This is a genomic window from Roseburia sp. AF25-13LB, from assembly GCF_003478915.1.
GTDB classification, from domain to species: domain Bacteria; phylum Bacillota; class Clostridia; order Lachnospirales; family Lachnospiraceae; genus Roseburia_C; species Roseburia_C amylophila.
On the sequence record NZ_QUFO01000005.1, the window covers coordinates 173,014 to 262,241 of the forward strand.

Consider the following 89,228-nt stretch of genomic DNA (forward strand, 5'->3'; position numbering starts at 1 on the left):
TATGGACGAGCCGTTATCCAACCTGGATGCAAAATTAAGAGTACAGATGCGTTCTGAGATTTCTGCTCTGCATCATAGATTAGGTGCTACAATCATCTATGTAACACATGACCAGACAGAGGCTATGACATTAGGAACCAGAATCGTTGTATTAAAAGATGGTGTTATCATGCAGGTTGATTCTCCACAGAAATTATACAATGAGCCAGATAACTTATTTGTAGCTGGATTCATCGGATCCCCACAGATGAACTTCGTAGATGCTAAATGTAATATTGAAGGAGAGAAAGTTTCCCTTACATTTGACAATACAACTGTTGTATTACCGCCAGCAAAAGCTAAGAAATTAATCGAAGGCAACTACAACGGAAAGACAGTTGTTATGGGTGTCAGACCAGAAGATATCGATGATTCCCAGATTACAATTGAAACCTTTAAAGACAGCATTATTGAGACAGATGTAACCGGATATGAGTTACTTGGTTCTGAAGTATTATTATACTTCGAAACTGCAGGAGCTCAGATGACAGCTAAGGTTGATTCCAGAACACCGGCTCGTTTAGGCGACCATATCAAACTTGCTATCGATCCTGAGAAGGTTCATGTATTCGACAAAGAGACTGAATTGACAATTACTAACTAATTCGGTACAATCGAACTGAATATAGTGCAATAACCCGGGTGCTATATGCATCCGGGTTTTTTACTTTACAGGAAATTGCTTTCCTGTAAAGTAAAAAACGCTCCGCGAGGATGCGCACTGCGGCGTATAAGGTAGATGTCGCAAGCGACCTCCGCAGGCACGAGAATGTGCCAAGGCACATTCTTTGTTCATCAGTAAAAGTCTTTTCTCACATTATATATAAATAAGGAGTGCGCAGAATGCTTTCAAATCATAAGCTACAGACAACATTAGAAGAAATCAGTGATATATCCAAAATCGGACTTGCCCTTTATGACGAAAACGGGAAGCAGGTTGCAGCAACATTTCAGATTGAGACAGATATGTGTGCAGAGGTTGTGAATTTTGCAGCATCCATGGCAGAAAGCCAGATGCTGTCGGGCTTTCATTTCTTTAAAGTAATTGCTGAACAGGAAGTGGAATATATTCTTCTGGCACGCTCCACTAATGATGAAGCATATATGGTGGGAAGACTTGCAGTATGCCAGATTCGGAATCTGATTGCCTTCAACCGGGAACAGTCGGATAAGAACAACTTTATGCAGAATATCCTTCTTGGCAATATGCTGGTTGTAGATATGTATAATAAGGCAAAAAAGTTGCATATTGAGCAGGCAAAGCGTCTGGTTTATGTCATAGAAGTAGATGGCAGAAAAGATTCTGTTATTGTAGAAATGGTGAAGAATCTTTTTGCAGACCGCAACCGGGATTTTGTGACAGAGTTAGACGAGCAGAACATTATCCTGATTAAGGATGCAACAGATTTGAAAACAGAAGAGGAAGCACTGAATCTGGCGAAAACAATTGTAGACAATCTGCATGCAGAAGCGATGGTGCGTGTCCGCGTGGGTTATGGCAATACGGTAAATACCCTGCAGGATATTGCCAAATCTTATCAGGAAGCCAAGATGGCACTGGAAGTAGGAAGAATCTTTAATGTAGAAGAGGAAACCATTTCCTACGGAAAGCTTGGCATCGGCAGACTGATTTACCAGCTTCCGATGAGCCTTTGCGAAATGTTTATCAAAGAGATTTTTGGTGAGCGGAATATTGATTTAGATGATGAAACGATGGTGACAATCCAGAAATTTTTTGAGAACAGCCTGAATATTTCAGAAACAGCAAGGCAGCTATACATCCACCGGAATACTCTGGTATACCGTTTAGAACGCCTGGAAAAGATGATTGGACTTGATATCCGCAAATTCGAGGATGCCATGACTTTTAAGATTGCCATGATGGTCATTGCACATATGGATTACCAGAATTAGCTGCCAGGTTTTGTAGAACTATGAAAATTCAATTATGTAAATTATATGGGACAGTACCAATCGGTGCTGTCCTTTTTTCGAAAAAAACATCATGCGAAAATTGTATAAAATGAATTGTAAAAATGCACTTCAAGACAGAAATTAGTTAAAATGCACAAAAAAGAATTTCTTTTTTAGTTTATTTGCGGATAGCGAAAGTAAAAAAATTAGAATATAATTAATTATCGAAAAACTGCGAAAACGTATTCAAAGGGAAAACGTAATCGCAGGAAAATATAAAATGAAACGAAGAAAAGGAGAGGGAAAGATGAGAAAGTTAAAAGAACGCTTTCGCAGAAAACATGGCATTGTAAGCCGTATCTTTAGTATGGTACTTGCACTTGCTATGATTGTGACCATGGTTCCGGCAATCGGTGGTGCAACCACTGCATATGCTGCGAGCCCGACAATCCGGTTGTACCTGGACAAACCAAGTACATGGAATACACCGGTTGTCAATGTCTGGGCTGCCGGTGCTACGGTAGATAACGCTGGCGCAGGAAATGCCGCCATTTCACAATGGGGGGATCAGGAAAAACCAAAGCTTGCATATGAGGAAAGTTCTGGACTCTATTATGTAGATGTACAGAGCAGTGAGTGGACAGGTTTTCAGTTTGTTGATGCAGGTTCTACTGAGAAGGCTGCACCGGAGATAAAGACAGAAGGAGCTGCAATTGAGCAGATTAAGACTTTTACTTCTGATACAAGCATTTATTGTTTATTGGATGATAAGGGAAAATATCAGTGGTATAAGGATTCTTCAAAGAATGAAACATTGATTCCAGAGTCTGTACCAACAGAATGTGATCTGACAATTAATTATAAGAGCACATTAGGCAATGATGTTGCTGCATATATATATCATGAGACCAATAAGCCGGCAGGTGAATGGCCGGGAAAAACCATGACTGCAGCAGAAGGTCATGAAGGCTGGTATACAATGCATCTGACATTAGATAACAGCACAGATTATGATCTCATTTTAAATGATGATGGACATGGAAACCAGTTAGACGGAGTAACACTTTCTACAAAAGGAAAGGCAGAAGCAGAGTACTGGTTTGATGGTTCTTTGTCAGAGACAAAACCTGCTGATTGGAAATATGTAACAACCATTCATTATCTTGCATCAGGAATGGGAAGTACTATTTACAATCATATGTGGGGAGCAGATGCCTCTGCAACAGGAGCAGGTGTTGGAAAAGAATGGCCGGGCGGACAGATTTCAGAAAATGCTGACCATTCCGGATGGTATGATGTAGTATATACACAGGATGTAAAACAGAATTTCAGCTGCATTTTTAATAATAACAGTGGGGCACAGACGGATAATATTGATGTCTCTGTAACATCAACAAGTACTGAACTCTGGGTTACCGGAACCAAAGCTGGTGGTGATACAACCGTATATAAAACAGCACCGGACAGCTGGGAGGCACCGGTTCCAGACCACACATTTACAATGTATTATTACAATGAGGATTTATCAACAGACACAGACATGGGAAAAGTTGATATGTGGATGTGGAATGCCGGATTAAATGGATCATATGTTTTTGATGAAAAAGAATATGATGCTGCAAATAATGTGACATGGTTTAAAAAGACCATTACAGTTGCCGGCAGTAATGTGGGAAAAACAGTAGGATTAAAGGCACGTTATGACATAACACAGGGATGGGATGGCGGCTCTGATACCGCAGACCGTTCTTTTACAATAAGCGGTGATGAGAATGAGGTATTATATTATGTGGATGGTTCAGATCCGGTTCATGAGAAGCCTGTAATCGTACCAATGGAAAAGAGATACCTTGTATTGGATTATGAGAATCCAGGATTAAAAGAAAAAGGAATTACACCACAGTTCTATACATGGTCATCAGGATATGCTTCAGCATTAACCGATTTTACATACGTAGGTGGAGATAAATGGACAATAACAATTCCAGCAAAACCATCCTGTACAAAGGTTGATTTTTGTATCGCATTAGATTCAACAGTTGATCCGTGGATTAAAGATGGTGGAGACCATTCAGTTACATTCCCTTCTGACCAGAAGGTTATATATGCCAGCATGAAAGCCGGCGGTGAGCCGGAAATTGCTATGCCATATAATGTTGGCTATGAAGTAGATGCAGAAAAACAACAGGTATCATACTACTATCGTGATGATGCAGCATTTGTAGATGGCACCTTAAAGGATATGACTGTAGCTGTTGACGTAAACGGAACAGAGTATCCAATGACATACAATGATACAACAAAGCGTTTTGAGTATGTAAAGAGTGGTTTAACAGATGGCAAAACACATTATCGTTACAAAGCAAATGGAACTTATGCTGTAGATGCATTCAATTCAAACAGCGAAAAGTACAATAATGCAGATTACTCATATTTTGAATACTATAAATTAAATGCAACAGTTACAGCAGAAGTTATGAATAAATCCTTTAACTACAACGAAAATGATGTTGTTAAGTTTAAGGTTGAACAGGATAGTTCAGATACGAAAACATTAGAAGTAGCTAGTGCTAGTATCGATGTTTCTTCCCTTGGCGGAAGCAATGCAATGCCGATTGAACCGGAATTGCAGGCAGTTACCATTTCTGCTACAACAGATACAACATTAGGAATTAAGACATTACCAATTACTGTAACAGACCAGTACGGTAATAAATTCAGTACTACAGTGGATGTTGAAATTACAGACCGTGTGAAGGAAAACAAAAATGATTTCGACTGGGATGAATCTGTTGTCTACTTTATGGTGACAGACCGTTTCTTTGATGGTAATGAATCTAATAATACAGCAAGTGGTGCAGATACATATGGAGACAATCCGGGACTGTATCATGGTGGAGATTTTGCAGGTGTAACAGCTAAGTTAGATTACTTACAGGATTTAGGTGTAAATACAATCTGGATTACACCAATAGTAGAGAATGTGAAAGGTGTAGCTGTAACAGATGAAGGTTCAGAAGATGTTCCTTATAATGCAGCATACCATGGATACTGGGCAAGTGATTTTACAAAATTGAATCCGACACTTGGTACAACAGAAGAATTTGAAACTATGATTAGCGAAGCACATAAACGTGGCATGCGTATTATGGTTGATATTGTTGTAAACCATGCTGGATATGGTACAGAATCAACATTTGCTGATATGCTTAGGGATAAGAGCGTCAGTGAAGGCGATATTAAATCATGGCAGTCTGGCTTGCCGGATTTTGCAACAGAAAAAGCAGATGTCAGGGCAAAATTAGTAGAATGGCAGACATCATGGATGAAGGATTATGGTGTTGACTATTTCCGTGTAGATACAGTAAAGCATGTTGACAGTACAACATGGGCAGCACTTAAAAATTCTACAACAGAAGTAAATCCATCCTTCAAGATGATTGGAGAATATTATGGCGCAGGATATGCGTCAAATGGTAGTACCTTAGGTACAGGTCAGATGGATGCAGACCTTGATTTTGATTTTAATGACCAGGCAACAAGCTTTGTCAGTGGTAATATTTCTTCTGTAGAAAGCTTCCTTTCTTCCAGAAATACAGCACTTAATAACGCATACATGACCGGTCAGTTTTTAAGCAGTCATGATGAAGATGGATTTAAGGCTGCCTTAATGAAAGGAAAAGGATATACCGAGGATGAGGCAACATCAGCAGCGTTAGTTGCAGCTACCTTACAGCTTACTGCAAAGGGTATTCCGGTTATCTATTATGGTGAAGAAGTTGGTTTAAGCGGATTAAATAATTATCCATACCAGACTAATAGATATGACATGGATTTCTCTCTGGCAACAGAGGACAATGTAACTTATCAGCATTATAAGAATCTGCTGAGCATCCGTAATGCATACACAGATGTATTTGCAAGAGGAAGCAGAAAGGTTGTGGCAAGTTCTGATGAGGAAGGCTATGATGTAGTTTCAAGATCTTATGGAGGAACAACCTTATATGTTGGTATGAATATCAAGGATACCGCAAAAGAAGTAAAAGTTCCGGTTAATGCAAATGTAGGAAATGCAGTTGTAAATCTTTATGATGGTAAAACATATACTGTTTCTTCTGATAAGACAGTAACAGTTACCATTCCGGCAGCAAAGGATGGCGGTACTGTAGTGCTGAGAGCAGATAAAAAGATTAATCTTGACATTACTGTTCCGGGTAAAGATTTCCAGGAAGTAATTGATACCATTGATGCTGTGGGAGATACAGCAAAGATTAATGTTACAATGCCAGATACCACAAAAGTTCCGGCAGAAGTATTCAATGGCATGATTGGAAAAGATATTACCATTACCTTCAAGCTGAACGACAACGTAAGCTGGATTGTAAACGGAAAGAACATTGTAAGTAAATTAAAAGATGCAATAGACCTCGGTGTAACCGTAGGTAAGAGCAGCATTCCGGCTGATAAGATTAAAGCATTAGCTGGAGACAACAAGACCATTGAACTTTCACTGGCACATGACGGAGCATTTGGATTTGATGCTACACTTCGTGTCAACGTTGGTGCAGAGAACAGTGGAAAATATGCAAACCTTTACTATTATAATGAAAAGACCGGAGCATTAGAATATGTTCAGGCTGTAAAGGTAAATGCAGACGGAACCGTTGATTTCAAATTCTCACATGCATCTGAGTATGTTATTGTACTTAGCAATACAGATATGAAACCAGCAGCATCTACAACTCCGAATGCAACACCTGTTGTAACAGCAGAGAAGCAGGTTAAGACAGGAGATAATACTCCGATTGCCTGCATGGTAGTATTGTTATTCGTTGCAGGAGCAGCGGTAGTTGTACTTTACAGAAGACGTAAAAGAGTCTAAGCAGAGAAAAACTGCAAACAGGAGAGTTTAGTTTTTATAATGTATATCGTCTGAAATAAGAGGATAGATGGAAAGGGCAGCGAAAGCTGCCCTTTCCCCTTTTAACCCTCTTGGATAAATAAAAGTACAAAAGGAATAAATCAGGACAGAAGATTGACATACTATTCCTAAGGTGTTATTCTTAGTTCCGACTGAATTACTTGGAAATAGGACGAAAATAGCTGATAAAGCAAATTGATAAAGGAGGAAAACCGATGGAATTAATCTATCTGGACAATGCGGCAACAACAAGAACGGACGAGCGGGTAGTGGAGGCAATGCTTCCTTATTTTACCCGGTATTATGGAAATGCATCTACCATTTATGCATTAGGTGAGGAAAGCCGTAAGGCAGTAACAAGGGCCAGAGATATTATTGCAGCAGGAATCGGTGCGAAACCGGAAGAAATATATTTTACGGCAGGTGGAAGTGAATCTGATAACTGGGCACTGAAAGCAACAGCAGAAGCTTATAAAGAAAAAGGAAAACATATCATCACCAGTAAGATTGAGCATCATGCAATTCTTCATACCTGTGAATGGTTGGAAAGACAGGGCTTTGAGGTAACTTATCTTGATGTGGATGAGAATGGACGTATCAATCCGGCAGATGTAGAAGCTGCAATCCGTCCGGATACCATTCTGATTTCTATTATGTTTGCCAACAATGAAATCGGTACCATCGAGCCGATTGCAGAGATTGGTTCAATTGCCAAGGCACATGGAGTTTTATTCCATACTGATGCAGTACAGGCATTTGGTCAGGAGCCAATCCAGGTAGATGAAATGAATATTGATATGTTAAGCAGCAGTGGCCATAAATTAAACGGACCAAAGGGAATCGGTTTCCTCTATATCAGAAAAGGTGTAAAAATCCGCTCCTTTGTACATGGTGGTGCACAAGAGAGAAAGAGAAGAGCCGGAACGGAAAATGTACCGGGAATCGTAGGCTTCGGTAAAGCTGCAGAGTTGGCATTTGCTTCCATGGAAGAGCGTACTGCAAGAGAAAGAGAATTGAGAGATTATATGATTTCCCGTTTTGAAAAGGAAATCCCATATGTGAAAATCAATGGAGACAGAGAGCATCGTCTTGCCAATAATGTCAATGCATGCTTCCGTTTTGTGGAGGGAGAATCCATGCTGATTATGTTAGATATGAAGGGGATTTGTGCATCCTCCGGTTCAGCATGTACTTCCGGTTCCTTAGACCCGTCTCATGTATTGCTGGCAATTGGACTGCCACATGAGATTGCACATGGCTCACTCCGCCTGACTTTAGGCGCAGATACCACCAAAGAGCAGATTGACACCACGGTAGACGCAATCAAAGAGATTGTTGCACATTTACGCAGCATGTCACCGTTATACGAAGATTTTGTAAAGAACCAGCAGTAATAGAGAAGAAAAGGAGTAACGATTATGTATAGTGAAAAAGTTATGGATCATTTTCAGAATCCGAGAAATGTAGGGGAGATTGAAAATGCCAGCGGAGTAGGAACAGTAGGAAATGCAAAATGCGGTGATATCATGCGAATCTATCTTGATATTGATGATAATGGTGTGATTCAGGACTGTAAGTTTAAGACCTTTGGCTGTGGTGCTGCAGTTGCAACCAGCAGTATGGCAACAGAACTGGTAAAGGGAAAGACCGTACAGGAAGCATTACTTGTAACCAATAAAGCAGTAATGGAAGCATTAGACGGACTTCCACCGGTTAAAGTGCATTGTTCCCTTCTGGCAGAAGAAGGTATTCATGCTGCACTTTGGGATTATGCTGAGAAGAATGGCATTGTCATTGAAGGCTTAAAGAAGCCGAAGAACGACATCTCTGAGGGTGAAGAAGAGGAAGAATATTAAAAACAACATATCCATATTGACATAGTAGGAAAAAAGGAATATACTGTACCCATAGACAAATAGAAATGGAGGTACAGTATGAAGATTTCAACAAAGGGACGTTATGCTGTCCGACTTCTTCTTGATATAGCAATGAATGATGAAGTTGAACCGGTACGTCTTAAAGATGTTGCGGAACGTCAGGATATTTCCATGAAATACTTGGAACAGATTATTTCTACACTGGTACGGGCAGGGTTTGTTAAGAGCATCAGAGGCCCACAGGGAGGATATCGTTTATCAAAGACACCGAAGGAATATACAATAGGGATGATATTGCGTCAGGTAGAAGGAAGCCTTGCACCGGTATCGTGTCTTGAGGATGATGTGAACACCTGTGAGCGTCAGTCAGAATGTGTAACACTTCGTATCTGGAAAGAATTAAACGATGCGATTAAGAGTGTAGTAGACAAGTATACGTTAGAGGATTTGATGGAATGGCAGCAGGATATCAGCAGCGATTATGTCATTTAAATGGACGAGGTCGGTGTGTACCAATGAAACAAAATATTTTAAATAATTTATTTGAAAAAAGTCTTGACAATTGGTACACATCGTTTTATATTATATTTAATCCATATCAAACAGATAGGAAATATATGAATTTAGGGAAAAGGAGATTATCATCATGGCAAACATTTATAAAGGAACATTAGGACTGATTGGAAATACACCATTAATCGAGGCAGTTAATTTAGAAAAGGCATATAACTTAGAAGCAAAATTACTTTTCAAACTCGAATATTTCAATCCGGCAGGAAGCGTAAAGGACCGTATTGCAAAAGCAATGATTGAAGATGCAGAAGCAAAAGGACAGTTAAAAGAAGGTTCTGTTATTATCGAGCCGACATCCGGAAATACAGGAATTGGTCTTGCAGCACTCGCAGCAGCCAAGGGATACCGTATCATTCTTACTATGCCGGAATCCATGAGTGTTGAACGTAGAAACATCTTAAAGGCTTACGGCGCAGAAATTGTTCTGACAGAAGCAAGCAAAGGAATGAAAGGTGCAATTGCAAAAGCGGATGAACTTGCAAAAGAGATTCCAAACAGCTTTATCCCGGGACAGTTTGTAAACCCTGCAAATCCAAAAGTACACAAAGAGACAACAGGACCGGAAATCTGGAAAGATACGGACGGAGCAGTAGACATCTTCGTAGCAGGAGTTGGTACAGGTGGAACCGTAACAGGAACTGGTGAATACTTAAAAGAGCAGAAAGCAGATGTTAAAGTTGTAGCAGTAGAGCCGGCATCTTCACCGGTATTATCCGAAGGTAAGAGTGGAGCACATAAGATTCAGGGTATCGGTGCAGGATTCGTACCGGATGTATTAAACACCAAAGTATATGATGAGGTATTTCCGGTAGAGAACGAAGATGCTTTCCGTGTGGCAAAAGAAATTGCACACAAAGAGGGCGTATTAGTAGGAATTTCTTCCGGAGCAGCAGCTTATGCAGCAATTGAACTGGCAAAGAGACCTGAAAATAAAGGAAAAACAATTGTAGCTTTATTACCGGACAATGGAGACAGATATTATTCAACAGCTTTATTTATAGAGTAATTTGCAGTAGAATAGAAAAAATCTGATGTAACATCAGAGTGACAGAAATAAATAACAGAACGGAGAAAAAGAAGATGAGCACAAAGAAAAGCAGAGCAGAACGTAATTTAAAATTTGAAACTTTACAGTTACATGTAGGACAGGAAAATCCGGATCCGGTGACAGATGCAAGAGCAGTCCCTATTTATCAGACATCATCCTATGTATTCCGCAACAGCGACCATGCGGAAGCAAGATTTGGTCTTGCAGATGCAGGAAATATTTATGGAAGACTTACGAATCCGACAGAAGATGTATTTGAGAAGAGAATTGCAGCATTAGAGGGTGGAGTTGCAGCGTTGGCAGTAGCATCTGGAGCAGCAGCAATTACTTATACGATTGAAAATCTTGCACAGAATGGTGACCATATTGTAGCTGCAAAGAATATCTATGGTGGTTCTTATAACCTGTTGGAGCATACACTTCCACAGTACGGCATTACAACAACCTTCGTTGAGCCGGAGCCGGAAGCATTTGAAGCAGCAATCAAAGACAATACAAAAGCTTTATATATTGAGACATTAGGAAATCCTAACTCAGACGTAGCTGATATTGAAGCCATCGCAAAAGTAGCACATGCACACAAGATTCCATTAGTCGTAGATAACACTTTTGCAACACCTTATCTGGTTCGTCCGATTGAGTATGGCGCAGACATCGTGGTACATTCTGCAACAAAATTCATTGGTGGACACGGAACAACAATTGGTGGAGTTATTGTAGACAGCGGAAAATTTGACTGGGAGGCAAGTGGAAAATTTGCATCCTTAACTGAGCCAAACCCAAGTTATCATGGCATCAGTTTTACCAAGGCAGTAGGACCGGCAGCATTTGTAACCAAGATTCGTGCAATTTTACTTCGTGATACAGGAGCAACTTTATCTCCGTTCCATGCATTTATCTTCTTACAGGGATTAGAGACGTTATCCTTAAGAGTAGAACGTCATGTACAGAATGCATTGAAGGTAGTAGAGTTCTTAAATAACCATCCACAGGTGGAGCGTGTAAATCATCCTGCAGTAAGTACAGATCCAAAGCAGCAGGAATTATATAAGAAATACTTCCCGAACGGTGGAGGTTCTATTTTTACCTTTGAAATCAAAGGTGATGACAGAAAGGCAAAAGATTTCATCGACAATCTGGAAATCTTCTCCTTACTGGCAAATGTTGCAGATGTAAAATCTCTGGTGATTCATCCAGCATCAACCACGCATTCCCAGCTTAGTGCAGAAGAATTAGAAGAGCAGGGAATCAAACCGAATACCATCCGCCTTTCTATCGGAACAGAAAATATTGACGATATTATTGAAGACTTAGAGGAAGCATTCAAGGCAGTAGAGTAAATGCCAGAAAGAATTAAAAAGAAAAGCATGAGATAAAAGAAGTCTCATATACTTTAGAAAGAGTATATGAGGCTTTTTTTATGAAAAAATGGAAAAGGATACTGGCAGTGGCGGTAATGCTGGCATTGGTATTTTGTGCAGGCCGTGGGAGCGCAGTGCTGGTAAAAAGCTGGCAGAATGGCGGCTTACTGGGAGTAAATGCAGTGGCATCTACAACAGAGAACTGGGGACTTGGATTTGGTGAATCGGGGACACAGCCAACCGGAAATGCCACACCGGAAGAATTGCGGAAATATAATACATATTTTATTGGTAATGGCGATGATAAGGTGATTTACCTGACCTTTGACTGCGGCTATGAGAATGGAAATACGGAGAAGATACTGGAAGCATTGAAAAAGCATGATGTAAAGGCAACCTTCTTTGTAGTAGGGCATTTCTTAGAGACCAGTCCGGATCTGGTAAGGAAAATGGTGGAAGAAGGTCATACCGTAGGAAACCATACTTATCATCATCCGGATATGTCAGAAATTGCAGATGTATCGTCATTTCAAAAGGAAGTTGAAGATGTCAAGTTACTTTATGAAGAGATTACAGACAAGGAGATGGTAAAATTTTACCGGCCGCCGCAGGGAAAATACAGTGAGTCAAATCTGAAAATGGCAAAAGAATTAGGTTATTATACTTTTTTCTGGAGTCTTGCCTATGTGGACTGGGATCCGGATAATCAGCCGGCAAAAGAGGAGGCCTTTGAAAAACTCACCGGACGTATTCATCCGGGAGCTATAGTGCTGCTACACAATACTTCAAAGACCAATGGTGAAATCCTGGATGAACTCATTACAAAGTGGGAAGAGATGGGCTACCATTTTGGTACTCTGGATGAGTTAATCGCTGGTTCTAATTCTTAGAAAAAATTCTTAAATAAAACTTGTCTTTTTACTTCTTTTGTATTATACTCTTTGATTGGTAATACCAATCGGAGGATTTAGAAATGAAGTATTTTAGACAGTTTTTTTTAATTTTGGCAATTTCTTTTGCTGGAGAAATTCTGCATATGGTGCTGCCATTACCGGTTCCTGCAAGCATTTACGGACTGGTGTTAATGCTGCTTGCTCTGGTAACGGGTATCGTTAAGATAGAACAGGTGAAGGACACTGCGATATTCTTAATTGAAATTATGCCGGTGATGTTTATTCCGGCAGCAGTAGGACTTCTGGACTCCTGGAGCGTTCTGCGTCCGACTATTGTGCCGGTGATTGTCATTACAGTACTTACGACGATTATTGTTATGGTCGTGACCGGAAGAGTGACACAGAATGTGATACGAAAGGGAAGGGAGAAAGAAGAAAATGAATAATTTTGCAGGAGATACCCTTTTCTTTGGTGTAGTAATCAGTCTCATTGGATATGAAATCGGAGCACTGTTAAAGCGTAAATTAAAGCTGGCGCTGTTTAATCCACTTTTGATTTCTATTATTTTTGTTATGGTTGTATTAAGTGTAGGCAAGATTGACTATGACAGTTATTATGAAGGAGCAAAGTATTTAAGCTATCTTTTAACCCCGGCAACGGTATGTCTTGCTGTTCCGTTGTATGAGCAGCTGGAATTGTTAAAAAAACATAAAAGTGCCATTGTAGCAGGAATTATATCCGGTGTCATTGCAAGTGTGGGAAGTGTGCTTCTTTTTGCGGTGATATTTCATCTGAATCATGAGGAATATGTAACCCTTCTGCCAAAATCCATTACCACAGCAATTGGAATGGGAGTATCTGAAGAACTTGGAGGAATCGTAACGATTACGGTGGCAGTAATTATCATTACCGGAGTCTTGGGAAATATGATTGCAGAAGTGGTATGCCGTGTATTTCATATAGAAGAGCCGGTGGCAAAAGGACTGGCACTCGGTACTTCCGCCCATGCAATCGGAACCGCCCGGGCCATGGAAATGGGAGAAGTAGAAGGAGCAATGAGCAGCCTTGCCATTGCAGTAGCAGGACTTCTGACAGTAGCAGCAGCAACTGTATTTGCTAATTTTTATTGATGTATTTATGATACAATAATTTTGCAAGGGATGAAAGGAGATTCAGATGAAGGACAGAGAGTATAAGAGAGTAATGGCATTCGTAAAAGATGGAATACGGAGCGGGGAGTTTCAGGTAGGAAGCAAGCTGCCAACAGAACGTGAAATGGCAGAAACACTTGGTATGTCACGTCCATCTATCCGGGAAGCATTAAAGAGTATGGAGAATATCGGATTGATTGAAAGCCAGCAGGGCTCCGGCAATTATATTTGCTGCAACATGGAAAAAAGCCTTTCAGAAGTAATTAATATGATGCTGCTATTGCAGCAGGTAGATAAGGATGAGCTTGCAGAGGCACGCTGCCTTTTAGAATACACAATAGGTCTTCTCGCGGCTAAAAACATGGGTAAACAGGATATTGCGGAGTTAAAAGCACTGGCAGAATCTATGCAGAATGCTGACCAGCAGAGAAGTTATGAGATTGACCGGGAGTTTCATCAGAAATTAATATTAGGTTCCGGCAACCGCTTCATGATTACGATTATGCAGGTATTTTCTGAAATTTATAAGGAAAGTATCAAAAAAGGCTGGGAAAATGCAGATGCCGAGAAATTTGAAAAAATGTGGAAGCTTCATGTAGAAATTGCAGAAGCAATCGAAACGGGAGACCAGAGAAAAATCGATGCTGCCGTACAGGCACATTATGATATTATTCATAAGTAAAATGATGGTAAAAAAATGCCCGGTAGTGGTTCCTTTTAGATAAGTCTGAAAAGAACCACTGCCGGGCTTTTTACGCGAGTAGCGAGAAAAATCGCATGCTTGCATGCAGATTTGGCGAGCACCGCGATAACTGCTGGAAACCTGCAAAGCGTGTTTCCCATGGTTACGCGGGTAGCTTAGCGGGCAAGTATTTCTAAGATTTCACCCACATACATGGTGTGAAGGTTGCCATCGGCATACCAGCTGCTTTCGATAGAAGAATCAATAAACTGGTCCGGAGTCATCTTTGTGGCAGATAATTTGCGGCAGATAAATACCAGATTTCCTTCGTCAATATAGGGTGTGTCCTTGCAGTAATCAAGATGCATTCGTGCATTCTCAATTTTATTTTCATCACGTCCGGAAACCGCTCCAAGATATTTTAAAGCTCCTTTATTGGACTCATCTAAAAAGGTCAGTGAAAATGTCTCACCATTATCAATAAATTCTTTGGTATAGCGTGTATCTCTTACAAAGATGTAGACAACATTTTTGCCCCAAAGGACACCAACACCGCCCCAGCTTGCAGTCATTGTATTTGCTTTTTTCTCATCACCTGCGGTGATTAACATCCATTCTTTGCCGATTTTAGTAAACGGATTCATTTCCATAAGGTCAATTGGATATGGTTGAAAAGTATGCATTATTTTTCCCTCCAGTAAATTCGTAATATGCATTTAGTATAGCATTGTATTTTTATAATTACTATGGGTTTGCGGTAAAAAGAATTCCGGAAAAGGTTTAAGTTATGAAATTTATTGATACAATTCTGCAATTCTGGAAACTGCCACATAAATTTCGGAAATACGGTACCAGGTACGGAAATCCACAATTCCGGTAACTGGAAGCCCAAAGATGGACTGGAATTTTTCTACGGCAGCTTTGGTGGCAGGACCATAAATGCCATCCACGGTAATAGTCGGAAGCGCAGGATAGTTACGTGCAATCCGGTTCAGCTGCTCCTGTAGCATCCGCACCTTATCCCCGGTAGAACCAATCTCAAGGTTGCTGCCCGGCCAGGAAGCAGGTACACCACTGATTTCATCCGCCGTGTTGATATACATACTGCTGCCGTAATAGTAGCGCAGAATCTCAATGGTGGAATATCCCTGGTCGGCTAAGTATTTCGACCCCCACTGAGTCATCCAGTTCGGGCAGCTTACCCGCTGCCCGTCACAGTACTGTGTCAGAATCGGCTGGCGGACGTTCGGACGGGAAAGGTAGCTGTTAAACATCTCATCGACGATATTGGAAATGTTGGAAAAGATGTTTCTGCCGTAGACAAATTTGTGGTCAAAGGCGGTGGAAGAAGTAATGGTAAAATCATAGCCTTTGTTCCGGTACCACTCCGTATACACCCGGTTCAGGGTAAAGGACATAATCGCTAAAATATTTGCACGGAGAGCTGCATCCGGCCAGGTAGCATAGATTTCGCTGGAGGCAACATTTTTGATGTAATCCCGGTAGCGGACATAGTAGTCGTTGGCGGAAGAATCGCTTGGCGGTCCGTCATGGACAATAACATATTCCGGGATGACAACACGGCTTAAGACAATTTCGCCGCTTTCATTCATCGGCTTGATTTCATCCTCTGGGATTTTCGGCGGAAAATTCCCATAGAGAGTGTTGGCAGTAATAACAATATTTCGTTCCGGGGGATTTTCCACGGTGGCAGTTTCCATCCGGACATTTTGGATGGAAGTTTTATCCGGCAGAACGGAGATTCCGGAAATGTTGATGGGACGGTAGCCGGACGCATTTACCTGAATGGTATATTCCGAGTAAGGCTGGAATTCAGAAGGTTCCATGCTATATTCTAAGGGGGGAGCCGGCAGTTCAACTGCTGCAGTCTGACCGGAAATGTCAGTTGATAGTTCTTCAATGATTTCAGTAGGATTTCCCGTATAGGAAAGACGGATGGAGGCATCTTTAATAGGGAAAAAGCCACGCTCTGTGGTGACATGAATCCGCAGTTGCCCCATGTCCGTGGTTTTTTGCATATAAGAAAGGTTTGACATATGGAAACCTCATGATATTTATTCCATAAAGTATATGCCGGAATGGAGAAAAACGTGTTATACTGTTGCATAATGAATGGAGAAATAACATGACAAATTATAAAATGATAGTGCAATACGATGGCAGCAGATACAGCGGATGGCAGGTGCAGGGAAATACGGAGCAGACCATTCAGGGAAAGCTGCAGTCGGTATTGGAGAAAATGACAGGAGAAGAAATAGAGATACATGGCTCCGGAAGAACGGATGCGGGCGTGCATGCCATGGGACAGGTGGCAAATTTTAAACTTCAGAGTGCATATGAACCGGAAGAGATAAAGAGGTACTGCAACCAGTATCTGCCGGAGGATATTGTGGTATTGGAGGTATCCGAAGTACCACTCCGGTTTCACAGCAGATTAAACGCAGTAAAAAAGACTTATTGCTATCGCATTTTTTTAGGAGAGAAGCCGGATGTATTCCGGAGAAAATATGTAACACCGGTGGCAGAAAACCTGAATATTAACAAAATGAAGGCAGCGGCGGAAGTGCTGATTGGAACCCACGATTTTACTTCTTTTTGCGGCAACCGTCATTTCAAAAAATCGGCAGTACGGACGATTTATGAGATTCGCTTGGAAGAGAAAAAGGATGAACTTGACATTTCTTTTACCGGAAATGGATTTTTACAGAACATGGTGCGAATCCTTACCGGAACACTGTTAGAAGTTGGAACGGGAAAGCGGGAAGTTCGTGAGATGAAAGAAATATTAGAGGGCAGAAACCGCAGTCTGGCAGGACCAATGGCAGCAGCAAAGGGACTGGTGCTCATAAATGTGGAATATGAATAGATAAGGCAGAGAAAGCTTCATGGAGAAATGGATTGAAATCAGAAAAGGCGGCAATTTCATGGAAATGGCAAAGAAATATGGAATTGACCCGCTGATTGCCCGGATTATAAGAAACCGGGATATAATAGATGAAAAAGAAATTACAGAATATTTGTATGGTGGAAAAGAGGCATTACATAATCCTCATTTATTAAAGGATGTGGATAAAGCTGCAGAAATTATTGCAGAGGGCATTGCAGGGAAAAAGGCCATGCGTATCATTGGTGATTATGATATTGATGGTGTCAATGCAACCTATATTTTGTTAGAGGGAATCCGCCGGTGCGGCGGCAATGTGGATGCTGCAATCCCGGACCGGATGAAAGATGGTTATGGAATCAATGAGCATTTAATCGAGCAGGCATTGTCCGATGGAAAAGAACTTTTGATTACCTGTGACAATGGAATTGCTGCAATCAACGAGATTAATTTTGCAAAGGAAAAAGGAATGACGGTTGTAGTAACGGACCATCATGAGATTCCTTATTGCAATACAGAACAGGGAAAGGAATTTCTATGGAGCAATGCGGATGCCATTGTAAATCCCAAGCAGGCGGATTGTCCGTATCCATGCAAAGGAATCTGCGGAGCAGTAGTGGCATGGAAGCTGGTGCAGGTGCTTTATGAGAGAATGGATATTCCGGTGGAAGAAGCGGATATTTTTATTGAAAATGCAGGCTTTGCAACGGTGGGGGATGTCATGGATTTAACCGGAGAGAACCGCATTTTGGTAAAGCTTGGGTTAAAAGCGTTAGAGCATACGAAGAATTCCGGAATGAAAGCGTTGATTGCGAAAAATAAGCTTTCCGACAAGACATTAAGTGCGTATCATATCGGTTTTGTATTGGGACCATGCATCAATGCCAGCGGCAGGCTGGATACAGCAAAACGTTCCCTGGAGCTGCTGCTTGAGCGGGATGAAGTAAAGGCTTCTGCACTGGCAGGCGAGCTGGTGGAGCTTAACGAAAGCCGGAAATATATGACACAGCAGGAGACGCAGAAGGCGTTGGAACAGATTGAAAAGGAAGGACGGGAAAAAGATAAAGTATTAGTGGTTTACCTGCCGGAATGCCATGAGAGCCTTGCCGGAATCATTGCCGGACGAATCCGGGAAGCCTATCAGAGACCGGTATTTGTACTGACCAAAGGGGAAGAAGGAGTCAAAGGCTCCGGCCGTTCCATCGAAGCCTATTCCATGTTTGATAAAATGACGGAAGTGGCGGAGCTGTTTACAAAATACGGCGGACATCCTATGGCAGCAGGACTTTCCATGCGGGAAGAAGATATTGATAAATTGCGGGAACAGCTTAACCAGAAGGCAGAACTTTCCGAAGAAGATATGGTAGAGGTGGTAAGGCTGGATGCGGTGCTTCCGATGTCCTATTTTACGGTAGATACCATCCGGCAGTTAAGGGTGCTGGAGCCTTGCGGAAAGTCCAATACCAGACCGGTGTTTGCAGACCGTAATATTAAGATTACAAGAGCCGGTATAGTGGGCGTAAACCGGAATGTGTTAAAACTTCATTTGTTGGATTCAAGGGGGAATCCGGTGGCAGGCGTCTATTTTGGAGAAGTGGAAAAATTACTTACATTTCTCAGTGAAAAGTTTGGCAGTGAAGAAGTGGATGCAGCTATGCATGGAAGAGAAAACAGCATACAGTTTGCAGCTGTTTATGAGCCGGCAGTGGACACTTACAGTGGAAGAGAAAGTGTGCAGGCAATAATACGGCGTTTTCGGTAGTCCGGCATACACAAGAAACTTTCAGAGGCGTGTTCTGTAGGTAAAACTTTAGGGACTTAAGAAAAATTTAATAGAGTATTATGTTTTTTGCAGGGCACTTCGGTTGTAAAAAACGCAGAATCATTGTAAAATATAAGGGATTTATAACATACAGGGGGTATATTATATGACGAAAGAGGAAGTATTTTCTTTCCCTTCCGCAGATGGACGAACCACAGTTCATGCAGTACGATGGACTCCGGAAGATGGAAAGTATCGTGCAGTTTTACAGATAACACATGGTATGGTGGAATATATTGAGCGCTACCGGGCTTTTGCAGAATTTTTAAATGACAATGGTTTTCTGGTGGTAGGACATGACCATATCGGACACGGTGAATCCGTTGTATCTAAGGATGAATGGGGATATTTTGCAGAGCATCCCAGCGATACGGTGGTTGCCGATATGCATACACTCAGGGAGATAACACGGAAAGAGCATCCGGGTGTGCCTTATTTTATGTTAGGACACAGCATGGGTTCTTATATGCTTCGGAAATATCTGGCGATACATGGAGAGGGGCTTACCGGTGCTATAATTATGGGAACCGGCTGTATTCCGGACAATACCACAAAGCTTGCCATGTTTATTGCAAAGCTGCAGGCAGCTTTTCTGGGCTGGCACCACAGAAGTAAATTATTGCAGAAATTATCTTATGATAAATACTATCATCAGTTTGACCTGACAGGAAAAGATGCTTCCAATAGCTGGCTGACCAAGGATGAAGAAATAGTAAAAACCTATTATGCAGACCCGAAATGCACGTTTGTATTTACGGTAAATGCTTATATGGGACTGTTTGAGGCAGTTCTTTTTGACAACCAGCAGGAAAATATTGAAGCAGTTCCAAAGAGTCTTCCGTTATTCTTTGTATCGGGAGCAATGGATCCGGTGGGCGGCTGCGGCAGCGGCGTAAAGAAGGTATATAATAAATTTGATGCAGCCGGCAAAGAGGATATTACCTGGAAATTATATGACAACGACCGTCACGAAATCTTAAATGAGACAGACCGTGATGTTGTATATCATGATATTCTGGCATGGATGAATGTTCACCTTGCCTGAAAAAGGAGGAAAAAATGAAAAAACATATCAAAAAAATAATGGGAATGGGATTGGCATGTATGCTGTTTCTTGGAGTGCCATTTCAGGCATCCGCAGCAGAAGTGACAGGAACACTGTCTACAGAGACATCATCGGAAAATGGTACTGCAGCAGGCGGAGAGAACAACGGTTCCGATGCAGCAGCCAATACAGATAATGGAGCAGCAGCCGGCACTCCGGAAAGTGGAGCAGCTGCAGATAATCCGGCAGCGGCAGAAGATAAGGCAGATGACAATGTCGTGATCAAAGAAAGCGATAAACCATATCTGGCACTGGGTGCTGATCTGTCTGAGGAGCAGAAGAATACAGTATTAAGTCTGATGGGCATTGATCCTGCACAGCTTGATAATTATGATGTAGTTACAGTAAACAATTCCGAAGAACACCAGTATCTGGATGCATATATTCCATCTTCACAGATTGGAAGTAAATCCTGGTCTTCTGTAGTAATCGTAAAGAAAGATAAAGGAAATGGAATCAATATTTCCACCAAGAATATTTCATACTGTACAGTTGGTATGTATAAGAATGCACTGGTAACAGCCGGAATTGAAGATGCGGACATAATTGTTGCAGGACCACAGAATATTTCCGGAACAGCAGCTCTGGTAGGTGTGTTTAAGGCATACCAGGAGATTACCGGAAAAGAACTTCCACAGGAAAATGTAGATACTGCATTAAATGAGCTGGTTTTAACCGGACAGTTAGAGAGCAGCACTGGTGCAGATGCAGAATCCGTAGAAGGACTGGTTGCATACTTAAAACAGCAGATGGCAGAAAACAATCTTACGGATGATGCAAGTATCCGTGATGCCATTGATGAAGCAGCAGATAAATTTGATGTTGCACTGACAGAAGAGCAGAAAGAGCAGTTATTAGACCTGTTAAAGAAGATTGGCAATCTGGATCTTGATGTAGACAGCCTTGTAAATCAGGCGAAATCCATTTATGACAAGATTGAAAACCTTGGTGCAGACGGCATCTTTGATAAGATAGGAAGCTTTTTCTCCAACCTGTTTTCCTCTATTGCAGATTTCTTTAAGAATCTGTTCAATTAAATAAGACAGGACAATTTTATAAAAGAGATTTCAGACAACTACCGGTTCGCCCGGTAGTTGTTTTTTTGAAAGATCAGGTGCCAAATGGAGAAATCAAATTTTGGATATGGCAAAATTGTACAAAAACATATCTATTTGTGACTTTGGAAGCAAATTAGAAGTTCTTAATGTACCTGCCATGATACAGCAACATTCTGACATGGATGTCAGAATGAGTCCTAAAGAGCCCGGATGGCTCGTTTAGGACGGTTGCGTGATATTTCTATATTTAATCAGGTACATTTAGAACATCTTATTTGCATACAGTGGAACAAATAGATATGCTTTTGACCAATTTGCCAAATAAAATATATGAGAAGCCCATTTCCTTCCTGATCAAACAAAATAGAAAACACATGTTTGCCAAAAAAATCTCCATGTGTTATACTAGCCGCAGGGCTTCTTTTGAAGCAGTCTTTAGAAAGAAAGGATTGGAACAATGGCGAAACAGGAAACATATGATGCGAGCAGTATTTCCGTACTGGAAGGACTGGAAGCTGTCCGAAAGAGACCGGGAATGTATATTGGAAGTGTCTCAAGAAAAGGATTGAACCATTTAATATATGAAATCGTGGATAACTCGGTAGATGAGCATCTTGCCGGTGTATGTGATACCATCCGTGTTACATTAGAGGCAGATGGCTCCTGTACCGTAGAAGATAACGGACGGGGAATTCCGGTGGGAATGCATAAGAAGGGCGTATCGGCAGCCCGTGTGGTATTTTCTACTCTGCATGCCGGCGGAAAATTTGATAATGCAGCATATAAGACCAGCGGTGGTCTTCATGGAGTAGGTTCCTCTGTTGTAAATGCACTTTCTACTTATATGGATGTAGAGATAAGCAGAGATGGTTATGTGCATCATGACCGCTATGAGCGTGGCGTGCCAACGGTAGAGCTGGTAAACGGACTGCTGCCGACAATTGGAAAGACGAAAAAGACCGGAACAAAGATTAATTTCCTGCCGGATCCGGAAATCTTTGAAAAGACAAGATTTAAAGAGGATGAAGTAAAGAGCCGTCTCCATGAGACTGCATATTTAAATCCTGCTTTAACTATTATTTATGAAGATAGACGTGGGGAAGAAGTAGAACATATTGAATATCATGAGCCGGATGGAATCATTGGATTTGTAAAAGAGATGAATCAGAATAATGAATGTCTCCATGATGTCATTTATTATAAAGGAGAATCTGAGGGCATTTCTGTTGAAGTGGCATTCCAGTATACAACAGAATTCCATGAGAATGTGCTGGGCTTCTGTAATAATATTTACAATGCAGAGGGCGGAACCCATCTGACCGGTTTTAAGACAACCTTTACCCAGGTGATTAATTCCTATGCAAGAGAGCTTGGCATCTTAAAAGAAAAGGATGCAAACTTTACCGGAACAGATGTAAGAAATGGAATGACTGCCGTTATTTCTGTGAAACATCCGGACCCAAGATTTGAGGGGCAGACGAAAACCAAGCTTGATAACCAGGATGCGGCAAGAGCCACCGGAAAAGTAACCAATGATGAAATTCAGATGTACTTTGACCGTAACCTGGATACTTTAAAGGCAATTATCAGCTGTGCCGAGAAGGCTGCCAAGATTCGTAAGACAGAAGAGAAAGCCAAAACGAATCTTCTGACCAAGCAGAAATTTTCTTTTGATTCCAATGGCAAACTGGCAAACTGTGAGAGCCGTGATGCATCCAAATGCGAGATTTTCATCGTAGAGGGAGATTCTGCGGGTGGTTCTGCAAAGACTGCAAGAAACCGAATGTTCCAGGCAATTCTTCCGATTCGTGGAAAGATATTAAATGTAGAGAAAGCAAGTATTGATAAAGTATTGGCTAATGCAGAGATAAAAACTATGATTTATGCATTTGGCTGCGGATTTTCCGAAGGATATGGAAATGACTTTGATATCAGCAAGCTTCGTTATGATAAGATAATTATCATGGCAGATGCAGATGTGGATGGAGCACATATTTCAACGCTGCTTCTGACTTTGTTTTACCGGTTTATGCCGGAACTGATTTACGAAGGACATGTCTATATTGCGATGCCGCCATTATATAAGGCGATGCCAAGCAAAGGGGAAGAAGAATATCTTTATGATGATGCAGCACTGGCACGTTATCGTAAAACACATAAAGGTTCTTTTACCCTGCAGCGTTACAAAGGTCTTGGAGAGATGGATGCAAACCAGCTATGGGAGACAACCTTAAATCCGGAAACAAGAATGTTAAAACAGGTAGAAATCGAAGATGCCAGAATGGCATCGGATGTAACAGAGATGCTGATGGGAACGGATGTACCGCCGCGTCGTAAATTCATCTATGATAATGCAAAGGATGCAGAACTTGACATATAAATTTCTATGAATCCGTAAGGAATTGCTGACAGCATATTTTTATGGATGTATGGGAAATGATAGAAGCAGAAAATCAGGAAGGAATTGGATAGATTATGGAAACGAAAGAACAGATTATCCGCACCGAGTATTCGGAAGTAATGCAGAAATCTTATATCGATTATGCCATGAGCGTTATTATCGCAAGAGCATTGCCGGATGTCAGAGATGGTCTGAAGCCGGTACAGCGAAGAACACTTTATGATATGCACGAACTTGGCATCCGTTATGATAAACCTTACCGTAAATGTGCCCGTATCGTGGGAGATACCATGGGTAAATATCATCCGCACGGTGACAGCTCCATTTATGATGCACTGGTGGTAATGGCTCAGGAATTTAAGAAAGGCCTGCCACTGGTAGATGGCCATGGTAACTTTGGTTCCATCGAGGGAGATGGAGCGGCGGCGATGCGATATACCGAGGCTCGCCTGCAGAAGATTACCCAGGAAGCATACCTTGCGGATCTGGATAAAGATGTAGTAGATTTTGTGCCAAACTTTGACGAGACAGAAAAAGAACCGGAAGTACTTCCGGTAAAGGTGCCGAACCTTTTGGTAAACGGAGCAGAGGGTATTGCCGTTGGTATGGCAACCAGCATTCCACCGCATAATTTTGGCGAAGTCATTGATGGTGTCAAAGCATATATGAAGAATCCGGATATTACAACAGAAGAAATGATGAAATACATCAAGGGACCGGATTTCCCGACCGGTGGAATTGTGACCAACCAGGATGAACTGCTTTCCATTTATGAGACTGGAATCGGTAAGATTAAGGTTCGTGGAAAAGTAGAAATTGAAGCAGTAAAAGGCGGAAAAGAGCGCCTGATTATTACGGAAATTCCATACACCATGATTGGAGCCAATATTGGAAAATTCTTAAATGATGTCTACAGTCTGGTTGAGACCAAGAAGACAAATGATATTGTGGATATTTCCAATCAGTCATCCAAGGAGGGAATCCGCATTGTTATCGAACTTCGAAAAGGAGCAGATGCACAGAATCTTTGCAATCTCCTTTATAAGAAGACAAAATTAGAAGATACTTTTGGTGTCAATATGCTGGCAGTAGCAGACGGAAGACCGGAGACTCTGGGACTGGTTCCGATTATCCGCCACCATGTAAAGTTCCAGTATGAGCTTGCTACCAGAAAATATAAGACATTACTGGCAAAAGAACTGGATAAGAAAGAGATTCAGGAAGGCTTAATCCGTGCCTGCGATGTCATTGATTTAATTATTGAAATCTTAAGAGGAAGCCGTAATATCAAGGATGCGAAAAACTGTCTGATGAACGGTGTGACCGAAAATATTAAATTCAAAACGAAAGAATCCGAAAAGAAAGCTTCGAAGTTAAACTTTACAGAACGTCAGGCAACAGCAATTTTAGAGATGCGCCTCTATAAGCTGATTGGTCTGGAAGTGGAAGCATTGATGGATGAGCATAATACCACATTAAAGAATATCGCAGAATACGAAGATATTCTTACCAACCGCAGTACAATGGCGAAGGTAATTATGAAGGAATTGGATGGTCTTAAGAAAAACTATTCCAGAAAACGCCGTACCCATATCGACAATGTGGAAGCTGCCGTTTATGAAGAAAAGAAGATGGAAGAGATGGAAGTAGTCTTCTTGATGGATCGTTTTGGCTATGCGAAAACCATTGATGTGGCGGCTTATGAGCGTAATAAAGAAGCAGCAGACAGCGAGAACCGTTATGTACTTCATTGTATGAATACCGGAAAAATCTGCATCTTTACCAATACCGGACAGATGCATCTGCTGAAGGTAGTCGATTTGCCGTTTGGAAAATTCCGTGACAAGGGACAGCCGATTGATAATGTAAGTAATTATGACAGCTCTAAAGAGCAGTTGATTTATATCACAGATCTGGCAGCACTGTGTACGCAGAAGCTTTTATTTGGAACGAAGACAGCCATGTTAAAACAGGTGGATGGAAAAGAATTTGACGTAGCAAAACGTACCACAGCTGCCACGAAGCTTGCAGATGATGATGCAGTTATATTCGTAGCACCGGTAGAAGAAAATATGACTATTGTTATGCAGTCGGCAAAGGACATGTTCCTTAGGATCGCAGCAGATACGATTCCTGAGAAGAAGAAGGGGGCAATCGGAGTCTGCGGAATGAAGCTTGCAGCAGGGGATGAACTGACCAACATCTATGCACTGGGTGAGGAAGAACCGCCGGTGGTCATGGTAAAAGATAAAGAAATTGCATTGAACCGGCTTCATATTGGAAACCGTGCAACCAAAGGAGTAAAGAAATAAATTGACATATCAGCAGGCACTTGCATTTGTAGAAGAAACAAAAAAATATGGCAGTATATTAGGACTGGACAGTATCCGTGCACTGATGAAAGAACTGGGGGATGTGCAGGAAGAACTTACCATCATTCATATTGCAGGAACTAATGGAAAAGGTTCTGTGGGTGCAATGCTTCAGGCGGTGCTTTCAGAAGCAGGATTAAAAGTGGGAAGATACAGCTCGCCGGCAGTCTTTTCCTATCGGGAAATCTGGCAGATAAACGGAAAAGCAGTTTCCGAAGAAGCATACGCTGCCTTGATGGAAAAAGTAAAGACAGCCTGTCTTACACTGACAGAAAAAGGACTTCCGCATCCGACGTCCTTTGAGGTAGAGACTGCAGCAGCGTTTTTATATTTTAAAGAAGAAGCCTGTGATGTGGTGTTATTGGAAACCGGCATGGGGGGAAGAGAGGATGCAACCAATCTGATTACCCATCCCATTTGCAGTGTCATTACTTCTATCAGCATGGATCATATGCAGTTCCTGGGAAATACGTTATCAGAGATTGCATCTGCAAAGGCTGGAATCATAAAAGAGAACTGCCCGGTGGTATCTGCCTGGCAGGAAGATGCTGTGACAGAGGTTCTTGTCAAGGAGGCAGAGCGGCTTAAAGCACAGCTGTACCAGCCGAGGAAGGATGCCATAAGAAATCTTTTGTATGATATGAATGGAATGCAGTTTGATTATGTAAGAGAAGATAATTCACAGTGGAAGATAAAGCTTCCGCTGACCGGAGCCTATCAGGCAGCCAATGCAGCCTGTGCGCTTAAAGTAATAGAAGTATTGAAAGAGAAAACATTTCCGCAGCTTACCTTATCGGTGATACAAAATGGCTTTCAGAAGGTCTGCTGGAATGGGCGTTTTGAACGTGTTTTAGAGGAACCATTATGCATTCTGGATGGTGCCCATAATGAGGGCGCAGCACTGCAACTTGCAAAAACGCTGGAAAACTGTTTTACAAATCGTAAGATAACCTATATAATAGGGGTGCTTGCTGATAAGGCACATGAGAAGATTTTAAAGATAATGCGTCCTTATTCGGAAACTGTATATGCGGTAACGCCGCATAATGGCAGGGCACTTCCGGCAGAGAAGCTGGCGGAGGAAGCGAAGGCAGCAGGCTATCAAACAGTAATAACAGAACCTTTGATTGAAGATGCGGTAAGACATGCAATTGCTGAGAGCTCGAGAGAAGATGTGGTGCTGATATTTGGCTCCTTGTCATATCTTGCAGAGGCAAAGCAGGCTGTCATACAGTATCGGGAAGGACAGAAGAATGATAGATAAAGAGAAAGTGGAAGCAGGAGTACGGCTGATATTAGAAGGCATTGGCGAAGATGTGAACCGGGAGGGCTTACTTGAGACTCCGGATCGTATTGCACGGATGTATGAAGAAATCTTTGGCGGAATGGACATGGATGCCGCAGAGCCTTTAAAGAAAAGATTTCATGCCAGCAACAATGAGATGGTAGTAGAAAAGGATATTACTTTTTATTCTACCTGTGAGCATCATATGCTTCCATTTTATGGAAAAGCCCACGTTGCTTATATTCCAAATGGAGAAGTAGTCGGCATCAGCAAGCTGGCAAGAACCGTGGAAATCTATGCAAGACGGCTTCAGATTCAGGAGCAGCTTACGGCACAGGTGGCAGATGCACTGATGGAGCAGTTAAAGCCGAAGGGTGTCATGGTTATGATGGAAGCAGAGCATATGTGTATGACGATGCGTGGTATTAAGAAGCCGGGCAGCAGGACGGTTACTTATGTGACCCGTGGAATCTTTAATGAGGATGAGCGTCTGGTAAATAAATTTTTCCAGATGGTGCGTTAGATATGGTGATGAAATGGAATATGTAGTAAGACTTTTGCATCAGGAGCAATACCGGGAAAACGTAAAGAAAATTGCCCGTCTGGAAGCGGACAGAATCTATTGCAGACATAATATGGAACATTTTATGGATGTGGCACGGCTGGCACAGATTCGCAATTTAAAGGAGCAGCTTGGTTTGGATGAAGAGATGATATATCTTTATGCCCTGCTTCATGATATCGGTCGTATGAAAGAATATGAACAGGGAATCTCTCATGCAGCGGCATCTGCCGAATTTGCAGGAGAGATTTTTGCGACTATAGGCTATCCGAAGGAAAAAGGAGCTATCATCTGCCAGGCAATTCTGGCTCACCGCAGGGAGACCTGCAGTGAGCTGCACGGGGAGAAATTATGGCAGACAGCATTTACACAGCTTATGAAATGGGCGGATAAGGCATCCCGTATGTGCTTTGCCTGTGAAGCAGCAGACAGCTGCAAGTGGAGTGAAGAAGAGAAAAATAAACCGGAGACCTGGTTTTAAGCTGCCAGGCATCCGCAAGAAGCTGTTGGTAGCAGGTTCTACAGACAGCATAAAAGGAGAAGAAAAATGAGAATAGGCAATCGGACATTTGACACAGCAAATCATACTTATGTAATGGGAATCTTAAATGTAACACCGGATTCTTTTTCGGATGGGGGAAGTTATAACCAGTTAGACCTTGCATTAAAGCATGTAGAAGAAATGATGGCACAGGGGGCAGATATCATCGATGTGGGTGGAGAATCCACAAGACCGGGTTATACAAAGATTTCTGATGAAGAAGAAATTGGGCGTACTGTTCCGGTGGTAGAAGCAATTGTAAGCCGTTTTGATGTGCCGGTTTCCGTAGATACCTATAAAAGTAAGGTGGCAGAGGCTAACCTTGCGGCAGGAGCACATCTTTTAAATGACATCTGGGGACTGAAAGCAGATGATAAAATGGCTGGCGTGATTGCAAAATATGATGCCGCATGCTGTCTGATGCACAACCGCAAGGAAGCAGATTATAAGAACTTTATGGAAGATATGAAAAATGATTTACGGGAAACATTACGTCTTGCAAAGGAAGCGGGGATTCGTGAAGATGGCATCATGACAGACCCGGGTGTAGGATTTGGCAAGACTTATGAGAATAATTTAGAAGCTATCCGATGCGTGGGAGAACTGAATGAACTGGGCTATCCGGTGCTGCTTGGCACATCCCGGAAGTCGGTAATCGGTCTGACGCTGGATGTTCCGGCAAAGGAACGTGATACAGCCACAGCAGTAACCAGTGCTTATGCCGTATGGGCACATTGCGGATTTGTCCGCGTACACAATGTGCGTGCCAATGCAGAGGCAATTAAGATGGCAGAAGCAATCAGGGATGGAGGATTACATGGATAAGATTATCATAGAAAATCTTGAACTATTTGCAAATCATGGAGTGTTTCCGGAGGAGACAAAGCTTGGACAGAAGTTTCTAATCAATATGGAACTTTATTTACCAACCAGAAAAGCAGGATATTCGGATGATTTGACAGAATCGGTAAATTATGGAGAAGTCAGCCATTTTGTAACAGAATTTCTGACGACACATACCTATAAGCTGATTGAAGCTGCAGCAGAGCAGACAGCACGGGCAGTGTTATTGCATTTTCCGTTGATTCAGAAATTAAAATTTTCCATACATAAACCATGGGCACCGGTGGGACTGCCTTTATCAGATGTGGCAGTGGAAATAGAACGGGGCTGGCATAAGGTATATCTTGCCTTTGGTTCCAATATGGGCGACCGGAGAAAATATATTGAAGATGCCGTTGAAGAACTGCGGAACTTAGAAGACTGTAAGGTAGGTCGTATATCCGATATTCTTGAGACAGAACCATACGGCGGCGTGGCGGAGGGCGCATTTTTCAATGGATGTCTGGAACTTCGAACCCTGTATACACCGGAAGAATTATTGGAGAAGCTTCATGCCATAGAAGCTCATGGCAACCGGGAGCGTAAGATGCGCTGGGGCTCAAGAACGATAGACCTTGATATTTTATTTTATGATGATGAAGTGATATCTACCCCGGAACTTACGATTCCGCATATTGATATGGCAAACCGCCTGTTTGTGTTAGAACCGCTGTGTGAAATCGCACCATATCTCTGGCATCCGGTGTTAAAAAAGACGGTGCTTCAGATGAAACAGGAACTGAAGGGCAGAAAAGACATTGTTTTATTTGATTTGGATGGAACCATTACCAATTCCAAGGAAGGAATAACAAAGTGTGCCCAGTATGCCCTAAAGGCATATGGTATTGACGAACCGGATGCAGATAAGCTTGAATTCTTTATCGGACCGCCACTTAAAAATACTTTTATGGAACATTATGGCATGGATGAAGAGACCGCAGTAGCGGCAGTAGCCAAGTACCGGGAACGCTATCATCCAACCGGTATCTTTGAATGCAGCCTTTTTGATGGTGTTGAGGATGCTTTGAAATCTCTCAAGCGAAAAGGCTATCGTATCGGACTGGCATCCAGCAAGCCGGAAGAATCCTGCCGGCGTATTTTGGAGCATTTCCACATCCTCTCCTATTTTGATGAAGTGGTGGGAGCCACAATGGATGGCAGAATAGACAGCAAATATGAGGTGCTGCAGGAAACGATAAAGCGTATGCATATTTATGATACCACCGAAGCAGTATTGATTGGAGATACCAGATTTGATGTGTCAGGAGCCAAAGAAGCACATATGGACTGCATCGGTATCACTTATGGATTCGGAACGAAAGAAGAGTTGCAGGAGGCTGGAGCAAACGCAATCTGTGACAGTATTGAGGAGGCGGCAGAATATATTGAAAGATTATAAGCTACTTCGCATCTGGGAAGTGATTTATCCCATCGGTATTTATTTTGTAGTAACAAATGTTGTGATGTTTGTGTTAAATCTCATGCATACAATGACCAATGAAAATTATATGATTTATCAGATTATTGCAACGGTGATAGCATTTCCCTTTATCTATGCTTTCTATCGGAAAGAAGATGGCGGGAAAATGGCAAATCTGCCACGAACCATTTTATTTGCAGCAGCCGCAGGCTTATTTGGCGTAGTGTTAAATAATCTTATCGGATATACCGGCTTAAAAGAAACATCACAGAGCTATCAGGAAGTAAGTGCTGCTTTTTACGGCAGTACTCTGGCATTAGAAATCCTTGGAACCTGTATCATAATTCCGTTCTTAGAGGAACTTCTTTACCGTGGCATCGTTTACCAGCGTTTGAAAGCGTTTTTGGGAGTGAAGGCGGCAGTTGTATTATCGGCAGTAATATTTGGAGCCATGCATTTTAATCTGGTGCAGTTCCTATATGCCACAGCGGTAGGACTCTTGCTGGCAGTCATCATGGAACAGGAAGGGCTTGGCGCAGCCATGGCAGCCCATATGGTAACGAATCTGGTATCGGTACTTCGAAGCGAGACAAAGCTGTTTCATTTCATGGATGCATCCATGACGGGAAGCGTCATATGCACCGTGGTGGAGAGCGTGCTGATTGTGGTGTTATTGGTGCTGGCTTTCCATGGCGGAAAAGAGAAGTAAAGGTAAAAATTATGTATGTGTTTAATAATATGGTAGGATCCACAGGTACTGGATATTCGTTAAAAGGAAAACGATTAGAGTTTGGCATGGGTGGTAAATGGTATAAAGCAGATTCCTTAGGGTATGAGGGTGCAGTGGAATATGCAGTATCAAAAATATTGAAACATTCAAATATTAAGGATTATGTGTCATATCAGTTAGAAATTATTAATTATAATGGAGATACTTTTAATGGTTGTGTATCCATTGATTTTTTGCAATTAGGACAGCAATTGGTTACTACAGAAAATTTATATGAGATGAAGTACAAAAAGTTTGTAGAAGAAAGATTGGAAGCATTGCCTTTGCAAAATAGAATAGAAAAATTTGTGGATGATGTAAAAAGTATTACAAGATTGAATGATTTTGGAAAGTATTTAACTTTTTTATTGGAATTAAATACTTATACATTAAATGTGGACCGAAATTTTTTCGATATTTCGTTAATTCGGAAAGAGGATGAATGTTATTTATATTGCCCGATATATAATAATGAAACAGCATATCTTTCGGATACGCAAAACAAATATCCATTAGAAAAGAATATTAATACACTTATAGCCGAGGTACGTGAAACCTCGCGTTTTCAAAATTTGAATATAGCGGTAGACTGTTGTCAGAAATTGTATGGTACACAATTTAAGGTAGGTCAATATGAAATGTCGAAAGAGATATTAGAGATAAAAGAACTGTATGGGAATAAAATCTATTCAAGAATATGTGAAATAGATGAACATCAGAAAATAATACATCCAGAGTTTTGCTGGGATGATGTCAGAACAGAATGTTTTTAATGGTAAGGTATAAAAGGTAGATATGTGAGTGCAACTAATTTTAGTCGCATCTGCTGTGAGCAGGGAGTATAATATAAAAAGAGAAGTAATTTATGAGCAGAAAGGACAAATTATTAGAGAAACTTTTGCAGAAACTAAAAGACTTTACATTTGATGAAATGGTATCAAAGGATGGCATATTATGAGTGACTTACTATCATACAAAAATTATAATGGTACAGTAGAGTTTTCGAAAGAAGATAATTGTTTATTTGGTAAAGTAATCGGTATTAAATCGCTGATTTCCTATGAAGGGGCATCCGTAAAGGAATTAGAGCAGGATTTCCATAATGCAGTGGATGAATATCTTGAGGATTGTAAGGAGAGAAATATTGAGCCAGAGCAACCTTATAAGGGGACTTTTAATGTAAGAATTAGTCCGGAATTGCATAGAACTATTGCAATCTATGCTATGGAGCATGGAAAAAGTTTAAATGCTGCGGTGGAAGAGGCAATCGACAATATGGTTAAGCTGTAGTGTTTGTTATATTATAATTGACAAAAAAAGAAAAGCTGATGGGAGGAATCATTATGAAGAAAAGATTAGCGATGATTGTAACAATGTTGATGGTAACAGTAAGTATGGCAGCCTGCGGCGGGAAAAAAGATACTACCGCTGATAAGGAATCTGTTATAAATACAGAAGCTACCGAAGGGGTGGCAGAGACAGAAGAGCCGGAAACAGAGGCAGTTGCAGAGCAGGAGACCACTGGAAAACTGGAGAGCAATACTTCCAGTGCAGAGAATACTGCAGCACAGCCATCTGACAATAATACAAGCAAATCAAATAAGAGCAACAGCAATTCCGGCAATAAGGCAAGTGCAGGTAGCACTGCATCAGCCGGAACAACTACCAGTAATTCCAGTGGAACAACTGGAAGCAGCAATAGCAACACCAATGCTTCTAACAATAATGCAGCTCCGGCGCATGAACATAAGTGGGTGCTGCATGAGGGCAGCGGTCATTATGAGACACAGGTTGTTAAAGAAGCCTGGGACGAGCCAGTATATGAAATGCGTGAGATTACACGCTGCAGCACTTGTAATGCTGATATAAGCAGTTGGTCAGAGGAACAAATTGGAGACCACATTGAAGCACATATACTTGCTGGAGAAGATAAAGGCGGATATTATAGCACCGGAGAAAGAGTGCAGACCGGAACAAAGCACCATGACGCAGAAACCAAGCAGGTATGGGTGCAGGATGTGGCACCTTATGCACAGTGCAGTGGATGTGGAGAAATCGGACCGGTAGGTTCCGGCATATCCATTAATTAATGGAATAGATTCTATATAAAGATGGTAAGAGAAGGATTCAAGGTGATTTTACTTTGAGTCCTTTTTTTATAGATATTTGTACCGGAATCCGGTACGTATAGCTTAGCGGAAGGGAGGATAGAAAACAAAATATAAAGGTAACTGGGAACTGATAATGATATCGGTTCTTTTTTTGTGCGTGTAATGAGGAAAAGTCTGTACTTGTACAGGACTTTGACGAATACCGTAACATCTTGTGAAAAGTATTTTCACAAGGATATGCTTTCTTTTAGCAAATGGAAGGAGGAAAACGGAAAGTATGAAGAAATTTAGCGTAAAACAGAAGTTAAAAGCGTCCATAGCTGTAGCATTATGTGTCTGTATGGCAGCCAGTCCGCTGACTGCTTTTGCGGAAAGTTTACCGGAGCAGGAAGAATCGATTCTTTCAGATAACTTTGATGAACTGGTACGCAAGGCGGAAGAAGAAAACAAAGAGCATGAAGCGGAGCAGATTGCTCTTAACAGTGCCGATGAGGGATTGGTAGTTAAAACTTATGCCTCTGGAAACTATGATTTTAATGTAGATTTAACCGTAGGAAAGACGATTAATTACAATGGCTATCAGACACACCAGTATAGTCTTTCGGATGGAACTGTAGTTTATTGTCTGGAACCAAGTAAAGCAAATCCGAGCAATGGACAATATACCGCTTCGGTATCCAATGATGCATTGCTTTCAGCAGTAGCCTACTATGGATATGGTGGACCGGGATATGAAAGTGATAAGGGTATGTATAACATGATGCAGGAGAATGTTCGTCCTTATGCTTATGTAATTACTCATATGGCTTTATCCTGGGTGTATGATGGCTGTAGTGATGATTCTGATGCCTTTAAGGGGAATGCAGCTACTGCAGATGGTATTAAAAACATGGTAAATCTTATGGATATTGATGCTTATTTGCCTTTTCATCGAAATACAGATATATAATAAGGGCTGTTAGGGGCACTTGGAATTTCGTTTGATATACTGGCAACGCTGGCACAGGGATGTGCCGGCGAGGTGCATATGAACATGGATGTGAATTTGCACCGGTTGCCGGATAGGTAAAAAAGTATATCGAAATTCCCAGTGCCCCTTACAGTCCTTATGTAATATCCGTATTCGATGAAAAGGCAGATACACTCAAAACCTTCCTAAGAAATTCCAGAATAACATAGAAACAATTCAGACACAATTTAAAATAACAGGCAAATTTAAAAGGCTTATGAAAAAATATTTTCAACAAAAAACACGTTGAATTGTTTTGATAAGCCTTTTTTATATGCAAAAAAATGATAAATATAAATACAATAAAAGAATATAAAATGAATTGTCTAATAATCAGACAATAGCAAGAAAAAAACTATTGCAAAGTATATTATGCCGGGTGTAAACTTAGTTCAGAAAATAAAAGCACTTTAAAGCAGCAGAGTGCAGGTAACAAAGTAAGACAGAAAATAAAGAGAAAGCAGAAAGGGAACGATTATGACAGAACAGTGGAATGAAAGTACAGCAGTAGCACAGGGTATGTATAATCCGAATTTTGAACATGATAACTGCGGTATCGGAGCTGTGGTAAACATCAAAGGTATCAAATCCCATGCTACAGTAGAGAATGCTTTAAAGATTGTAGAGAACTTAAAGCACAGAGCTGGTAAGGATGCAGAAGGAAAAACCGGTGACGGTGTTGGTATTCTGCTTCAGGTATCACACAAATTTTTCTCCAAGGTAGCAAAGGAATCAGGAATTGAACTTGGTGGAGAAAGAGATTACGGTGTCGGAATGTTTTTCTTCCCACAGGATGAGCTGAAACGGAATCAGGCAAAGAAAATGTTTGAGGTTATCGTGGAAAAGGAAGGAATGAAATTCTTAGGATGGAGAAAAGTTCCGACTGACCCGGATAAACTGGGACAGAAAGCAGTAGACTGTATGCCATATATCATGCAGGGATTTGTAAGACGTCCAGCTGAAGTAGCCAGGGGACTTGATTTTGACCGCCGGCTGTATGTGGCAAGACGGGTATTCGAGCAGTCCAATGATGACACTTATGTAGTATCCCTTTCCAGCCGAACCATCGTATATAAGGGAATGTTTTTAGTAGACCAGCTGCGTCAGTTCTTTGCAGACCTTCAGGATAAAGATTATGAATCTGCAATCGCAACCGTACACTCCAGATTCTCAACCAACACCAATCCAAGCTGGGAGAGAGCACATCCGAACCGTTTCATCGTACATAACGGAGAGATTAATACCATCAAAGGTAATGCAGATAAGATGCTTGCCCGTGAAGAGACCATGGAGTCCGAAGAACTGAAAGGGGAACTGCAGAAAGTCCTTCCGGTTATTAATTCCGAAGGTTCTGACTCAGCAATGTTAGATAATACCTTAGAGTTCTTAGTAATGAGTGGAATGGATTTACCACTGGCAGTTATGATTATGATTCCGGAGCCATGGGCAAATAACAATACCATGTCCCAGAAGAAGAAAGACTTCTATCAGTACTATGCAACCATGATGGAGCCGTGGGATGGACCAGCCTCCATTCTTTTCTCAGATGGAGATGTCATGGGAGCCGTTCTTGACCGTAATGGATTAAGACCTTCCAGATATTATATTACCGATGATGACCAGCTGATTCTTTCTTCCGAGGTTGGAGTGCTTGATATTGATCCGACCAAGATTGTTGTAAAAGAAAGACTTCGTCCGGGTAAAATGCTCTTAGTAGATACCATCCAGGGAAGAGTCATCAATGATGATGAATTAAAAGAGTATTACGCAAGCAAACAGCCTTATGGTGAATGGCTTGACCGTAACCTGATTAAACTGGAGGATTTAAAGATTCCAAATCAGCGTGTTCCGGAATATACCAAAGAAGAGCGTCAGAGAATGCAGAAAGCATTCGGTTATACTTACGAATCACTGCGTGAAGCAATCCTTCCGATGGCATTAAACGGAGGAGAAGGAACTTCTGCAATGGGTATTGATACTCCGCTGGCAGCACTGGCAGGAGACCATCAGCCACTGTTTAATTATTTCAAACAGTTATTTGCACAGGTAACAAACCCGCCAATTGATTCCATTCGTGAGAAAGTGGTTACATCCACTACCGTATATATCGGAGAAGATGGTAACCTGCTGGAAGAAAAGGCGATTAACTGTCAGGTATTAAAGGTAGATAACCCGATTCTTACCAACACAGATTTGATGAAAATTAAAAATATGAAAGTAGAAGGATTCAAGGTTGTGGTTCTTCCTACTACATATTATAAGAATACAAGCCTGGAAAAAGCATTGGATCATCTGTTTGTAGAAGCAGACCGTGCATACCGTGACGGTGCAAATATCCTGATTCTTTCCGACCGTGGCATTGATGAGAACCATGTGGCAATCCCATCCCTTCTGGCAGTATCCGGACTGCAGCAGCATCTGGTAAAGACCAAGAAGAGAACTGCAGTTGCCATGATTCTGGAATCCGGTGAACCAAGAGAAGTACATCATTTTGCAACATTGCTTGGTTATGGTGCCTGTGCAATCAACCCATATCTGGCACAGGATACCGTAAAGCAGTTAGTAGACGAGCATATGTTAGACAAGGATTACTATGCAGCAATCCATGATTACAATCAGGCAATTATCAGTGGTATCGTAAAAATTGCTTCCAAAATGGGTATTTCAACCATTCAGTCTTATCAGGGTTCTAAGATTTTTGAGGCAATTGGTATTGACTCCGCAGTAATTGATAAATATTTCACAAATACCGTAAGCCGTATCGGTGGAATTACACTGGAAGACATTGCAAAAGATGTAGATACTCTGCATTCTGCAGCCTATGATCCATTGGGATTAGAGACAGACCTTACTTTAGACAGCAAGGGACGTCACAAGATGAGAAGTGGCGCAGACAGCCATCTTTACAATCCGGCAACCATCCATCTTCTGCAGGAATCAACCAAACGTGGAGATTACAACCTTTTCAAACAGTACACAGATCTTGTGAACAGCGAAGAGCGTGATGCAAATATTCGTGGACTGATGGATTTCAATTTCCCGAAAAAAGGTGTTCCAATTGAAGAAGTAGAAAGCGTAGATTCTATTGTAACAAGATTTAAAACAGGTGCGATGTCCTATGGTTCTATTTCCAAGGAAGCCCATGAAACACTGGCAATTGCCATGAACCATTTACATGGTAAATCCAATACCGGTGAGGGTGGAGAAGATCCGGACCGTATCGCAAGTAAACATACAAGCTTAGACAGATGTTCTGCAATCAAGCAGGTAGCGTCCGGCCGGTTTGGTGTAACCAGCCGTTACTTAGTCAGTGCAGAAGAGATTCAGATTAAGATGGCACAGGGTGCAAAACCTGGTGAAGGTGGACACCTTCCGGGCAAGAAAGTATATCCTTGGATTGCAAAGACAAGACTTTCCACACCGGGTGTATCCTTGATTTCGCCGCCACCTCATCATGATATCTACTCCATCGAGGATTTGGAGCAGTTGATTTACGATTTGAAGAATGCCAACCGTGATGCAAGAATTTCCGTAAAACTGGTATCAGAAGCAGGTGTGGGTACAGTCGCAGCCGGTGTTGCCAAAGCAGGAGCGCAGGTAGTATTGATTTCCGGATATGACGGTGGTACCGGTGCAGCACCAAGCAGTTCTATCCATAATGCAGGACTTCCTTGGGAACTTGGACTTGCAGAGACACACCAGACTCTGATTATGAACGGACTTCGTAATAAGGTAAGAATCGAGACAGATGGTAAGCTGATGAGCGGCCGTGATGTAGCAATTGCTGCATTGCTTGGAGCAGAAGAGTACGGATTTGCAACTGCACCGCTGGTAACCATGGGATGCGTGATGATGCGTGTATGTAATCTGGATACCTGCCCTGCCGGAATCGCAACACAGAATCCGGAGCTTCGGAAACGTTTCGCGGGAAAACCGGAATATGTAGAAAACTTCATGCGGTTTATTGCAGAAGAATTAAGAGAAATCATGGCGAAGTTAGGCTGCCGTACCATTGATGAAATGGTAGGAAGAAGTGACCTTCTCCGGGTAAGAGAGGATTTGACAGACCGGGAAAAAGAAATCGACCTTTCCAAGATTTTGAATAACCCGTTTGCAGGACCAAAGGAGAAAGTTACATTTGATCCAAAACATGTATACGATTTCGAACTGGAGAAGACCAAGGACGAAACTGTACTGTTAAAACAGCTTTCTTCTGCACTGGATAAGAAACAGAAGAGAAGCATTGATGTAGAAGTAAGCAATACAGACCGTTCCTTTGGTACCATCTTTGGTTCCGAGATTACAAAGAAATATGACGATACTTTAGAGGAAGATACCTTTATCGTAAAATGTACCGGTGCCGGCGGACAGAGCTTTGGCGCATTCATTCCAAAGGGACTTACCTTAGAGCTGGTAGGAGATTCCAACGATTACTTCGGAAAAGGACTTTCTGGTGGAAAACTGGTTGTCTACGCTCCGGCAGGTGTGAAATATAAGAAGGATGAAAATATTATCATCGGTAACGTAGCACTTTACGGTGCAACCAGTGGTAAAGCATTTATCAGTGGTGTGGCAGGAGAACGTTTCTGCGTACGAAATTCCGGAGCTTCTGCAGTAGTAGAAGGTGTCGGTGACCATGGATGTGAATACATGACCGGTGGCCGTGTGGTTATCCTTGGTAAGACTGGTAAAAACTTTGCAGCCGGAATGAGTGGTGGTATCGCTTATGTATTAGATGAGGACAACGACCTTTATACCAGAATCAATAAGGAAATGGTATTCTCAGAAGAAGTCGGAAACAAATATGATGTTATGGAATTAAAAGATATGATTAAAGAACACGTAGCTTTGACCAATTCTGAAAAGGGAAAAGAAATCTTAGATAACTTCAGTGAGTATCTGCCGAAGTTCAAGAAAGTAATTCCATACGATTATAACCGTATGTTAATGGCAATTGTTCAGATGGAAGAAAAAGGATTGTCTTCCGAACAGGCACAGATTGAAGCATTTTATGCGAATACAAGAAATTAAGGAGGGGACGCAAAATGGGAAAACCAACAGGATTTATGGAATATGACAGAGAGAATGCAGCAGCGGTTGCACCAAAGGAGCGTATCAAGAACTTTAACGAGTTCCATACCCCTCTCTCAAAAGAGAAACAAAGAGTACAGGCAGCACGTTGTATGAACTGCGGCGTGCCGTTCTGCCAGGCTGGTATGAATATCATGGGAATGACCAGCGGATGTCCGCTGCATAATCTGGTACCGGAGTGGAATGACCTTTTGTATACCAACAACTGGGAGCAGGCATATAACCGTCTGACCAAGACCAACAACTTCCCGGAATTTACCTCAAGAGTATGTCCGGCACTTTGTGAAGCAGCCTGTACCTGTGGACACTGGGAAGACCCGGTAACCTGTAAGGCAAATGAGCATGGAATCATTGAAAATGCCTATGAAAAAGGATATGCTGCAGCAAAACCTCCAAGAGTCCGTACCGGAAAGAAGGTTGCAATCATCGGTTCCGGTCCTGCCGGACTTGCAGCAGCAGACCAGTTGAATAAAAGAGGACATTCCGTTACCGTATTTGAAAGAGATGACCGTGTCGGTGGACTTTTGATGTATGGAATCCCGAATATGAAGCTGGAAAAATGGGTTATTGACCGTAAGATTAATATAATGAAAGAAGAGGGTGTCGAGTTTATTACCAATACCAATGTTGGAAAAGACATCAAGCCGGCAAAACTCTTAAAAGAATATGACCGTGTCATCTTAGCCTGTGGAGCAAAGAATCCAAGAGACATCAAAGCTCCGGGCAGAGATGCAGAAGGCATTTACTTTGCAGTAGATTTCTTAAAGGCAACTACCAAGAGCCTTTTAGATTCCGAGCTTAAAGATAACAAATATATTTCTGCCAAGGGAAAGAAAGTAGTTATCATCGGTGGTGGAGATACCGGAAATGACTGTGTCGGAACTTCTATCCGTCACGGCGCAGCCAGTGTCATCCAGCTTGAAATGATGCCAAAAGCACCGGATGAGCGTGCAGAGAACAACCCATGGCCGGAGTGGCCAAGAGTCTGCAAGACAGACTACGGTCAGGAAGAAGCAATTGCCATGTTCGGTTCCGACCCTCGTATTTACCAGACAACCGTAAAAGAGTTCTTAAAAGACAAGAACGGTAAGCTCTGCGGATTAAAAACCGTAAAATTAGAGGGCAAAAAGGATGAAAAGACCGGACGGATGCAGATGGTGGAAGTACCGGGCTCCGAAAGCAAGTTAGATTGTGATCTGGTTCTGATTGCAGCAGGCTTCCTTGGAACAGAAGATTACATTGCCAAAGCATTCGGCGTAGACTTAAATGCCAGAACCAATGTGGCAACAGAAGCCGGTCATTACAAGACCAATGTGGAAAATGTCTTTACAGCAGGAGATATGCATCGTGGACAGTCCCTGGTTGTATGGGCAATCCGTGAAGGAAGAGAAGCAGCCCGTGAAGTAGACGAAAGTCTGATGGGATATTCTTATCTTTCCGTACAGTAATGAAAATTACAATATAATGATAGAAGAAAGTCGTCTGACTATGGTGCACCGGAGGGTGAGCTGTGGCAGGCGGCTTTTTCGTGGTTGACACATTCTGCTTTTGGGGCATAAAATAACCCTTGTGACAAAAAGAGCGAGAAGAAAACAGCGAAAGGACATAAAGAGAATGAGCAGGAAAGCAGTATTTTTTGATATTGATGGAACATTGTGGGACGAGCATTTTGTGATACCGGAGAGCACAAAGGAAGCAATCCGGAAGCTGCGGGAAAATGGACATCTGGCATTTCTCTGCAGCGGAAGAACCAGAGCATTTATTCAGGATGAAAGATTGCTGACACTGGGATTCGACGGAATTGTGGCAGGCTGCGGTACCTGGATAGAGATGGATGGAAAAACACTTTTTTATAAAAAATTAGAACAGGAATTGATAGAGGATACCATACATATATTAAAAGAGTATGGAATTCCTACGGTATATGAGGGAAGCCGGAATTTGTATATGGATCTGGAAGAATTTGAAGAAGACCCTTATGGCTTGAAACTAAAAGAGACATTGGGAGAGGATTTGCTGCCGGTAACGGGAAATGAAGCAATTATGGAAATCAGTAAGTTTTCCTGCTCCACACCGGATGATACTTATCTTAAGGTACTTTCCCATCTGGAAGAGAATTTCACACCGCTGGTGCATGATGCGGCATGTGCAGAGTTTGTTCCAAAAGGATTTTCCAAAGCGTCCGGCATCGAAAAAACCTGTGAGCTTCTTGGTATTGAGAAAGAAGATACCTATGCATTTGGAGACAGTATCAATGATGTGGAAATGTTAAAGCATGTGCAGCATGGAATTGCCATGGGAAATGGTACCAAAGCAGCAAAAGAAGCAGCGGATTATATCACAGCACCATTGCACGAAGACGGCATTTATAAGGGATTGGAGCATTTTGGACTGATTTCATAAACAAATCTAAAAAAAGTATTAAATCGTTACAAATTACAGAAAGTGAGAAAACGAGAGAAAAAACGAGATATTAAGAGTAAATATAAGGAAACAAGAGAAAAATAAAAAATGGTCAGGCTTGCGAAAAAGAGACGCAGAAACTATTATATGACTATCAGTTAGCACTCGGTTTGAATGAGTGCTAATAAAAAAGAAAGAAAACAAAGAGACCGAATCAAGGAGGCAATGAATCATGAAATTAGTACCATTATCAGACAGAGTTGTATTAAAACAGTTAAAAGCAGAGGAAAAAACCAAATCCGGAATTATCTTAGCAAGTGCTGCACAGGAGAAACCACAGGAAGCAGAAGTAATCGCAGTTGGTCCTGGCGGAGTGGTAGATGGCAAAGAAGTTACCATGCAGGTAAAAGAAGGACAGAAGGTTATTTATTCTAAATATGCCGGAACAGAAGTAAAACTGGATGGCGAAGAATATATCATCGTAAAGCAGAATGATATTCTTGCAGTAGTAGAATAATCGAATTGATAATTGGTAAATAAAACAAATAATAAAATAGGAAAATAGAAGAAAGAGGTAAGAAATTATGGCAAAGGAAATCAAATATGGAACAGAAGCCAGAACAGCATTAGAGGCTGGAGTTGATAAACTGGCAAATACAGTCAGAGTAACAATCGGACCCAAAGGAAGAAACGTTGTACTGGATAAATCATATGGCGCTCCATTAATCACAAATGATGGTGTTACCATTGCAAAAGAAATCGAATTGGAAGATGCATTCGAAAATATGGGCGCACAGCTTGTAAAAGAAGTAGCAACCAAGACCAATGACGTTGCTGGTGATGGTACTACAACAGCAACCGTTCTTGCACAGGCAATGATTCAGGAAGGAATGAAGAACTTAGAGGCTGGTGCAAACCCAATCGTTTTAAGACGTGGTATGAAGAAAGCAACTGAAAAAGCAGTTGAAACAATCGCAGCAATGTCTTCTAAAGTAACCGGAAAAGACCAGATTGCAAAAGTTGCATCTATTTCCGCAGGTGATGAAAGCGTTGGCAACATGGTAGCAGATGCAATGGAAAAAGTTTCCAATGATGGTGTTATTACCATTGAAGAGAGCAAGACCATGCAGACAGAGCTTGACCTGGTAGAAGGTATGCAGTTTGACCGTGGATACATTTCCGCATATATGTGCACAGATATGGATAAGATGGAAGCAGTTTTAGATGAGCCGTACATCTTAATTACCGATAAGAAAATCAGCAACATTCAGGAAATCCTTCCACTGTTAGAACAGATTGTTCAGTCCGGTTCCAGACTTCTTATCATTGCTGAAGATATCGAGGGTGAAGCTTTAACTACATTGATTGTAAATAAACTGCGTGGAACATTTAACGTTGTAGCAGTAAAAGCTCCAGGATATGGCGACAGAAGAAAAGAAATGTTAAAAGATATCGCTATCCTTACCGGTGGTCAGGTAATTTCAGAAGAAGTTGGTCTGGAATTAAAAGATGCTACTATGGCACAGCTTGGCCGTGCAAAATCTGTTAAGGTTAAGAAAGAGAACACCGTTATCGTTGATGGTGAAGGAAATAAAGAAGAAATCCAGGCAAGAATCGGCCAGATTCGTGCACAGCTTGAAGAGACAACATCTGAATTTGATAAAGAAAAATTACAGGAAAGACTTGCAAAACTGGCAGGCGGCGTAGCAGTTATCCGTGTTGGTGCTGCAACAGAGACAGAAATGAAAGAAGCAAAACTTCGTATGGAAGATGCTTTGAATGCAACAAGAGCAGCAGTCGAAGAAGGAATCATCGCAGGTGGCGGTTCTGCATACATCCATGCATCCAAAGAGGTTGCAAAGCTTGCTGAGACATTGGAAGGTGATGAGAAGACCGGTGCAAAGGTTATCTTAAAAGCATTGGAGGCTCCATTGTATTACATTTCCGCAAATGCAGGTCTTGAAGGTGCAGTTATTATTAATAAAGTAAAAGAGTCCGCTCCTGGTATCGGATTTAATGCAGCAACAGAAGAATATGTAGATATGGTAGAAGCTGGTATCCTTGACCCGGTTAAGGTTACAAGAAGTGCTTTGCAGAATGCAACATCTGTAGCATCTACATTACTTACAACGGAATCTGTTGTAGCAAATATCAAAGAAGATGCTCCTGCAATGCCGGCAGGAAACCCAGGTATGGGAATGATGTAATAAGAAAATAAAATATATTACTGAAAAGTAAGGATAGAGAGCTCCTGGCTGCGGATAATGCAGTCAGGAGTTTTACTATGCAGTTTTTTTCCTGATGTTAGTTTTTTGGGGGCAGTTGTTTTGATTTGCAAAATATGTTACAATTATTTCATTGTGTAACATGAAGTCTGAACAGCAAGGAGGAAGAAAAATGGGAAAGGTAGTTATTCTTACAGACAGTTCCAGTGGAATTCGTCAGGCAGAAGCGCAGCAGTTAGGGATTAGCGTATTACCAATGCCTTTTTTTATAAATGGTGAAACACTGTTTGAGGATATCAATCTGACACAGGATACATTTTATGAGCATCTGACAGATGGAGCAGAGATTTCAACATCCATGCCGGCAGTAGGAGACCTTACAGACCGTTGGGATGAGCTTTTAAAAGAATATGATGAAATAGTATACATTCCTTTATCCAGTGGATTGAGCAGTTCCTGTGAGACAGCAACAGCATTATCTTCAGATGAAGAGTATGAGGGCAGGGTTTTTGTAGTAAACAATCAGAGAATTTCTGTAACACAGAAACAGTCCGTATTTGATGCAATCAGGCTGGCAGAGAGTGGCAAGAGCGGAAAAGAGATTAAAGATATTTTAGAGGATGCAAAATTCCAGTCCAGCATTTATATCATGGTAGATACCCTTTACTATCTGAAAAAAGGTGGAAGAATTACACCGGCAGCAGCAGCACTGGGAACATTGTTGAAATTAAAACCGGTATTACAGATTCAGGGTGAAAAGCTGGATGCTTTTGCAAAAGCCAGAACGGTAAAGCAGGCAAAAAGCATTATGATAAAAGCAGTAAAAGATGACTATGCATCCCGCTTTAAGGAGTGTCAGGATGAGATGCAGCTTTGTATTGCATACACTGGAGATATAAGTGCAGCGATGGAATTCCGCAAAGAAGTGGAAGCAGAATTTGGGATTACAGACATTATGATGGATCCGCTTTCTTTAAATGTATCCTGCCATATCGGACCGGGAGCATTAGCACTTGCCTGTGCAAGAAAATTATAGGATTTAAAGTGTAAATTCTTGGTAAAATTGATTGACCAACCACAAAATATTGTGTAGAATTGAAATAGTTTAACTTGTTAATGTATAAAAGCAAGTAACATATCATGGTAAAACGAAGGAGGAAAATGAAAATGGCATTTTGTGGTAATTGTGGCACACAAGTGGGTGATGATGCAGATTTTTGCCCAAATTGTGGCCAGAAATTAAAAGGGGAGATGGAACAGCCGGCAGAGCAGGAAGCACCGGTACAGGAACAGCCGGCAGAGCAGGAAACACCGGTACAGGAGCAGCCGGCAGAACAGGAAGCACCGGTACAGGAACAGCCGGCAGAACAGAAAACACCGGTACAGGAACAGCCGCAGCAAGGACAGTTCCAGAGTCAGCCGCAGCAGGGACAGTTCCAGAGTCAGCCGCAGCAGGGACAGTTCCAGGGACAGCCGCAGCAGGGACAGTTCCAGGGACAGCCGCAGCAGGGACAGTTCCAGAGTCAGCCGCAGCAGGGACAGTTCCAGGGAAGACCACAGCAGGGACAGTTCCAGGGACAGTTCCAGGGAAGACCACAGCAGGGACAGTTCCAGGGACAGCCGCAGCCGCAGCAGGGACAGTTCCAGGGACAGCCACAGCAGGCACGCCCGCCTAAGAAACCATTTAAGATGACGAAACAGTTATGGGCATTGCTTATTGCAGTCATTGCAGTTGTAGTAGTTGCAATTGTTGCACTTGTGGTAGTGAAGAATCAGAAAAAGAAAGTAAATATCAACGATTATATTTCTGTAGAGTATAACGGATATGAAACAGCGGGAACAGCATATGTTGATTTTGACGAGACCGGATTCAGTGAAGCTGTTATCAAGGCACAGGGAAAGAAACTTAAAAATGTAAAATCTCTTGATGACCTTGACTGGAGTGACCTCACAGATTTGATGGGAAGTAGTAATTGGGATTTGATTGACAGTATTACTTTTGATGTGAAACCGGATTCAGACCTGTCAAATGGTGATGTGGTAACCGTTACTGCTTCATGGAATGAAGATTATGAGAAAAAAGCAGGAGTTAAAATTCTTTCCAAAGAACAGGAATTTACAGTAGAAGGACTGGAAGAAGTAAAAGAAGTTGATCCGTTTGAAGATATCGAGGTAACCTTCTCAGGAACACCACCTTATGTATATCCAGACTGGACCAATAATTCAGATGATGATTACTTACGTTATCTGTGGTTCAATTTTGAAGATTATGACAGTCTTGATGTCGGAGATACCGTAACTTTAACAGTTGATGAATCAGAAGAGAATGCATTGGCAAATGGTTACAAATTCACACAGACATCAAAAGAATATACTGTATCCGGAGTAGATTCTTATGTAACATCTGCTGCAGATATTTCAGCAGACAATCTGGATTCCATGAAAAATGAAGCAACAGATGCGTTAGATGCATATTTTGCAAATAACAATTCCTATATTGGAAATTCCGGATTCAGTTATGAAGGTTCTTATTATCTGGTTGCAAAAAACAGTGATACATGGGGTGATACGAACGTCCTTTATCTGGTATTTTCGACAACTGTAACCAGTGCAGAAAGTGCATTTGAGCCAACTGTTGTATACTTCCCGGTAAAATATACAAATATAATGGCATTATCTGATGGAAGCCAGAGTTTCAATACATACGGTGATATCGAAGGATATACTGATTTAGAGTATGATGACGGATGGTATAATGTTGATGGTTATACAGATGGGGCACAGATGTTTAATGATCTGGTTGTAACTCAGAAGGTTGATTATACTTACGAAGTAACTGATAATTTAACTCAGTTTGGAAACTAAAGGAGAAGGAAATGAATTCTGGAAATGATTTTACAAAGCACATTCATGTGAAAAATATCATTCGTCTGTTATCTATTTTATTAATGGTATTTTTCTTTGTGCCATCATTTATGGTATCCTGTGCAGGATATGGAAATATTAAAATCAGCGCTTTTAAAGCTATGACAGGTATTAAGATAGAGGGTGAAAGTGTAACAGATCCAAAAGTAATCTGCATTATAATGCTGTTGCTTCCAATCGCTATGCTGGCTCTCTGGTGCTTAAAGAGCGTATTAAAAGACAAAATTGCTGCAATCGCATCCGGAAGCTGTGCAGTTGTTGACTTTATTTTCTGGATTGCACTTTGCGTCGGAGTAAATAAGGAAGCAACAGATAATTACTGTACAGCGAAAGTTACAGCCGGATTTATATTTAATATATTGTTTATTCTGGCAATTGTAGTGTTGGATCTGTTGATTATTATCAACGTACTTCAAGCTGAGAAACCATTAATCAGACAGAAAATGATGAACGGATATCAGGGAATGCCACAGCAGAATATGTATGGAAATGTGCCACCACAGCAGGGACAGTTCCAGGGACAGCCAATGCCGCCACAGCAGCAGGGACAGTTCCAGGGACAGCCAATGCCGCCACAGCAGCCAGTACAGCCGGTATGCAGTAAATGTGGTGCTCCGCTTGTAGCTGGAAATAAGTTTTGTACCAAGTGCGGAAATCCGGTTGCATAAACTGGAATATGAAATAAGTAATAAGTAAACTACGAGAAACACGCTTTGCGAGCTACTCGCGTAAATAAGTAGAAGCCCCATCGTCTGATGATTCAGAGGATGGGGCTTCTTTTCTGCGTGCTGCAGCATTGCAGGCTCAGGATTTTATACAGCCTGACTGCAGAGCTGTTTCTTTTTCCGGTTCTTCCAAACAAGATAGGAAATCATAAGTGGTACACCGGCACCAATCCATGCTACCGGGCTTGCCAGACGGACTGACCAGTATCCATATGGATTTAAAAGGAGCCATACGACACCGACACGGCAAATCATTTCAAAGATACCGCTGACCATAGGCATGATACCTTTTCCAAGTCCCTGCAAAGAAGTACGATAAAGGTAAATAAGAGCAAGAAAGAAGAAAAAGCAGCTGATGGTATTTAAGTACTGTGTGGCATAACTGTAAATGGCTTCCGTCGGTTCGCTTAAGAAAAGGGAAACAATGGAACGGCCAAATACAGTACAGATGAATGCAGCAATTGCAACAGTTCCAAGGGCGATTCCAAAGGCCTTCTTCATGCCATCGAAGATGCGTTCGTATTTTCCGGCACCTAAGTTCTGACCACAGTAAGTAGACATTGTGGTTCCAAGAGCTGGCATTGGCTGGGTAGAAATTTGTTCTACCTTGGATGCAGCAGTAAAGGCTGCAACAGCACTGGAACCAAATACATTTACTGCAGACTGAAGAATCATGGAACCAACAGCTATCAGAGAGTAGTTCAAAGCCATCGGGATACCAAGTCCCATCATCTGGGCGGTTGTCACGCGGTCGATGTAGTAATCACTTTTTCTGGTGCGGAGAATCGTGAATTTACGGTACATATAAATAAGACAGAGAACAGCGGAAATACCCTGTGAGATTACGGTGGCATATGCAGCACCTGCAACATTTAATTTTAAAGTTACAATACAGAATAAATCCAGCACAATATTAAGAGCGGAGGAAAACAGCAGGAAGTATAATGGAGTCTTGCTGTCACCAACACCTCTTAAAATTCCGGAAACAACATTGTACATCATACTGGTAATGATACCCCAGAAGATAACCCGGATATAAGAGTCTGCCATATCAAGAATATTATCCGGTGTGTTCATAAAGATTAAAAGCTCCCGGGAAGTAGTAACAGTCAATGCGGTAAGAACCACGGAAATGATTATGGTTAAGAGGAAGGATAAAGCAACAATATGCTTTAAACGGCTTTCATCCTTTGCACCGAAAGCCTGTGATACCATAACACCGAATCCCTGGGCAAGTCCGGATGCAAAACCAAGTACCAGAAACATAATAGAACCGGTTGCACCTACAGCAGCCAGGGCATCTTCTCCCAAAAACTGTCCTACAATGATGGTATCTACCATACTGTAGAACTGCTGGAACAGATTTCCGAACAATACAGGAAGTGAGAAGAAAAGAATTAATTTCAGTGGATTTCCGGTTGTCATATCTTTCGTCATAATTATAAGCTCCTTTCATAATTTTTTGCAGAAATGTTCTGCACTATATGAGAAAAAAGTACTATATTCTTTGGAAACGGGATTAGTATACATTGGTAAAATAAAAATGACAATGTAAAAATCAATTTAATTATGGTATAATTCGCTCATGAATACGAATTTAGAATATTACAAATTTTTTTATTATGTAGGAAAACTTCACAGTATTACATTGGCAGCAGAAGAACTGAATGTTTCACAGCCGGCAGTGTCCCAGGCAATCCGTAATTTGGAGCGGGAACTGGGAACCACCCTTTTCATGCGGACATCCAGAGGGGTGCGTCTGACTGCAGAGGGGCAGACACTTTACGGCTATGTGCAGCGGGGCTATGAGACCATCCGGGAAGGCGAACGCAAATTCCTTGAAATGCAGGAGCTGACCAGCGGAGAAGTATGTATCGGAGCCAGCGATATGACACTGCAGTTTTATCTGCTTTCTTATCTGGAACAGTTTCATGAGCAGTATCCGAAAATCAGAATTACAGTTACCAATGCACCGACACCGGAGACACTGAAATATCTGCAGAGCGGCAGAATTGATTTTGGTGTAGTCAGCACGCCCATGGAGACAACGAAGAATATGCATGTGATTCCGGTGCGTGAGATAGAAGATGTCTTTGTGGCAGGACGAAAATTTGAATATTTAAAGGGCGGTAAATTAAGCTATAAAGAATTGGAACATCTGCCGGTTATGTGCCTGGAGGGAAATACCTCTACCAGAAAATATGTAGAGGAATTTCTGCTGGGAGAAGGCGTTGTGATTCATCCGGAGATAGAACTTGCCACCAGCGATATGCTGATACAGTTTGCGAAAAGGAGCCTTGGCATAGCAAATGTGGTCAGGGACTTTGCCCAGGAAGAAATTGAAAAGGGGGAACTGTTTCAGATTACATTTAATAAGAAGATTCCTGCCAGACAGTTCTGTATTGTTTCAGATGACAGGGTTCCGTTGACTGCAGCAGCAGAAAAATTGTTGAAATTACTGCAACATAAGTAAAACTTATGTCGAGTATAAGGAATATTGACTTTACTTATAATATCTGATTCGGTATAATCAGAAAGTAAGAAGCAGAGAACTGGTTTTTACACCGGTTCTTTTTTGCTTTACAGGAAATTGCTTTCCTGTAAAGTAAAAAACGCTCCGCGAGTAGCTCGTAAAGCGTGTTTCTCATAGTTACGCGAGCAGCGAGAAGAACATATTTCTTATTATAAGGAGGAAATAAAAATGGTTACAGCAGTAGTTGGTGCAAACTGGGGAGATGAAGGAAAAGGCAAGATTACTGATATGCTTGCAAAGGAAGCAGATATTATTATCCGTTTCCAGGGTGGTGCAAATGCAGGACATACTATCGTAAATGATTACGGAAAATTTGCATTACATACCCTTCCATCAGGAGTGTTCTACGGACATACCACAAGTATTATCGGAAATGGTGTTGCACTTGATATCCCGAAGCTTTTCAATGAGATGAAGTCTATTACAGACCGTAATGTACCGGCACCTAAGCTTTTGGTTTCTGACCGTGCACAGATTGTTATGCCGTATCATGTGCTTTTTGATCAGTACGAAGAGGAGCGTCTTGGAAAGAAATCATTCGGTTCTACCAAGTCAGGTATTGCACCATTTTATTCAGATAAATATGCAAAAATCGGTTTCCAGGTAAGTGAACTTTTCGATGAAGATACTTTAACAGAAAAGGTAGACCGTATCTGTGAAATGAAAAATATTATGTTAGAGTATATGTACCACAAACCATTACTGGACAAGGCAGAGCTGTTAAATACATTACATGAGTACCGTGATATGGTAGCTCCGTATGTCTGTGATGTTTCTTTATATCTTGATAAGGCAATCAAAGAAGGAAAGAACATTCTCTTAGAGGGACAGCTTGGAACCTTAAAAGACCCGGATCACGGAATTTATCCAATGGTAACATCTTCTTCTACATTGGCTGCATATGGTGCAATCGGAGCAGGAATCCCACCATATGAGATTAAGAAAATTGTTACTGTATGTAAAGCATATTCTTCTGCTGTTGGTGCAGGCGCATTCGTCAGCGAAATCTTTGGCGAAGAAGCAGATGAATTAAGAAAACGCGGTGGAGACGGCGGAGAATTCGGCGCAACCACAGGACGTCCAAGACGTATGGGATGGTTTGACTGTGTGGCAAGTAAATATGGCTGCCGCATGCAGGGAACTACCGATGTAGCATTTACCGTGTTAGATGTTTTAGGATATTTAGATGAGATTCCGGTTTGCGTAGGATATGAAATCGACGGAGAAGTAACCACAGACTTCCCTGTAACTACAAAGCTTGAAAAAGCAAAACCTGTATTAAAGAACCTTCCGGGCTGGAAGACAGATATCCGTGGAATTAAGAAATACGAAGACCTTCCGGAAAACTGCCGTAAATATGTAGAATTCATTGAAGAACAGATTGGATATCCGATTACCATGGTTTCTAACGGACCGGGAAGAAATGATATCATTTATCGTTAAGAATAAAGGCAGATCGTGATGATAAAAAATGTAATCTTTGACGTAGGAAAAGTGCTGGTAGACTTTTGCTGGGAAGAAGTATTTCATAAGCTCGGTTTTGAGGGGGAAACTTTTGAATGTGTGGCGGATGCTACCGTCCGTTCCGTAACCTGGAATGAATTCGACCGGGGGGCAAAGCCGGATGAAGAGATTATTGCTGCATGCATCAAGGAAACACCGGATTATGAAAGAGAAATAAGACTCTTTTATGACCATGTAGGAGAGACGATTCGTACTTATCCATATACGGTGCGGTGGATCAGAAGCCTTGAGGAAAATGGATATCATACCTATATATTATCTAATTTTCCAAAGAGCACTTATGAAAAAGCAACAGAAGAACTTTCTTTTGAAAAGGAGACTACCGGAGCAATCTTTTCCTATCAGGTGAAGTGCATCAAGCCGGAAGCGGAAATTTATAACCTGCTGCTTGACAGATACCACTTAGTGCCACAGGAATGTGTATTCATAGATGACCGTCCGGAAAACATAGAGGCAGCAGAAAAGCTTGGCATTACAGGCATACAGTTTCAGAATCAGCAGCAGGCAAAAAGAAGACTTTTGGAACTTGGTGTCGTATCCGACCGTTAATAAGTAAAGATTATGTAAAAAAAGAATAATTGCCTATTCGTTTCTTGCATTTCAATAGCGAAATGCTTATAATGAGCGTAAGCAGACGGGTAGCAACGCAACTGGCAGGAGTTACTCCTGCCAGTTTTTTTACTTTACAGGAAATTGCTTTCCTGTAAAGCGTGTTTTCGCAGTTACGCAGTAAGCAGGGAGAATACAATGAGGATAACAGGTTTAAAGAAAAAGCTGATAAGTCTCATAGTGGCTGTTATTATGACGGTTTCAGGAATGTATGTTGAAAATATCAACATAGATTCTTCCTTTGCATGTGAAGATACTGCGAACCAGAATTTCACACAGGTAGCACATTTATCCAGACCATCAGAGAGCTGTACCGAAGAACTTTTGGGAACTCGGGAGACCGGCAGGATTGCAGCGGGATACCGCAGACTGTCGGAGAAAAACAGCGATTTGGAAGGAGCCGCATTATCACTGGAAGCAGTATTGCCTGAAAATCAGGCAAAAGACGGCTGGAACTTTGAATTACGGAAATCAAAGGATGTTTTGGACAGCAGGCGTGTCATTATAGGCTATATCCATCATCAGGATGGAGCGAAGGGCTGACTATCACAAGTTAGAAGCAATTTACCTGTGCGCAGAGGAGCATAGGTTTCTTTGCGTACAATATCAGGTCATAACTGTGATAGGAGGATAATAAAATATGGCACAGGATATTGTAGTAGCGCTTATGGGCGTTATGGTAGCGGCAGCAGTTGCTGCATGCTGGTGGTATGAGCATCATGGCAGAGAAGATGAGACTTCTTCTAAAGAGGAACAGGAAAAGACGAAAGAAGTATAAAGGAATAAAAGAAGATAGAGGGCTTGTAGCAGGAAAGGACAGAATATGAGAAAGACAAAAATTATATGTACATTAGGACCGGCAACAAAGGATGATGAAGTATTAAAACAGTTAATGGAAAATGGAATGGACGTGGCGAGAATTAACTTTTCCCACGGCTCACAGGCAGAACATAAAGTAACCATGGATCGTGTAAAAAGGATGCGTAAGGAACTGGGCAGACCGGTTGGGATTCTTCTTGATACCAGTGGACCGGAAATCAGGATTGGACAGCTGGAGGGTGGCAGAGCAGAACTGCTTCCGGGAGATACCTTTAAACTTACCACCAATGATATTATGGGAAATAAAGAGCGGGTCTCTATTACTTACAAGGATTTGGTGCATGATGTCAAAGCCGGAACCAGAATTCTGATTGATGATGGACTGATTGAAATGCTGGTAACCAATGTAACAGAAACTGAGATTACCTGTAAAGTAGAAAATGGTGGTGTGATTTCAGACCGCAAAGGAATTAATGTACCGAATGTAAATCTGTCCATGCCTTATATCAGCCCGAAAGACCGCTCCGATATTCTATTTGGAATTGAGCAGGGTGTAGATTTTATTGCAGCATCTTTTGTACGCTGTGCAGATGATGTGCTGCAGTTACGGAAAATTATGGCAGAGCAGGGCTGCAATGACATTAAGATTATCTCTAAAATCGAAAACCGTCAGGGTGTAGATAATATTGATGAGATTCTGGCAGTGTCAGATGGCATTATGGTTGCCAGAGGAGACATGGGAGTGGAGATTCCGATTCGTGAAGTTCCGGCAATTCAGAAGAAAATTATAAAAAAGGTTTACCATGCAGAAAAGGTTGTTATTACGGCAACCCAGATGCTGGATTCCATGATGAAGAATCCACGCCCGACCAGAGCAGAAGCAACCGATGTTGCCAATGCTATTTATGATGGAACCAGTGCAATTATGCTGTCTGGTGAGACTGCTGCCGGGAAATATCCGGTGGAGGCATTAAAAACCATGACAGAGATTGCGGAATATACAGAAAATGATATTGATTATGAGAAACGTTTCCGCCAGCTGGAGAAGATTGATAATCCGGATGTAACAGATGCCATTTCCCATGCAACCTGTATGACTGCCATTGACATCAATGCGGCAGCAATTGTTACGGTAACCAAATCCGGCAAGACTGCCCGCATGATTTCAAGATATCGTCCGAAATGTGCAATTATCGGCTGTACCCCATCGGAAAAGAGTTATTATCAGATGAATCTTTCCTGGGGCGTAACACCACTTATGATACAGGAAGAGACGGATACAGAAGCATTGTTTAATAATGCAATGGAATCCGCAGAACAGCATGGATATGTACAGCATGGAGATCTGGCGGTTATTACAGCTGGAATTCCATTGGGTATTTCCGGTACCACCAATCTGATTCGTGTAGTAGTGACGGGACACTTAAAGAAATAGGAGCGTAGATGGTATGAATGAACAACCGAAATTAGCAGTGCTGATTGATGCAGAAAATGTATCCAATAAATATGTGAAACTAATTATGGATGAGGTCAGCAATTACGGGGTGGCTACTTATAAGCGGGTTTATGGAGATTATTCGAATCCGAGCGTATCTGCATGGATGAAAAATATGCAGGAGTATGCTCTGACACCGGAATTGCAGTGTAATTATACTGCAGGAAAAAGTGCTTCTGATTCGGCATTGATTATAGATGCCATGGATATTCTTTATTCCGGCAAAGTCAGCGGTTTCTGTCTGGTGTCGTCAGACAGTGATTTTACCAAACTTGCCATGCGCTTAAAGGAAGCCGGTATGATGGTAATCGGAATGGGAGAGGAGAAGACACCGAAGTCCTTTGTAAATGCCTGCGAGAATTTCAAGTATCTTGATTTACTTTATAATAAAGAAGAAGCAGAGGAAAAACAGCGCACAGCTACCACAAGAAGAAATACGAATGCATCTTCGGAAAAGGATGCCGGGGACAATGACAACCTTCCGAAGCTTTCGGATATTGAAAAGGAGGTAATCTCCATTATCCGGAGCAATGCAGAGGAAAATGGCTGGATTAATATTTCTGAGCTTGGAATCAATCTGAGCAAACGTATTCCGGGCTTTGACCCACGAAATTATCAGTGCAGTAAACTTTCTACCTTCTTAAAGAAGTTTAGGAGCATTGAATTAAACCCGATTGAGAATCCACACAATAAGCTGTTGAAGGTTGTGTATGCAAAAATAAAAGAGTAGAAAAGAATGTAAAAGCTTCTTTTTCCAGAGTTGTATTTGGCTGGCGAAAGAAGCTTTTTACATAATATTTTTAAAGCGTAGATACATGCTGTAACTAAAATCTGGTTATAAGCAAAAAAACAGGAAGCCTTGATTTATCAGGCTTCCCGCTCCATTAAATAATGCGGAAGATGGGACTTGAACCCACACAAGCGCAATGCTTACAAGATCCTTAGTCTTGCTCGTCTGCCAGTTCCGACACTTCCGCATACCGTATGAACTTACGTCTCATGACGACTTGTAAATAGTAACAAATTCCGGGGCAATTGTCAATGCTTATTTTTAACTTTTTTCGATTTTTGCCAATTTTATATATTTTTTCAAAAAAAGGGAAAAAATTAAAAATAGGGGTTGACTTATTACCGTTGAAACGGTAAAATATCATTTGTTCGCAGGAGTGGCGGAATTGGCAGACGCGCAGGCTTCAGGTGCCTGTGGTAGCAATATCGTGTGGGTTCAAGTCCCATCTCCTGCATGAAAAAAGCCTTGATGATATCAGGGCTTTTTTGCTGTTACAAAGTATTCGTAAGAAGCTGCCGGCAGCAGGCTTTGCAACTCTGAAATTACTTGATGAATCGTAAAAAGGAGCGTATAACAAATATTCGGAAAAATGAAAAGCGAGTGTAATAGAAGAAAAAACAGGGTGTCAAGAAAAAATACTTGACACCCTGCTTCCTTTATAGTATGATAGCTAAGGTCGCAAGGAGTGAGAACATGGAAGAAAAAGTAGAACAGACTTATTTATATGATTTTTATGGAGAGCTGCTCAATGAACATCAGAGAAGAATCTACGAAGATTTCGTGTTCAATGATTTATCTTTAGGCGAGATAGCTTCCTGCGAGGGCATCAGTCGCCAGGGTGTACATGACCTGATTAAGCGGTGCAATAAGATGCTGGAAGGCTATGAAGAGAAACTTCATCTGGTAAAGAAGTTCTTAGAGACGAAGCAGAAGGTAGAAGAGATTAACAAATTAGCGGAAAGCTTCCGGGCAGGACGCAAGGATACAGTAATTGATGAAATAGAGAGAATTTCGGGAGAAATATTGGAGGAGCTGTAATATGGCATTTGACAGTCTTTCACAGAAACTTCAAAATGTATTTAAGAATCTTCGCAGTAAGGGAAGGCTTACGGAAGATGATGTGAAGGCAGCACTGAAAGAAGTAAAGATGGCTCTGCTTGAAGCAGATGTTAACTTTAAAGTAGTAAAACAGTTTACCAAAGCGGTGCAGGAGCGTGCAATTGGTTCCGATGTAATGAACGGACTGAATCCTGGACAGATGGTAATTAAAATTGTAAATGAAGAGATGGTCAGGCTCATGGGTTCCGAAACAACGGAGATAGCACTTCGTCCGGGACAGCAGATTACCGTTATTATGATGGTAGGTCTTCAGGGAGCTGGTAAAACCACCACAACAGCTAAGATTGCAGGTAAGTTAAAGCAGAAGGGCAAGAAACCACTGCTGGTAGCCTGTGATGTGTATCGCCCGGCTGCTATTGAGCAGTTGAAAATCAATGGAGAGAAGCAGGAAGTTGAAGTATTCTCCATGGGCGATAAGAATAAGCCGGTAAATATTGCGAAAGCGGCAGTAGAGCATGCAGTAAAGAATGGCAATCAGGTAGTCATCTTAGATACCGCCGGACGTCTTCATGTAGATGAAGATATGATGGATGAGTTGATTGAGATAAAAGAAAATGTGGATGTGGCACAGACCATTTTGGTTGTAGATGCCATGACCGGACAGGATGCCGTAAATGTGGCGGGAACGTTCGATGAGAAGATTGGAATTGATGGAGTTGTACTGACAAAGTTAGATGGTGATACCAGAGGTGGAGCGGCATTATCCATCCGTGCAGTAACCGGTAAACCGATTCTTTATGTTGGTATGGGAGAGAAACTTTCTGATTTGGAACAGTTCTATCCGGATCGTATGGCAAGTAGAATTCTTGGCATGGGCGATGTGCTTACACTCATTGAAAAAGCACAGAACGAGATTGATATAGATGAAGAGAAAGCCAAAGACATGCAGCAGCGTCTGAAGAAAGCAGACTTTACATTTGATGATTATCTGCTTTCCATGGAACAGATGAAGAAAATGGGCGGTCTTGGAAATATTCTTGGTATGCTGCCGGGACTTGGCGGCGGAAAGATGCCGGATATTGATGAAGGTGAAGCTGAGAAAAATATGGCACGTACAACAGCCATCATCTATTCCATGACAAAGAAGGAAAGAAGTAATCCTTCGCTTTTGAATCCGAGCCGTAAGCACCGGATTGCAAAAGGTGCAGGGGTAGATATCAGTGAAGTAAACCGTCTGGTAAAGCAGTTTGAACAGGCGAAGAAAATGATGAAACAGATGCCCGGACTTATGGGTGGACGTGGACGCGGTGGTAAAATGGGAAAATTCAAGTTTCCTTTTTAACATATAAGCATTTGCTTAGGATAGCATAATTCAAGGAGGTGAAACAGTAATGGCAGTAAAGATCAGATTAAGAAGATTAGGACAGAAAAAGGCTCCTTTCTATAGAATCGTAGTTGCAGATTCCCGTTCCCCAAGAGATGGAAAATGCATCGAAGAGATTGGAACTTATGACCCAACTAAGGATCCTAGTGAGTACCATGTAAATGAAGAACTGGCTAAGAAATGGTTAGCAAACGGCGCACAGCCAACAGAAACCGTAAACCGTATCTTCAAAGCAACCGGTATCGTAAAATAGTGAGGTGTACCTATGAAGGAATTAGTAGAAGTAATTGCAAAATCACTTGTAGATTACCCGGATGAGGTCAATGTCACAGAGACAGAGAACGAGAAAGCCATCGTATTGGAACTGCGCGTAGCTCAGTCCGACATGGGTAAGGTAATCGGAAAGCAGGGACGTATTGCAAAGGCAATCCGTTCTGTTGTGAAAGCAGCAGCCTCAAAAGAAAACAAAAAAGTAATCGTTGATATTATGTAATAATATCGATGACATAAAAGGAAGCAGCAGAGTAATCTGCTGCTTCCTTTTATCTATATGCTAATAATTATGCACAGGAATTCGTTCCTGTGCACTTTTCCATCTTGTCCCATTATGCGACATATGTTAAAATACAAAAAAGCATACATTAATACAATCGAAATAGCAAATTCTATTATTCAAATCTTGTTTCATTTTGAACATGACATTTCTGTATCTATCTATGCTTTTATTCACTAATTAATCAAAAAAGCAGGAGAGGTACAGCAGTGGATTTTGTAGCAATGGTTCTCCTGCCACATACAAGGAGGACTTGCCTATGACAAGAGAAACAAATGAAAACACACCGGTAGCAAACCGTAAATTCAAGGACACTATTTTTCGCATGCTATTTTCGGAAAAGGAAGCTTTGCTGTCGCTTTATAATGCGGTTAATAGCAGTAATTATACGGATGCAGATGCACTGGAAATTGTAACTTTAGAAAATGCTATTTATATGGGAATGAAGAATGACCTGGCTTTTATTCTGGATATGAATCTTTATCTATATGAACATCAATCCACAATAAATCCGAACATTCCGCTTCGGGATTTATTTTATATTGCAGCAGAATACCAGAGGCTTGTAGATAAGAAATCCCTATATTCTTCTGCATTACAGAAAATTCCCAATCCCCATTTTATTGTATTTTATAACGGAAGCATGCCGATAGAGGATTGTTGTACCAGACGGCTGTCAGATGCGTTTTATCATGCAACAGACAATCCATCTTTGGAGCTTGTTGTTACCACATTTAATGTGAATGTGGGGCACAACACGGAGTTAATGTCCCAGTGCCAGATATTGAGGGAATATTCCATTTATGTCGCAAAAGTGCGTGTTTTTACGGAACAGATGCCAGTAGATGCTGCTGTACAAAAAGCAGTTGCAGAATGCATCCATGAAAATATTCTGGCAGATTTCCTTAGGAAAAATCAGGCGGAGGTAATTGCTATGAGTATATTTGAATATGACAAAGAGGAAGAGGAAAAGAAATTAAGGAAAGCAGAATTTGAGGCAGGAGTCGAGCATGGAATAGAGCAGAGTTTAGTTTCACTTGTAATAAAGAAAATGAAAAAAGGAAAATCTGTAGAAGAAATTGCGGATATGCTAGAAGAAACTCCGGAAAAAATTCAAAATATATATGAACTGGCAAGAGATATGGCACCAGACTATGATGTAGAGAAAATCTGTGGACAATTGACAAGATAAAAAGATAAAACTGTAAGTTTTTTTCTAGGGGAAAAGAAAAGCAGTTATATAGTTTCATAAAAAGTGCACAGGAATTCGTTCCTGTGCACTTTTTAACAATTTTACTCATGCACGAAAACCGTAGTCGGTATACATTTCTTCGCAGTATTTGCAGCGATAGGTTTCTTCTTTTTCATCTGTGAGCAGGAAAATCTGGTCTAATTCCTGTTCGATGGAAGTAATGCAGCGTGGGTTCTTGCAACGGATTACATTTTTTACCTGCTTTGGAAGATGCAGTTCCTTTTTCTCAACGATTTTATCGCCTTTGATAATATTTACGGTAATATTGTGGTCGATAAAACCTAAGATATCTAAGTCTAAGGCATCAATCGGGCATTCGACTTTGATGATGTCTTTTTTTCCCATTTTATTGCTTTTGGCATTCTTGATAATGGCAACGGTACAGTCTAACTTGTCCAGCTTTAAATTGTGATAGATAGAAAGGCTCATACCGGCTTTGATATGGTCGAGAACGAAACCTTCATGAATTCCACTGATATTTAACATATTGATTACCTCCATTTTAATAGTGTAAGAATCAGAGCCATTCGCACATAGACACCGTACTGTGCCTGACGGAAATAAGCAGCTCTTGGGTCATCATCTACTTCTACGGATATTTCATTGACACGAGGAAGTGGATGAAGAACATACATATCGTCCTTGGCAAGTTTCATTTTTTCCTTGTCTAATATGTAATAGTTTTTCAGACGGACATAATCTTCTTCATTGAAGAAACGTTCCTTCTGCACTCTGGTCATATAAAGAATATCAAGTTTTGGCATTGCATCATCCAGTCTTGTTACTTCTTCAAACGGAATATTATTTTTTACCAGAACGTCTTCGCGGATATAGTCCGGAATTTTAAGTTCTTCCGGAGAAATAAGAACGAAGCGGATTCCGGGATAACGAATCAGTGCATTAATCAGAGAGTGCACGGTCCGGCCGAATTTTAAATCACCGCATAAACCGATTGTCATATTGTCTAATTTCCCTTTTAAAGAACGAATGGTTAATAAATCAGTTAATGTCTGGGTTGGATGTTGATGACCGCCATCACCGGCGTTGATTACTGGAATAGAAGATTTCTGGGAAGCTACGAGAGGCGCACCTTCCTTTGGATGACGCATGGCACATATATCTGCGTAACAGGAAATGATTCGGATAGTATCGGAAACACTTTCACCTTTTGCTGCGGATGAACTGTCTGCACTGGCAAAACCAAGAACAGAACCACCAAGGTTTAACATGGCAGCTTCAAAACTAAGACGGGTACGGGTACTTGGTTCATAGAAACAGGTTGCAAGTTTCATGCCATCACAGGCATGTGCATATTTTTGTGGATTTTTTTCAATATCACCTGCTAAATCCAGCAGTTGATCCAGCTCCTCTACGGATAAATCGAGGGGACTCATTAAGTGTCGCATAAGATTCCTCCTGTATGATGTTTTTAGTAATGTCATCTAGGCATTTTTACTATCATATAATAATAAAATATAAAATTCAAGGTAAAATATAAAGACGCAATATTCTGAAATTTGAAAAATTTTTCAGTATATGATAAAGTAGGGTATCATAAGGTGATGCAAAGAGAAGGAGAGCAAAAATGATTGAGGAAAGAAACGATATGCAGATGGACTTTGATGAGGATGCCCAGTACACAGAACGCAAGAGAATACTCTTTTTCGGTCTGCCATGGACCTTTACCAAATATATCATCAAACCAAGTGTAATTACAGTAGATGCAGGCTTATTCAAAATTGAAGAAAATGACTGCTATATGTATAAGGTACAGGATGTAAAATTAACGGCAACTTTGCTGGAGCGGATGTTCGGACTTGGAACTGTAATCTGTTATACCGGAGATGTTACTACACCGGAGCTTCGGCTGACACATATCAAACATTCCAGGGAAGTAAAAAATTACATCTTAAAAGCATCCGAAATTGCAAGAATGAAACGCCGTACTTTAAATACGTTAGATATTGGAGCTGGCGCAGATATTGATGATTTAGACTCATAAGCGTAACAGGACATTGCAGGATTCAGGCATCGCACGGACTTAAATAAGAAGTTCCGTGCGATGCTGTTTTATGCAGGAAAGGGGATTTAAGATTTTCTCAGGGGAACAGTGGTAACACGTTCAAATAGGAGACCTGCCATCATCCAGAGAGGCGCATAGTCTAAGCGGATGACACCGTTGATATTGGTTTTGGCATTGCTGTAATCCCATGGACAGATGCCCTTTTTCTTTAAGAAGGTTCCGGTCAGATACTCACAGACAAAGATACCGGCAGAGTAAATGGAACCCCGGAAGATGGCAGGCAGCTTTCGAATGCGTTTATAAACCGGCGGAATAACCGCCGCCATACCATAAATCGGGAACATCCAGATAGAAGTATGTCCCGTCAGTTTAAAATTGTTATTGCGGATAGAATCAAGGGAGGTGAAGATAATTTCCATGCACCAGCCCGTGAGTCCGCATATCATAAAATTATTCTTCATCATAAGAAAAGTATCTCCTTTGAATTTAGAAAAATACTATGAAATTATGAAACAGGGATGGAATGCGGCTGGTAATTTTTGTGTGTAAAATAACTGGGTGTTCACGAAAGGACGAATGTATGATAAGACCTGTTAGAAGCACTTGGAATTCTGTATAAAAACAGGCAACGCTGACACATGGATGTGGCAGCGAAGCGCATATGAACATGGATGTGAATTTGCGCTGGTTGCCGGAACAAATCATAACAATAGCAGAATTCTTAGTGCTTCTTGCAGGTCATTATGTTACATTCGGATTTCGTGAACATCCGGTTATTTCGGTTACACAATAAATACATTTACAGCATCACCCTGTTTCGTAATTTCATAAAATATCTGTAAGAAATTATGAAATCTTTCATAAATAAAAAGTGGAAAACTTGTAAAAACCCACCCGGTAGCATATAATGATAAAAGTGTATTTTTAAGGATACGTCTATGGCATATCTTAAGGATTTACTAAAGCAGGTTACATATATTTGTACACGGGGAACGATGGATTGTAAGGTGACACATATCTGCCATGATTCCAGACAGGTGGTCAGAGGAAGCATGTTTATCTGCCTTGCGGGAAGCAGGGAAGACGGGCATGATTATCTTGCTCAGGCAATTCGTAAAGGAGCAGCAGTGTGTGTAGTATCAAAGCATGTCTGGGTGGAAGGTGATGTGACAGTCATCCGGGTACGCAATACCAGTGAAGCCATGGCATGGATAGCCAGAAATTATTATGGTGCACCGGCAGAAGCCATGCAGATGATAGGAATTACCGGAACAAAAGGAAAGACTACGACTGCCTGTATGCTGTATCAGATGTTAAAGGAAGCCGGGGTAAAATGCGGACTGATTGGAACTCTTGGCGTACGAAGAAGCGATGGATTAAAAAAGCCAGGCAGCAATACGACACCGGATGCCCTGGTATTACAGAAGGAACTGCGGGAAATGGCGGATGCCGGATGCAGTTGTTGTGTGATGGAAGTATCCTCCCAGGGACTGAAGCATTACCGGGTGGAAGGAATCACCTTTGCCATTGGAATTTATACTAATCTGTCCATGGACCATATCGGACCGGGGGAGCATCGGAGTTTTCGGGAGTATGCCTGCTGTAAAAAACGGCTTTTTGAGCATAGCCGGATGATTTGTATCAATGCAGATGATAAATATCATGGTTTTATGACAGCGAATCTTGAGGCTCCGGTTTATACTTATGGAATTGAACAACCCTGCGATGTAAAAGCGGAGCATATCGTATATGAAAGAAGCAGTCGTGGATTAAATGTCACATATCAGACAACCGGGTGGATAAAGAATGAAATCGTATTAAAAATGCCTGGAACTGCCAATGTATATAATTCCCTTGCTGCCATGGAAGCAGCACATCTCCTTGGAATTTCCCCGGAGACGATAAGGAAAACCTTAAGAAATGTTTCAGTAAAAGGAAGAATTGAAGAAGTAAGAATTTCAGATAAATTTGATGTAGTCATTGATTATGCCCATAATGCGGCAAGTCTGGAATCCCTGATAAAGACATTGCGGCAGTATCAGCCCAAGCGTCTGGTATTATTGTTTGGCTGCGGTGGAAACCGTTCTCCGCTGCGGAGGTTTCAGATGGGGGAGACAGCAGGAAGACTTTCGGATGTCACGATATTGACATCGGATAATCCAAGATATGAAAAGCCGGAGGCAATCCTTTCTGACATCGAACAGGGAATGAAGAGAACGAAAGGAAAGTATAAAATTATCCCGGATAGAAGAGAAGCCATTTCTTATGCTGTTTCTCAGGCACAGGAGGGCGATTTGATTGTAGTGGCAGGAAAAGGTCATGAAGAGTATCAGGAGATAGAAGGACATTTTTATCCGATGAACGAACGGGAAATGATAGAGAACAGTAGATGAGGTGAATCTATGGCAAAATATGCCAATATCATAATTGATATTTCTCATGAAAAATTAGATAAAACCTTTCAGTATCGGATTCCACCGGAAATGAAGAATGAGATAACGGAAGGAATGCAGGTCATTGTTCCCTTTGGAAACCGGACGATAAAGGGCTATGTGTTAGAACTGACAGATAAAGCAGAATTTGACACGGCAAAATTAAAGGACATTAAAGCCGTTGATAACAATGCCATGCAGATTGAATCACAGTTCATTGCCCTGGCAGCGTGGATGCGTAAAAATTATGGTGGAACCATGAACCAGGCATTAAAGACAGTGATTCCAATTAAAGAGAAAGCCAAAGAAAAAAAGAGCCGTTTGGTACGCCTTATGCTTCCTTTTAATGAGGCAGCAAGCCTTTTGGAAGAACTGAAAAGAAAGCACAGAACTGCCCGGGCAAGACTGTTAGAAGCACTGTTAGAAGAAACTGTCTTAAGTTATGATGTAATAACCAAAAAGCTTCATATTACGGCAGATGTCATCAAAGCAATGGTGCAGCAGGGAGTTATAACGGTAGAAGAAGTGCGGACTTACCGTAATCCTGTCCGTACACAGGAGATGGGAGCCTATACCCTGACCTTAAATGCAATGCAGCAAAAAGTGGTGGATGCAGTGATAGAAAATGCCAGAACAGAAAAGAAGCCGTGCCTCATTCACGGAGTGACCGGAAGCGGTAAGACAGAAGTCTATATGGAGCTGATTGCAGAAGCTGCCGGCAGGGGAAAGCAGTCCATCGTATTAATTCCGGAGATTGCACTGACCTATCAGACGGTGATGCGGTTTTACCATAGGTTTGGCGACCGGGTTTCCATTATGAATTCGAAACTGTCACCGGGAGAGCGTTCCGACCAGTTTGAGCGGGCAAAAAAAGGTGAAATTGATGTTATGATTGGCCCTCGTTCTGCTTTGTTCACACCTTTTTCAAATCTTGGGTATATTATAATAGATGAAGAGCATGAGGGCACTTATAAAAGTGAGACGATACCAAGGTATCATGCAAGGGAAACCGCAATAGAGCGGGCGAGAATGTCCGGTGCCACCGTGATTTTAGGCTCGGCGACCCCTTCCATAGAAAGCTTTTATCATGCGAAAAAGGGTGACTATTTACTCCTTTCCATGGATAAGCGGGTGAAGGAAAAGCCACTGCCGGAATGTGAAATTGTGGACTTAAGAGAAGAATTAAAGGCAAGAAACTTTTCGATTTTAAGCAGAAGCCTTCATGAAAAAATAGAGCAGCGGTTATTGCGGAAAGAACAGGTTATGCTATTTATTAACCGCAGGGGAATGGCAGGCTTTGTATCCTGCCGTGCCTGTGGTCATGTAATGAAATGTCCCCACTGTGATGTGTCATTGCATGCACATAATAATGGAAAACTGATATGTCACTATTGTGGTTATGAGCAAAATCATGTTAAGATATGTCCGAGCTGTGGTTCAAAATATATCAGTGGTTTTAAAGCCGGAACCCAGAAAATTGAGGAACTGGTAAAAAAAGAATTTCCTGAGGCAAGGATTCTTCGGATGGATTTTGATACCACAAGAAGCAAAGACAGCTATGAGAAAATCCTCTCTGCATTTGCCAATCAGAAAGCAGATATCCTGATTGGAACCCAGATGATTGTAAAAGGACATGATTTTCCAAATGTAACATTAGTAGGAGTGCTGGCGGCAGACTTATCTCTTTATGTATCCGATTATCATGCCGCTGAGAGAACCTTTCAGCTTTTGACCCAGGCAGCCGGAAGGGCAGGACGAGGTGAGAAACCGGGAGAGGTCATTATCCAGACTTATAATCCGGAGCACTACAGCGTCATCTGTGCAAAGAATCAGGATTATAACCAGTTCTATGAAGAGGAAATTTTCTACCGGCAGGCAATGCGTTATCCGCCGGTATGGCATATGCTGGTTGTGCTTTGTGCATCAAAAGAAGAAGCAGAAGCCTATGCATGTGCAAAAGAGCTTGCAGATACCATGGAAAAAGTGCAGGCTGATAAAAAGCTTCAGATGATTGGACCAGCAGATGCAGCAGTAGCCAAGGTAAATGACATTTATAAAAAAGTACTTTATTTCAAACACCCGGATTATGGTGTATTGATTCAGATAAAAGATAAAGTAGAACAGCTTATGGAAGAAAAACAGGGAGTAAGAAACGTATCGGTGCAATTTGATTTTGACCCGGTAAATGGCTTTTAGAGAAAGAAATTTAAGGAGGAAGTAAAAATGGCATTAAGACAGATCCGGACAGTAGGAGATCCGGTATTGACAAAGACCTGTAAAGAAATTAAAGAGATAACACCAAAGATTTTGGAACTGGCAGATGATATGTTAGAAACCATGTATGAAGCCAATGGTGTGGGACTTGCTGCACCGCAGGTTGGAATCTTAAAGAGAATGGTAGTTATTGATATCGGAGATGGTCCGATTCTTATGATTAATCCTGAGATTATCGAGACTTCCGGAACCCAGACAGGGGATGAAGGCTGCTTAAGTCTTCCGGGCAAGGCAGGAACAGTTACAAGACCAAATTATGTAAAAGCCCGTGCATTTAATGAAGATGGTGATGAATATGAGATTGAGGGAACAGAGCTTTTAGCAAGAGCAATCTGTCATGAATTAGACCATCTGGATGGACATATGTATATGGAAAAAGTAGAGGGCGAGCTTCATGATGTAGTCTATGAGGAGGGCTAGAAATGAAAGTAATATTTATGGGAACACCGGATTTTGCGGTGGGTACATTAGAGGCAATTGTGGCAGCAGGACATGAAGTAGTGCTTGCAGTAACACAGCCGGATAAACCAAAGGGAAGAGGAAAGAGCATGCAGTATCCTCCGGTAAAGGAAGCTGCAATCGCCCATGGAATTGAAGTGTATCAGCCGGAGCGGGTACGCCGCCTGGAATGCATAGAATATCTGGCAAAATATCAGCCGGACATCATTGTGGTAGCAGCCTTTGGACAGATACTTCCAAAAGAAATTTTAGAGATGCCAAAATATGGCTGCATCAATGTCCATGCATCCCTGCTTCCAAAATACCGTGGAGCTGCACCAATCCAGTGGGCAGTAATCAATGGAGAGAAGGCTTCCGGCGTAACTATTATGCGTATGGATGAAGGTCTGGATACCGGAGATATGATAGCATCTGTGGCTGTGGAACTGGATGCACAGGAGACCGGTGGCAGCCTTTTTGATAAATTGCAGGATGCCGGGGCACAATTGTGTGTAGAAACCATGAAATCCATTGAAGATGGTACAGCAGTGTATACACCACAGGATAATGAGATTGCAACGCATACCAAAATGATTCAGAAGTCATTGGGAAAGATTAACTGGTCTTTATCTGCAGTGCAGATTGAGAGGCTGATTCGTGGACTGAATCCATGGCCGAGTGCCTATACTTACCTTTCCGGTAAGACATTGAAAATCTGGAAGGCAACGGTACATCCGGGCAATACGGATGCTGCACCGGGAACAGTGGTAAAGGCAGATAAACAGAGCCTTGTCATACAGACAGGCGTTGACCGTCTTTCGCTGGAAGAAGTGCAGTTAGAAGGAAAAAAACGTATGCCGGTTGCCGATTTCTTACGTGGATTTACAATCGGAAACGGAACGGTGCTTGGAACAAAACAGCAATAAAAAGGAGGAATTCATATGCCATATTATTATTGGTGGGACCCGACTTATTTCTTGGTAATTATTGGTGCAGTAATCTGTCTTCTGGCATCTGCCCATGTAAACAATACGTTTAAAAAATATTCAAAATACCGCAGTATGTCCGGAATGACAGGGGCACAGGCGGCACAGAGAATCTTAAATGCAGCAGGCATTTATGATGTGGAAATCCGCCATATTTCCGGAAACCTTACCGACCATTATGACCCGAGAAATAAGACTTTAAGTCTTTCAGACAGTGTCTATGGTTCGACATCTGTTGCGGCGGTTGGTGTAGCAGCCCATGAGTGTGGACATGCTATCCAGCATCAGAAGAATTATGCACCGCTTACCATTCGTGGTGCCATTGTTCCGGTAGCCAATATCGGTTCTACACTGGCATGGCCGCTGATCCTGATTGGATTATTTATCAGCAGCCGCAGTGGTCAGGCATTGATTACAGCAGGAATCATCTGCTTTTCACTGGCAGTATTATTTCAGATTGTAACACTTCCGGTAGAATTTAATGCATCGAGAAGAGCAGTAAGAATCCTTGGAGAGACAGGAATCTTAGGAGAACAGGAACTGGGCTATACGAGAAAAGTTTTAGGAGCTGCAGCGTTAACCTATGTAGCGGGAGCAGCTTCAGCGATTCTTCAGTTACTGCGTCTGATTTTATTATTTGGAGGACGACGGGATGACTGATTCGGTGAACAGCCGGGAACTGGTGCTTGCAATTTTGCTGGCGGTAACAAAGGATGGCATATACAGCCATGTGGCGATTTCTGATGTACTGACCAAATATCAGTATCTTGAGAAACAGGAGCGCAGCTTTATTACCAGAGTCAGCGAGGGTACTCTGGAGCGCATGCTGGAGCTTGATTATATTATCAATCAGTTTTCCAGTGTGAAGGTGAATAAAATGAAGCCGGTAATCCGTTGTATTATCCGGAGTGCCGTCTACGAAATGAAATATATGGACAGTGTTCCGGTATCGGCTTCCTGCAACGAAGCAGTAAAGCTTGCAAAGAAAAAAGGCTTTGGAAAGCTTTCAGGATTTGTCAATGGAGTGCTTCGGAATATCGGAAGAAATCTTGATAAGATTATATACCCGGATAAGGAAAAAGCTTATAAACAGTATTTATCCGTAACCTGTTCCATCCCGGAATGGATGATTACACTCTGGGAGAAAAATTATTCCTTAGAACGGATTGAAAAGATAGCAGAAGCATTTTTGAAAGAAGAACCACTGACCATAAGGTGTAATATTACAAAGATTACACCAGAAAGCTTGGTGGAGCGCTTGAAAAATCGTGGCATGGAAGTGAACATAGATGAAAAACTTCCTTATGCATTGCATGTAAGAGGTGTGGATTATCTTGGCAGCATTCCGGAATTTGCGGAAGGACTTTTTTATGTGCAGGATTTAAGCTCCATGAAGGTGGCTGAGGCGGCAGAGGTAAAAGCAAATGATACTGTCATTGATGTGTGCGGAGCACCCGGTGGAAAGAGTATACATATTGCACAGCTGCTTTCCGGCAGTGGCAGGGTTATCACCAGGGATGTCAATGAGTATAAAGTCTCTTTGATAGAAGAGAATATCAAACGTCATCAGGTGACCAATATGACAGCCGAACAGTGGGATGCCCGTGTATCAGATAAAGGCAGTATCGGCAAAGCAGATATAGTCATTGCCGATTTACCATGTTCCGGACTGGGCGTGCTCCGGAAAAAACCGGATATCAAATACCGGATGAAGCCGGAAGATATAAAATCACTGATAGCATTACAGCGTGAGATTTTATCCACGGTACATCAGTATGTGAAGCCGGGCGGCAGAATGATTTACAGTACCTGCACCATTGATGTGGGAGAGAATGAAGAAAATGTTGCATGGTTTATGGCAAATCATAAAGAATTTGAATTAGAAAGCATGGAACAGATTCTGCCGGATGAATTAGGCAGTGATGGATTTTTCATTGCCAGATTAAGGAAAAATAATGTATGATAGAAAAAGTTGATGTAAAATCCTTAAATTTAAAAGAATTAGAAGAATTTCTTTTGTCTCTGGGAGAGAAGAAATTCCGGGCAAAGCAGATATATGAATGGATGCACATCCATCATGTCACCTCCTTTGATGAAATGACAAATCTTTCGAAGAATTTAAGGGAGACATTAAAAGAGAAAGCAGACCTTATAGTATTAGAAGAAGAACTGGTACAGATTTCGAAGATTGACGGAACGAGAAAGTACTTATTTGCATTGGCAGATGGGAATATGATAGAAAGTGTGCTGATGAAATATAAGCATGGCAATTCCGTATGTGTTTCTTCCCAGGTGGGCTGCCGTATGGGCTGCCGGTTCTGTGCATCCACACTGGACGGACTGGTGCGTAATCTGACACCATCGGAAATCTTAGAGCAGATATACCGGATTCAGGAGAGCATCGGAGAACGTATTTCCAATGTGGTAGTCATGGGAAGCGGAGAACCTATGGATAATTATGATAATATTGTAAAATTCATTGAACTGCTGACAGACGAGCATGGACTTCATATCAGCCAGAGAAATCTTACGGTATCTACCTGTGGACTGGTGCCACAGATGAAGCAGCTCGCTGATTTGAAACTTCAGATTACACTGGCACTTTCCCTGCATGCATCCTCACAGGAAAAGAGGAAAGAGCTGATGCCGGTTGCCAACAGTTATGAGCTTTCCGAGGTCTTAGATGCCTGCAGATATTATTTTGACAAGACAGGACGAAGACTCACTTTTGAGTACAGTCTGGTGGGCGGCGTCAATGATACGGATGAGGATGCAGAGCGGCTGGTTAAGCTGGTTTCCGGCATGAACTGCCACATTAATCTGATTCCGGTAAATCCCATTAAAGAGCGGGATTATGTGCAGTCAGACCATGAGGAAATCCTCAAATTTAAAAATAAACTTGAAAAAAACGGAATTAATGTTACTATTAGAAGGGAAATGGGCAGAGATATTGATGGTGCCTGTGGACAGTTAAGAAAGAAATTTTTAGAAAGGTAGGTGGACTATCATGAAGACTTTTTCAATTACAGATATCGGACAAAAGCGCAGCTCCAATCAGGACTATGTCTTTTCCTCTGAGCAGCCGATTGGTAATCTGCCAAATCTTTTCATTGTTGCAGATGGAATGGGAGGACATAAAGCAGGAGATTATGCTTCCAGATATACGGTAGAGACATTGGAGAAGCTGATTCGTGAGTCGACATTGTCAGAGCCGGCTGCAATTATTGCGTCTGCAGTAAAGCAGGCAAATACCATGCTGTTAGAGGAAGCGAATAACCATGAGGAAATGAAGGGAATGGGAACTACTCTGGTAATTTGTACTATTCATGACAACGTGCTTACGGTTGCCAATGTGGGAGATAGCAGACTATATGTAGTAAATCAGGAAATCAGGCAGATTACGAAAGACCATTCGCTGGTAGAAGAAATGGTGCGGATGGGTGAGATGGACAAAGAAACAGCCCGGAATCACCGTGATAAAAACATTATTACAAGGGCAATCGGAGCAGTCCCGGAAGTGGATGTGGATTTCTTTGAGATTAATCTGGATCCGGAAGATGAAATACTTATGTGTACCGATGGATTAACCAACATGGTAGAGGATGCAGATATCAGAAATATTATGCTCAGTCAGCGTGATATTGCAGAACAAGCAGAAAGACTGGTAAAGACTGCCAATGAAAATGGCGGTAAAGACAACATTACAGTAATTGTAATAAAACCATTTTCGGATGAGGTGAAGATATGTTAACAGAGGGAATGTTTATCGCAGAACGTTATGAAATTATTGGAAAAATAGGCGCAGGCGGAATGTCTGATGTTTATAAGGCAAAGGATCATGTCTTAGGACGTTTTGTGGCAATTAAAGTTTTAAAGCAGGAATTCAGTGAAGATGTTAATTTTGTGACAAAGTTCCGTACAGAGGCACAGTCAGCAGCAGGCTTAGAGCATCCAAACATCGTAAATATCTATGATGTCGGAAGTGAAAACGGCATGCATTATATTGTCATGGAGTATGTGGATGGAATCACATTAAAGACATATATTGAGAAGAAAGGCAAACTGACTTACAAAGAAGCAGTCAGCATTGCCATTCAGGTAGGCAGAGGTATTGAGGCTGCACACAATAAGAATATTGTGCACCGTGATATCAAGCCACAGAATATTATTATTTCCACAGAAGGAAAAGTAAAGGTAACCGATTTTGGAATTGCCCGTGCAGCAACTTCCAACACCATTAATTCTGATGTTATGGGTTCCGTACATTATTCTTCTCCGGAGCAGGCAAGAAACGGTTTCGTAGATGGCAAGAGTGATATTTATTCTCTTGGAATTGTCATGTATGAAATGGTAACCGGAAGAGTTCCTTTTGATGGAGATACTACCGTTGCAGTAGCAATCCAGCATTTACAGGAAGAAATGGTTCCACCAACCGCGTATACACCGGACCTTCCAATCAGCTTGGAGAAGATTATTTTAAAATGTACACAGAAGAACCCGGACCGCCGTTATGAGAATATGGGCGAACTGTTGATTGATTTAAAGAAATGTCTGATTAGTCCGAATGAAGATTTTGTTACCATGGTTCCACTTGGCAGCAATGATAAGACAAGAGTCATCGGACAGGATGAATTAGAGCAGATCCGGGAAGGCTCCGGAAAAGTTTCCTATGATGAAGAGGAAGAAGCAGGAGAGGAAGAAGAACCGGATGAGGATGAATTAACAGAGGATGAGGAGAAGGAGAATGGAATTCTCAATCCGAAGATGGAAAAAGCAGTTACTATTATGGGAATTGTCGCTGCAGTTATCATCGTAGGAATCGTCATTTGCCTGGTTGGTAATATCCTTGGAATTTTCCGATTTGGCGGCAACAAGAAAAATGATACCGAGACAGAGATTGCAACAGAAACCGAAACAGACACCGAAGATAAAATCGAAATGATTGATTTGCGTGGTCTTACTTTTGAAGAAGCACAGAATGAAATCAAAGATAAGAAGCTTGATATCAAGTTAGAAGAAGGCGAGGAGATTTCCTCTGATGATTATGAGGAAGGACAGATTGCCGAGCAGAGTGTGAAGAAGGGTGAATCTGTAAAGGCTGGCGATACCGTTACTGTCCGTATCAGCAGCGGAGCAGGAGATGTTCCGATTCCTGACGTAGCCGGTTATAAGTCTTCGGAAGCACAGAAAAAATTAGAGGATATGGGCTTTAAGGTAAGCACGGATTATGATTACAGCGATACCGTACAGCAGGATTATGTTATCAAGACTACACCGGATATCGGAACCAATGCGAAGAAGGGTGATACCATTACCCTGATTTTGAGCCGTGGTATTGAAAGCGTACAGGTACCGGATGTCAGAGGACACTCAGAAACTGATGCGAAAAATGAATTAACCGGTGCAGGCTTAAATGTTACAACCAAGACCGATTACAGTGATGATGTGGCAGAAGGCCTTGTTATCAGTCAGGATCCGGTAAATGGCAAATTTGTTGACCGTGGAACAACCGTTACCCTGACCATCAGTTTAGGCAAGAAGACCACATACTATTCTTATAAGAGTGATACATTAGCAGTACCGCAGGATGGCAAGAATTATACCGGCGGAACCGTTACACTGAAAGGTTCTGATGGAAGTACCCTCTGGACAACAACCTTCGAGGGAACAACACCTGGTTCTGTGAATGTAGATAATATTAAAAATATGAGCAGCGGTACCCTTGAGGTTGACTGGACATATACCAACGAAGATGGTACAACAGGAACCAATGTGGTATCGACCTCTGTAAACTTTACTGAAAAATAAGGATGCACATGCAGGGAAAAATAGTCAAAGGAATTTCCGGATTCTACTACGTTCATGTAGTGGAATCCGGAATTTATGAATGTAAGGCAAAAGGAATATTCCGCCAGCAGAAGATGAAACCGCTGGTGGGAGATGATGTAGAGATTGATATTATTTCAGAAGAAAAGAAGACCGGAAATGTCGCAGCAATTCTTCCTAGAAAAAATGCACTGATTCGTCCGGCAGTTGCCAATGTAGACCAGGCTCTTTTGATTTTTGCGGCGGCAAGTCCCAATCCGAATTTTAATCTTTTAGACCGCTTTCTGGTGATGATGGGACGGCAGGATGTTCCGGTAATCCTTTGTTTTAATAAGTGTGATTTGATTACTGAAGAACAGCAGCAGGAGATTGCATCTATTTATGAAGCAAGCGGCTGCAAGATACTCTTTGTCAGTGCAAAAAAGGAACTGGGACTGAAAGAACTTCAGAAAATATTAGAAGGAAAGACTACAACGGTAGCAGGACCTTCCGGAGTGGGAAAATCTTCACTTATTAATCTTTTAGCACCGGAAGCCTGTATGGAAACCGGTGAAATCAGTAAGAAGATAGAGCGCGGCCGGCATACCACAAGACATGCAGAACTGATTCAGCTTAAGGGCGATGGTTATATCATGGATACACCGGGATTTAGTTCTCTTTATCTTCCGGAAATGGAGAAGGAAGAATTGCAGGATTGTTATCCGGAGTTTGCAGCCTTTGAACCGTATTGCAGATTTCAGGGCTGTTCCCATATCAGTGAGCCGGACTGCGGAGTCAAAGAAGCTTTATCAGAAGGAAAGATTCATCCGGTGCGTTATGAGAATTACTGCCAGCTTTATGGAGAATTAAAGGACAGAAAGAAGTATTAAATAATTAGAGTATCGAAAGAGATAGAAAATAGGATATCGAAAATAAAGTACAGCCAAATAAGATACGAAAGAAATATCAGATACAGAAAGGAATCAGACGATGAATTGTTTATCCCCATCTATTTTATCAGCAGATTTTAGTAAATTAGGAGAAGAGATTAAGACGGTAGATGAAGCCGGGGCGCAGTACATTCATATCGATGTAATGGATGGAAGCTTTGTGCCAAGCATTTCTTTTGGAATGCCGGTAATCCGCTCCATTCGAAAATGCACCGATAAAATATTTGATGTTCATCTGATGATTGATGAGCCAATCCGTTATATTGATGAGCTGGTAGACTGTGGAGCCGATTTGATTACGGTGCATGCAGAAAGCTGTAAGCATTTAGACCGGACCATTGAAGCTATTAAGGAACGTGGCATCATTGCAGGAGTAGCATTAAATCCTGCTACACCATTAACTGCCATTGAACATATTTTAGAAAAAGTGGATATGGTATTAATCATGACAGTAAATCCGGGCTTTGGCGGACAGAAGCTGATTCCTTATACTATCGATAAAGTGCGTCAGTTAAAGAAAATGGTGCAGGAGCGTCAGTTAAAGATTGATATTGAAGTAGATGGCGGCGTAAACCTTTCCAATGTTGAAACATTGATGGATGCAGGAGCAAATATTATTGTTGCCGGAAGCGCAGTTTTTGGCGGAGATGCGGAAGAGAACACCAGATGTTTCTTAAATCTCATTAATGGTGGTAAATAAGATGAAAACATTGATTATCAATGGCGGAACCATAGAGGATGCATTTGCATTAAGTTATATAGAGCGGGTAAAACCGGATTGTATCTTAGCAGCAGACCGTGGCATGGAATTCTGTTACCGCAATCAGATAAAACCGGATGTCATATTAGGAGATTATGATTCGGCAGACAAAACCATATTGGAAGCATTTCGACGGCAAAGCGGCATTGAGTGGCACCAGTATCAGCCGGAGAAGGATTATACCGATTCTGAAATTGCCATCGGAAAAGCTATGGAGCGAAACAGCAGCGAAATCCATATATTAGGTGGCACCGGTACAAGGCTTGACCATGTGTTAGGCAATATACAGCTTCTGATGCAGCCGCTGGCAAAAGATATTCCGTGTTTTCTCATAGATTCCCATAACCGGATTCGTCTGTTGAAAGAGCGCGCGGTTCTTCAAAAGAGTCAGCAGTTCGGAAAGTATGTATCCTTACTTCCTCTTACAACAGAAGTAACCGGAGTAACATTGACCGGAATGAAATATCCTCTGCAGGATGCAGCATTTACCAGCGATAATACACTGGGTGTCAGCAATGAAATTGTAGCGGACGAAGCTGTGATAGATTTAGAAAACGGAATATTGATTATGATTGAATCGAGAGACTGATTTTTGAGAGACTGAATTCTGTAAGACAGAAGAGGTCTCTTTTTTGTTATTAAGCTTCTTCAGGCTTTATGCTTGTATTGGAGCGGATAGACTGTGCCATTATTCTTTTAACGGAAAGACCGTTTCTATCTTGACAAATTAAAAAAATATAGTACAATACAATTCATAGTAAATAAATAGGAAAAGGATGAAAAGAAAAAATGAACAGAAGCGTAAGAACAAAATTAACAACACTCGGTCTTGGTGTAATATTAATGTTTACAGCACTGACAGGATGTGGAAATAAGGATGCAAAAGATACTTTAAGCACAGAACAGCAGTCTGCGACTGAGGTAATAGAGAGCACAGAAAATGTGACAGAGGGAGCCAGTGAAGAGAATCCGATTACTTTTACGGATGCACTGGGAAGAGATGTAACCGTAACTTCCCATGACCGTGTGGCAGCCATGATTGGAAGCTTTGCAGATGTCTGGTTATTATCCGGTGGTGAACTGGTGGCAACAGCCAATGACTCCTGGGAGTCATTAGACCTTGACTTAGGAGATGATGTGGTAAATCTTGGAAGTATTCAGGAGCCAAATACAGAAGCATTGCTTGCCGCACAGCCGGATCTTGTAATTGCAAGCACCAATACTACTTCTAATGTGGAGATGGAAAATATGCTGACAGAAGCAGGCGTTACAGTAGCATATTTTGATGTATCTGATTTTGACGCATATCTTCAGATGTTAGACATTTGCACAGATATTACCGGAAGAAAAGATTTATATGAGAAAAACGGACTTGAGGTTCAGAAACAGATTGAAGAAATCAAGGCAAGGGTAGATGATTCCCATCCAAGCGTATTATTTTTACGTGCAGCAGCAAGTGGTGTAAAAGCCAAAGGAAGTGAAGGCAGCGTAGGTGGTGAGCTGTTAAAGGATTTGGGATGTGTGAATATTGCAGACAGCGACAGCGGATTATTGGATAATCTGAGCCTTGAAGCAATCGTAACCGCAGATCCGGATTATATTTTCGTGACTACACAGGGAACCGATACAGATGCGGCACTGGAAAATGTGCAGGAAACATTAATTAACAGTCCGGTATGGAGCAGTCTTACTGCAGTGAAAGAGAATCACTATTATGTACTGGATAAACGGCTTTACAACCTGAAACCAAATGCCCGCTGGGGAGAAGCGTATAAAGAACTGGCAGACATTTTATATCAGGAAAACTAAGACGCAGAAACTTAAGTGACAGAGTATAGGCAATAAAGGAGAAGCGGGATGGGATATTTTCCATTTTTTGTGGAACTAAAAGGAAAAAGAGGACTGATTGTCGGTGGCGGTATTGTAGCAGAACGCAAGGTAAGAAAGCTGCTGCCTTATGAACCAGAGCTTCTGGTTGTTGCACCAAAGATTGATGATGGAATCTGGAAACTTTCCGAAGAAATAAAAGAGAAAAGAAAAAAGAACGCAGATACGTCGGAACTTATTTTATCCGAGCGGGATTTTGAAACTACAAATCTGGAAAAAATGGATTTTGTTATTGTGGCAACCTCGGATGAAACATTGAATGCAAGGATTGCAAAGCTTTGTGAAGAGAGGAATATTCTGGTAAATGTTGTAGATGATAAGGAAAAATGTGGATTCCTGTTCCCGTCACTGATTCGGGAAGGAAAGCTCAGTATCGGCATTTCTACCGAAGGAGCAAGTCCAAGAGTAGCAACCACGTTCCGTGCCCGGTTAAGCGCAGACATCCCGGAGCGGATGGAAGAAATCTTGGATTATCTTGAAAAGATTCGTCCTTTTGCAAAAATGGCAATCGAAGATGACAAAAAGAGAGCTGCTTTTCTGATGGAATTGGCAGATGTGTGTATGGGAAAAGGACGTCCCCTGACAGAAACTGAATGCGAAATTTTACTGGAAAATTATCGAAACAAGACATCAAAAGATGTACTTTCGGATAAAGGAGCACCTTCGGATAGGGAGACGCAATCTGGAAAAGATGTATATTCAGATAGAAAAATATCACCAGGAAAGGTAGTTCTGGTGGGAGCCGGTTGTCTGTCCTATGAATACATAACACTGCGCGGCATGCAGGAAATCAGAAAAGCACAGGTGCTGATTTATGATGCGTTAATTGATACAAGGCTTCTTGATTTTACCATTGAAAACTGTGAAAAAATCTGTGTAGGAAAACGCAGTGGCAGACACAGCATGAAGCAGGAAGAGATTAATATGCTGCTGATAGAGAAGGCAAGAGAAGGTGTGCATGTTGTAAGGTTAAAAGGCGGTGACCCATTTGTCTTTGGCAGAGGAAATGAAGAAGTAGACGCACTGACGGAGGAAGGCATTGAAACAGAAGTAATTCCCGGCATTTCCTCCTGCATTGCAGTGCCGGAGCTTGCCGGAATTCCGGTGACGGAGCGGAAGGTCAGCCGGAGCTTTCATGTAATGACCGGGCATTTTGCCGGAGATGAGGAATCATTAAAAGATGAGATTCACAAAATGGCTGCCATGGATGGAACCTGTGTCTTTCTGATGGGATACACAAGACTTGCGGAGATTGTAAGAGAATTACAAAACGGCGGTGCAGAGGCAGAGACACCGGTAGCAGTAATTCATGGAACTTCTGATGGAAGCAGCCGGGCAGCCTATGGAACACTTCTTACCATCGAAAAAGAAGTGCAGGAGAAACAGATTCCAATGCCGGCAGTGATTGTGGTAGGAGATACCGTCCGTTTACCGGAGTAAGAAAAAGAAAAAAAATTCAGGACTTTTCGGAAAAACGAGGTCCTGAAAAAAATTTCTTACTTTTCCTATTGACCATATATGAATTATAGGGTATTATGGTAAATAGTTACAGGGAAGGAGAAAAAAGGAAATGGCGAAAATAGCACAATCTCTGACAGAATTAGTTGGTAATACACCAATACTGGAACTGAAAAATTACGAAGAAGCAAAGCATCTTCCGGCACACCTTTTAGCAAAGCTTGAGTATTTTAATCCATTGGGCAGCGTAAAAGACCGTGTGGCAGAAGCAATGATAGAACAGGGAATAAAAGATGGGCTGATTAATGACAAGACCGTTATTATAGAGCCGACCAGTGGCAATACCGGAATCGGGCTGGCATTTGTATGTGCGGCAAAGAAGCTGCATCTGATTTTAACCATGCCGGATACCATGAGTGTTGAGCGAAGAAAGATTGTAACAGCACTGGGAGCAGAAGTGGTACTGACCCAGGGACGGCTTGGCATGCGGGGCGCAATTGAGAAGGCAGCCCAGTTAAAAGAAGAATATGGAAATGCATTTATTCCGCAACAGTTTGAAAATCCGGTCAATCCAAAAATCCATGAGCTTACTACCGCAGAGGAAATCTGGCGGGATACGGATGGCAGGATAGACATCTTTGTAGCTTCTGTAGGAACCGGTGGAACACTGACCGGAACAGCAAGAGGCTTAAAGGCAAAGAAAGCAGACATTAAGATTGTGGCAGTAGAACCTGCAACTTCCGCCGTTCTTTCCGGAAAAGAACCGGGACCACATAAGATACAGGGAATTGGCGCAGGATTTATTCCAAAGGTTATGGATTTGTCACTGGTTGATGAGATTATTCCGGTAGATAATGATGTGGCATTTGATACCACAAGAGAAGTGGCAAAGACGGATGGACTCCTGATTGGAATCTCGTCCGGTGCAGTCTTACATGCAGCAGAAGAACTGGCAGGCAGACCGGAGAATAAAGATAAAAATATTGTTATCTTAATGCCGGACAGCGGAGAGCGGTATTTATCCACCTCTTTATTCGAATTATAAAATCAATGAAAAGAGATAGAAAGGAAATGTTGGGTGACATGCAAAAGAGCAGAAAACAGCAGGGAAAGAAAATTACATATCGTTACCACATCACTGCACTTTTACTTGCAGTCATGATGTTGCTGCTCAGTGGATGTGGCAGACAAAAGAGTGATGTCATTACCATAACCAATGTTTCCTATGATCCGACCAGAGAGTTTTATGAAGCATATAATAAAATGTTCATACAGCATTATGAAGCAGAAACCGGAAAAAAAGTGGAAGTCATCCAGTCTCATGGAGGCTCCGGCATGCAGGCACGTTCCGTAGTGGAAGGTTGTAATGCGGATGTGGTGACACTGGCACTGGCACATGACATTTCGTTGATAGAGGATACCGGATTGATTAATGAGGGCTGGGTGGATCAATTCCCGGATGAATCCGCACCATATACTTCAACCATTGTCTTTCTGGTACGAAAGGGAAATGAGAGAAATATCAAAGACTGGGATGATTTGATTCAACCGGGTGTTGAAGTAATCACGCCGGATCCGAAGAGCAGCGGCGGTGCATGCTGGAACTTTCTGGCAGCATTAAGCTATGCAAGGGAAAAGGATTATAGTGAGGCAGAACAAAAGGAATTCTTAAAAGAACTTTATGCCAACGTTTCCGTGATGGATTCCGGAGCAAGAGGTTCCACAACCACCTTTGTGGAAAATGGAAAAGGCGATGTACTGATTGCATGGGAAAATGAAGCCATGACAGTACTTAAGAATTATCCGGGAGAATATGAACTGATTTCTCCGACGGTCAGTATCTTAGCACAGCCCAGTGTGGCAGTGGTAGATGATAATGTAGATTTCAATGGAACAAGAGATGTGGCAGAAGCATATTTATCTTATTTATATGAAGATGATGCACAGCGGCTCGCCGCAGAGAATGGTTACCGTCCATCCAATCAGGAAATTTTAAAGGAATATGAAGATACCTTTGATCTGACGATGACACTTTGGAGTATTGATGATTTTGGTGGCTGGGATCAGGCATACAAAGATTATTTTGATGATGATGCCTGGTTCGATGAGATATATAACTACTAGAAGAAGAGGCAAGTATGAAAAGACGATTCCGTAAAAATAAAAAAATCAGAGTCATACCGGGATTTCATTTAACGCTTGGAATTACAGTTACAATGCTTTCACTGATTGTACTGATTCCACTGGCATCCGTAATGGTATATTCCTTAAAGTTATCTCTGTCAGAATTTTTCGGACTTCTGACCAAGTCAAATGTATTATATGCATTTGCCACCAGCATCGGATGTTCTTTCTTAGCAGCATGTATCAATGTGGTGTTTGGTGTGATATTAGCCTGGACGCTGACCAGGTATGATTTTCCGGGAAAACGGATTTTAGATGGATTTATTGAACTTCCATTTGCACTGCCTACTGCAGTTGCAGGTATTACTTTATCAAAGATGTATTCTGACACCGGAGTCATCGGAAAGCCGTTAGCAGTCCTTGGAATAAAAGCAGCATATACCCATGTGGGACTGGTCATTGCACTGGTATTTGTGGGAATTCCATTTGTCGTGCGTTCCGTTCAGCCAATATTGGAAAAATTGGATGGACAGTATGAAGAAGCAGCTTATATCCTTGGAGCGACACCGTCGAAAACATTTTTCAAGGTAATCTTATCTGAGATGAAACCGGCAATTTTAACTGGATTTGGTCTGGCATTTGCCAGAGGAGTAGGAGAGTATGGAAGCATTATCTACATATCCGGCAATAGTGCCAAGGAGCATACACAGGTAATTTCCTATGTTATTATGCAGAAATTAAATTATATCGATTATGCCTCTGCAACAGCAATTGCACTGGTTATGTTAATCATATCATTCCTTATTTTATTTGCAGTGAATATCATTCAGATGAAGCAGGCGCAACGCACGAATCAGTTATAGAAGGAGAAAAGTATGAATGAGCTTGAAAAACTGGAAAAAAGAAAAAAACGTACGCGTCATATTCTGATTACAGTCAGTGTACTGTTCCTGTTCCTGATGCTGGTTCTTCCGCTGCTCTGCATCATTGCAAGTTCCTTAAAAGAAGGATTTGCCTTTTACATGCAGTCCATCCGGACAGATTATGTAAAGAGTGCTTTAAAGGTAACTCTGATTGCAACAGTGGCAGCGGTGGTGATTAACACATTCTTTGGATTATGTGTTTCCTGGCTTTTAACCAAGTTTTCCTTCCGAGGAAAACAGGTGCTGGCAACCTTAATCGATATTCCGTTTTCCATTTCACCGGTTATCGTGGGACTGGCATTTTTGATGACATTTGGAAGACTGGGCTGGACATATCCATTTATCCGGGCAATCAACCAGTTCTTTGGAACAAATATCAGAATCGCTTTTGCAATTCCGGGCGTTATTTTAGCAACGGTATTTGTAACATTCCCTTATGTATCAAGGGAAGTGATTCCGGTTTTAAATGCCCAGGGCAAGGACGAAGAGGAAGCAGCAGCCCTGATGGGAGCCGGCGGACTGAAAATCTTTTTTAAGATTACCTTCCCGCAGATGAAATGGGCATTGCTCTATGGAGTCATTCTTTGTACCTCGAGAGCGTTGGGAGAGTTCGGTGCGGTCAATGCTCTGTCAAAGACAAGAGGAGAGACCTTTACACTTCCACTGGAAATCGATGCATTATATATGTCGGGTACAGAGCAGTCCGTTACTGCAGCATTTGCAGTATCCTCGCTTTTGGTTATTCTGGCAGTTATCATATTATTCCTTCGAAATATTCTGGAATATCGGGCAAAAACAAGAAGGGAGAGCCACTGATATGTATGTTGAAATGAAAGATATATGCAAACAATATGGCAGTTTTAAAGCTTCTGATCATGTCAGCTTTGGCATTGAAAAAGGAAAACTGGTGGCATTGCTTGGACCATCCGGCAGTGGAAAGACAACACTGCTTCGTATGATTGCAGGACTGGAAATGCCAAATTCCGGAGATATTTACATCGACGGAAAACGGGTCAATGATGTACCGGCTTCCAAACGAGGCATCGGATTTGTTTTTCAGAACTACGCATTGTTCCGCTATATGACCGTATATGACAATGTGGCATTTGGACTGGAGCTTCAGAAGGTGCCAAAGAAAGAGATTAAGAAGCGGGTAATGGAGCTTTTGGAGATTACCGGACTTTCCGGTATGGAGAAGCGGTATCCGAACCAGTTGTCCGGCGGACAGCGGCAGAGAGTTGCTTTTGCAAGGGCACTGGCACCAAGACCACAGGTACTGCTTTTGGATGAACCGTTTGCAGCAATTGATGCCAAAGTTCGTTCGGAATTAAGACTCTGGCTTCGCAGTGTGGTTACAAAGCTTGGAATCACCAGCATTTTCGTAACCCATGACCAGGATGAAGCCGTTGAGGTGGCAGATGAGATTATCATTACTAATCACGGAACCATCGAACAGATTGGAACACCGGCAGAGATTTATAATACACCGGATACTCCGTTTGTAGCACAGTTCATCGGACGTTCTTCCCTGGTGGAACATTACGAAGAATTACATGGATTTGATAAAATCGAGGGCGCAGCGAAAGCAGTCATCCGACCGGAATTTGTAAAGATACATAAATTTGGCAAAATTGACCGCTATATGAGTGCATCCCAGGATGGCATTGTAAAGGATATCGTATTCCGTGGAAACCGTCTGGATGTTACGGTAGACGTAGGCGGCATAGAGATAATCTGTGAATGGCCATTAGAAAAAGAAAGTCTTGAAATCGGAGAGAAGGTAAGCCTTTTGATTTACCGGTTATATGTGCTGGATAAAGAGCGGACGTATCTCTGTGAAAATAAAGAAATGCAGGAGGATGATGTATTCTACATCTAAGTTGCTATGGAAATTAAGAACAGGAAAATATTGGATACAGACATTTTAATTATTGGCGGTGGAACCGCAGGCTGTTATGCAGCACTGACCATTGCAGAACAGTCCGATGCGAAAGTTATCATTGCAGAGAAAGCCAACATCAAAAGAAGCGGCTGTCTTGCAGCCGGAGTAAATGCCATTAATGCATATATTGTAGAGGGCAGAAAGCCGGAAGATTATGTGGATTATGCCAAAAAGGATGCAGACGGCATCGTAAGAGAAGATTTACTTCTTACCATGTCGGAGGGCTTAAACCGTGTAACAGAGAAAATGGAGAAGCTTGGTCTTGTCATTTTAAAAGATGAGAATGGTAAATATGTGGCAAGAGGAAACCGGAATATCAAAATCAACGGTGAGAATATCAAGCCGTTACTTGCTTCTGCAGTAGAAGCACTGCCGAATGTTACCATATTAAACCGGGTGGCAATTACCGATTATCTGGTAAAGGAGAACAGGATTTATGGTGCAGTGGGATTTTCCATTGAAAATAAGACAGCAGTAGAAATCCGGGCGAAGAAAGTGCTTTGTGCAACCGGTGGAGCATCCGGTCTTTACCGGCCGAACAATCCGGGATTCTCCAGACATAAGATGTGGTATCCGCCATTTAATACCGGAGCCGGTTATGCCATGGGAATTGAATCGGGAGCAGAGATGACCACTTTTGAAATGCGTTTTATTGCACTGCGTTGCAAAGATACCATCGCACCGACCGGAACCATTGCACAGGGTGTGGGAGCAAAACAGGTAAATGCCCTTGGCGAAGTATATGAGACAAAATACGGACTTACCACTTCACAGCGTGTGTATGGAACCGTAAAAGAGAATTTATTAGGACATGGTCCATGTTATCTTCGGACAGAAGGAATCAGTGCAGAGCAGGACGATTCATTAAAGAAAGCTTATCTTAACATGGCACCGAGCCAGACCTTAAAATGGATTGAGCAGGGAAAGAACCCAAGTGAGCAGAATGTGGAAATCGAAGGAACCGAGCCGTATGTGGTAGGTGGACATACCGCCAGTGGTTACTGGGTTGACACCAGAAGAGAATCTACGATTCACGGACTGTATGCAGCCGGAGATGTGGCAGGAGGCTGTCCACAGAAATATGTAACAGGAGCCATGGTAGAGGGCGAGATTGCAGCAAAGGCAATGTTAGAAGACCTTGTAGAAGAAAATGCTGCAAGCCATGAAATGACCGGAGAAGAGAAAGCATTCTGTGATAGCAGATTTGAAGAAAAGATAAAAGAGTATGATAAGATTTTAACAAATCAGTCCGGCTTATATGATACGGAACAGTTAGAGGAAGCTATGCAGAAGGTAATGGATACCTATGCAGGCGGAATCAGTAATCATTATCAGTTTAATGAAAACCAGTTGAATCTGGCAGAAGAGAAAATCGAAAAGTTAAAGGAACTTTCGAAGGAGCTTGGAGCTTCCAATATGCATGAGCTGATGTTTGTCTATGAGCTTAAGAACCGGCTGACGGTCTGTGAGACACTGATTTATCATCTGAGAGCCAGAAAGGAAACCCGCTGGCACAGTTTTGCAGAAAACTTAGATTATCCGGATAAGAGTGATGAGTGGTTAAAATATGTGAATACCAGAAAAGAAAATGGAAAAATCCAAGTGCTCTTCCGGGAATTAGTAAAGCGAGGTGAGACCTATGAGCATAGCTATTAATCAAAGTAAATGTGTGGGATGTGGCAGATGCAGTCAGGTCTGTCCGGGAACACTGATTGGAATGGGTTCTGACGGAAAGGCATGTATGCTGTATCCGAAGGACTGCTGGGGCTGTTGCTCCTGTATTAAGGAATGTAAGGTAGATGCCATAGCACTTTACTTGGGTGCAGATATGGGCGGCATGGGAAGTAAGATGAGTGTAGCAAGCCGGGAACAATATCTGGACTGGAAGATAGAGAAACGAGATGGCAGCGTAGAAACCATCGTTATTGACAGAAAGCAATCGAATCAATATTAATAAATCGCCACGGGGTGGCAGAAAGAGGTAAGTATGGGTGAATTATCACATTTGGATGAACTGGAAGCAGAAGCAATTTACATCATAAGAGAGGTAGCCGCAGAGTGCGAGAAGCCGGTTATGCTTTACTCCATTGGAAAAGACAGCTCCGTAATGCTGCATCTTGCCATGAAAGCATTTTATCCGGAGAAGCCGCCATTTCCATTCCTGCATGTAAATACCACATGGAAATTCAAGGAAATGATTCAATTCCGTGATGAGACAGCAAAGAAGCTTGGCATTGAAATGTTAGAGTATATCAATGAAGATGGTGTAAAGAAGGGCATTAACCCATTCGACCATGGCTCTGCATATACCGATATCATGAAAACACAGGCATTGAAGCAGGCATTGAATAAATATGGATTTACCGCAGCATTTGGCGGTGGCAGACGAGACGAGGAAAAATCCCGTGCAAAGGAAAGAATTTTCTCCTTCCGTAATGAAAATCATGCCTGGGACCCGAAGAACCAGAGACCGGAAATGTGGAAACTTTACAACGCCAAAATCAATAAAGGCGAGAGCATTCGTGTATTCCCGATTTCCAACTGGACAGAAACCGATATCTGGCAGTATATCAAACGTGAAAAAATTGACATTGTGCCATTATATTTTGCAGCAGTACGTCCGGTAGTATATCGTGATGGAAATATTATCATGGTGGACGATGATCGTATGCGTCTGCTTCCGGGAGAGAAAATCCAGTACAAGAGTGTACGTTTCCGTACCTTAGGATGCTATCCTTTGACCGGAGGAACAGAGTCAACAGCAACTACATTGGATGAAATTATCGATGAGACTTTAAGTGCAGTATCTTCCGAGAGAACCACCCGTGTCATTGATAACGAAGCAGCAGGCAGTATGGAAAGAAGAAAGAGAGAGGGGTATTTCTAAGATGAGTGGATTATTAAAATTTATTACATGCGGTAGTGTGGATGACGGAAAGTCCACTTTGATTGGACACATTCTTTATGATGCAAAGCTTTTGTATACAGACCAGGAAAAAGCACTGGAATTAGATTCCAAAGTAGGAAGCCGCGGTGGAGCAATTGACTATTCTCTTCTGTTGGACGGACTGATGGCAGAGCGTGAGCAGGGTATTACCATTGACGTAGCATACCGTTATTTTACAACAGACAACAGAAGCTTTATCGTAGCAGATACACCGGGTCATGAAGAGTACACCAGAAACATGGCGGTTGGTGCATCCTTTGCAGACCTTGCAGTTATCTTAATTGATGCAAAACAAGGGGTACTGGTACAGACCAGAAGACATGCCAGAATCTGTGCATTAATGGGAATCAAGTTCTTTGTATTTGCAGTAAACAAAATGGATCTGGTAGACTACAGCGAAGAGCGTTTCAAAGAAATCGAAGCACAGATTAAAGAATTAGCAGACGAACTGAAGTTAGAGAGCATTTACATTATTCCGGTTTCTGCAACAGAAGGTGATAATGTAACAACCAAGTCTGATAAGATTAGCTGGTACAAGGGAGAGGCATTGCTTCCATACCTTGAAAAAGTAGATGTAACAGAGAAGAAGCAGGAAGAGGGCTTCTATATGCCGGTACAGAGAGTGTGCCGTCCGGACCATACTTTCCGTGGATTCCAGGGGCAGATTGAATCCGGTGAAGTAAAAGTCGGAGACGAAATCGTTACCCTGCCAAGCAATGAGCGTGCGCATATCAAGAGCATTTTAGTAGGAGATAAAGACAGCCATAGTGCCTTTATGGGACAGCCGGTTACACTGCAGCTTGATAAAGAAGTAGACGTATCCAGAGGCTGTGTCATTGCATCCGGCAATAACCTGCCAATCAGCAAATCCTTTACAGCAACCATTCTCTGGATGGATGATGAGGAGCTGACACCGGGAACCGATTATCTGGTAAAACTTGGAACCAAGCAGATTCCCGGTATCTTAAAGAACATTCAGTATAAGATTGATGTAAATACCGGTGAATTTATTCCGGCAGGACAGCTTAAGAAAAATGAGATTGCAGTCTGTGACCTTGATTTGCAGGAGCCGGTTGTCATCGATGAATTCAAAAAGCATAAGACTTTAGGAGAGCTGATTCTGATTGACCGTATTTCCAATATGACTTCTGCCTGCGGTGTAGTAGAAGATGCTACCGTAGATGAGAGCAAGGATTTAAAAGCAGCTTTCGTATATGGAAGTCTTAAGGGAAATGGAGACATTTTCGAAGAGTTCTATTATAACCTTGAGAGCATGACGATTGCCAAGGTACGTCCGGTTCAGAAGACCTATACCATTGGAGATGAAATCCCGGTAAGCGGAGAAAGCTATCAGTATCCGGATGACTTCGATATTGTCATCTTAAGAGAAAGAATCTTTGTACAGGTTCGTGGACGCAAGGTAGAAAAGATTGCACCGCTGGCAGAATACCAGTACAACAATGTTCCGGTTATCAACGGAAGAGGATTTGCTGTTGCCATTACATCTGCACAGGATGCACAGGCATTCTTAGACGATTTGGCTGCAGCAGGTGAAAAACCATCCAGCGACTTCTTCAATAAGTGGTTACATTTTGAGACTTATCGTAAGATTATTTTCAAAGACGAAATCTGGTTATAAAAATAAGAAAGCTGCGGGGAATACGCTTTTTGCGGTTCCCCATAAAAAATGCGGGATACAGGAGGGATTCATATGTCGATTAAGAAAATTGCGGCGATAGCAGGCGTTTCGACAGCCACTGTATCCCGTGTTTTGAATAATCTGGATTACAAATGCTCTTCCGAAGAATTGCGGGAGAAAATCTGGCAGATAGCAAGAGAGATGAACTATATGCCAAACGAGGCAGCCAGGAATCTGAAAATGGGTAAGAGTACTACAAAAGACACGATGTATTACCTTGATATTTTAATGACACGGACGGGAAATAATCAGGAATAGTGACGGCTTAATTATACCTGGAAAATGTGAGCCCCAGGTGTTAAAGAAGCTGTCTTCCTACTATAAAGTAACTCCCTTTTTACAAAAGTGTGTCTGATGCATAATTCCTTATAATTATTCGCTTTTTCTACTTTTATACATTTTATATTCATTTTCCATAATGTGGAGCTTATTTTTTGATAAGTTGTCGTGCAATTTATTAGAATGGAATTTTTGAAAGAGCCAGCATCTTG

79 protein-coding genes, 2 tRNA genes and 1 pseudogene (1 of these 82 running past the window's edge) are annotated in these 89,228 nt (G+C 41.7%); 74 read left to right on the forward strand and 8 right to left on the reverse strand.

The annotated features are described in order from the left end of the window. The 12 genes from DWY37_RS09270 to DWY37_RS09325 all read left to right on the forward strand — a co-directional run. A protein-coding gene (locus DWY37_RS09270; RefSeq protein ID WP_118541259.1) for an ABC transporter ATP-binding protein crosses the window boundary here: on the forward strand, positions 1-643 show its 3' portion. The gene continues 470 nt to the left of window position 1, outside the view; 643 of the gene's 1,113 nt are visible here — the last part of the coding sequence; its start codon lies beyond the left edge, outside the window; it ends in the stop codon at positions 641-643. A 239-nt stretch (positions 644-882) separates the two neighbouring features. Next, positions 883-1,953, forward strand: coding sequence for a PucR family transcriptional regulator (locus tag DWY37_RS09275; RefSeq protein WP_118056871.1), 1,071 nt, complete (start codon positions 883-885; stop codon positions 1,951-1,953). Positions 1,954-2,233: 280 nt separating this feature from the next. Then, positions 2,234-6,835, forward strand: a complete 4,602-nt coding sequence (locus DWY37_RS09280) for an alpha-amylase family glycosyl hydrolase (RefSeq protein ID WP_243092959.1) — start codon at positions 2,234-2,236, stop codon at positions 6,833-6,835. Between the two features lie 254 nt (positions 6,836-7,089). Then, complete coding sequence (gene nifS, locus DWY37_RS09285; RefSeq protein ID WP_117698182.1) at positions 7,090-8,268, forward strand: cysteine desulfurase NifS; 1,179 nt, start codon at positions 7,090-7,092, stop codon at positions 8,266-8,268. 24 nt (positions 8,269-8,292) lie between these two features. Then, the gene (gene nifU, locus DWY37_RS09290; RefSeq protein ID WP_022242477.1) at positions 8,293-8,730 is read left to right on the forward strand and encodes a Fe-S cluster assembly scaffold protein NifU; all 438 of its coding nucleotides are present in this window, start codon (positions 8,293-8,295) and stop codon (positions 8,728-8,730) included. Between the two features lie 78 nt (positions 8,731-8,808). After that, positions 8,809-9,243: an RrF2 family transcriptional regulator gene (locus DWY37_RS09295; RefSeq protein ID WP_117698181.1), complete on the forward strand. Its 435-nt coding sequence runs from the start codon at positions 8,809-8,811 to the stop codon at positions 9,241-9,243. 154 nt (positions 9,244-9,397) lie between these two features. Continuing rightward, entirely contained in the window at positions 9,398-10,330 is a 933-nt protein-coding gene (gene cysK / locus DWY37_RS09300) for a cysteine synthase A (RefSeq protein ID WP_117698180.1), read from the forward strand. A gap of 74 nt (positions 10,331-10,404) precedes the next feature. Beyond that, positions 10,405-11,712: an O-acetylhomoserine aminocarboxypropyltransferase/cysteine synthase family protein gene (locus DWY37_RS09305; RefSeq protein WP_022242480.1), complete on the forward strand. Its 1,308-nt coding sequence runs from the start codon at positions 10,405-10,407 to the stop codon at positions 11,710-11,712. A gap of 80 nt (positions 11,713-11,792) precedes the next feature. Next, positions 11,793-12,623 carry a delta-lactam-biosynthetic de-N-acetylase gene (pdaA, locus tag DWY37_RS09310; RefSeq protein WP_117698179.1) on the forward strand — a complete coding sequence of 277 codons (831 nt, stop codon included), beginning with the start codon at positions 11,793-11,795 and terminating at the stop codon, positions 12,621-12,623. A gap of 83 nt (positions 12,624-12,706) precedes the next feature. Next, entirely contained in the window at positions 12,707-13,072 is a 366-nt protein-coding gene (locus DWY37_RS09315) for a CidA/LrgA family protein (RefSeq protein ID WP_117698178.1), read from the forward strand. Then, positions 13,065-13,757, forward strand: a complete 693-nt coding sequence (locus tag DWY37_RS09320; RefSeq protein WP_117698177.1) for an LrgB family protein — start codon at positions 13,065-13,067, stop codon at positions 13,755-13,757. The genes DWY37_RS09315 and DWY37_RS09320 overlap by 8 nt, the downstream gene beginning before the upstream one ends. A 46-nt stretch (positions 13,758-13,803) precedes the next feature. After that, complete coding sequence (locus DWY37_RS09325; RefSeq protein ID WP_117698176.1) at positions 13,804-14,460, forward strand: FadR/GntR family transcriptional regulator; 657 nt, start codon at positions 13,804-13,806, stop codon at positions 14,458-14,460. A gap of 176 nt (positions 14,461-14,636) precedes the next feature. On the opposite strand, the gene DWY37_RS09330 is transcribed toward DWY37_RS09325, so the two are convergent. Then, entirely contained in the window at positions 14,637-15,143 is a 507-nt protein-coding gene (locus tag DWY37_RS09330) for a flavin reductase (protein WP_117698175.1), read from the reverse strand. A 111-nt stretch (positions 15,144-15,254) separates the two neighbouring features. Further along, on the reverse strand, positions 15,255-16,517 hold the full coding sequence (locus DWY37_RS09335) for a peptidoglycan-binding protein (RefSeq protein WP_117698174.1): 1,263 nt from the start codon (positions 16,515-16,517) through the stop codon (positions 15,255-15,257). 89 nt (positions 16,518-16,606) lie between these two features. Here DWY37_RS09335 and truA point away from each other — a divergent pair, with 89 nt between their 5' ends. The 24 genes from truA to DWY37_RS09455 all read left to right on the forward strand — a co-directional run bounded on the left by truA (position 16,607) and on the right by DWY37_RS09455 (position 48,014). Further along, positions 16,607-17,347, forward strand: a complete 741-nt coding sequence (gene truA / locus DWY37_RS09340) for a tRNA pseudouridine(38-40) synthase TruA (protein ID WP_117698173.1) — start codon at positions 16,607-16,609, stop codon at positions 17,345-17,347. A gap of 19 nt (positions 17,348-17,366) precedes the next feature. Further along, a complete protein-coding gene (gene recJ, locus DWY37_RS09345) occupies positions 17,367-19,127 on the forward strand; it encodes a single-stranded-DNA-specific exonuclease RecJ (protein WP_117698172.1) in 1,761 nt (586 codons plus the stop codon). Positions 19,128-19,293: 166 nt separating this feature from the next. Continuing rightward, on the forward strand, positions 19,294-20,232 hold the full coding sequence (locus tag DWY37_RS09350) for an alpha/beta fold hydrolase (RefSeq protein ID WP_117698171.1): 939 nt from the start codon (positions 19,294-19,296) through the stop codon (positions 20,230-20,232). 14 nt (positions 20,233-20,246) lie between these two features. Beyond that, complete coding sequence (locus DWY37_RS09355) at positions 20,247-21,329, forward strand: DUF1002 domain-containing protein (RefSeq protein ID WP_117698170.1); 1,083 nt, start codon at positions 20,247-20,249, stop codon at positions 21,327-21,329. Between the two features lie 478 nt (positions 21,330-21,807). Beyond that, positions 21,808-23,730: a DNA gyrase/topoisomerase IV subunit B gene (locus DWY37_RS09360; RefSeq protein ID WP_117698169.1), complete on the forward strand. Its 1,923-nt coding sequence runs from the start codon at positions 21,808-21,810 to the stop codon at positions 23,728-23,730. Positions 23,731-23,825: 95 nt separating this feature from the next. Beyond that, positions 23,826-26,063: a DNA gyrase/topoisomerase IV subunit A gene (locus tag DWY37_RS09365; protein WP_117698168.1), complete on the forward strand. Its 2,238-nt coding sequence runs from the start codon at positions 23,826-23,828 to the stop codon at positions 26,061-26,063. 1 nt (position 26,064) lies between these two features. Continuing rightward, complete coding sequence (locus DWY37_RS09370) at positions 26,065-27,387, forward strand: bifunctional folylpolyglutamate synthase/dihydrofolate synthase (protein WP_117698167.1); 1,323 nt, start codon at positions 26,065-26,067, stop codon at positions 27,385-27,387. After that, a complete protein-coding gene (gene folE / locus DWY37_RS09375) occupies positions 27,377-27,931 on the forward strand; it encodes a GTP cyclohydrolase I FolE (RefSeq protein ID WP_022242494.1) in 555 nt (184 codons plus the stop codon). Before DWY37_RS09370 ends, folE begins: the two co-directional genes overlap by 11 nt. Positions 27,932-27,944: 13 nt before the next feature. After that, positions 27,945-28,451 (forward strand): HD domain-containing protein, encoded by a 507-nt coding sequence (locus tag DWY37_RS09380; RefSeq protein WP_117698166.1) that lies wholly within the window; start codon positions 27,945-27,947, stop codon positions 28,449-28,451. Between the two features lie 66 nt (positions 28,452-28,517). After that, positions 28,518-29,336: a dihydropteroate synthase gene (folP, locus tag DWY37_RS09385; RefSeq protein WP_117698165.1), complete on the forward strand. Its 819-nt coding sequence runs from the start codon at positions 28,518-28,520 to the stop codon at positions 29,334-29,336. Then, positions 29,329-30,792, forward strand: coding sequence for a 2-amino-4-hydroxy-6-hydroxymethyldihydropteridine diphosphokinase (gene folK / locus DWY37_RS16355; RefSeq protein ID WP_330408301.1), 1,464 nt, complete (start codon positions 29,329-29,331; stop codon positions 30,790-30,792). The genes folP and folK overlap by 8 nt, the downstream gene beginning before the upstream one ends. Continuing rightward, positions 30,779-31,522, forward strand: coding sequence for a CPBP family intramembrane glutamic endopeptidase (locus DWY37_RS09395; RefSeq protein WP_158552057.1), 744 nt, complete (start codon positions 30,779-30,781; stop codon positions 31,520-31,522). Before folK ends, DWY37_RS09395 begins: the two co-directional genes overlap by 14 nt. Then, positions 31,450-32,355, forward strand: a complete 906-nt coding sequence (locus DWY37_RS09400; RefSeq protein WP_118544487.1) for a hypothetical protein — start codon at positions 31,450-31,452, stop codon at positions 32,353-32,355. The genes DWY37_RS09395 and DWY37_RS09400 overlap by 73 nt, the downstream gene beginning before the upstream one ends. A 181-nt stretch (positions 32,356-32,536) precedes the next feature. Beyond that, complete coding sequence (locus tag DWY37_RS09405; RefSeq protein WP_022242502.1) at positions 32,537-32,872, forward strand: type II toxin-antitoxin system HicB family antitoxin; 336 nt, start codon at positions 32,537-32,539, stop codon at positions 32,870-32,872. Between the two features lie 53 nt (positions 32,873-32,925). Further along, the gene (locus DWY37_RS09410; protein WP_118544486.1) at positions 32,926-33,672 is read left to right on the forward strand and encodes a hypothetical protein; all 747 of its coding nucleotides are present in this window, start codon (positions 32,926-32,928) and stop codon (positions 33,670-33,672) included. Positions 33,673-33,970: 298 nt separating this feature from the next. Continuing rightward, the gene (locus DWY37_RS09415; RefSeq protein ID WP_117699341.1) at positions 33,971-34,642 is read left to right on the forward strand and encodes a thioester domain-containing protein; all 672 of its coding nucleotides are present in this window, start codon (positions 33,971-33,973) and stop codon (positions 34,640-34,642) included. A 537-nt stretch (positions 34,643-35,179) separates the two neighbouring features. Beyond that, the gene (gene gltB / locus DWY37_RS09420) at positions 35,180-39,733 is read left to right on the forward strand and encodes a glutamate synthase large subunit (protein ID WP_118542360.1); all 4,554 of its coding nucleotides are present in this window, start codon (positions 35,180-35,182) and stop codon (positions 39,731-39,733) included. Between the two features lie 14 nt (positions 39,734-39,747). Beyond that, a complete protein-coding gene (locus tag DWY37_RS09425; protein ID WP_117698470.1) occupies positions 39,748-41,241 on the forward strand; it encodes a glutamate synthase subunit beta in 1,494 nt (497 codons plus the stop codon). A 166-nt stretch (positions 41,242-41,407) separates the two neighbouring features. After that, entirely contained in the window at positions 41,408-42,196 is a 789-nt protein-coding gene (locus DWY37_RS09430) for a Cof-type HAD-IIB family hydrolase (RefSeq protein WP_117698471.1), read from the forward strand. Positions 42,197-42,428: 232 nt separating this feature from the next. Further along, positions 42,429-42,713 carry a co-chaperone GroES gene (gene groES / locus DWY37_RS09435; protein ID WP_022242508.1) on the forward strand — a complete coding sequence of 95 codons (285 nt, stop codon included), beginning with the start codon at positions 42,429-42,431 and terminating at the stop codon, positions 42,711-42,713. 67 nt (positions 42,714-42,780) lie between these two features. Next, positions 42,781-44,403 (forward strand): chaperonin GroEL, encoded by a 1,623-nt coding sequence (gene groL / locus DWY37_RS09440; RefSeq protein WP_022242509.1) that lies wholly within the window; start codon positions 42,781-42,783, stop codon positions 44,401-44,403. Positions 44,404-44,593: 190 nt separating this feature from the next. Beyond that, positions 44,594-45,457 carry a DegV family protein gene (locus DWY37_RS09445; RefSeq protein WP_117698472.1) on the forward strand — a complete coding sequence of 288 codons (864 nt, stop codon included), beginning with the start codon at positions 44,594-44,596 and terminating at the stop codon, positions 45,455-45,457. Positions 45,458-45,588: 131 nt separating this feature from the next. Continuing rightward, positions 45,589-47,286, forward strand: a complete 1,698-nt coding sequence (locus tag DWY37_RS09450; protein WP_158561493.1) for a zinc ribbon domain-containing protein — start codon at positions 45,589-45,591, stop codon at positions 47,284-47,286. 11 nt (positions 47,287-47,297) lie between these two features. Then, the gene (locus DWY37_RS09455; protein ID WP_117698475.1) at positions 47,298-48,014 is read left to right on the forward strand and encodes a zinc ribbon domain-containing protein; all 717 of its coding nucleotides are present in this window, start codon (positions 47,298-47,300) and stop codon (positions 48,012-48,014) included. Between the two features lie 144 nt (positions 48,015-48,158). Here DWY37_RS09455 and DWY37_RS09460 read toward each other — a convergent pair whose 3' ends face one another. Then, positions 48,159-49,508 (reverse strand): MATE family efflux transporter, encoded by a 1,350-nt coding sequence (locus DWY37_RS09460; protein ID WP_118056844.1) that lies wholly within the window; start codon positions 49,506-49,508, stop codon positions 48,159-48,161. A gap of 148 nt (positions 49,509-49,656) precedes the next feature. Between DWY37_RS09460 and DWY37_RS09465 the strand changes: the two genes are divergently transcribed. From DWY37_RS09465 to DWY37_RS09490, 7 genes and pseudogenes are all read left to right on the forward strand, one after another. Continuing rightward, positions 49,657-50,544 (forward strand): LysR family transcriptional regulator, encoded by an 888-nt coding sequence (locus DWY37_RS09465; RefSeq protein WP_117698476.1) that lies wholly within the window; start codon positions 49,657-49,659, stop codon positions 50,542-50,544. Positions 50,545-50,772: 228 nt separating this feature from the next. Then, positions 50,773-52,047 carry an adenylosuccinate synthase gene (locus DWY37_RS09470; RefSeq protein WP_118087328.1) on the forward strand — a complete coding sequence of 425 codons (1,275 nt, stop codon included), beginning with the start codon at positions 50,773-50,775 and terminating at the stop codon, positions 52,045-52,047. 18 nt (positions 52,048-52,065) lie between these two features. After that, positions 52,066-52,677 carry an HAD family hydrolase gene (locus tag DWY37_RS09475; RefSeq protein WP_117698478.1) on the forward strand — a complete coding sequence of 204 codons (612 nt, stop codon included), beginning with the start codon at positions 52,066-52,068 and terminating at the stop codon, positions 52,675-52,677. Between the two features lie 198 nt (positions 52,678-52,875). Further along, on the forward strand, positions 52,876-53,280 hold the full coding sequence (locus DWY37_RS09480) for a hypothetical protein (protein WP_117698479.1): 405 nt from the start codon (positions 52,876-52,878) through the stop codon (positions 53,278-53,280). 97 nt (positions 53,281-53,377) lie between these two features. Further along, positions 53,378-53,515 (forward strand): hypothetical protein, encoded by a 138-nt coding sequence (locus DWY37_RS15825; RefSeq protein ID WP_158552089.1) that lies wholly within the window; start codon positions 53,378-53,380, stop codon positions 53,513-53,515. A gap of 45 nt (positions 53,516-53,560) precedes the next feature. Continuing rightward, positions 53,561-54,982 (forward strand): annotated as a pseudogene (gene pyk / locus DWY37_RS09485) (pyruvate kinase); the annotation flags it as partial. Positions 54,983-55,004: 22 nt separating this feature from the next. Beyond that, positions 55,005-55,781 (forward strand): NYN domain-containing protein, encoded by a 777-nt coding sequence (locus tag DWY37_RS09490; protein ID WP_022243191.1) that lies wholly within the window; start codon positions 55,005-55,007, stop codon positions 55,779-55,781. Between the two features lie 162 nt (positions 55,782-55,943). Here the strand turns inward: DWY37_RS09490 and DWY37_RS09495 are convergent. After that, a tRNA-Leu gene (locus DWY37_RS09495) sits at positions 55,944-56,028 on the reverse strand. Between the two features lie 183 nt (positions 56,029-56,211). On the opposite strand from DWY37_RS09495, the gene DWY37_RS09500 reads away from it, so the two are divergent. From DWY37_RS09500 to DWY37_RS09525, 6 genes are all read left to right on the forward strand, one after another. After that, positions 56,212-56,295, forward strand: a tRNA-Leu gene (locus DWY37_RS09500). Between the two features lie 239 nt (positions 56,296-56,534). Continuing rightward, complete coding sequence (gene ylxM / locus DWY37_RS09505) at positions 56,535-56,879, forward strand: YlxM family DNA-binding protein (protein WP_117698481.1); 345 nt, start codon at positions 56,535-56,537, stop codon at positions 56,877-56,879. Between the two features lies 1 nt (position 56,880). Beyond that, entirely contained in the window at positions 56,881-58,242 is a 1,362-nt protein-coding gene (gene ffh, locus DWY37_RS09510; RefSeq protein ID WP_117698482.1) for a signal recognition particle protein, read from the forward strand. A 49-nt stretch (positions 58,243-58,291) separates the two neighbouring features. Further along, entirely contained in the window at positions 58,292-58,537 is a 246-nt protein-coding gene (gene rpsP / locus DWY37_RS09515; protein WP_022243187.1) for a 30S ribosomal protein S16, read from the forward strand. 12 nt (positions 58,538-58,549) lie between these two features. Continuing rightward, the gene (locus DWY37_RS09520; RefSeq protein ID WP_022243186.1) at positions 58,550-58,777 is read left to right on the forward strand and encodes a KH domain-containing protein; all 228 of its coding nucleotides are present in this window, start codon (positions 58,550-58,552) and stop codon (positions 58,775-58,777) included. 319 nt (positions 58,778-59,096) lie between these two features. Then, positions 59,097-60,029 carry a hypothetical protein gene (locus DWY37_RS09525; protein ID WP_117698483.1) on the forward strand — a complete coding sequence of 311 codons (933 nt, stop codon included), beginning with the start codon at positions 59,097-59,099 and terminating at the stop codon, positions 60,027-60,029. Between the two features lie 105 nt (positions 60,030-60,134). Here DWY37_RS09525 and DWY37_RS09530 read toward each other — a convergent pair whose 3' ends face one another. Further along, positions 60,135-60,575, reverse strand: coding sequence for an aspartate carbamoyltransferase regulatory subunit (locus DWY37_RS09530; protein ID WP_022243184.1), 441 nt, complete (start codon positions 60,573-60,575; stop codon positions 60,135-60,137). A gap of 5 nt (positions 60,576-60,580) precedes the next feature. Continuing rightward, positions 60,581-61,495: an aspartate carbamoyltransferase gene (gene pyrB, locus DWY37_RS09535; RefSeq protein ID WP_022243183.1), complete on the reverse strand. Its 915-nt coding sequence runs from the start codon at positions 61,493-61,495 to the stop codon at positions 60,581-60,583. Positions 61,496-61,674: 179 nt separating this feature from the next. Between pyrB and DWY37_RS09540 the strand changes: the two genes are divergently transcribed. Continuing rightward, a complete protein-coding gene (locus DWY37_RS09540; protein WP_117698484.1) occupies positions 61,675-62,091 on the forward strand; it encodes a PH domain-containing protein in 417 nt (138 codons plus the stop codon). A gap of 86 nt (positions 62,092-62,177) precedes the next feature. On the opposite strand, the gene DWY37_RS09545 is transcribed toward DWY37_RS09540, so the two are convergent. After that, positions 62,178-62,576 (reverse strand): putative ABC transporter permease, encoded by a 399-nt coding sequence (locus DWY37_RS09545; protein WP_117698485.1) that lies wholly within the window; start codon positions 62,574-62,576, stop codon positions 62,178-62,180. A gap of 474 nt (positions 62,577-63,050) precedes the next feature. On the opposite strand from DWY37_RS09545, the gene DWY37_RS09550 reads away from it, so the two are divergent. From DWY37_RS09550 to DWY37_RS09665, 24 genes are all read left to right on the forward strand, one after another. Then, entirely contained in the window at positions 63,051-64,505 is a 1,455-nt protein-coding gene (locus DWY37_RS09550) for a UDP-N-acetylmuramoyl-L-alanyl-D-glutamate--2,6-diaminopimelate ligase (RefSeq protein ID WP_118544484.1), read from the forward strand. A gap of 9 nt (positions 64,506-64,514) precedes the next feature. Beyond that, complete coding sequence (priA, locus tag DWY37_RS09555; RefSeq protein ID WP_118542043.1) at positions 64,515-66,740, forward strand: replication restart helicase PriA; 2,226 nt, start codon at positions 64,515-64,517, stop codon at positions 66,738-66,740. Positions 66,741-66,767: 27 nt separating this feature from the next. After that, a complete protein-coding gene (gene def, locus DWY37_RS09560; RefSeq protein ID WP_117698487.1) occupies positions 66,768-67,238 on the forward strand; it encodes a peptide deformylase in 471 nt (156 codons plus the stop codon). A 2-nt stretch (positions 67,239-67,240) separates the two neighbouring features. After that, the gene (gene fmt / locus DWY37_RS09565; RefSeq protein WP_117698488.1) at positions 67,241-68,182 is read left to right on the forward strand and encodes a methionyl-tRNA formyltransferase; all 942 of its coding nucleotides are present in this window, start codon (positions 67,241-67,243) and stop codon (positions 68,180-68,182) included. 15 nt (positions 68,183-68,197) lie between these two features. Continuing rightward, on the forward strand, positions 68,198-68,902 hold the full coding sequence (locus DWY37_RS09570) for a zinc metallopeptidase (protein WP_118172710.1): 705 nt from the start codon (positions 68,198-68,200) through the stop codon (positions 68,900-68,902). Further along, entirely contained in the window at positions 68,895-70,205 is a 1,311-nt protein-coding gene (gene rsmB, locus DWY37_RS09575) for a 16S rRNA (cytosine(967)-C(5))-methyltransferase RsmB (RefSeq protein WP_118544483.1), read from the forward strand. The genes DWY37_RS09570 and rsmB overlap by 8 nt, the downstream gene beginning before the upstream one ends. Continuing rightward, on the forward strand, positions 70,202-71,239 hold the full coding sequence (rlmN, locus tag DWY37_RS09580) for a 23S rRNA (adenine(2503)-C(2))-methyltransferase RlmN (protein WP_117698489.1): 1,038 nt from the start codon (positions 70,202-70,204) through the stop codon (positions 71,237-71,239). The genes rsmB and rlmN overlap by 4 nt, the downstream gene beginning before the upstream one ends. 10 nt (positions 71,240-71,249) lie before the next feature. Beyond that, positions 71,250-71,993 (forward strand): Stp1/IreP family PP2C-type Ser/Thr phosphatase, encoded by a 744-nt coding sequence (locus tag DWY37_RS09585; RefSeq protein ID WP_117698490.1) that lies wholly within the window; start codon positions 71,250-71,252, stop codon positions 71,991-71,993. Beyond that, positions 71,987-74,050 (forward strand): Stk1 family PASTA domain-containing Ser/Thr kinase, encoded by a 2,064-nt coding sequence (gene pknB / locus DWY37_RS09590; protein ID WP_117698491.1) that lies wholly within the window; start codon positions 71,987-71,989, stop codon positions 74,048-74,050. The genes DWY37_RS09585 and pknB overlap by 7 nt, the downstream gene beginning before the upstream one ends. An 8-nt stretch (positions 74,051-74,058) precedes the next feature. Beyond that, on the forward strand, positions 74,059-74,937 hold the full coding sequence (rsgA, locus tag DWY37_RS09595) for a ribosome small subunit-dependent GTPase A (RefSeq protein ID WP_117698492.1): 879 nt from the start codon (positions 74,059-74,061) through the stop codon (positions 74,935-74,937). Positions 74,938-75,037: 100 nt separating this feature from the next. After that, positions 75,038-75,697 (forward strand): ribulose-phosphate 3-epimerase, encoded by a 660-nt coding sequence (rpe, locus tag DWY37_RS09600; protein ID WP_117698493.1) that lies wholly within the window; start codon positions 75,038-75,040, stop codon positions 75,695-75,697. Between the two features lies 1 nt (position 75,698). Then, on the forward strand, positions 75,699-76,346 hold the full coding sequence (locus tag DWY37_RS09605; RefSeq protein ID WP_117698504.1) for a thiamine diphosphokinase: 648 nt from the start codon (positions 75,699-75,701) through the stop codon (positions 76,344-76,346). Between the two features lie 200 nt (positions 76,347-76,546). Next, on the forward strand, positions 76,547-77,566 hold the full coding sequence (locus DWY37_RS09610; protein ID WP_117698494.1) for an ABC transporter substrate-binding protein: 1,020 nt from the start codon (positions 76,547-76,549) through the stop codon (positions 77,564-77,566). Between the two features lie 48 nt (positions 77,567-77,614). Further along, entirely contained in the window at positions 77,615-79,084 is a 1,470-nt protein-coding gene (cobA, locus tag DWY37_RS09615; protein ID WP_117698495.1) for a uroporphyrinogen-III C-methyltransferase, read from the forward strand. Positions 79,085-79,214: 130 nt separating this feature from the next. Then, positions 79,215-80,147, forward strand: a complete 933-nt coding sequence (cysK, locus tag DWY37_RS09620; RefSeq protein ID WP_117698496.1) for a cysteine synthase A — start codon at positions 79,215-79,217, stop codon at positions 80,145-80,147. Positions 80,148-80,260: 113 nt separating this feature from the next. Next, positions 80,261-81,226: a sulfate ABC transporter substrate-binding protein gene (locus DWY37_RS09625; protein ID WP_242986180.1), complete on the forward strand. Its 966-nt coding sequence runs from the start codon at positions 80,261-80,263 to the stop codon at positions 81,224-81,226. Between the two features lie 14 nt (positions 81,227-81,240). Continuing rightward, positions 81,241-82,089 carry a sulfate ABC transporter permease subunit CysT gene (gene cysT / locus DWY37_RS09630; RefSeq protein WP_117698497.1) on the forward strand — a complete coding sequence of 283 codons (849 nt, stop codon included), beginning with the start codon at positions 81,241-81,243 and terminating at the stop codon, positions 82,087-82,089. Between the two features lie 12 nt (positions 82,090-82,101). Continuing rightward, a complete protein-coding gene (locus DWY37_RS09635) occupies positions 82,102-82,965 on the forward strand; it encodes a sulfate ABC transporter permease (RefSeq protein WP_117698498.1) in 864 nt (287 codons plus the stop codon). A gap of 1 nt (position 82,966) precedes the next feature. Beyond that, complete coding sequence (locus DWY37_RS09640; protein ID WP_117698499.1) at positions 82,967-84,028, forward strand: ABC transporter ATP-binding protein; 1,062 nt, start codon at positions 82,967-82,969, stop codon at positions 84,026-84,028. A gap of 6 nt (positions 84,029-84,034) precedes the next feature. Beyond that, positions 84,035-85,747 (forward strand): adenylyl-sulfate reductase subunit alpha, encoded by a 1,713-nt coding sequence (locus DWY37_RS09645; protein WP_117698500.1) that lies wholly within the window; start codon positions 84,035-84,037, stop codon positions 85,745-85,747. Continuing rightward, positions 85,731-86,045 (forward strand): 4Fe-4S dicluster domain-containing protein, encoded by a 315-nt coding sequence (locus DWY37_RS09650; RefSeq protein ID WP_117698501.1) that lies wholly within the window; start codon positions 85,731-85,733, stop codon positions 86,043-86,045. The genes DWY37_RS09645 and DWY37_RS09650 overlap by 17 nt, the downstream gene beginning before the upstream one ends. A 33-nt stretch (positions 86,046-86,078) precedes the next feature. Continuing rightward, a complete protein-coding gene (cysD, locus tag DWY37_RS09655) occupies positions 86,079-86,978 on the forward strand; it encodes a sulfate adenylyltransferase subunit CysD (protein ID WP_117698502.1) in 900 nt (299 codons plus the stop codon). A gap of 1 nt (position 86,979) precedes the next feature. Further along, positions 86,980-88,677, forward strand: a complete 1,698-nt coding sequence (locus DWY37_RS09660; protein ID WP_118544482.1) for a sulfate adenylyltransferase subunit 1 — start codon at positions 86,980-86,982, stop codon at positions 88,675-88,677. Between the two features lie 72 nt (positions 88,678-88,749). Further along, positions 88,750-88,995, forward strand: coding sequence for a LacI family DNA-binding transcriptional regulator (locus DWY37_RS09665; RefSeq protein ID WP_242986179.1), 246 nt, complete (start codon positions 88,750-88,752; stop codon positions 88,993-88,995). Between the two features lie 11 nt (positions 88,996-89,006). Here DWY37_RS09665 and DWY37_RS16035 read toward each other — a convergent pair. After that, on the reverse strand, positions 89,007-89,228 hold a 222-nt coding region (locus DWY37_RS16035; RefSeq protein ID WP_207663677.1), incomplete at its 5' end, for a hypothetical protein.

Bases quoted from the DNA above. Each gene is read 5' to 3' on its own strand.
- DWY37_RS09275 (WP_118056871.1), top strand. From the start codon at position 883: ATGCTTTCAAATCATAAGCTACAGACAACATTAGAAGAAATCAGTGAT.
- DWY37_RS09280 (WP_243092959.1), top strand. From the start codon at position 2,234: ATGAAACGAAGAAAAGGAGAGGGAAAGATGAGAAAGTTAAAAGAACGC.
- nifS (WP_117698182.1), top strand. From the start codon at position 7,090: ATGGAATTAATCTATCTGGACAATGCGGCAACAACAAGAACGGACGAG.
- nifU (WP_022242477.1), top strand. From the start codon at position 8,293: ATGTATAGTGAAAAAGTTATGGATCATTTTCAGAATCCGAGAAATGTA.
- DWY37_RS09295 (WP_117698181.1), top strand. From the start codon at position 8,809: ATGAAGATTTCAACAAAGGGACGTTATGCTGTCCGACTTCTTCTTGAT.
- cysK (WP_117698180.1), top strand. From the start codon at position 9,398: ATGGCAAACATTTATAAAGGAACATTAGGACTGATTGGAAATACACCA.
- DWY37_RS09305 (WP_022242480.1), top strand. From the start codon at position 10,405: ATGAGCACAAAGAAAAGCAGAGCAGAACGTAATTTAAAATTTGAAACT.
- pdaA (WP_117698179.1), top strand. From the start codon at position 11,793: ATGAAAAAATGGAAAAGGATACTGGCAGTGGCGGTAATGCTGGCATTG.
- DWY37_RS09315 (WP_117698178.1), top strand. From the start codon at position 12,707: ATGAAGTATTTTAGACAGTTTTTTTTAATTTTGGCAATTTCTTTTGCT.
- DWY37_RS09320 (WP_117698177.1), top strand. From the start codon at position 13,065: ATGAATAATTTTGCAGGAGATACCCTTTTCTTTGGTGTAGTAATCAGT.
- DWY37_RS09325 (WP_117698176.1), top strand. From the start codon at position 13,804: ATGAAGGACAGAGAGTATAAGAGAGTAATGGCATTCGTAAAAGATGGA.
- DWY37_RS09330 (WP_117698175.1), bottom strand. From the start codon at position 15,143: ATGCATACTTTTCAACCATATCCAATTGACCTTATGGAAATGAATCCG.
- DWY37_RS09335 (WP_117698174.1), bottom strand. From the start codon at position 16,517: ATGTCAAACCTTTCTTATATGCAAAAAACCACGGACATGGGGCAACTG.
- truA (WP_117698173.1), top strand. From the start codon at position 16,607: ATGACAAATTATAAAATGATAGTGCAATACGATGGCAGCAGATACAGC.
- recJ (WP_117698172.1), top strand. From the start codon at position 17,367: ATGGAGAAATGGATTGAAATCAGAAAAGGCGGCAATTTCATGGAAATG.
- DWY37_RS09350 (WP_117698171.1), top strand. From the start codon at position 19,294: ATGACGAAAGAGGAAGTATTTTCTTTCCCTTCCGCAGATGGACGAACC.
- DWY37_RS09355 (WP_117698170.1), top strand. From the start codon at position 20,247: ATGAAAAAACATATCAAAAAAATAATGGGAATGGGATTGGCATGTATG.
- DWY37_RS09360 (WP_117698169.1), top strand. From the start codon at position 21,808: ATGGCGAAACAGGAAACATATGATGCGAGCAGTATTTCCGTACTGGAA.
- DWY37_RS09365 (WP_117698168.1), top strand. From the start codon at position 23,826: ATGGAAACGAAAGAACAGATTATCCGCACCGAGTATTCGGAAGTAATG.
- folE (WP_022242494.1), top strand. From the start codon at position 27,377: ATGATAGATAAAGAGAAAGTGGAAGCAGGAGTACGGCTGATATTAGAA.
- DWY37_RS09380 (WP_117698166.1), top strand. From the start codon at position 27,945: ATGGAATATGTAGTAAGACTTTTGCATCAGGAGCAATACCGGGAAAAC.
- folP (WP_117698165.1), top strand. From the start codon at position 28,518: ATGAGAATAGGCAATCGGACATTTGACACAGCAAATCATACTTATGTA.
- folK (WP_330408301.1), top strand. From the start codon at position 29,329: ATGGATAAGATTATCATAGAAAATCTTGAACTATTTGCAAATCATGGA.
- DWY37_RS09400 (WP_118544487.1), top strand. From the start codon at position 31,450: ATGCACCGTGGTGGAGAGCGTGCTGATTGTGGTGTTATTGGTGCTGGC.
- DWY37_RS09405 (WP_022242502.1), top strand. From the start codon at position 32,537: ATGAGTGACTTACTATCATACAAAAATTATAATGGTACAGTAGAGTTT.
- DWY37_RS09410 (WP_118544486.1), top strand. From the start codon at position 32,926: ATGAAGAAAAGATTAGCGATGATTGTAACAATGTTGATGGTAACAGTA.
- DWY37_RS09415 (WP_117699341.1), top strand. From the start codon at position 33,971: ATGAAGAAATTTAGCGTAAAACAGAAGTTAAAAGCGTCCATAGCTGTA.
- gltB (WP_118542360.1), top strand. From the start codon at position 35,180: ATGACAGAACAGTGGAATGAAAGTACAGCAGTAGCACAGGGTATGTAT.
- DWY37_RS09425 (WP_117698470.1), top strand. From the start codon at position 39,748: ATGGGAAAACCAACAGGATTTATGGAATATGACAGAGAGAATGCAGCA.
- DWY37_RS09430 (WP_117698471.1), top strand. From the start codon at position 41,408: ATGAGCAGGAAAGCAGTATTTTTTGATATTGATGGAACATTGTGGGAC.
- groES (WP_022242508.1), top strand. From the start codon at position 42,429: ATGAAATTAGTACCATTATCAGACAGAGTTGTATTAAAACAGTTAAAA.
- groL (WP_022242509.1), top strand. From the start codon at position 42,781: ATGGCAAAGGAAATCAAATATGGAACAGAAGCCAGAACAGCATTAGAG.
- DWY37_RS09445 (WP_117698472.1), top strand. From the start codon at position 44,594: ATGGGAAAGGTAGTTATTCTTACAGACAGTTCCAGTGGAATTCGTCAG.
- DWY37_RS09450 (WP_158561493.1), top strand. From the start codon at position 45,589: ATGGCATTTTGTGGTAATTGTGGCACACAAGTGGGTGATGATGCAGAT.
- DWY37_RS09455 (WP_117698475.1), top strand. From the start codon at position 47,298: ATGAATTCTGGAAATGATTTTACAAAGCACATTCATGTGAAAAATATC.
- DWY37_RS09460 (WP_118056844.1), bottom strand. From the start codon at position 49,508: ATGACGAAAGATATGACAACCGGAAATCCACTGAAATTAATTCTTTTC.
- DWY37_RS09465 (WP_117698476.1), top strand. From the start codon at position 49,657: ATGAATACGAATTTAGAATATTACAAATTTTTTTATTATGTAGGAAAA.
- DWY37_RS09470 (WP_118087328.1), top strand. From the start codon at position 50,773: ATGGTTACAGCAGTAGTTGGTGCAAACTGGGGAGATGAAGGAAAAGGC.
- DWY37_RS09475 (WP_117698478.1), top strand. From the start codon at position 52,066: ATGATAAAAAATGTAATCTTTGACGTAGGAAAAGTGCTGGTAGACTTT.
- DWY37_RS09480 (WP_117698479.1), top strand. From the start codon at position 52,876: ATGAGGATAACAGGTTTAAAGAAAAAGCTGATAAGTCTCATAGTGGCT.
- DWY37_RS15825 (WP_158552089.1), top strand. From the start codon at position 53,378: ATGGCACAGGATATTGTAGTAGCGCTTATGGGCGTTATGGTAGCGGCA.
- DWY37_RS09490 (WP_022243191.1), top strand. From the start codon at position 55,005: ATGAATGAACAACCGAAATTAGCAGTGCTGATTGATGCAGAAAATGTA.
- ylxM (WP_117698481.1), top strand. From the start codon at position 56,535: ATGGAAGAAAAAGTAGAACAGACTTATTTATATGATTTTTATGGAGAG.
- ffh (WP_117698482.1), top strand. From the start codon at position 56,881: ATGGCATTTGACAGTCTTTCACAGAAACTTCAAAATGTATTTAAGAAT.
- rpsP (WP_022243187.1), top strand. From the start codon at position 58,292: ATGGCAGTAAAGATCAGATTAAGAAGATTAGGACAGAAAAAGGCTCCT.
- DWY37_RS09520 (WP_022243186.1), top strand. From the start codon at position 58,550: ATGAAGGAATTAGTAGAAGTAATTGCAAAATCACTTGTAGATTACCCG.
- DWY37_RS09525 (WP_117698483.1), top strand. From the start codon at position 59,097: ATGACAAGAGAAACAAATGAAAACACACCGGTAGCAAACCGTAAATTC.
- DWY37_RS09530 (WP_022243184.1), bottom strand. From the start codon at position 60,575: ATGTTAAATATCAGTGGAATTCATGAAGGTTTCGTTCTCGACCATATC.
- pyrB (WP_022243183.1), bottom strand. From the start codon at position 61,495: ATGCGACACTTAATGAGTCCCCTCGATTTATCCGTAGAGGAGCTGGAT.
- DWY37_RS09540 (WP_117698484.1), top strand. From the start codon at position 61,675: ATGATTGAGGAAAGAAACGATATGCAGATGGACTTTGATGAGGATGCC.
- DWY37_RS09545 (WP_117698485.1), bottom strand. From the start codon at position 62,576: ATGATGAAGAATAATTTTATGATATGCGGACTCACGGGCTGGTGCATG.
- DWY37_RS09550 (WP_118544484.1), top strand. From the start codon at position 63,051: ATGGCATATCTTAAGGATTTACTAAAGCAGGTTACATATATTTGTACA.
- priA (WP_118542043.1), top strand. From the start codon at position 64,515: ATGGCAAAATATGCCAATATCATAATTGATATTTCTCATGAAAAATTA.
- def (WP_117698487.1), top strand. From the start codon at position 66,768: ATGGCATTAAGACAGATCCGGACAGTAGGAGATCCGGTATTGACAAAG.
- fmt (WP_117698488.1), top strand. From the start codon at position 67,241: ATGAAAGTAATATTTATGGGAACACCGGATTTTGCGGTGGGTACATTA.
- DWY37_RS09570 (WP_118172710.1), top strand. From the start codon at position 68,198: ATGCCATATTATTATTGGTGGGACCCGACTTATTTCTTGGTAATTATT.
- rsmB (WP_118544483.1), top strand. From the start codon at position 68,895: ATGACTGATTCGGTGAACAGCCGGGAACTGGTGCTTGCAATTTTGCTG.
- rlmN (WP_117698489.1), top strand. From the start codon at position 70,202: ATGATAGAAAAAGTTGATGTAAAATCCTTAAATTTAAAAGAATTAGAA.
- DWY37_RS09585 (WP_117698490.1), top strand. From the start codon at position 71,250: ATGAAGACTTTTTCAATTACAGATATCGGACAAAAGCGCAGCTCCAAT.
- pknB (WP_117698491.1), top strand. From the start codon at position 71,987: ATGTTAACAGAGGGAATGTTTATCGCAGAACGTTATGAAATTATTGGA.
- rsgA (WP_117698492.1), top strand. From the start codon at position 74,059: ATGCAGGGAAAAATAGTCAAAGGAATTTCCGGATTCTACTACGTTCAT.
- rpe (WP_117698493.1), top strand. From the start codon at position 75,038: ATGAATTGTTTATCCCCATCTATTTTATCAGCAGATTTTAGTAAATTA.
- DWY37_RS09605 (WP_117698504.1), top strand. From the start codon at position 75,699: ATGAAAACATTGATTATCAATGGCGGAACCATAGAGGATGCATTTGCA.
- DWY37_RS09610 (WP_117698494.1), top strand. From the start codon at position 76,547: ATGAACAGAAGCGTAAGAACAAAATTAACAACACTCGGTCTTGGTGTA.
- cobA (WP_117698495.1), top strand. From the start codon at position 77,615: ATGGGATATTTTCCATTTTTTGTGGAACTAAAAGGAAAAAGAGGACTG.
- cysK (WP_117698496.1), top strand. From the start codon at position 79,215: ATGGCGAAAATAGCACAATCTCTGACAGAATTAGTTGGTAATACACCA.
- DWY37_RS09625 (WP_242986180.1), top strand. From the start codon at position 80,261: ATGATGTTGCTGCTCAGTGGATGTGGCAGACAAAAGAGTGATGTCATT.
- cysT (WP_117698497.1), top strand. From the start codon at position 81,241: ATGAAAAGACGATTCCGTAAAAATAAAAAAATCAGAGTCATACCGGGA.
- DWY37_RS09635 (WP_117698498.1), top strand. From the start codon at position 82,102: ATGAATGAGCTTGAAAAACTGGAAAAAAGAAAAAAACGTACGCGTCAT.
- DWY37_RS09640 (WP_117698499.1), top strand. From the start codon at position 82,967: ATGTATGTTGAAATGAAAGATATATGCAAACAATATGGCAGTTTTAAA.
- DWY37_RS09645 (WP_117698500.1), top strand. From the start codon at position 84,035: ATGGAAATTAAGAACAGGAAAATATTGGATACAGACATTTTAATTATT.
- DWY37_RS09650 (WP_117698501.1), top strand. From the start codon at position 85,731: ATGAGCATAGCTATTAATCAAAGTAAATGTGTGGGATGTGGCAGATGC.
- cysD (WP_117698502.1), top strand. From the start codon at position 86,079: ATGGGTGAATTATCACATTTGGATGAACTGGAAGCAGAAGCAATTTAC.
- DWY37_RS09660 (WP_118544482.1), top strand. From the start codon at position 86,980: ATGAGTGGATTATTAAAATTTATTACATGCGGTAGTGTGGATGACGGA.
- DWY37_RS09665 (WP_242986179.1), top strand. From the start codon at position 88,750: ATGTCGATTAAGAAAATTGCGGCGATAGCAGGCGTTTCGACAGCCACT.